Origin of the sequence: Mannheimia massilioguelmaensis, from assembly GCF_000940515.1 — a bacterium.
Taxonomy (GTDB): Bacteria; Pseudomonadota; Gammaproteobacteria; order Enterobacterales; family Pasteurellaceae; genus Basfia; species Basfia bettyae.
In genome coordinates, this window is sequence record NZ_CDQL01000007.1 from 1 (window position 1) to 115,343 (window position 115,343).

The 115,343-nt window shown below is 35.6% G+C and carries 110 protein-coding genes, 2 rRNA genes and 1 pseudogene (1 of these 113 running past the window's edge); 78 read left to right on the forward strand and 35 right to left on the reverse strand.

Annotated features, from left to right (window positions below; translation table 11 throughout):
• Positions 1-140 precede the first annotated feature (140 nt).
• From BN1226_RS06610 to BN1226_RS06620, 3 genes are all read left to right on the forward strand, one after another.
• A 23S ribosomal RNA gene (locus tag BN1226_RS06610) occupies positions 141-3,040 on the forward strand.
• Positions 3,041-3,158: 118 nt separating this feature from the next.
• A 5S ribosomal RNA gene (rrf, locus tag BN1226_RS06615) occupies positions 3,159-3,274 on the forward strand.
• A gap of 454 nt (positions 3,275-3,728) precedes the next feature.
• Positions 3,729-5,576: an ATP-binding protein gene (locus tag BN1226_RS06620; protein WP_044470524.1), complete on the forward strand. Its 1,848-nt coding sequence runs from the start codon at positions 3,729-3,731 to the stop codon at positions 5,574-5,576.
• A gap of 40 nt (positions 5,577-5,616) precedes the next feature.
• Here the strand turns inward: BN1226_RS06620 and suhB are convergent, their stop codons facing one another.
• Positions 5,617-6,423, reverse strand: coding sequence for an inositol-1-monophosphatase (suhB, locus tag BN1226_RS06625; RefSeq protein WP_044470525.1), 807 nt, complete (start codon positions 6,421-6,423; stop codon positions 5,617-5,619).
• 185 nt (positions 6,424-6,608) lie between these two features.
• On the opposite strand from suhB, the gene trmJ reads away from it, so the two are divergent.
• From trmJ to iscX, 9 genes are all read left to right on the forward strand, one after another.
• A complete protein-coding gene (gene trmJ, locus BN1226_RS06630) occupies positions 6,609-7,352 on the forward strand; it encodes a tRNA (cytosine(32)/uridine(32)-2'-O)-methyltransferase TrmJ (protein ID WP_044470526.1) in 744 nt (247 codons plus the stop codon).
• A 63-nt stretch (positions 7,353-7,415) separates the two neighbouring features.
• Entirely contained in the window at positions 7,416-7,877 is a 462-nt protein-coding gene (gene iscR / locus BN1226_RS06635; RefSeq protein ID WP_005761550.1) for a Fe-S cluster assembly transcriptional regulator IscR, read from the forward strand.
• A gap of 51 nt (positions 7,878-7,928) precedes the next feature.
• Positions 7,929-9,143, forward strand: coding sequence for an IscS subfamily cysteine desulfurase (locus tag BN1226_RS06640; protein WP_044470527.1), 1,215 nt, complete (start codon positions 7,929-7,931; stop codon positions 9,141-9,143).
• A 27-nt stretch (positions 9,144-9,170) separates the two neighbouring features.
• A complete protein-coding gene (iscU, locus tag BN1226_RS06645) occupies positions 9,171-9,554 on the forward strand; it encodes a Fe-S cluster assembly scaffold IscU (protein ID WP_005761421.1) in 384 nt (127 codons plus the stop codon).
• Positions 9,555-9,673: 119 nt separating this feature from the next.
• Complete coding sequence (iscA, locus tag BN1226_RS06650; protein WP_420835356.1) at positions 9,674-9,985, forward strand: iron-sulfur cluster assembly protein IscA; 312 nt, start codon at positions 9,674-9,676, stop codon at positions 9,983-9,985.
• Between the two features lie 19 nt (positions 9,986-10,004).
• The gene (gene hscB, locus BN1226_RS06655) at positions 10,005-10,526 is read left to right on the forward strand and encodes a Fe-S protein assembly co-chaperone HscB (RefSeq protein WP_044470529.1); all 522 of its coding nucleotides are present in this window, start codon (positions 10,005-10,007) and stop codon (positions 10,524-10,526) included.
• 39 nt (positions 10,527-10,565) lie between these two features.
• Positions 10,566-12,416: a Fe-S protein assembly chaperone HscA gene (hscA, locus tag BN1226_RS06660; protein ID WP_044470530.1), complete on the forward strand. Its 1,851-nt coding sequence runs from the start codon at positions 10,566-10,568 to the stop codon at positions 12,414-12,416.
• Positions 12,417-12,440: 24 nt separating this feature from the next.
• Positions 12,441-12,782, forward strand: coding sequence for an ISC system 2Fe-2S type ferredoxin (fdx, locus tag BN1226_RS06665; protein WP_005761546.1), 342 nt, complete (start codon positions 12,441-12,443; stop codon positions 12,780-12,782).
• 1 nt (position 12,783) lies between these two features.
• Positions 12,784-12,978 (forward strand): Fe-S cluster assembly protein IscX, encoded by a 195-nt coding sequence (gene iscX, locus BN1226_RS06670; protein ID WP_044470531.1) that lies wholly within the window; start codon positions 12,784-12,786, stop codon positions 12,976-12,978.
• Between the two features lie 66 nt (positions 12,979-13,044).
• On the opposite strand, the gene manA is transcribed toward iscX, so the two are convergent.
• From manA to BN1226_RS06730, 12 genes are all read right to left on the reverse strand, one after another.
• Positions 13,045-14,250: a mannose-6-phosphate isomerase, class I gene (gene manA, locus BN1226_RS06675; protein WP_044470532.1), complete on the reverse strand. Its 1,206-nt coding sequence runs from the start codon at positions 14,248-14,250 to the stop codon at positions 13,045-13,047.
• Positions 14,250-14,732: a DUF986 family protein gene (locus tag BN1226_RS06680; protein WP_044470533.1), complete on the reverse strand. Its 483-nt coding sequence runs from the start codon at positions 14,730-14,732 to the stop codon at positions 14,250-14,252. The genes manA and BN1226_RS06680 overlap by 1 nt, the downstream gene beginning before the upstream one ends.
• Before the next feature lie 68 nt (positions 14,733-14,800).
• Positions 14,801-15,637, reverse strand: coding sequence for a PTS mannose transporter subunit IID (locus tag BN1226_RS06685; RefSeq protein WP_044470534.1), 837 nt, complete (start codon positions 15,635-15,637; stop codon positions 14,801-14,803).
• A 15-nt stretch (positions 15,638-15,652) separates the two neighbouring features.
• Positions 15,653-16,453: a PTS mannose/fructose/sorbose transporter subunit IIC gene (locus tag BN1226_RS06690; protein ID WP_044470535.1), complete on the reverse strand. Its 801-nt coding sequence runs from the start codon at positions 16,451-16,453 to the stop codon at positions 15,653-15,655.
• Between the two features lie 10 nt (positions 16,454-16,463).
• Complete coding sequence (gene manX / locus BN1226_RS06695) at positions 16,464-17,441, reverse strand: PTS mannose transporter subunit IIAB (RefSeq protein WP_044470536.1); 978 nt, start codon at positions 17,439-17,441, stop codon at positions 16,464-16,466.
• A gap of 255 nt (positions 17,442-17,696) precedes the next feature.
• On the reverse strand, positions 17,697-19,007 hold the full coding sequence (locus BN1226_RS06700; protein ID WP_044470537.1) for a nucleobase:cation symporter-2 family protein: 1,311 nt from the start codon (positions 19,005-19,007) through the stop codon (positions 17,697-17,699).
• Between the two features lie 123 nt (positions 19,008-19,130).
• Positions 19,131-20,540: a basic amino acid/polyamine antiporter gene (locus BN1226_RS06705; protein ID WP_044470538.1), complete on the reverse strand. Its 1,410-nt coding sequence runs from the start codon at positions 20,538-20,540 to the stop codon at positions 19,131-19,133.
• Between the two features lie 143 nt (positions 20,541-20,683).
• Entirely contained in the window at positions 20,684-21,580 is an 897-nt protein-coding gene (locus BN1226_RS06710) for a homocysteine S-methyltransferase family protein (protein ID WP_044470539.1), read from the reverse strand.
• Between the two features lie 110 nt (positions 21,581-21,690).
• Positions 21,691-22,782, reverse strand: a complete 1,092-nt coding sequence (ychF, locus tag BN1226_RS06715; protein WP_044470540.1) for a redox-regulated ATPase YchF — start codon at positions 22,780-22,782, stop codon at positions 21,691-21,693.
• Positions 22,783-22,875: 93 nt separating this feature from the next.
• Positions 22,876-23,460 (reverse strand): aminoacyl-tRNA hydrolase, encoded by a 585-nt coding sequence (pth, locus tag BN1226_RS06720; RefSeq protein WP_044470541.1) that lies wholly within the window; start codon positions 23,458-23,460, stop codon positions 22,876-22,878.
• Positions 23,461-23,513: 53 nt separating this feature from the next.
• Positions 23,514-25,127 (reverse strand): phosphoethanolamine transferase, encoded by a 1,614-nt coding sequence (locus tag BN1226_RS06725; RefSeq protein WP_044470542.1) that lies wholly within the window; start codon positions 25,125-25,127, stop codon positions 23,514-23,516.
• A gap of 20 nt (positions 25,128-25,147) precedes the next feature.
• The gene (locus tag BN1226_RS06730) at positions 25,148-25,564 is read right to left on the reverse strand and encodes an EamA family transporter (RefSeq protein ID WP_044470543.1); all 417 of its coding nucleotides are present in this window, start codon (positions 25,562-25,564) and stop codon (positions 25,148-25,150) included.
• A 92-nt stretch (positions 25,565-25,656) separates the two neighbouring features.
• Between BN1226_RS06730 and BN1226_RS06735 the strand changes: the two genes are divergently transcribed.
• Genes BN1226_RS06735 through xseA form a run of 3 tightly spaced genes read left to right on the forward strand, consistent with a single transcriptional unit; the run spans position 25,657 to position 28,542 of the window.
• Entirely contained in the window at positions 25,657-26,001 is a 345-nt protein-coding gene (locus tag BN1226_RS06735) for an RnfH family protein (protein ID WP_044470544.1), read from the forward strand.
• A 1-nt stretch (position 26,002) separates the two neighbouring features.
• Positions 26,003-27,202, forward strand: coding sequence for a ribosomal protein uL16 3-hydroxylase (locus tag BN1226_RS06740; protein WP_044470545.1), 1,200 nt, complete (start codon positions 26,003-26,005; stop codon positions 27,200-27,202).
• Positions 27,203-27,216: 14 nt separating this feature from the next.
• Positions 27,217-28,542 (forward strand): exodeoxyribonuclease VII large subunit, encoded by a 1,326-nt coding sequence (xseA, locus tag BN1226_RS06745; RefSeq protein WP_044470546.1) that lies wholly within the window; start codon positions 27,217-27,219, stop codon positions 28,540-28,542.
• 46 nt (positions 28,543-28,588) lie between these two features.
• On the opposite strand, the gene rapZ is transcribed toward xseA, so the two are convergent.
• The 5 genes from rapZ to lptC are packed head-to-tail and all read right to left on the reverse strand — an operon-like array spanning position 28,589 to position 31,844.
• Positions 28,589-29,464 (reverse strand): RNase adapter RapZ, encoded by an 876-nt coding sequence (rapZ, locus tag BN1226_RS06750; RefSeq protein ID WP_044470547.1) that lies wholly within the window; start codon positions 29,462-29,464, stop codon positions 28,589-28,591.
• A 24-nt stretch (positions 29,465-29,488) separates the two neighbouring features.
• Positions 29,489-30,028, reverse strand: coding sequence for a PTS IIA-like nitrogen regulatory protein PtsN (gene ptsN, locus BN1226_RS06755; protein ID WP_044470548.1), 540 nt, complete (start codon positions 30,026-30,028; stop codon positions 29,489-29,491).
• A gap of 4 nt (positions 30,029-30,032) precedes the next feature.
• Positions 30,033-30,758 carry an LPS export ABC transporter ATP-binding protein gene (lptB, locus tag BN1226_RS06760; protein ID WP_044470549.1) on the reverse strand — a complete coding sequence of 242 codons (726 nt, stop codon included), beginning with the start codon at positions 30,756-30,758 and terminating at the stop codon, positions 30,033-30,035.
• Positions 30,759-30,775: 17 nt separating this feature from the next.
• Entirely contained in the window at positions 30,776-31,288 is a 513-nt protein-coding gene (lptA, locus tag BN1226_RS06765; protein ID WP_044470550.1) for a lipopolysaccharide transport periplasmic protein LptA, read from the reverse strand.
• A complete protein-coding gene (gene lptC, locus BN1226_RS06770) occupies positions 31,269-31,844 on the reverse strand; it encodes an LPS export ABC transporter periplasmic protein LptC (protein WP_044470551.1) in 576 nt (191 codons plus the stop codon). The genes lptA and lptC overlap by 20 nt, the downstream gene beginning before the upstream one ends.
• A gap of 230 nt (positions 31,845-32,074) precedes the next feature.
• On the opposite strand from lptC, the gene mlaF reads away from it, so the two are divergent.
• From mlaF to murA, 7 genes are read left to right on the forward strand one after another with little or no spacing between them, the layout of a single operon-like run.
• On the forward strand, positions 32,075-32,887 hold the full coding sequence (gene mlaF, locus BN1226_RS06775) for a phospholipid ABC transporter ATP-binding protein MlaF (protein WP_044470552.1): 813 nt from the start codon (positions 32,075-32,077) through the stop codon (positions 32,885-32,887).
• Positions 32,884-33,666, forward strand: a complete 783-nt coding sequence (gene mlaE / locus BN1226_RS06780; protein WP_044470553.1) for a lipid asymmetry maintenance ABC transporter permease subunit MlaE — start codon at positions 32,884-32,886, stop codon at positions 33,664-33,666. The genes mlaF and mlaE overlap by 4 nt, the downstream gene beginning before the upstream one ends.
• A 35-nt stretch (positions 33,667-33,701) precedes the next feature.
• Positions 33,702-34,208, forward strand: a complete 507-nt coding sequence (gene mlaD / locus BN1226_RS06785; RefSeq protein WP_044470554.1) for an outer membrane lipid asymmetry maintenance protein MlaD — start codon at positions 33,702-33,704, stop codon at positions 34,206-34,208.
• A gap of 47 nt (positions 34,209-34,255) precedes the next feature.
• Positions 34,256-34,900 carry a phospholipid-binding protein MlaC gene (gene mlaC, locus BN1226_RS06790; protein ID WP_040596539.1) on the forward strand — a complete coding sequence of 215 codons (645 nt, stop codon included), beginning with the start codon at positions 34,256-34,258 and terminating at the stop codon, positions 34,898-34,900.
• A gap of 10 nt (positions 34,901-34,910) precedes the next feature.
• Positions 34,911-35,273 (forward strand): STAS domain-containing protein, encoded by a 363-nt coding sequence (locus BN1226_RS06795; protein WP_044470555.1) that lies wholly within the window; start codon positions 34,911-34,913, stop codon positions 35,271-35,273.
• Positions 35,274-35,322: 49 nt separating this feature from the next.
• Positions 35,323-35,580 (forward strand): BolA family protein, encoded by a 258-nt coding sequence (locus BN1226_RS06800; RefSeq protein ID WP_005761539.1) that lies wholly within the window; start codon positions 35,323-35,325, stop codon positions 35,578-35,580.
• A 21-nt stretch (positions 35,581-35,601) separates the two neighbouring features.
• Positions 35,602-36,873 (forward strand): UDP-N-acetylglucosamine 1-carboxyvinyltransferase, encoded by a 1,272-nt coding sequence (gene murA / locus BN1226_RS06805; RefSeq protein ID WP_044470556.1) that lies wholly within the window; start codon positions 35,602-35,604, stop codon positions 36,871-36,873.
• A gap of 87 nt (positions 36,874-36,960) precedes the next feature.
• Here the strand turns inward: murA and BN1226_RS06810 are convergent, their stop codons facing one another.
• Positions 36,961-37,659: a YggS family pyridoxal phosphate-dependent enzyme gene (locus tag BN1226_RS06810; protein ID WP_044470557.1), complete on the reverse strand. Its 699-nt coding sequence runs from the start codon at positions 37,657-37,659 to the stop codon at positions 36,961-36,963.
• Positions 37,660-37,852: 193 nt separating this feature from the next.
• Between BN1226_RS06810 and sodC the strand changes: the two genes are divergently transcribed.
• The 4 genes from sodC (at position 37,853) to thrC (ending at position 43,445) form a co-directional block, all read left to right on the forward strand.
• On the forward strand, positions 37,853-38,413 hold the full coding sequence (gene sodC / locus BN1226_RS06815) for a superoxide dismutase family protein (RefSeq protein ID WP_044470558.1): 561 nt from the start codon (positions 37,853-37,855) through the stop codon (positions 38,411-38,413).
• A 291-nt stretch (positions 38,414-38,704) separates the two neighbouring features.
• The gene (gene thrA / locus BN1226_RS06820) at positions 38,705-41,155 is read left to right on the forward strand and encodes a bifunctional aspartate kinase/homoserine dehydrogenase I (protein ID WP_044470559.1); all 2,451 of its coding nucleotides are present in this window, start codon (positions 38,705-38,707) and stop codon (positions 41,153-41,155) included.
• Positions 41,156-41,166: 11 nt separating this feature from the next.
• The gene (gene thrB / locus BN1226_RS06825) at positions 41,167-42,114 is read left to right on the forward strand and encodes a homoserine kinase (protein ID WP_044470560.1); all 948 of its coding nucleotides are present in this window, start codon (positions 41,167-41,169) and stop codon (positions 42,112-42,114) included.
• A 56-nt stretch (positions 42,115-42,170) separates the two neighbouring features.
• On the forward strand, positions 42,171-43,445 hold the full coding sequence (gene thrC, locus BN1226_RS06830) for a threonine synthase (protein ID WP_044470561.1): 1,275 nt from the start codon (positions 42,171-42,173) through the stop codon (positions 43,443-43,445).
• 65 nt (positions 43,446-43,510) lie between these two features.
• On the opposite strand, the gene BN1226_RS06835 is transcribed toward thrC, so the two are convergent.
• Both BN1226_RS06835 and cysS read right to left on the reverse strand, forming a co-directional pair.
• Complete coding sequence (locus tag BN1226_RS06835) at positions 43,511-44,341, reverse strand: class II glutamine amidotransferase (RefSeq protein ID WP_005761431.1); 831 nt, start codon at positions 44,339-44,341, stop codon at positions 43,511-43,513.
• 187 nt (positions 44,342-44,528) lie between these two features.
• Positions 44,529-45,908 carry a cysteine--tRNA ligase gene (cysS, locus tag BN1226_RS06840; protein ID WP_044470562.1) on the reverse strand — a complete coding sequence of 460 codons (1,380 nt, stop codon included), beginning with the start codon at positions 45,906-45,908 and terminating at the stop codon, positions 44,529-44,531.
• A 152-nt stretch (positions 45,909-46,060) separates the two neighbouring features.
• Between cysS and BN1226_RS06845 the strand changes: the two genes are divergently transcribed.
• The 9 genes from BN1226_RS06845 (at position 46,061) to apaH (ending at position 53,430) form a co-directional block, all read left to right on the forward strand.
• Positions 46,061-46,570, forward strand: a complete 510-nt coding sequence (locus tag BN1226_RS06845; RefSeq protein WP_005761447.1) for a peptidylprolyl isomerase — start codon at positions 46,061-46,063, stop codon at positions 46,568-46,570.
• Between the two features lie 62 nt (positions 46,571-46,632).
• Complete coding sequence (locus BN1226_RS06850; RefSeq protein WP_420835357.1) at positions 46,633-47,193, forward strand: peptidylprolyl isomerase; 561 nt, start codon at positions 46,633-46,635, stop codon at positions 47,191-47,193.
• Between the two features lie 46 nt (positions 47,194-47,239).
• Positions 47,240-48,028 carry a TatD family hydrolase gene (locus BN1226_RS06855; protein ID WP_044470563.1) on the forward strand — a complete coding sequence of 263 codons (789 nt, stop codon included), beginning with the start codon at positions 47,240-47,242 and terminating at the stop codon, positions 48,026-48,028.
• Positions 48,029-48,141: 113 nt separating this feature from the next.
• Positions 48,142-49,179 carry a phosphoribosylformylglycinamidine cyclo-ligase gene (purM, locus tag BN1226_RS06860; RefSeq protein WP_044470564.1) on the forward strand — a complete coding sequence of 346 codons (1,038 nt, stop codon included), beginning with the start codon at positions 48,142-48,144 and terminating at the stop codon, positions 49,177-49,179.
• A gap of 76 nt (positions 49,180-49,255) precedes the next feature.
• The gene (purN, locus tag BN1226_RS06865) at positions 49,256-49,894 is read left to right on the forward strand and encodes a phosphoribosylglycinamide formyltransferase (protein WP_044470565.1); all 639 of its coding nucleotides are present in this window, start codon (positions 49,256-49,258) and stop codon (positions 49,892-49,894) included.
• Positions 49,895-49,984: 90 nt separating this feature from the next.
• Positions 49,985-50,524, forward strand: a complete 540-nt coding sequence (gene pyrR, locus BN1226_RS06870) for a bifunctional pyr operon transcriptional regulator/uracil phosphoribosyltransferase PyrR (RefSeq protein WP_005761559.1) — start codon at positions 49,985-49,987, stop codon at positions 50,522-50,524.
• A 76-nt stretch (positions 50,525-50,600) separates the two neighbouring features.
• Complete coding sequence (locus tag BN1226_RS06875; protein WP_044470566.1) at positions 50,601-51,545, forward strand: peptidylprolyl isomerase; 945 nt, start codon at positions 50,601-50,603, stop codon at positions 51,543-51,545.
• Between the two features lie 143 nt (positions 51,546-51,688).
• Positions 51,689-52,555, forward strand: coding sequence for a 16S rRNA (adenine(1518)-N(6)/adenine(1519)-N(6))-dimethyltransferase RsmA (gene rsmA, locus BN1226_RS06880; RefSeq protein ID WP_044470567.1), 867 nt, complete (start codon positions 51,689-51,691; stop codon positions 52,553-52,555).
• Positions 52,556-52,599: 44 nt separating this feature from the next.
• On the forward strand, positions 52,600-53,430 hold the full coding sequence (gene apaH / locus BN1226_RS06885) for a bis(5'-nucleosyl)-tetraphosphatase (symmetrical) ApaH (RefSeq protein WP_044470568.1): 831 nt from the start codon (positions 52,600-52,602) through the stop codon (positions 53,428-53,430).
• A 59-nt stretch (positions 53,431-53,489) separates the two neighbouring features.
• Here the strand turns inward: apaH and nrdG are convergent, their stop codons facing one another.
• The 7 genes from nrdG to mglB form a co-directional block, all read right to left on the reverse strand.
• A complete protein-coding gene (nrdG, locus tag BN1226_RS06890) occupies positions 53,490-53,966 on the reverse strand; it encodes an anaerobic ribonucleoside-triphosphate reductase-activating protein (RefSeq protein WP_044470569.1) in 477 nt (158 codons plus the stop codon).
• A gap of 144 nt (positions 53,967-54,110) precedes the next feature.
• Positions 54,111-56,240 (reverse strand): anaerobic ribonucleoside-triphosphate reductase, encoded by a 2,130-nt coding sequence (nrdD, locus tag BN1226_RS06895; protein WP_044470570.1) that lies wholly within the window; start codon positions 56,238-56,240, stop codon positions 54,111-54,113.
• Positions 56,241-56,508: 268 nt separating this feature from the next.
• Positions 56,509-57,234, reverse strand: coding sequence for a TerC family protein (locus BN1226_RS06900; RefSeq protein ID WP_044470571.1), 726 nt, complete (start codon positions 57,232-57,234; stop codon positions 56,509-56,511).
• 75 nt (positions 57,235-57,309) lie between these two features.
• Entirely contained in the window at positions 57,310-57,981 is a 672-nt protein-coding gene (gene mutH / locus BN1226_RS06905) for a DNA mismatch repair endonuclease MutH (RefSeq protein WP_044470572.1), read from the reverse strand.
• Positions 57,982-58,007: 26 nt separating this feature from the next.
• Entirely contained in the window at positions 58,008-58,547 is a 540-nt protein-coding gene (locus BN1226_RS06910) for a methylated-DNA--[protein]-cysteine S-methyltransferase (protein ID WP_044470573.1), read from the reverse strand.
• 63 nt (positions 58,548-58,610) lie between these two features.
• On the reverse strand, positions 58,611-59,984 hold the full coding sequence (locus BN1226_RS06915; RefSeq protein WP_420835358.1) for a porin: 1,374 nt from the start codon (positions 59,982-59,984) through the stop codon (positions 58,611-58,613).
• A gap of 486 nt (positions 59,985-60,470) precedes the next feature.
• Positions 60,471-61,463 (reverse strand): galactose/glucose ABC transporter substrate-binding protein MglB, encoded by a 993-nt coding sequence (gene mglB / locus BN1226_RS06920; protein ID WP_044470575.1) that lies wholly within the window; start codon positions 61,461-61,463, stop codon positions 60,471-60,473.
• Between the two features lie 229 nt (positions 61,464-61,692).
• Between mglB and corC the strand changes: the two genes are divergently transcribed.
• Positions 61,693-62,598, forward strand: a complete 906-nt coding sequence (corC, locus tag BN1226_RS06925) for a CNNM family magnesium/cobalt transport protein CorC (RefSeq protein WP_044470576.1) — start codon at positions 61,693-61,695, stop codon at positions 62,596-62,598.
• Positions 62,599-62,700: 102 nt separating this feature from the next.
• Positions 62,701-64,239 (forward strand): apolipoprotein N-acyltransferase, encoded by a 1,539-nt coding sequence (gene lnt / locus BN1226_RS06930; protein WP_044470577.1) that lies wholly within the window; start codon positions 62,701-62,703, stop codon positions 64,237-64,239.
• A gap of 77 nt (positions 64,240-64,316) precedes the next feature.
• On the opposite strand, the gene infA is transcribed toward lnt, so the two are convergent.
• Positions 64,317-64,535, reverse strand: a complete 219-nt coding sequence (infA, locus tag BN1226_RS06935; RefSeq protein WP_005717339.1) for a translation initiation factor IF-1 — start codon at positions 64,533-64,535, stop codon at positions 64,317-64,319.
• A 483-nt stretch (positions 64,536-65,018) separates the two neighbouring features.
• Between infA and BN1226_RS06940 the strand changes: the two genes are divergently transcribed.
• From BN1226_RS06940 to cpdA, 18 genes are all read left to right on the forward strand, one after another.
• The gene (locus BN1226_RS06940; RefSeq protein ID WP_044470578.1) at positions 65,019-65,834 is read left to right on the forward strand and encodes a DUF4422 domain-containing protein; all 816 of its coding nucleotides are present in this window, start codon (positions 65,019-65,021) and stop codon (positions 65,832-65,834) included.
• An 11-nt stretch (positions 65,835-65,845) separates the two neighbouring features.
• On the forward strand, positions 65,846-66,913 hold the full coding sequence (locus BN1226_RS06945) for a glycosyltransferase (protein ID WP_044470579.1): 1,068 nt from the start codon (positions 65,846-65,848) through the stop codon (positions 66,911-66,913).
• An 8-nt stretch (positions 66,914-66,921) separates the two neighbouring features.
• Positions 66,922-67,974 carry a glycosyltransferase gene (locus tag BN1226_RS06950; RefSeq protein ID WP_044470580.1) on the forward strand — a complete coding sequence of 351 codons (1,053 nt, stop codon included), beginning with the start codon at positions 66,922-66,924 and terminating at the stop codon, positions 67,972-67,974.
• A 20-nt stretch (positions 67,975-67,994) separates the two neighbouring features.
• Positions 67,995-69,044, forward strand: coding sequence for a sugar transferase (locus BN1226_RS06955; RefSeq protein WP_044470581.1), 1,050 nt, complete (start codon positions 67,995-67,997; stop codon positions 69,042-69,044).
• Between the two features lie 8 nt (positions 69,045-69,052).
• Positions 69,053-70,372, forward strand: coding sequence for an O-antigen polymerase (locus BN1226_RS06960; RefSeq protein WP_044470582.1), 1,320 nt, complete (start codon positions 69,053-69,055; stop codon positions 70,370-70,372).
• A complete protein-coding gene (locus BN1226_RS06965; protein WP_044470583.1) occupies positions 70,362-71,828 on the forward strand; it encodes a flippase in 1,467 nt (488 codons plus the stop codon). The genes BN1226_RS06960 and BN1226_RS06965 overlap by 11 nt, the downstream gene beginning before the upstream one ends.
• Positions 71,829-71,857: 29 nt before the next feature.
• On the forward strand, positions 71,858-72,958 hold the full coding sequence (gene glf, locus BN1226_RS06970; RefSeq protein WP_044470584.1) for a UDP-galactopyranose mutase: 1,101 nt from the start codon (positions 71,858-71,860) through the stop codon (positions 72,956-72,958).
• 19 nt (positions 72,959-72,977) lie between these two features.
• Entirely contained in the window at positions 72,978-74,393 is a 1,416-nt protein-coding gene (gene wbaP / locus BN1226_RS06975; protein WP_044470585.1) for an undecaprenyl-phosphate galactose phosphotransferase WbaP, read from the forward strand.
• 9 nt (positions 74,394-74,402) lie between these two features.
• Positions 74,403-75,425, forward strand: coding sequence for a dTDP-glucose 4,6-dehydratase (rfbB, locus tag BN1226_RS06980; protein ID WP_044470586.1), 1,023 nt, complete (start codon positions 74,403-74,405; stop codon positions 75,423-75,425).
• Positions 75,426-75,466: 41 nt separating this feature from the next.
• Complete coding sequence (pepB, locus tag BN1226_RS06985; protein ID WP_044470802.1) at positions 75,467-76,771, forward strand: aminopeptidase PepB; 1,305 nt, start codon at positions 75,467-75,469, stop codon at positions 76,769-76,771.
• A 9-nt stretch (positions 76,772-76,780) separates the two neighbouring features.
• Entirely contained in the window at positions 76,781-77,206 is a 426-nt protein-coding gene (ndk, locus tag BN1226_RS06990; RefSeq protein WP_044470587.1) for a nucleoside-diphosphate kinase, read from the forward strand.
• Between the two features lie 148 nt (positions 77,207-77,354).
• The gene (metK, locus tag BN1226_RS06995) at positions 77,355-78,506 is read left to right on the forward strand and encodes a methionine adenosyltransferase (RefSeq protein ID WP_044470588.1); all 1,152 of its coding nucleotides are present in this window, start codon (positions 77,355-77,357) and stop codon (positions 78,504-78,506) included.
• 137 nt (positions 78,507-78,643) lie between these two features.
• Positions 78,644-79,141, forward strand: a complete 498-nt coding sequence (locus BN1226_RS07000; RefSeq protein WP_044470589.1) for a SprT family zinc-dependent metalloprotease — start codon at positions 78,644-78,646, stop codon at positions 79,139-79,141.
• Between the two features lie 133 nt (positions 79,142-79,274).
• On the forward strand, positions 79,275-79,808 hold the full coding sequence (locus tag BN1226_RS07005; protein ID WP_005761562.1) for an opacity family porin: 534 nt from the start codon (positions 79,275-79,277) through the stop codon (positions 79,806-79,808).
• Positions 79,809-79,970: 162 nt separating this feature from the next.
• Positions 79,971-81,851, forward strand: coding sequence for a molecular chaperone HtpG (gene htpG / locus BN1226_RS07010; protein ID WP_082041915.1), 1,881 nt, complete (start codon positions 79,971-79,973; stop codon positions 81,849-81,851).
• A 153-nt stretch (positions 81,852-82,004) separates the two neighbouring features.
• Positions 82,005-82,715, forward strand: a complete 711-nt coding sequence (locus BN1226_RS07015; RefSeq protein WP_052506688.1) for a 4'-phosphopantetheinyl transferase family protein — start codon at positions 82,005-82,007, stop codon at positions 82,713-82,715.
• A gap of 120 nt (positions 82,716-82,835) precedes the next feature.
• On the forward strand, positions 82,836-83,459 hold the full coding sequence (nudF, locus tag BN1226_RS07020) for an ADP-ribose diphosphatase (RefSeq protein WP_044470592.1): 624 nt from the start codon (positions 82,836-82,838) through the stop codon (positions 83,457-83,459).
• A gap of 146 nt (positions 83,460-83,605) precedes the next feature.
• Positions 83,606-84,436: a 3',5'-cyclic-AMP phosphodiesterase gene (cpdA, locus tag BN1226_RS07025; RefSeq protein WP_044470593.1), complete on the forward strand. Its 831-nt coding sequence runs from the start codon at positions 83,606-83,608 to the stop codon at positions 84,434-84,436.
• A 31-nt stretch (positions 84,437-84,467) separates the two neighbouring features.
• Here cpdA and phoR read toward each other — a convergent pair whose 3' ends face one another.
• The 6 genes from phoR to pstS all read right to left on the reverse strand — a co-directional run bounded on the left by phoR (position 84,468) and on the right by pstS (position 90,168).
• The gene (gene phoR, locus BN1226_RS07030) at positions 84,468-85,742 is read right to left on the reverse strand and encodes a phosphate regulon sensor histidine kinase PhoR (RefSeq protein ID WP_044470594.1); all 1,275 of its coding nucleotides are present in this window, start codon (positions 85,740-85,742) and stop codon (positions 84,468-84,470) included.
• Between the two features lie 3 nt (positions 85,743-85,745).
• Positions 85,746-86,435 (reverse strand): phosphate regulon transcriptional regulator PhoB, encoded by a 690-nt coding sequence (gene phoB / locus BN1226_RS07035; protein WP_044470595.1) that lies wholly within the window; start codon positions 86,433-86,435, stop codon positions 85,746-85,748.
• 41 nt (positions 86,436-86,476) lie between these two features.
• Positions 86,477-87,244, reverse strand: coding sequence for a phosphate ABC transporter ATP-binding protein PstB (gene pstB, locus BN1226_RS07040; protein ID WP_044470596.1), 768 nt, complete (start codon positions 87,242-87,244; stop codon positions 86,477-86,479).
• A 6-nt stretch (positions 87,245-87,250) separates the two neighbouring features.
• Positions 87,251-88,102, reverse strand: a complete 852-nt coding sequence (gene pstA / locus BN1226_RS07045) for a phosphate ABC transporter permease PstA (protein WP_044470597.1) — start codon at positions 88,100-88,102, stop codon at positions 87,251-87,253.
• 2 nt (positions 88,103-88,104) lie between these two features.
• Positions 88,105-89,055: a phosphate ABC transporter permease subunit PstC gene (gene pstC, locus BN1226_RS07050; protein ID WP_044470598.1), complete on the reverse strand. Its 951-nt coding sequence runs from the start codon at positions 89,053-89,055 to the stop codon at positions 88,105-88,107.
• 72 nt (positions 89,056-89,127) lie between these two features.
• Positions 89,128-90,168: a phosphate ABC transporter substrate-binding protein PstS gene (gene pstS, locus BN1226_RS07055; RefSeq protein WP_044470599.1), complete on the reverse strand. Its 1,041-nt coding sequence runs from the start codon at positions 90,166-90,168 to the stop codon at positions 89,128-89,130.
• 200 nt (positions 90,169-90,368) lie between these two features.
• Here pstS and BN1226_RS07060 point away from each other — a divergent pair, with 200 nt between their 5' ends.
• The 23 genes and pseudogenes from BN1226_RS07060 to murC form a co-directional block, all read left to right on the forward strand.
• Positions 90,369-90,662, forward strand: a complete 294-nt coding sequence (locus BN1226_RS07060; RefSeq protein ID WP_044470600.1) for a DUF3861 domain-containing protein — start codon at positions 90,369-90,371, stop codon at positions 90,660-90,662.
• Between the two features lie 168 nt (positions 90,663-90,830).
• The gene (gene miaB, locus BN1226_RS07065; RefSeq protein WP_005761534.1) at positions 90,831-92,255 is read left to right on the forward strand and encodes a tRNA (N6-isopentenyl adenosine(37)-C2)-methylthiotransferase MiaB; all 1,425 of its coding nucleotides are present in this window, start codon (positions 90,831-90,833) and stop codon (positions 92,253-92,255) included.
• A gap of 191 nt (positions 92,256-92,446) precedes the next feature.
• Positions 92,447-93,106 carry an amino acid ABC transporter permease gene (locus tag BN1226_RS07070; protein WP_044470601.1) on the forward strand — a complete coding sequence of 220 codons (660 nt, stop codon included), beginning with the start codon at positions 92,447-92,449 and terminating at the stop codon, positions 93,104-93,106.
• Positions 93,107-93,109: 3 nt separating this feature from the next.
• Positions 93,110-93,775 carry an amino acid ABC transporter permease gene (locus tag BN1226_RS07075; protein ID WP_044470602.1) on the forward strand — a complete coding sequence of 222 codons (666 nt, stop codon included), beginning with the start codon at positions 93,110-93,112 and terminating at the stop codon, positions 93,773-93,775.
• Between the two features lie 62 nt (positions 93,776-93,837).
• On the forward strand, positions 93,838-94,575 hold the full coding sequence (locus BN1226_RS07080) for an amino acid ABC transporter ATP-binding protein (protein ID WP_044470603.1): 738 nt from the start codon (positions 93,838-93,840) through the stop codon (positions 94,573-94,575).
• A 20-nt stretch (positions 94,576-94,595) separates the two neighbouring features.
• A complete protein-coding gene (locus tag BN1226_RS07085) occupies positions 94,596-95,456 on the forward strand; it encodes a cysteine ABC transporter substrate-binding protein (RefSeq protein WP_044470604.1) in 861 nt (286 codons plus the stop codon).
• 137 nt (positions 95,457-95,593) lie between these two features.
• The gene (gshAB, locus tag BN1226_RS07090; protein WP_044470605.1) at positions 95,594-97,873 is read left to right on the forward strand and encodes a bifunctional glutamate--cysteine ligase GshA/glutathione synthetase GshB; all 2,280 of its coding nucleotides are present in this window, start codon (positions 95,594-95,596) and stop codon (positions 97,871-97,873) included.
• Positions 97,874-98,033: 160 nt separating this feature from the next.
• A complete protein-coding gene (locus tag BN1226_RS07095; protein WP_044470606.1) occupies positions 98,034-99,164 on the forward strand; it encodes a PhoH family protein in 1,131 nt (376 codons plus the stop codon).
• A 238-nt stretch (positions 99,165-99,402) separates the two neighbouring features.
• Positions 99,403-99,870: an rRNA maturation RNase YbeY gene (gene ybeY, locus BN1226_RS07100; RefSeq protein ID WP_044470607.1), complete on the forward strand. Its 468-nt coding sequence runs from the start codon at positions 99,403-99,405 to the stop codon at positions 99,868-99,870.
• A 6-nt stretch (positions 99,871-99,876) separates the two neighbouring features.
• Positions 99,877-101,799 carry a tRNA(Met) cytidine acetyltransferase TmcA gene (locus BN1226_RS07105; RefSeq protein ID WP_052506689.1) on the forward strand — a complete coding sequence of 641 codons (1,923 nt, stop codon included), beginning with the start codon at positions 99,877-99,879 and terminating at the stop codon, positions 101,797-101,799.
• Positions 101,800-101,921: 122 nt separating this feature from the next.
• Positions 101,922-101,993: pseudogene (locus BN1226_RS10980) on the forward strand (DUF5363 domain-containing protein); the annotation flags it as partial.
• A 123-nt stretch (positions 101,994-102,116) separates the two neighbouring features.
• Complete coding sequence (locus BN1226_RS07110) at positions 102,117-103,616, forward strand: carbon starvation CstA family protein (protein ID WP_044470608.1); 1,500 nt, start codon at positions 102,117-102,119, stop codon at positions 103,614-103,616.
• 225 nt (positions 103,617-103,841) lie between these two features.
• Positions 103,842-104,300, forward strand: coding sequence for a division/cell wall cluster transcriptional repressor MraZ (gene mraZ, locus BN1226_RS07115; protein WP_044470609.1), 459 nt, complete (start codon positions 103,842-103,844; stop codon positions 104,298-104,300).
• A 122-nt stretch (positions 104,301-104,422) separates the two neighbouring features.
• The gene (gene rsmH, locus BN1226_RS07120; protein ID WP_044470610.1) at positions 104,423-105,391 is read left to right on the forward strand and encodes a 16S rRNA (cytosine(1402)-N(4))-methyltransferase RsmH; all 969 of its coding nucleotides are present in this window, start codon (positions 104,423-104,425) and stop codon (positions 105,389-105,391) included.
• Positions 105,388-105,708 (forward strand): cell division protein FtsL, encoded by a 321-nt coding sequence (gene ftsL / locus BN1226_RS07125; protein WP_005761488.1) that lies wholly within the window; start codon positions 105,388-105,390, stop codon positions 105,706-105,708. The genes rsmH and ftsL overlap by 4 nt, the downstream gene beginning before the upstream one ends.
• Positions 105,709-105,723: 15 nt before the next feature.
• Positions 105,724-107,571 carry a peptidoglycan glycosyltransferase FtsI gene (ftsI, locus tag BN1226_RS07130; protein ID WP_044470611.1) on the forward strand — a complete coding sequence of 616 codons (1,848 nt, stop codon included), beginning with the start codon at positions 105,724-105,726 and terminating at the stop codon, positions 107,569-107,571.
• Positions 107,572-107,588: 17 nt separating this feature from the next.
• Positions 107,589-109,055 carry a UDP-N-acetylmuramoyl-L-alanyl-D-glutamate--2,6-diaminopimelate ligase gene (murE, locus tag BN1226_RS07135; protein WP_044470612.1) on the forward strand — a complete coding sequence of 489 codons (1,467 nt, stop codon included), beginning with the start codon at positions 107,589-107,591 and terminating at the stop codon, positions 109,053-109,055.
• 58 nt (positions 109,056-109,113) lie between these two features.
• The gene (murF, locus tag BN1226_RS07140; RefSeq protein ID WP_044470613.1) at positions 109,114-110,496 is read left to right on the forward strand and encodes a UDP-N-acetylmuramoyl-tripeptide--D-alanyl-D-alanine ligase; all 1,383 of its coding nucleotides are present in this window, start codon (positions 109,114-109,116) and stop codon (positions 110,494-110,496) included.
• The gene (gene mraY / locus BN1226_RS07145; RefSeq protein WP_005761540.1) at positions 110,490-111,572 is read left to right on the forward strand and encodes a phospho-N-acetylmuramoyl-pentapeptide-transferase; all 1,083 of its coding nucleotides are present in this window, start codon (positions 110,490-110,492) and stop codon (positions 111,570-111,572) included. Before murF ends, mraY begins: the two co-directional genes overlap by 7 nt.
• 32 nt (positions 111,573-111,604) lie before the next feature.
• Complete coding sequence (murD, locus tag BN1226_RS07150; RefSeq protein WP_044470804.1) at positions 111,605-112,921, forward strand: UDP-N-acetylmuramoyl-L-alanine--D-glutamate ligase; 1,317 nt, start codon at positions 111,605-111,607, stop codon at positions 112,919-112,921.
• A 28-nt stretch (positions 112,922-112,949) separates the two neighbouring features.
• On the forward strand, positions 112,950-114,140 hold the full coding sequence (gene ftsW / locus BN1226_RS07155) for a putative lipid II flippase FtsW (RefSeq protein WP_044470614.1): 1,191 nt from the start codon (positions 112,950-112,952) through the stop codon (positions 114,138-114,140).
• Between the two features lie 9 nt (positions 114,141-114,149).
• Positions 114,150-115,211 (forward strand): undecaprenyldiphospho-muramoylpentapeptide beta-N-acetylglucosaminyltransferase, encoded by a 1,062-nt coding sequence (murG, locus tag BN1226_RS07160; RefSeq protein WP_077065001.1) that lies wholly within the window; start codon positions 114,150-114,152, stop codon positions 115,209-115,211.
• A 65-nt stretch (positions 115,212-115,276) separates the two neighbouring features.
• Positions 115,277-115,343 carry the beginning of a UDP-N-acetylmuramate--L-alanine ligase gene (murC, locus tag BN1226_RS07165; RefSeq protein ID WP_044470615.1) on the forward strand. The gene runs 1,370 nt beyond the window's last position, so 67 of the gene's 1,437 nt are visible here — the first part of the coding sequence; its start codon is at positions 115,277-115,279; its stop codon lies off the right edge, out of view.

The following is a 115,343-nucleotide window of genomic DNA, read 5'->3' on the forward strand; positions in this document are numbered from 1 at the left end:
CAAATCGAAAGAGCGTACTACTATGAAAAAGTCTGAGTAAAAAAACGCGATTAACTGAGAAAAGGCAGTTAATTGTTGAGTTGTTTAACGAAGCGTACAACAAAAGGAAAGCTTTGCAAAAAGAATACTTGAGGTTGTATGGTTAAGTGACGAAGCGCACAAGGTGGATGCCTTGGCAATCAGAGGCGAAGAAGGACGTGCAAATCTGCGAAAAGCTTGGATGAGTTGATAAGAAGCGAATAATCCAAGATATCCGAATGGGGAAACCCAGTAGATGAAGAATCTACTATTTATTACTGAATCCATAGGTAATAAAGGCAAACCGGGAGAACTGAAACATCTAAGTACCCCGAGGAAAAGAAATCAACCGAGATTCTGTGAGTAGCGGCGAGCGAAAGCGGAGGAGCCAGTTAGTAATAGTTATTATGTTAGGAGAATGTGCTGGGAAGCAGAATCGTAGAGGGTGATAATCCCGTATCCGAAGGCAGAATAATGGTACTAAGCTAACGAGAAGTAGGGCGGGACACGAGAAATCCTGTTTGAAGAAGGGGGGACCATCCTCCAAGGCTAAATACTCCTGATTGACCGATAGTGAACCAGTACTGTGAAGGAAAGGCGAAAAGAACCCCGGTGAGGGGAGTGAAATAGAACCTGAAACCTTGTGCGTACAAGCAGTGGGAGCGGAATAATTCTGTGACTGCGTACCTTTTGTATAATGGGTCAGCGACTTATATTATGTAGCGAGGTTAACTGAATAAGGGAGCCGAAGGGAAACCGAGTCTTAACTGGGCGAAGAGTTGCATGATATAGACCCGAAACCCGGTGATCTAGCCATGGGCAGGTTGAAGGTTGGGTAACACTAACTGGAGGACCGAACCGACTAATGTTGAAAAATTAGCGGATGACCTGTGGCTGGGGGTGAAAGGCCAATCAAACCGGGAGATAGCTGGTTCTCCCCGAAATCTATTTAGGTAGAGCCTTGAGCGGACACCTTCGGGGGTAGAGCACTGTTTCGGCTAGGGGTCCATCCCGGATTACCAACCCGATGCAAACTACGAATACCGAAGAGTGATACTCAGGAGACACACGGCGGGTGCTAACGTTCGTCGTGGAGAGGGAAACAACCCAGACCGCCAGCTAAGGTCCCAAAGTTTATGTTAAGTGGGAAACGAAGTGGGAAGGCTTAGACAGCTAGGATGTTGGCTTAGAAGCAGCCATCATTTAAAGAAAGCGTAATAGCTCACTAGTCGAGTCGGCCTGCGCGGAAGATGTAACGGGGCTCAAACATAGCACCGAAGCTGCGGCATCAGTCGTAAGACTGTTGGGTAGGGGAGCGTTGTGTAAGCGGAAGAAGGTGAGTTGAGAGGCTTGCTGGACGTATCACAAGTGCGAATGCTGACATAAGTAACGATAAAACGAGTGAAAAACTCGTTCGCCGGAAGACCAAGGGTTCCTGTCCAACGTTAATCGGGGCAGGGTGAGTCGGCCCCTAAGGCGAGGCTGAAGAGCGTAGTCGATGGGAAACGGGTTAATATTCCCGTACTTGGTGTAATTGCGATGTGGGGACGGAGAAGGTTAGGTTATCAGGGTGTTGGAAATCCCTGTTTAAGTTAGTAGGTGGGTGAATTAGGCAAATCCGGTTCACTATAAACACTGAGAGATGATGACGAGGCACCACGGTGCTGAAGTAACTGATACCACGCTTCCAGGAAAAGCCACTAAGCTGTAGGTTACACTAAACCGTACTATAAACCGACACAGGTGGTCAGGTAGAGAATACTCAGGCGCTTGAGAGAACTCGGGTGAAGGAACTAGGCAAAATAGCACCGTAACTTCGGGAGAAGGTGCGCCGGCGTAGATTGTAATCCCTCGCGGATGAAGGTTGAACCGGTCGAAGATACCAGCTGGCTGCAACTGTTTATTAAAAACACAGCACTCTGCAAACACGAAAGTGGACGTATAGGGTGTGATGCCTGCCCGGTGCTGGAAGGTTAATTGATGGAGTTATCGCAAGAGAAGCTCCTGATCGAAGCCCCAGTAAACGGCGGCCGTAACTATAACGGTCCTAAGGTAGCGAAATTCCTTGTCGGGTAAGTTCCGACCTGCACGAATGGCATAATGATGGCCAGGCTGTCTCCACCCGAGACTCAGTGAAATTGAAATCGCCGTGAAGATGCGGTGTACCCGCGGCTAGACGGAAAGACCCCGTGAACCTTTACTATAGCTTGACACTGAACATTGAATTTTGATGTGTAGGATAGGTGGGAGACTTAGAAGCGGTCACGCCAGTGATTGTGGAGTCGACCTTGAAATACCACCCTTTAACGTTTGATGTTCTAACGAAGTATTCGGAACGAGTACTCGGACAGTGTCTGGTGGGTAGTTTGACTGGGGCGGTCTCCTCCCAAAGAGTAACGGAGGAGCACGAAGGTTTGCTAATCACGGTCGGACATCGTGAGGTTAGTGCAATGGTATAAGCAAGCTTAACTGCGAGACAGACAAGTCGAGCAGGTGCGAAAGCAGGTCATAGTGATCCGGTGGTTCTGAATGGAAGGGCCATCGCTCAACGGATAAAAGGTACTCCGGGGATAACAGGCTGATACCGCCCAAGAGTTCATATCGACGGCGGTGTTTGGCACCTCGATGTCGGCTCATCACATCCTGGGGCTGAAGTAGGTCCCAAGGGTATGGCTGTTCGCCATTTAAAGTGGTACGCGAGCTGGGTTTAAAACGTCGTGAGACAGTTTGGTCCCTATCTGCCGTGGGCGTTGGAGAATTGAAAGGGGCTGCTCCTAGTACGAGAGGACCGGAGTGGACGCATCACTGGTGTTCCAGTTGTCTCGCCAGAGGCATTGCTGGGTAGCTAAATGCGGGAGAGATAAGTGCTGAAAGCATCTAAGCACGAAACTTGCCTTAAGATGAGTTCTCCCTAGTATAAACTAGTAAGGGTTGTTGAAGACGACGACGTAGATAGGTCTGATGTGTAAGTGGTGTGAGCCATTGAGCTAACAGATACTAATTGCCCGAGAGGCTTAGCCATACAACGCTCAAGTGTTTTTTTTATGAAGTGGAAGGCTTGTTTTTTATTTAGATGAAGGATGATTAGTGTAGACGAAGTGTAGACTAATAAGGAATAGAGATAAGAATAGAAGGATAATCTTGGCGGCGAAAGTGCGGTGGTCCCACCTGACCCCATGCCGAACTCAGAAGTGAAACGCCGAAACGCCGATGGTAGTGTGGGGGATCCCCATGTGAGAGTAGGTCACCGCCAGGTCATAATTAGGCAAATAGCCGAAGGAAACCGTTAATCGAGGGATTAACGGTTTTTTTGTTTTTTGGGCTGGTGAGCACAAATCAAGGTTGAAGCGAAAAGTAAGGAAAGAACAGTAAAACCAAGAAAAGTAAGAAAGCAAAAAAGAAAGTAAGTAACCATAAAACCAAGTGAGTAAAAAAGAAAATAAGAAATAAAAAAATAGTAAAATTAAGAGAATAAAAGCAATAAAAATAAGGAAGTAAAATAACAACTAAAAAATAAAAGCCATAACTCCAAAATAAAAAAGAAGATAAAAAGAGAGCCAAGCTAGCGCAACAAAGTTGCAAGATGATAGAGGCTTATAAAATAGGTAAAGTGCGGTATATTTTATGAATTTTTATATTAATTTATTTAGTAAAGCAAACAACACTAGAATTTACTGATACAATAAGTAAAAATTCAGGGAGATATATTTATGAAAAATATGAAATTTTTTGCCCAGCAGTATGTGGATTGGGTTATAAAATTAGGTCGTTTGAAGTTTTCATTACTTGGGTTTATTCTGATCGCTAGCCTTGCATTGTGCACACATATTCTTCTAAGCCTTATTTTTACAGGGAAAATTCATTGGGAGAGTTTACTTTACTCCGTAGTATTTGGGGTTATCTCAGCTCCTTTCGTTATTTATTTCTTTGCATTATTAGTTGAACGTTTAGAATTATCTCGTCAAAATTTAACTAATCTGGTTGCTGAATTACAGCAAGAAATCAAGGTTCGGATTAGAGCTGAGCGTCGATTAGAACAAGCTAGCCGAGATAAAACGACTTTGATGGCAACGATTAGTCATGAATTAAGAACGCCTTTGAATGGTATTGTTGGACTAAGTCGAATTCTTTTAGATACTCATCTTAATGATGAGCAACGTAATTATTTAAAGACAATTAATATAAGTGCGGTTTCTTTAGGGCATATTTTTAATGATATTATTGATCTTCAAAAAATAGATGGAAGCAAGATTGAATTATATAAAAGAGAAACGGATTTTCCTGCTTTAATAACAGATATTTATAACTTAGGTAAGCTAATGGCTGAACAGAAGAATCTTTGTTTTGACATTCAGGTTGATGAAAACTTGCCTCATTGGATTATGCTGGATTATACTCGTTTAAGCCAAGTTTTATGGAATTTAATGAGCAATGCAGTCAAATTTACAGAAAAAGGGGCAATTAGTTTACAAATAAAGCGACTTTCTTATGATAAATATTCTTTTGCAGTTAAAGATACAGGTCAAGGTATTCCTCAATCAGAATTAGCAAAAATTTTCGCAATGTATTATCAAGTTGGAAGTAAAACTAATAAGCATAAGGCAGCAGGCAGTGGTATTGGCTTAGCTATTTCCAAAAATATTGCTAGGTTGATGGGCGGAGATTTAACTGTTGAAAGTGAAGAAGGCAAGGGCTCAACTTTTACTCTTATTATTAAAGCTGATGAAGTCAATCAGCCACTTAATAATGAAGTTGAAGAGCTTGGTCTTAATTTACATATTTTGTTAGTTGAAGATATCGAATTAAATATTATTGTTGCAAAATCTGTATTAGAGAAATTAGGTCACTATGTCGATATTGCGATGACAGGGCAAGAAGCATTAGAGAAATTCGAAAAGGGAAATTATGATCTTGTATTCTTGGACATTCAATTGCCTGATATGACTGGTTTTGATATTGCGAAAGTATTGAGAAATAAATATGAAGATGGTGTCTATGATTATCTTCCTCCGTTGATCGCCTTAACTGCGAATGTTATGCAAAGTAAAGTAGATTATCAAAAACAAGGTATGGATGATGTATTACGTAAACCTTTGTCTCTAGAATCTTTGAATAAATGTTTAATCGAATATTTTGGCGATGAGATTGGTGTATCTATGAAATCTCTCAATAATGCTGAAATTGAATCATCTTTAGATATTGAAGAATTTGATTATGCTATGCTAAAAGATCTGATTGATATGCTTGGTGTTGAATTCGTGCAAAAAAACCTTGAACTATTTAAGCAGACCATGCCTTCGTACATGGTAGACTTACATAATTCATATCAAAAATATTTAGTAGATTCAGCATATCAGAAAGAGGTTGCTTCTAATTCTCATAAAATTAAAGGGGCTGCGTCTTCTATTGGTTTAAAACATATCCAACAAGTTGCTGAAAAAGGGCAACATGATGATAATACGGAATGGGAAAGTAATATTAAATTTTGGATTAATGAAATAGAAGAAACTTGGTTATCTGATGTTGAAAAATTAACTGAATGGTTAGCTAATCAATAAATAAAAGGATGCAATAATGCATCCTCTTATTCAAAAAAATTTAGTTGTTTTGGAATTCTTTTGGTAAGTGCGGTTGGATTTTATTAAGAATATCTTTTAATACTCTTGTCGGTGCAGCGACAATGTGGCCTGAAGTCAAGTAATTATGACCACCAGTAAAATCACTAATTAAACCACCAGCTTCTCGAACAACTAGATCGCCAGCTGCACAATCCCAAGGTTTTAAACCAATTTCAAAGAATCCATCAATACGTCCAGAGGCTACATAGCACAAATCTAATGCAGCTGATCCTGTACGACGGAAATCAGCACAAGTTTCAATTAAATCAGACATAATATTCATCTGAACTGGCATATGACGAACTTGTTTAAATGGAAAACCAGTTGCTAATATAGCGCCTTTTAATTCACGCTTTGCATCTACTCTTAGGCGAATATCGTTTAATTTCGCACCTTCACCGCGGACGGCAGTGAATAATTCATTACGAATAGGATCATAAACTACACCAACTTCAGTGCGACCTTTAACACGAATAGCAATAGAAACAGAAAAATGAGGAAAACCTTTTACAAAGTTTGTTGTGCCATCTAGCGGATCAATTATCCATTGTATATCTGTATTTTTACCTTCTAAAGCACCACTTTCTTCTGTGATAATGGTGTGGTCTGGGTAAGAGTTTCTAATTACCTCAATGATTGCTTGTTCAGAAGCTTTATCAATATTAGTAACATAATCATTCGTACTTTTTAATGATGCTTGAATATCATCATGGCGTTCGTAACTTTTAGCAATTAAATTGCCGGCTTTTCGTGCTGCACGAATAGCAATATTTAACATTGGATTCATAATTATTTCCACTAGATTTTAAAGAACAGAATACTCATTCATTAAGATAATGAGCTTTTTCGCTGTGCATTATAGGGTAATTTACAGAAATTAGCTAGTAATAAAAAATATTTATAAATAGTCCGACTAAATAACCTGGTTATTATGTTATAATAACCACAATTTTTAGTTTATATGTAAATTATATGTTAAATAATATTCGAATTGTTTTAGTTGAAACTTCTCATAGTGGAAATATTGGTTCAGCTGCTCGAGCAATGAAAACTATGGGGTTACAACACTTATATCTAGTTTCACCTAAGCAATCTATTGATGAACAAGCGATAGCTTTATCTGCTGGTGCAGAGGATGTAGTGCAAAATGCGGTTGTTGTTAATAATTTTGAAGAGGCTATTGCCGATTGTTCTTTAGTTATTGGTACTAGTGCAAGATTACGACATTTACAAAATACTTTAGTTGAGCCAAGACAATGTGCTGATATTGCTATACGAGAGGCTCTTTCTGGACAAGTAGCAATTGTGTTTGGACGTGAGAAATTTGGTCTAACCAATGATGAATTATTGAAATGTCGCTATCATTTAACAATTCCTGCTAACCCAGAATATTCATCTCTGAATTTAGCCATGGCTGTGCAGCTAGTCAGTTATGAATTAAGAATGGCATATTTAAATCATCAAAAGTTACCTGTTTCTACAATAGAAAATCTCAATCAAACAGTTAGTGAAAAAGTCACAGCAAAAGAATTAGAATATTTCTATGACCATACTCAGCGAGTTTATAAATCGTTAGGCTTCATTCAGAATCAAGGCATAATGCAGAAGTTGCGTCATTTATATAATCGAGTTGATATCGAAAGAAATGAATTAAATATTTTACGTGGGATGTTGAGTGCGGTAGAAAAACAACTTAATTGTTATCAAGATAAATAGTTGACTAATTTAGTTGGTTATGTAAACATTCACCATAATTTTATTATTTGAAAGGAAAGGAATATGAAATTAACTTCAAAAGGTCGTTATGCCGTTACTGCAATTTTGGATATTGCTTTAAACGCTAATTCTGGTCCTGTAACTTTATCTGATATTTCGGAACGTCAAAATATTTCACTTTCTTATTTAGAGCAACTATTTGCAAAATTACGTCGTTATGGATTGGTAAAAAGCGTGCGAGGGCCTGGTGGTGGCTATAAATTAGGTCGCCCCACAGATAAGATTTCTATTGGCATGATTATCGCCGCAGTCAATGAGAATATTTCAGTGACTAAATGTTTAGGACAAGGAAATTGTAAAGATGGGCAAGTATGTTTAACCCATCACCTTTGGGAAGAATTAAGTAATCGTATTGAAGATTTCTTGAATGAGATTACGTTAGAAGAATTAGTCAGTAAACAAACCCCAAGAATGCTTTCAGAATCTCATACTGATTTTGAAAATTTATTGGTTGTTAATAATTAAAAATTTTATGAAATCATCCTTTTGATGATTATTACATAAACGGAGTGAATAATGAAATTACCAATTTATTTGGATTATGCAGCAACTTGTCCCATTGATGAACGTGTTGCTGAAAAAATGATGCAATATTTAACAAAAGATGGCATTTTTGGTAATCCTGCTTCTCGTTCCCATAAATTTGGATGGCAAGCAGAGGAAGCTGTTGATGTAGCACGTAACCATATTGCTGATTTAATTGGTGCGGATAGCCGTGAAATTGTCTTTACTTCTGGCGCAACAGAGTCGGATAACTTAGCCATTAAAGGTGCTGCTCATTTTTATCAAACGAAAGGTAAGCATATTATCACCTGTAAAACAGAGCATAAAGCGGTATTAGATACTTGTCGTCAATTAGAGCGTGAGGGTTTTGAGGTGACTTATTTAGCGCCTCAAACTGATGGTTTAGTAAATTTAGACGAATTAAAAGCTGCCATGCGTGATGATACTATTTTAGTTTCGATTATGCATGTTAATAATGAAATAGGTGTCATTCAAGATATTAAAGCAATTGGCGAACTTTGTCGTGAACGTAAAATTATTTTCCATGTAGATGCAACACAAAGTGTTGGTAAATTACCTATTAATTTATCAGAATTGAATGTAGATTTACTTTCAATGTCAGGTCATAAACTGTATGGACCTAAAGGTATTGGTGCATTATATGTTCGCCGCAAACCGCGTGTTCGCCTTGAAGCAATTATTCATGGCGGTGGTCATGAACGTGGCATGCGTTCAGGCACATTACCTGTTCACCAAATTGTTGGTATGGGGGAAGCTTATCGCATCTGTAAAGAAGAAATGGCAGAGGAAATGGCGCGTTTAACTAAGTTACGTGATCGTTTATATAATGGCTTAAAAGATATTGATGAGACTTACGTCAATGGTTCAATGGAGCATCGTGTAGGTTCAAATTTAAATATTAGTTTTAATTTTGTTGAAGGTGAGTCATTAATGATGGCTTTACGTGATATTGCAGTCTCATCAGGTTCAGCTTGTACTTCTGCAAGTTTAGAGCCGTCTTATGTATTACGTGCGTTAGGTTTAAATGATGAATTAGCACATAGTTCGATTCGTTTCACCATGGGACGTTATACTACAGAAGAAGAAATTGATTATACGATTGAGTTAGTGAAAAAAGCAGTGACTAAATTACGTGATTTATCACCTCTGTGGGATATGCATAAAGAAGGCATTGATATGTCTAAAATTGAATGGTCTGCACATTAATTAAACGTTTAAAAAAGGAAAGCTAAAATGGCATATAGTGAAAAAGTTATTGATCATTATGAAAACCCTCGTAATGTTGGTTCATTTGATAAAAAGTCTACAGATATTGGTACTGGAATGGTGGGGGCTCCTGCTTGTGGTGATGTGATGCAACTTCAAATTAAAGTAAATGATGAAGGTATTATTGAAGATGCTAAATTCAAAACTTATGGTTGTGGCTCAGCCATTGCTTCAAGTTCATTAATTACTGAATGGGTAAAAGGTAAATCTTTAGAGGAAGCGGGTGCAATTAAAAATAGTCAAATTGCTGAAGAATTAGAATTACCTCCAGTAAAAGTTCACTGCTCAATTTTAGCTGAAGATGCCATTAAAGCGGCAATTGCTGATTATAAAGCAAAGAAAGGTCAATAATTAAAGGAAGACATAGGCATTACTTGAGTTTATAATTTATTAGCTTGGAGGCTGATAATATGACAGCAGAACAATTTAATGTAGAAGAAAATCATTTTTCCTCATCAACTTCAGTTAGTATGACCGAAAATGCAGCTAAACATGTGAAAAAATGTTTAGAGAGTCGTGGTAAAGGTATTGGTTTACGCTTAGGTATCAAAACATCAGGCTGTTCTGGCTTAGTTTATGTACTTGAATTTGTTGATGAATTAAATGCTGATGATAATGTATTTGAGCAATATGGCGTAAAAGTGATCATTGATACCAAAAGCCTTGTTTATTTGAATGGCACACAGTTGGATTTTGTTAAAGAAGGTTTAAATGAAGGTTTTAAATTTTCAAATCCAAATGTGAAAGACCAATGCGGTTGTGGTGAAAGCTTCAACGTATAATAATTAATTCGGATATATTATGCTAAATCCATTTGAGCTTTTTGATTTGCCTATCGACTTTAATGTGGATCAAACAGTGTTATCAACTCGCTATTTAGCGTTGCAAAAAACATTACATCCAGATAATTTTGCTCATGCAAGTGCACAAGAACAGCGTATTGCTATGCAAAAGTCAGCAGAAGTGAATGATGCGTTACAGATTTTGAAAGATCCTATTGCTCGGGCAGATAGTATTATTGCTTTAAATATAGGCGAACAACAAAATTTAGAAGAAAACAGTACTCATGATGTGGCATTTTTAATGCAACAATTAGAATGGCGTGAACAGCTTGAATCTATTGAAAATGCTCAAGATCTCGATGGATTAATGGTATTTTCAACTCAAATTGAAAGTGAGCATAAAAATAAAATTTATGAATTATCTACCGCACTTTCAAATAAAGATTGGGAACATGCTCAAATCTTAAATGATCGTTTGCGTTTTATTAAAAAGCTAATGGTCGACATTGAGCATATTGAAGAAAAACTAACTGAGTTTTAATTAGACATATTATAATAATTTACTTTCTAGAGAATAAGCATGGCATTACTTCAAATTGCTGAACCTGGCTTAATGGCTGCTCCCCATCAACATAAATTAGCCCTTGGAATCGACTTGGGGACAACTAATTCTTTAGTGGCGGCAGTTCGGAGTGGGCATAATGATATTTTGTTAGATGAACAAAATCGTCCACTTGTCCCATCAATTGTTCATTTTGGTGAAAATAATCAAGTTACTGTGGGATATGAGGCTGCAAAGTTAGCTAGTATTGATCCACAAAATACAGTTATTTCCGTAAAACGTTTAATTGGTCGTAGTTTGGCTGATGTGCAAAATCGTTATCCAAATTTACCTTATCAATTTGCTCAAACCGAAAATGGATTGCCTCTGATAACTACTCGTCAAGGCGCATTTACTCCTATTGAAGTTTCTAGTGAAATTTTGAAAAAACTTACCGCATTTGCTGAACAACGATTAGGTGGGCAGTTAAATGGTGCGGTAATTACCGTTCCAGCTTATTTTGATGATGCTCAGCGTCAAAGCACCAAAGATGCGGCTAAATTAGCAGGATTAAATGTTTTACGTTTACTTAATGAACCTACTGCCGCTGCCATTGCTTATGGTTTGGATAGTGGTCAGGAAGGTATTATTGCAGTTTACGATCTTGGTGGTGGTACTTTTGATATTTCAATTTTACGTTTATCAAAAGGTGTATTTGAAGTTTTAGCAACAGGCGGTGATACAGCATTAGGTGGTGATGATTTTGACCATTTATTAGCAGAATGGATTGTTGAACAATCTTCAATTTCTCCACAAGATGATAAACAAAAACGTTTACTCATTGAATTGGCTACCTCTATTAAAATAGCATTAACTGACAATGAATCAGTGAAGATTGAATACCAAGATTGGAGAGGAATAATTACTCGTGAGCAATTTAATGGTTTAATTAGTCCACTAGTGAAACGTTCCATTATGGCTTGTCGTCGAGCCTTGAAAGATTCTCATGTATCAGTAGATGAAGTGAGAGAAGTGGTTATGGTCGGTGGTTCAACACGAGTACCCTTTATTCGTGAACAAGTTGGAGAATTCTTCAAACGCCAGCCATTAACTTCTATTGATCCTGACAAAGTTGTAGCCTTAGGTGCAGCTATCCAGGCTGATATTTTAGTGGGTAATAAACCTGATTCTGACATGTTATTACTTGATGTTATTCCATTGTCTCTAGGCATTGAAATTATGGGGGGAATGGTAGAAAAAATTATTCCTCGTAATACAACCATCCCTGTAGCTAGAGCACAGGAATTTACGACTTTTAAAGATGGACAAACAGCGATGTCTGTTCATGTTGTGCAAGGTGAACGTGAAATGGTGGCGGATTGCCGTTCATTAGCTCGTTTTACTTTGCGTGGTATTCCTGCGATGGCGGCGGGAGCTGCTCAAGTAAGAGTGACCTATCAAGTGGATGCAGATGGTTTATTGAACGTAACTGCCATGGAAAAATCAACGGGAGTTCAATCCTCTATTCAAGTTAAGCCATCTTATGGATTAACTGACGATGAAATTACTCAAATGCTCAAGGCCTCTATGGAAAATGCTAAGCAAGATATTGATATCCGTTTATTAGCCGAGCAGCGAGTTGAAGCTCAACGTGTTATTGAATCCGTGCTTTCAGCGTTATCTCATGATCAAGAGCTATTGAATGATGAAGAGCTCACTAAAATTAAGCAAGCGTTAATGGATCTTGATAATTTACAACAACAAAATGATACTCTAGCGATTAAACAGGGGATTAAAGCACTTGATATCGCAACTCAAGAATTTGCTGCCCGTCGAATGGATAAATCTATTCGTTCTGCGCTTACGGGTCATTCTGTTGAAGATCTTTAATTGGAAAGTAGTAGGATATTATAAATGCCAAAAGTAATTTTTCTTCCACATGAAACGATTTGTCCAGAGGGTATGGTCGTTGATGCTGCAGCTGGGGATAACTTATTAGAAGTTGCTTTAGAGGCGGGTATTGAAATTGAACATGCTTGTGATGGTTCCTGTGCTTGTACTACATGTCACTGTATTATTCGTGAAGGTGGAGACAGCTTGAATGAAAGCACAGATCAAGAAGATGATATGTTGGATAAAGCTTGGGGATTAGAAGTAGATAGTCGCTTAAGTTGTCAATGTAAAATTGGTAATGAAGATTTAGTTGTAGAAATTCCTAAATATAGTCTAAATCATGCAAGAGAAGAGAATCATTAAAATGAAATGGGGAGATGCACAACAAATTGCTGAGAATCTGTATGATCTTTATCCTGATATAGATCCCCAAACTGTACGTTTTACAGATTTACATCAATGGATTTGTCAGCTTGATGATTTTGATGATAATCCAGAAGCTTCAAATGAAAAAATCCTTGAAAATATTTTATTGAAATGGATTGATGAATATGAATAAAAAATCCGCTGATAATCAATATCGGCGGATTTTTTATTAAGTGCGGTTTGTTTTTTAATATTTTTATTATGGTAATTTAGCTAATACACAATAACCTGTTTTTATCCCTTTAATCTTGTATTCTGTATCTGCACAAATAAATGCTGATTCACCTTGATTAAGTAAAAGTGCGGTTTGTTTTTCTGAAATTTCTAGAGAGCCTTGCATAACCAATAAAATCATCGCATTTTCTGCTTTACTTTCTACCGTAGTATTGACTTCATAACGTACATTTTCTAATGCAAAGTCTTTTGCTGCTGTTTTATAAGTGAATGAACCATTTTGTTGGGGAGCAACTGATATAATCTTAGGTTCTATCTCACCACAATCAATGACCTCTAATAATGCGGGAATATCGACATGTTTTGGGGTTAATCCACCACGAATAACGTTATCAGAACAAGCCATTAATTCAATATTTTGACCACGTAAATAAGCATGTGGAATACCCGCATCTTGATAAATACCTTCTCCTGTTTTCAGGTGGACAATATTAAATAAATAGAAACAAATTAGGCCAGGATCAAGTTTATCTTCAGAAATTTCCATCGCTTCCATGGTATATAGTAACCAATAATCGGGATTTTCTAATGTTAATTGATGGTTTTGATAAGCCTGTTTATTTGCTGTTATTATTGGCAATAACCATGTGGCTAATTGTGATTGAGTAGCTTGCATGATGTCCGCATAAAAATGATGCAGATCTTGATGTTCTAATTTAGCTAAAAGTGCGGTTAAACTTGGACGATTTCTTAGCGTTTCAGCTATTTGGGCTTTCTGTTTAAAACCATGTAATAACCAGAAGTCAGATAAAGCAATCATCATTTCAGGTTTATGATTATTGTCTTTATAAGTCCGTTTAGGATCTTTTAACTCAACCCCTTTTTCATTCTCAGCTATAAAACCTTGTTCGGCTTGTTTTTTGGTTGGATGTAATTGAATTGAAAGTGGTTTATTAACATCTAAAATTTTGAGTAAATAGGCGAGTTCGTCGCCAAAAATAGCACGGCTTTGCTTGCCTAAAACTTCGGGATATTGCTTAATAAAATCAATTAGCGATTGTTGCTTTCCTTTAACATCAATTTGTGATGGTGAAGAACTATGTGCACCTAACCACCATTCAGCATAATATTGATTTGGGACCTTAGAGATGTTTAATAGGTTAGGAATGTAATCTTTCCCGCCCCAAACGTAATTTTGTAAGCTACCAGTAAGTTTATAAATGCCTGTCATTAGTTTGTTTCCTTTATACTTTCTTTATAGCCACCAAAAAATGTAACTAATTTTTCTGTATCTTGTGGATTTGCTAGTGTGATTAATAATCGCTTAGTATTGGTTAAATCAATCACAAAAATATTGCCTTCAGCTAAATTAACTTGAGCGATTTTATCATATTCAATAAACATATTACTGTAGAAAAAGCCTTTTTCTTTTAGTATAAGCATAGGAAAACGAATGAATGCAGTATATATGGCTAAAACAATCGCCGTTGTTAATAGGAAAATAGTAAATGGATCAATATTAATCACATTGTTAGATTGATATCCAAATAAACAACCAATGAGTACAATAAATATGATTGCATCAGCTTTGGCTTGTTTTTTGAGTGCTAATTTAAGTTTAGTTTTCCCTTTACGTTTATCAAGTCCAAATTGTTCATAAAAGGAATAAGCAAAGAAGAGTAGGACACAAATTAAAAGAATAGCATTTGTCATAAGATTACAAGTCTAGATAATTAAAAGGCACGCCCTTTAATGGACGTGCCTATTATAACAGCTTTAAATTAAGCTAAAATACCTGTCCAAGCACCAAAAATACCGATGACGAAGAAGCCAATGATAATCCAAAGTGCATTAACTCGGTTACGTAATAACCACATACAAGTGAAGGTAAGTAATAACGCTAATAAACCAGGCATGAGGCTATCTAAAATATTTTGGATTGTAGTGATTTCCGTTGTACCATCTTGTTTCTGAATAGTTGAAACCACTAATGGAACATTAATGCTTGTCCATTTTTGCACTAATGCACCCATAATGAAAAGCCCAAGAATAGATGCACCTTCAGTTAATTTTTGAAGTAAGCCACCACTCATATCTTTAACAACATCTAGGCCCTTTTTATAACCATAAGTTACACCATAATAACGAGTTGCTAGACGCACGAAGTTAAATAATATAAAGAATAACAATGGACCTAAAATACTACCACTTAATGCTAAACCAGCCCCTAATGCTGCAAACACAGGACGGGCTGTTCCCCAATAAATTGGGTCACCCACACCAGCTAGAGGCCCCATTAGACCCACTTTTATACCATTAATTGCGGCATCATCAATAGGTTTACCATTTGCACGTTCTTCTTCCATGGCAATAGTTACACCTAACACAGGAGCAGCAACAAAAGGTTGTGTATTAAAGAATTCAAGATGGCGTTTAATTGCATCTTTACGTTCTTGTGAATTTGGATCTGGGTATAAGCGTTTGATTACTGGAGAAATTGAATACATAAATCCTAATGCTTGCATTCGCTCAAAGTTCCATGAACCTTGGAAAAGGTTAGAACGAAGAACAACAGAATTTAAATCGCTTTTAGTTACTTTTCTGATTTCAGTTGTCATTTTCTTTTCCCCATTTTAATCTAATCTGTTATCAAGGTGATTATTTGCCGTTGCAGCAACGACAACTTGTTGGCTTTTATTATATTTAGGATGAATTTGGATATAAAGAATTGCCATAATGGTACCAAGAACACCTAATGCAACTAAATTGAAATTAGTAAATGCTGCAATTACGAAGCCCGCATAGAAGAAAGGCATTAAGTGTCCAGCACGCATCATATTAATAACCATGGCATAACCGACTACAGCAATGAAACCACCTGCAATTTTTAAACCTGTTGTCACCACTTCAGGAATTGAATTCAACATAGTTTGAACCACATCTGTTCCTGCTGTTAGTGCAACAATAAGTGCTGGAATAGCGATACGCATAGCTTGTAGCATTAATGCACCAAAGTGTACCCAGTCTAAACGAGCGAGATTGCCATCTTGTACGGATTTATCTGCAGCATGTTGGAAACCAACAGTAATAGCACGAACAACATAAGTTAGTACTTGTCCTGCGGCAGCTAATGGAATTGCCACAGCAATACCTGTAGTAATATCTTGTTTACCAACGATAACAAGAATAGTTGAGATAACAGAGGCTAATGCTGCATCTGGTGCAAGTGCGGCACCAATGTTCATCCAACCTAAAGCTAATAATTCTAGTGAGCCGCCTACAATAATCCCCGTTTTCATATCACCAAGGACTAAACCAATTAAGGTACAAGCAATTAAAGGGCGGTGAGTTTGGAACTCATCAAGAATTGAACCCGCACCACACATGCAGGAGACTAGAAATACAAGAATGACTTGCAATGTTGAAATTTCCATTTTAGTTTCCTCAGATTAAGTTATTTTTCTTTAATAAATCCATCATATATTGGCGTGTATCATTCGATACTTTACGCACATCAAGTTCAATATTTTGTGCATTAAGTTTCTTGAATGCTTCAATATCTACATCATTGACGGCTATGGCACTGGTAATCATTTTTTTACCTTCTTTATATGACATGCCACCAATATTCACTGATTTGAATGGAACACCAGCTTCCATGAGTGTGACTACATCGGTTGGATTAGTAAACAATAACATCATGCGCTCATCAGCATATTCAGGGTTGTTATAAACACGAATCATTTTTTCAACATTGACAACATGTGCAGTTACCCCTGGAGGTGCAACACTTTTTAGCATTGCTGAACGAACTGTATCTTTAGCCACATCATCGTTAACCACTACAATACGGCTAACTTTGCTTTCTTTTGTCCAAACGGTAGCGACTTGACCATGAATTAAACGGTCGTCAATACGAGCTAGAGCAATATTTAATCGTCTTCCATCATCAACAATTTGTTGGGTTGGTGTTGATGTCGTTTGCTGTGCTTGAGTAACAGGAACTGATTCTTCTTTTATTGGTTGATGATTTAATGAACGAATACCAGTTAATCCCGCTTCTAATGCCACTTCAACTAATTCTTGCAGTGAATTTACATCATCTCTAGCCATACAGGTATTCACTAGCATTGGAATATTTACGCCTGTGACTACATCTATATTGGATTTGCCTTCTTGGAAACGATTTGCAGCATTAAATGGGCTACCACCCCACATGTCGACGAGGAATAATACTTGGTCGCAATGTGAAAGTTGCCCCTCTAGCAATGCCTGATATTTTGCCATAATAGTTTCAGCATTTTCTCCAGGAACAAAATCAATATAAGCGATATCTTCCTGTTCTCCAATGAGCATTTCTGTAGTTTTTAGCAACTGCTCAGCAGCCACACCATGCGTTGCTATGATAATAGCAATAGTCATTTTGACTCCTTAATGTTTGTGCCAATTAATGTCAATTCTCTATTTTATCTTAAATATTTTAGCTGAAAACGTTTCAGCTGATAATTTTTCTCATTTCTTGAATTAGATCACATTTTTTACTTTAGTAATCAAAATAATTAAAGAAATTGTATAAAAAATAACGTAAATATATATAGAAAAAGCGAGAAGATTTTTTCTCGCTTAATGATATTTGTCGAATTTACTATTTTTTTGATTAGAAAGATAATTCTTATTTTATTCAGAGGCTGTCGCTTTTTTATCTTCTGGTAAAATTAAATTTAAGATTAAGGCTAATAATGAACCTACTGTAATTCCTGAGCCTAAAATTTCTTTTACAAATTCAGGTAATTGAGCTAACAATTCAGGGCGAGTAGTCACTGCTAAGCCACAACCAATAGAAATAGCGATGATTAATCCATTACGACGGCTACGTTCAATATTATCTAGCATTTGAATACCAGCAGAAATAATCATAGCAAACATCATTAAACCCGCGCCTCCTAATACTGGTAATGGAATGGATACAATTAATGCACCAAATATAGGGAAGAGACCTGCTAATACCAATAATCCACCGGTTAGAGCGACGACATGACGGCTTGCTACACCAGTTAAAGAAATTACACCGATATTTTGTGAAAATGATGAAAAAGGTGTGGTAGACATAATCGCTGCGAGTGCAGAACCTAAGCCATCGCATAAGACGCCACTACGTAAATGCTGACCTGTAATTTCTGTTTTAGTGGCATTACCTAATGCCAGAAAATTACCACTGGATTCTACAATAGTAACCAAATAAGCAATAGACATTCCAATAATTCCAGCGATAGGGAAAGATAAACCAAAATGTAACGGCTGAGGTAGAGCGAATGTTTGAGCCTGGTGCAAACTGTCAAAATTTACCCAACCTAAGCAAAGCGCAACCACATAGCCAGCCATCATTCCTATTACAATTGCTGCCTCAGAGAAAATCCCTTTTCCCCATTGTACTAATGCAACGACTAACACTAAAACAAATGTTGCCATCAGTAGGTTTTCGGGCTTCGCATAATTTACATCACCTCGCTGCCCGCCTGCAAACCAGTCCACTGCTACAGGAATAAGGCTCAAACCAATCATCATGACAACGGTGCCAGTAACAACAGGTGGAAATAATTTACGTATATAAGGCATAAAAAAACTACCGATGATCATGACTAATGAGCCAATCAGCGAGGCCCCCATAATGCCAGATACACCATGTTCACCAAATCCTATCGCGAGTGCCGCAGCGACAAAGGTAAAACTTGTTCCCATGACGCTTGGTAAACGAATTCCTATTGGACCAATTCCCCGACATTGGATAATGGTTACCACTCCCGAAATTAATAGTGCAGAGTTGACTAAAGTAACAGTATCTTCAGTTGGTAGTTTTAATACACCACCAATTACTAAAGGCACCGCAATAATACCGCCTAAAGCCGCTAATAAGTGCTGAGCCGCTAGTAATAAACTTAAACCAAATGGAGGATTATCTTCAACTGAGTAAAGGAGATTGTTATGCATAAAAATATCTCATAAATAAAAATTAGGCGAATTATACAAGAATCTCATATTTAAGCAAACGTTTGCGTCTCAAATAAAGAAAAAGTGCGGTAGAAATTTCGGAAATTTAGACCGCACTTTGAGTTAAGCTGCGAGTAATTCAGGTAAACGATAAATGGCATAGCAGAAGATGACGAGAATGACTGTCAGAATCACTTTCTCGAAGCCTGCTAATTTGAATTTGCCATGAAACTTACGATTTGAATAAAGGAATAACAAAATACCAGGCACATACAACACCACTGAAAGCAATAAATATTGCAAACCTGCGGCATAAACAATCCATAAACCATAAATTGAAGCCATAATGCCTGTCAGTTTGATAAACCAATGTGCCTGCTTTTGGAACGCAAGTTTGGTCAAATAGGCACCGATTAAGAAATAAGGAATCAAAATCATTGAGGTGGAAATCAGCAACAAGGTGTTATAACTTTGCTCGAACACAAACACCAGCACCAAGCAAAATTGCACGATAAAGCCTGTGAACCACAAGGAATTAATTGGCGTACCATTTTCATTGAGTTTGTCCAAAATTTTCGGGAATGCGCCATTTTTCGCACCACGATACGGAATTTCCGAAGAATACATGGTCCAGCTGATATAAGAAGCAAGCACGGAAACAATCAAGCACGCGGTGATGATCACTTTACCTGTTGGTCCCATCATCGCATCAAGCAATGGTCCCATAGAGGGATTAGCAAGATTTGCAATGGTTTCACGAGGCAAAATACCTAGAGAAAGAATGGTGATTGCTACATATAACGCCAAGGCGATAAGAATCCCAAGTACCGTTGCCAAACCTACGTCTGTGCGTTTTTTGGCGTGTGCGGACAAAACGGAGGCACCTTCCACACCGGTAAACACCCAAAGCGTGATAAGCATGGTGCTTTCCACCTGTTCTCCCACTCTGTTATTTAACGCCACACCTTTCACATCAGAATTGAAAATATCCGCATCAAAATACCAGAAGCCCAACAAAATAAATAATACCAGAGGGGCGACTTTCACAAAGGTTGCCACTAAATTTACCGATGCAGCTTCTTTCATGCCACCTGCAATTAATGCGTGAACCAACCAAACGATAATAGATGCGCCAATAAAGGAAGCAATGGTATTTCCTTGCCCGAAAATGACTGCACTTTCGCTGTCAGTAAACACCCCTAAGCCTTCAAATGCTACCGTGAGATAACCCACGATACCGATGGTAGCACACAACCAATAACCCCAAGCGGACATAAAGCCCATGAGTTCGCCAAAGCCTTCTCGTGCATAGGTATAAATACCGCCGTCCAATTCAGGGCGAAGGCGCGAAATAAAAAAGAACGAGAGACCAAGGAAAATAATTCCAATCCCTGTTATCAACCAGCCGATAGAAATAGCTTCCGCCCCTGCCACTGCAGCCATATTTTGTGGAAGACTAAAAATTCCTGAGCCAATCATTGAACTTAGCACCAATGCAGTAAGCGAAAGCAATCCAATTTTTTTGTTAGACATGATGGTTCCCTAATGATAAACACGCTTCTCCTTTCTCAAAAAAGGAGAGGAAAATTTTACAAAATAATTTTATGCATACGAAAATTCTAGATTTCCTATCAAATCTCCTGCGCTCCTCTTTTCTAAAAGGGGGGAAAATTAGGTTATTTCAGATTTTCGCTAAGAACTTTGATAAACTCTCGCCCAATTCCACAGCAACCTCCAACAATGCTTGCACCTTGTGCTGCCCATTTTTGCGCCCAAGCAAGATAGGCTTCTGGCGTGAGATCTTTGCGCACTTCGTCTAAACCATCATTTGCCGTAGCATCTTCAGGTTGCGGTTCAAAGGCATTGGCGTAAGCCCCTGTTTGAATATGGGTGGCGTTTAAGGTGCGCAGGGTATCGCGTGTGACGATTAACGCTTGTTCAATCACTTCAGGTTGGCAACAGTTGAAAAGAATCGCAGAAACGCCAATTTCAACCATTTTTTCCACCGCACTTTTTACGGATTCGCCCGAACGAAGTTGCGGTTCTGGCGTAGGGTGTTCATCGGTTAGCGTGAAAGAAACCCATAAAGGACGCTCATCTTTCGGTAGTAATTTTTGTACAGAAACTGGCTCGATAATTGCACTTTGCGTTTCGCATAGCCATAAATCCACATAAGGGGAAAGCCCGTCAATAATTGGCTGGGCGATTTCTGCGAAACGATCTTTTTCGATTAAATCCGCACGGTAAGAGCCAAACATCGGCGGTAAAGACCCCGCCACCTTTGTGCTTAAAATACCTGAATTTTTGACCGCACTTTTCGCCAAACGTCCTGCAAGCTCTGCGAGTATTTTGCCGTCGGCATGAAAACGCTGTTCGCCAATATGAAAAGGCACCACAGCATAGCTGTTGGTGGTAATCACTTGTGCACCAGCGTTGATAAACTCCTCATGCACTTGTTGCACCGCAGAAGGTTTTTCATATAAAGACAACGCCGACCATTCAGGTTGTTTGAAAGGGGCATTGATACGCATAAGTTCACGGCTCATACCGCCGTCGAGAATTGTGATTGACATAACTTATCCTGTTAAAGATTTATTGTGATATAAAAATACCGCACTTTTGCTAAAGTGCGGTAAGTTTTTTCAGAAATTTTTAGATCAAAAATTTATAACTTAGAACTGGCTTAAACATTAAAGCGGAAGTGCATAACATCGCCATCTTGTACGATGTAATCTTTGCCTTCTAAACGCCATTTGCCTGCGTCTTTCGCACCTTGTTCGCCTTTAAATTGAATGAAATCTTCATAGGCAATTACTTCAGCACGAATAAAGCCCTTTTCAAAGTCAGTGTGGATCACAGCTGCGGCTTTTGGCGCAGTTGCCCCAACAGAAACTGTCCACGCACGCACTTCTTTCACACCTGCCGTGAAGTAAGTTTGAAGATTGAGTAGCGCATAACCTGCACGAATTACACGGTTTAAACCAGGTTCTTCAATACCTAAATCTTGTAAAAATTCAATTTTTTCTTCATCATCTAATTCTGCAATTTCTGCTTCAATCGCCGCACATACAGGCACGACCACCGCCCCTTCTTTTTCTGCAATTTCACGCACGCGATCTAAATAGGGGTTGTTTTCAAAACCATCTTCATTCACATTGGCAATGTACATAGTTGGTTTTAAGGTCAAAAAGTTATAGCTTTTAATCGCTTGCAACTCATCTTTATCCAAATCCACAGAACGAATCATTCCCGCATTTTCAAGCACTGGAAGGATTTTCTCCATAACAGAAAGCTCAAATTTTGCTTCTTTGTCGCCACCTTTAGCACGTTTTTGTAAACGTTGAATCGCACGTTCGCAACTATCTAAATCAGCAAGAGCTAATTCTGTATTGATGATTTCAATATCATCTGCTGGGTCAATTTTACCAGCCACGTGCACGATGTCATCATTTTCAAAACAACGCACCACATGACCAATTGCATCGGTTTCACGAATGTTGGCTAAAAACTTGTTGCCCAAACCTTCGCCTTTACTTGCACCTGCCACTAAACCTGCTATATCTACAAATTCCATGGTAGTTGGTAACACACGCTCAGGTTTCACGATTTCAGCTAACGCGTCTAAACGAGGATCTGGCATTGGCACCACACCTGTGTTTGGCTCAATTGTACAGAACGGATAGTTCGCTGCTTCAATACCTGCTTTGGTTAATGCGTTAAAAAGAGTTGATTTACCTACATTCGGCAAACCTACAATACCACATTTAAATCCCATGATTTGTTTCCCTATATTGATGGAAGGCGCAGTATTTATTCTCTACACCAAATTGAATATTAGATATGCTATTTGCATACCATAAAAATATTATTAAGCTTTAAACCCATTTAAACGATTGGTTGCTTTGGTAATGCCATCTTTTAATAAGATCTCAACACAAGTTGTTGCTTCATCAAGCACTTTATCAATAAGCGTCCAATCAGTAGGAGAGGGCTTTCCTAATACATAAGCTGCCACGAGGTTTTTATCACCTGGATGACCAATCCCTATACGCAGGCGGTAAAAGTTTTTATTATTGGCTAATTGTGCGATGGTATCTTTCAAACCATTATGACCGCCATGCCCACCACCTTGTTTAATTTTTGCAATACCTGGTGGTAAGTCTAACTCATCATGAATGACTAGAATTTGTTCAGGTTTTATGCGGTAAAAGGTAGATAATGCACTAATTGCTTTACCACTTAAATTCATAAATGTCGTTGGAATAAGAAAACGAACTTCTTCGCCAGCAATAATCGTTCGAGCTGTTTTCCCAAAAAATTTTGCCTCATCTTTTAAAGTAAAATTAAAACGCTGAGCCAGCCTATTAATCAGCCACTCTCCAGCATTGTGGCGAGTATCTAAGTACTTATCGCCAGGGTTTCCTAATCCAACAATTAACTTTATTTCCGTCATACTGATCCCTATTAATGGAAGCGGGTAAGTATACCCTAATTATCTATAAGTTGCTACTTAGCCGCTGGTGGAGTTGCGGGTATGTATTCTAATTGTTCTGCTGGTTGGGAAATTTTATAATAGCCTAAATCACCAGATAAGACATCACCATTAATATAGCTGGTTTGACAATCCGCAATAGGCATATGATAGCCGAATAAATTAATCATGCTAGTTGATAATTGATGATGGCTTGCTTTAGGACAGCTATCAAATATATTTTTTAATTTAGCTGCCAATTTGTTATTAGGTGTATATATGACTAATGGAACAAGATAATTATCTGGTAAATAATTGCCCTGGTTAACTTGTTCATTATTTACCAATTGTCCATGATCTGAGGTATAAATTAATAGCCAGTCATCTCTATTAGTTGCTTTTAAATGGTCAAAAACTGATTTGATAAATAAATCAGTTTGATAAATAGTATTATCATATCTATCTAATAATGTTTGATCACCAAAGTAATTTTCGTCTTTTGTGAGTAATTCTCCATAAGGCAAATGTGAAGCTCGTTGATGCAAGATAATAAAATGATAGTCATCTGTTAGATTGATATCATAAAAAGATGGCAGTAAATTTTTATCTGGCATATTGTCTTTATTTTGATATCCCCAATAAGTTGGAAAACGTACATCATCAATCCATCTTGCGCCTAATAAACTCACCATCCCCATTTGATTTTCTGCTTGAGAAGAATAAAAATAGGTTTTGAAATTTTGTTGTTTGGCTAATTTAAATAAATTCGTATTGCCACTTTGGATTTGGCGTTCACCATTTGGGTATGGTATTGCATTAAATAATGACGGCAATGACAGAATTGTCAGCGTACCCCCTGAAAATGCTTGTTTAATGATGCTATTAGGATCATTAGCAAGGGAATCCATAAATGGTGTAGTTTTTCGATGATAACCAAACAGGCTGGTATGTTTTGATGTTTCACTTTCGCCCACGATAAAAATAATATTACGTATATCAGGTTGGTGGCTTTTTTCTGGCTCATCATGATGATAATAAGCAATATTGTGTAAATTAAATAATTCGCTAGGTAATATACGAGTAACAAACTGCCCAATTACCAAATAATTTTCTTTAATCCGATTATATTCTAATTTAGGTGAAATAATTCCCTCTTGATCTGTTTTTATCCCTTTTATTAATGTCAGTAAGAGTAAGATAATGAGTCCAATATCAGCATATTGACTTCGACGTTGATTAAACATTAAGAGAGAACCAAAGAATAGACATTCCATGATTCCCCAAAAAATTTGTGGAAACATTTTCGGAATTAATGAGCCACCAGCCGCCGTCGCTTCATGAAATTCTGTGATAGATAAATAATAATGAATTCCTGTTAGCCAACTTTTATAAACTTCATAGTGGATATTATTGCCAATGATGCTTATTGTAAAAAATAGGAATACAAATATACGGCTAATCGTTAATTTTGCGTAAAAGAATATAACGACAAATATAAAAATAAATAGAAAACTTTCTGGGAGTTTTCTAACTGGAATATTCGGGATATCAAAGTAATGTCTGTAGAGTAATTCACTGATAAGTAGTAGAAAGGTGTAAATAAAAATAATAAGTAAATTTTTTAAATTTAGTTTTCTAAGAAGATTCATTTCATATCCATTGAGTATTTTTAAAGTGATAATACCAGTACTCCTAATAAGATAAAGGAGGAACCAATTGCTAATTGTAGACTAATAGGTTCTTTTAATACAACTACGCCCAATACAATTGCTATCACAACACTTAGTTTATCAATAGGCGCAACCCAAGAGGCTGGAGCGAGTTGCAATGCTCGATAATAACATAGCCAAGATAAGCCTGTTGCAATGCCAGATAAAATAAGAAAAGTGAGTGGCTTTGCTGCAATATGTTGTGGTAATTGCCATTCATTGCGCATAGAAATAATGCCAGCGGAAACGAATAATACAACAATTGTGCGAATAAATGTAGCAAGATTACTGCTCATTCCTTCTACACCGAGTTTGCCAAAAATTGCTGTTAAGCCTGCAAAAAATGCAGAACCAAATGCGAGTAAAAGCCAATTCATATTCTTTCCTTATTTTGACCGCAGTTTTCCGTTATAATAACACAAATTTTTGCCACAAGAAGTTGTACAACTAATAAACAATGAGGTTTTCAATGGCACAGATTAAAGTTGAAATCGCTTACGCATTTCCAGATCATTATTATTTAAAGCAATTTACTCTAGATGAAGGGACTTCCGTACAAACTGCGATTCTGCAATCAGGAATTTTACAACAATATACGGATATTGATTTGCGTGAAAATAAAATAGGCATATTTGGACGTCCTGTAAAATTAACGGATCTCTTATCAGATGGAGATCGTATTGAAATTTATCGTCCGTTATTAGCCGATCCTAAAGAAATTCGTCGTAAACGTGCAGCACAGCAAGCGAAAGAGTTAGAAGAAAAGAAAAAAGCTGGAAAGTTAGCAGCAAAACAATCAGAAAGGGAAGATTAATATGAGTCAAAAATTCTGTTTACCTGAACCTATTACAGCTGAAATTTTTTTACGAGATTACTGGCAAAAGAAACCATTAATTATCCGTAATGGGTTACCTGAAATTATTGGAATGTTTGAGCCTGAGGATATTCTTGAGTTAGCTCAAGGCGAAGATGTTACAGCACGTTTACTTAAACAATATTCAGAAGATAAATGGACGTTTACACCAAGCCCTTTAACGGAATCTGATTTTAATGAGTTACCTGAAAAGTGGTCTGTACTTGTACAAAATATGGAACAATGGTCAACAGAATTAGGTGAAATGTGGTCTCGCTTTGGTTTCATTCCTCAATGGCAACGAGATGATATTATGGTGTCCTATGCTCCTGCGGGTGGTTCCGTAGGTAAACATTATGACGAATATGATGTTTTCCTTGTACAAGGTTATGGGCATCGTCGTTGGCAATTAGGTAAATGGTGTGATCCTAGTACAGAATTTAAACCTGATCAGCCTATCCGTATTTTTGATGATATGGGAGAATTAGTTATTGATGAAGTAATGAACCCAGGGGATATTCTCTACATTCCTGCTCGTATGGCTCATTATGGTATTGCAGAAGATGATTGTTTAACCTTTTCTTTTGGCTTACGTTATCCAAATTTAGCTGAATTGATGAACCATATTAATCAAGGTTTCTGCCATCACAATCCTGATATTGATCTGAATGAATTCAATATTCCACTACGCTTAAATCAAACAGAACAACATACGGGTAAATTAGCTGAATCTGAAATCCAAGCTATGAAGCAGGCATTACTTGAAAAATTGGCTAATTCAGAGCAATTTGATCGTTTATTTAAACAATCCGTGGCAACAGCGGTAAGTTCTCGTCGTTATGAGATGCTAGTTAGTGATGAAATATCTGATCCTGAGCAAATCTTATCTGAACTGGAAGATGGAGCTGTGCTTACACAGGATAATAACTGTAAGTTAGTTTACCTTGAAAATCCGTTACAAATCTTTGCTAATGGTGAGTGGTTAGATGAACTAAATCCAGTAGAGGCTGAAGTATTAAGACGTTTAGCTGATGGTGAAGAGGTCTCTTTAGTTGAGTTAAAACAATTAATTGTTGGTGTGGAAGAACAAACATCTGCAATGGAAATTTTGTTAGATTCAGTTTGTAACTGGGTTGATGATGGATGGGTTTTATTAGGATAATTAATACAGACTTTATGCATAACGATAATATTTATTCAGTGAGTCAATTAAATAACTCTGTTCGTCAGATGCTAGAAGGACAGCTGGGATTAGTTTGGTTGACTGGGGAGATTTCTAATTTTACTCAACCTGTTTCTGGACATTGGTATTTAACCTTAAAAGATGAAAATGCTCAGGTACGTTGTGCAATGTTCCGTATGAAAAATATGCGTGTCACTTTCCGACCACAAAATGGTATGCAAGTGTTAGTGCGTGCAAGTGTAAGCTTATATGAACCCCGAGGAGACTATCAGCTTATTATAGAATCTATGCATCCTGCAGGCGAAGGATTGTTACAGCAGCAATTCGAAGCTTTAAAAATGAAATTGGCGGCAGAAGGATTATTCGCTCAAAATTTAAAAAAATCCTTACCTGATTTTAGTAAAACAATTGGCGTGGTGACTTCAAAAACTGGTGCTGCATTACAGGATATTTTGCATATATTGCAACGACGAGACCCCAGTTTAAAAGTGGTGATTTATCCAACTGCGGTGCAAGGTAAAGAGGCTACAACTGAAATTGTACAAATGATTGAATTAGCCAATAAGCGTAATGAAGTGGATGTGCTAATTATTGGGCGTGGAGGTGGTTCTCTTGAAGATCTTTGGTGTTTTAACGAAGAGTTAGTTGCGAGAGCTATTTTTAATTCGGTCATTCCAGTAATCAGTGCTGTAGGTCATGAAACAGATGTAACTATTGCCGATTTTGTGGCTGATGTGCGAGCACCAACCCCATCAGCTGCTGCGGAATTAGTGAGTCGTAATCAAGATGAATTATTACAACAAATCGCTTATAAACATCAACGTTTAGAAATAGCATTAGATCGCTTATTTAATGATAAATATCAGTTATTACAACATTTATCATTACGTTTGCAAAATCAACATCCACAAGTGCAATTGCGTATTCAAAAACAACAGACGGCACAATTAGAACAGCGTTTACATTCCTCAATACAACGTTTAATGGATAAAAATCGCTACAAAATGACCGCACTTATGCAACGTTTAGATAATAATCCGTTACCTTATCGTGTACAGAAACAGTCTCAATATGTTACTCAACTTCAGATTCGATTAAATTTTTTCTTAAAACAAAATTTAGCTAATCGTCAACATCATCTAACCCATTTGTGTGGTAAGTTAGATGGGTTAAGTCCTTTAAAAGTATTAGCTCGTGGCTATTCTATCGCAGAGAATGCCCAAGGAAATGCGATTACTCAGATAGAGCAAGTAAAACTAGGTGATACCATAAAAACAAGAGTACTGAATGGAACAATTATTAGTCAGGTTATTGAATAGAAAAGTGCGGTAATTTTTGTGGAAATTTTACCGCACTTTTAACAAATTAGGGATTTGCAGGAGGAGACTTTTTATAGCGTTCTAAAGATTTATGTTGGATTTTGACATTTTTTCCTTTAGCGAGGAAATATTCTCCTAATTGCTGTGCAATATAAACAGAACGGTGTTTCCCTCCAGTACAACCTATTGCGATGGTTAAATAGCTACGATTATTTTTTTCTAATTCAGGCAGCCAAATTTCAATATAATTACGTGTTAAATAGATAAAATTATGCACTTCTTTATAGCGATTGAGAAAGTCAATAACTGGGCTATCCAATCCCGTCATTGGGCGTAAATTAGGATCCCAATGTGGATTAGGTAGAAAGCGAACATCAAACACATAATCAGCATCTAATGGCAGCCCATATTTGAAACCAAAGGATTCAATAATGATTTTTAGTTCTTTATTACTATTGCCTTGAAGAAATTTTCTAATTTGTTCCGCTAATTCATGAGTTGAAATTTCACTGGTATTAATAATTAAATCAGCATGTTGAAATAGTGGCTCTAGCAAGTCTTTTTCTGTATCAATGGCAGCTTCTAAAGACATATTTTGCATAGAAAGAGGGTGTAATCGGCGTGAATCGCTATAACGGCGGATTAAAGTACTTCGGTCTGCATCTAAGAAAATTGTTTTAACTTGATGGTTAGCCTTTTGCATCTGAGTGAATAGTTGATCTAGTGTGTCAGGTGAATTGGGTAAATTACGAATATCAAGGCTAATGGCCGCAGATTTTTCAGAATGAGAAAGAATATCTGCGAGTTGGGGCAATAAATTGATAGGTAGATTATCTACACAATAATAGCCAATATCTTCTAGTGCTCGTAAGGCTACAGATTTCCCCGCACCAGATCGCCCACTTATAATGATAAGTTCCATAATGTCACCTAGTAATTTATATTGTTAAATATCTTTTTCTATTACTGTTTCAGTTCCTTCTGCTTGAGTATTTATATTACCGTCGATTCGATTAAAAATCTGCCAAATTTCATCCTTGTTTTGGGCTGTTCTTAACTGTTTACATAGGTTTTTATCTGATAGCTTTTCCGCTAATTCTGGTAATATAAGTGAATAATCAGCACACATATTCTCTGGAATAAGAATGGCTAGAATAAGATCAACTTCTCTTTTATCTGGCGCTTCATAATCAAGTGGTAAACCAAGCTGTAAAAACACAGCGATGGCATGATCACTATTAGGAATTTTTGCTCTTGGGATAGCCACACCATTTCCAAGACTTGTACAGCCAAGTTTTTCTCTTGCAAATAAATTTTCAAAACATTCAAATTCATTCAAATAAGGAACGTTATCCTCTGTATTGAGATTATTTTCAATTTGAGGCACAACGATATCAGAAATGATCTCGAATAAACGTTTTTTGCTTGAACAAATAATCCCCTGACGAATATTTTCAGGGGAGAGCAATTCAGTAAATTTAATCATGGGGTTACAGCTTGAATCCTTCACCTAAATAAACACGTTTAACATGTTCATCATTTAAAATTTCAGTTGGTGTACCTGTTGCAATCATTTTTCCTGCACTCACAATATAAGCGCGTTCACAAACATCTAATGTTTCTCTAACATTATGATCGGTTATCAGCACACCTAAACCGCGATCTCGTAGATCCATGATAATTTTCTTAATGTCAATGACTGAAATTGGATCAACACCAGCGAAGGGTTCGTCTAATAAAATAAATTTTGGATTAGCTGCAAGAGCTCGTGCAATTTCTACACGGCGACGTTCACCACCAGATAGTGATTGGCCTAAATTATCACGAATATGCCCAATATTAAATTCATCAATTAATTCTTCTGCACGTGCTTGGCGTTGTTCTTTTGTTAAGTCTTGACGAATTTCAAGAACCGCCATTAAGTTATCATATACACTTAAACGGCGGAAAATAGAGGCTTCTTGAGGAAGATAACCAATGCCTTTTTGTGCACGATTATGCATAGGTAATAAGCTAATATCTTCATTATCAATGCGAATTCTTCCTTGATCATGACGAACTAATCCCACAACCATATAAAAAGATGTAGTTTTACCCGCTCCATTTGGACCTAATAAGCCTACAATTTCATTTGATTTAACAGTAAAACCTACATCAGATACTACCTGACGTCCTTTATAGCTTTTTGCTAGATTTTCAGCATAAAGAATAGACATAAAAAAACGTATCCTAATTATTTTTTCTGATTAAGTTGCGATGGAATAAGTATAGTTTTTACACGGCTTTGTTGTGTGCTACTCGCTTTAAGTTGTTGTTTATTGACATCGTAAGTAATTATATTTCCATCAATTTGACTATCAAGTTGTTTTAGTTGAGCATTGCCTGTTAATGTTAAAAATTCTTTGCCTAAATCATAATGAACTTTGTTTGCTCGTCCATCAACAGGTTTACCATTATCCAGTATTTGATGAAAGGTTACTGGCGAACCAAAGGCTTCAACCGTCTCTTTTTTTCCTGAATCTTTAGGCGGGCGAGTAATAACTACTTTCTGAGCCTTAATAAGAATTGAACCTTGAGTGATAACAACATTATCGGTAAAGGTAACAACACTATTTTCCATATCTAAGGATTGGCTATCGGATACAATATTAATAGGTTGATTGGTATCATCTTTTAGGGCAAAAGCGGATAGTGATGAAAACATTAATATTGTAGTAATAAGAGTTTTATTGGTGGTTAATTTCATAATGCGTTTTTACCTGTTCTTGTAAGGTCGCGATTTGTTGTTTTAAGTTGCCAGTCATTTTCAAACCTGAACTGATAAAATTTAATCCCTGGATAGTCACTATTGTATCAGAGGTAATATCCTGTGTCTTTAAATTAACAATGGCTTGGTTAGTCTCAATTTTTTGTAATTGAGAAAGTTTATCAAGGCTTTCAGCGATTACATTTCCTGTAAGATATAAGAGATTATCTTTAGTCAATTTGGCGTTTTTAGCAGTAAGTTTCCAACTTTGTGTTTGTTTATTTTCACCTTCTATATCTAATACATATACCACAGGATTGACAAAGTCAGTATGCCCATCATTATTATAATGTTGGACTTTATCTGAATAAGCTAAATATTGTTTTTTACCAGTAGGTGAGAAAATCGTGGTTTCCATTTTTTCACCAATATATTCTGGGCTTTCAGGCGCTTTAATTAGCTCTGTCAAATCGGGCTTTTCTTGATTTAAGGTATAGAACCATGCCAACAGTACTAAAGCGATTGTAGCCAGAATAATATTCCAACGAATATTCATAAAATAATTTGATTTTGTGTTAATAAATAGATGAAATCATACCATAATTTTATAAAAATTATGCAACTGAAGTAAGATTTTTATTTATTTCGATGAACAAAACTGGTTATATCAGGTCAAATTGAAGGTCTAAAGTTATGTAAATTTATACGAATAACTTTGACATTGTGTAAAAATTCGTGGATTATCCCACTTTTATTTATGAAGAGAAAATATGAAGCAGAGGTTTTATGAGTGAGAATACACTAGTTGAAGTGAATCATCTCACTTTTAAGCGTGGTGATAGAACGATTTATGACAATCTCAACTTAAAGGTTCAACGAGGTAAAATTACTGCGATTATGGGCCCTTCTGGGATTGGTAAGACCACATTATTAAAATTAATTGGTGGGCAATTATACCCTGAACAGGGCGAAATCTTATTTGATGGACAAGACATTTGTAAAATGTCTAACTCAGAACTTTATAAGGTTCGCCAACGTATGGGAATGTTGTTCCAATCAGGCGCATTATTTACAGATATTTCAACGTTTGAAAATGTTGCATTTCCGATTAGAGAACATACTAATTTACCGCCATCATTAATTCGTCAAATTGTTTTAATGAAGCTAGAGGCTGTTGGTTTACGAGGCGCTGCACAATTAATGCCTTCTGAATTATCTGGAGGGATGGCAAGACGTGCTGCATTGGCTCGTACGATTGCATTAGATCCCGAACTGATTATGTATGATGAGCCTTTTACAGGGCAAGATCCAATTAGTATGGGCGTGATTATCAGCTTAATTAAGCGTTTAAATGAAGCTTTAAATTTAACTTCAATTGTGGTTTCACATGATGTTCATGAAGTCTTAAGTATTGCTGATTATGCTTATATTATTGCCGATAAACATGTAATTGCAGAGGGTACGGCAGAACAACTATTACGAAGTACTGATCCTCAAGTTATACAGTTCATTAATGGACAAGAAGATGGTCCAGTACGTTTTCATTACCCATCAGAAGATTATGCAGAAGAATTGTTTAACGGAGGTGTATTTAAATGATCGTTAATATAATTTCTGCATTTGGTGGTTATATAATGAATTCCATTAAGGCCTTGGGACGAGCAGGTTTTATGTTATTTGCGGCTTTAATTGGCAAACCTCAAATTAAAAAACATGTTCCATTATTGATCAAACAATTATATGTATTAGGGGTACAATCATTACTCATTATACTCTTATCCGGCTTTTTTATTGGGATGGTTTTAGGATTACAAGGATATGTCATCTTAGTTGATTTTGCAGCTGAAGCAAATGTAGGTCAATTGGTTGCTTTATCCTTATTACGAGAATTAGGTCCTGTAGTAACCGCACTTTTATTTGCAGGACGAGCAGGATCAGCATTGACCGCCGAAATTGGGTTAATGAAAGCTACAGAGCAGTTATCCAGTTTAGAAATGATGGCAGTGGATCCTCTACGTCGAGTGATTGCACCACGTTTTTGGGCTGGTGTGATTGCAATGCCGATTTTAGCGCTGTTATTCACCGCAGTCGGGATTATAGGTGGTCACTTAATTGGCGTAGAATGGAAAGGCATTGATGTCGGTAGTTTCTGGTCGGTTATGCAAAATGCAGTTCGCAATATGGATTTATGGAATGGCTTCATTAAAAGTGTCATTTTTGCATTTGCTGTGACTTGGGTCGCCTTATTTAATGGCTATGATTGTGTGCCTACATCAGAAGGTATTAGCCAAGCAACCACAAGAACAGTGGTTAATGCTTCTTTATTAGTACTAGGATTAGATTTTGTGTTAACTGCCATTATGTTTGGTGCAAGTTAAGCAATAACAGGATTACTGGAAATTTAGGAAAAACAATGAGACAAACAATTAAATATGAATTTGGGGTCGGCTTATTTTTATTATTAGGTATTGCTGCTTTAGTTTTTATGGGACTAAAAGTCGCTAATGTACAAGGCTTTAATGAAGCAAAATCTTATAATATTTATGCAACTTTTGATAATATCGGTGGACTAAAAGTACGATCTCCATTAAAAGTCGGCGGTGTGGTAATCGGGCGTGTGACTAATATTGCTTTAGATGAAAAAACTTATTTACCTAGAGTAACTATTGCAGTAAATGAAGAATATAATCAAATTCCAGAAAATAGTTCTTTATCTATTAAAACTTCAGGTTTATTGGGAGAACAATATATTGCCTTAAGTGTAGGATTTGATGATGGTGAGACTGCGATGTTGAAGAATGGAGATAAAATTGTTGATACAAAATCAGCAATGGTTTTAGAAGATCTGATCGGCCAATTTATTTATGGTGATAAAGATAAAAAAGGCGATACAGTAAAAGAAACAAAGGCTGCAGAATAAATTTTATAGAAAAGTTTTAACTTTTAGACATTGGAGAAATGAAGGTTATGTTGAAAGTCACATTTAAAACATGGTTAGCAAAAATTTTTGTATTAGCAACCGCACTTTTTGCGGTGCAAACTGCAATGGCTGATGATAGTCCTTATGGATTAACACAGCAAGCTGCCGATAAATTATTTAAAGATATCACAGCAAATCAAGCTCAAATTAAACAAGATCCTAATTATTTAAAAACACTTGTACGTCAAGATTTAATGCCTTATGTCCACGTTAACTATGCGGGTTCTTTGGTATTAGGACAATATTTTAAATCCACTACGCCAGAACAACGTGAAAAATTTTTCAGTGCTTTTGATCAATTTATTGTACAAGCTTATGCTCAAGCTTTAACCATGTATAATAATCAGGAAATCCAAGTTCAACCAGAACAAAATGCCACCGATAACCAATCAAGTGTGCGAGTAAAATTATTACAAAAAAATGGTCAAGCTCCATTAAACTTAAATTTCCAATGGCGTAAAAATAGTAAATCTGGTAAATGGCAGGTTTATGATATGACCGCAGAAGGCGTAAGTATGGTGGATACTAAAAAACAAGAATGGAGTGGTATCTTACGTAAAGATGGTATTGATGCGTTAACAGCTCAAGTGCAACGCGCGGCAGCTGTGCCTGTGACATTCAGTAAAAAATAAGAGAATAATTATGCAAGCTGAAAAACATTTAAAATGGGCAGCGGTGCAAAATGATGATAGAATAGCTTTCCAGTTAGCTGGGGAGCTATCTAGAGATACGTTGTTACCTCTTTGGAACGAATTCCAAAAAAGGCAACAACGTTCTTCTTTTTTGTCAGAAAAGCAAATCGTAGACCAAAATATTACTTGGGATTTAGCCCAAGTTTCTCGTATTGACTCAGCAGGGTTTGCGTTATTATGCGATTTGATTAATTATTGTCAAAAAACACAACAACCAGGTAAAACATTATACTTGGAAAATGTGCCTTCCCAGTTGCTTACTTTGGCTGAACTCGTAGGGTTAGCAGATTGGCTTAAACCTTATTTAAAATAATGAATTAGTCAATAATTCAATTTCAATTATTAACCTATCGGTAACAAAAATGGAAACCCAAGAAATCGAACGAATTCTTAAGCAATCATTAAATTTAGATGAAGTGTATGTGCAAGGTGAAAATGCACACTTCGGTGTGATTGTCGTTAGTGAAACACTTTCAAAACTGTCAAAATTAAAACAACAACAAACAATTTATGCACCATTAATGGAGCATTTTACTTCAGGTGAAATTCATGCGTTAACGATCAAAACCTTCAGTCCTGAAAAATGGAAATTAGAACGGATGTTAAACGTTGTAAGTTAATATTATTGATAGGAAGTTAAAATGGAAAAATTTCGTGTTTATGGGCAATCTCGTTTAAGTGGCTCCGTAGATATTTCGGGGGCAAAAAATGCAGCATTACCTATTCTTTTTGCAGCGATTTTAGCAGAAAAACCAGTGACATTAACAAATGTCCCTGTATTAAAAGATGTTGATACTACATTTAAGATTTTACGTACTTTAGGGGTTGTGGTAGAGCGTATTGAACATACTGATAAGGTTATGATTGATGCGAGTAAAATTAATAGTTATGTTGCGCCTTATGAGTTGGTCAAAACCATGCGTGCATCAATTTGGGCATTAGCACCATTGCTTGCACGTTTTCATGAAGGGCAAGTATCATTACCTGGTGGCTGTACTATCGGCGCTCGTCCAGTAGATATGCACATTTCAGGCTTAGAAAAAATGGGTGCAACTATTGAGCTTGACGAAGGTTATGTAAAAGCTACTGTAAATGGTCGTTTGCAAGGTGCAAGAATTTATATGGATAAGGTTAGTGTTGGTGCAACTTTATCCGTTATGATGGCAGCAACTTTGGCAGAGGGAACAACTTCAATTGAAAATGCAGCACGTGAACCAGAGGTTGTGGATACTGCTGATTTTTTAAATGCAATGGGTGCCAAAATTAGCGGGGCGGGTACAGATACCATCATTATTGAAGGTGTTGAACATTTAGGTGGCTGTGAACATCGTGTTGTACCTGATCGTATTGAAACTGGTACATTTCTAGTGGCAGCCGCCATATCTCGGGGGCGTATTACTTGCCGAGGTACTAAAGCGGATACATTAGATGCAGTGATTGAAAAATTACGTGAAGCAGGTATGCAAGTTGATGTGACTGAAGATGCTATTACTTTAGATTCTTTAGGTAAGCGTCCTAAGGCTGTTAATATTCGTACTATGCCACATCCAGGGTTCCCTACAGATATGCAAGCTCAGTTTACCTTACTTAATGTGGTTGCAGAGGGAACGAGTAAAATTACCGAAACTATTTTCGAAAACCGTTTTATGCATGTGCCAGAACTTATTCGTATGGGGGCTAAAGGTGAAATTGAAGGTAATACTGCCTTAATTCAAGGAGTAGAACATCTTTCTGGTGCACAAGTTATGGCAACAGACTTACGTGCCTCAATTAGTCTCGTGTTAGCAGGGTGTATTGCCACTGGTGAAACTATTGTTGATCGTATTTATCACATTGATCGTGGTTATGAGCGTATTGAAGAAAAATTACGTGGCTTAGGGGCTAATATTGAGCGTTTCTCAGAAAGCGACTAATTGATTTTAATATAAAAAAACACTTTTCGGAGTGTTTTTTTTATATTCGTGATGAAAAGTGCGGTCTGTTTTAGGAAAATTTATTGCTTAATCATAGTTACGATGCCCAAAGATTGCAGTGCCTATTCTTACCATAGTTGAGCCACATTTTATTGCACTAGCCATATCATCCGTCATTCCCATAGATAAAGTATCAATTTGTTGTTCAGGAAAGGCTTGTTTTAATTTTATCAATAATTGATTCATTGCTGTGAATGCTTGTTCTTGTTCTACAATATTATCTGTAGCCGCAGGGATAGCCATTAATCCACGTAAGCGTAAGTGCGGTAGGTTTTCAATAAATTTTGCCAGCATGATCATTTCCTCAGGTTGTATTCCTGATTTGCTGTTTTCATCACTAATGTTGATTTGAATAAGCACGTTTAAAGGTGCTTTATCTACAGGGCGTTGTTCATTAAGACGACTTGCAATTTTATTTCTATCAAGTGTTTGCATCCAGTCAAAATTTTCTGCGACTAAACGCGTTTTATTCGATTGTAATGGACCAATGAAATGCCATTCTATATCTGTGTGTTTGGTTTTAAAGTATTCAATTTTCTCAATACCTTCTTGTACATAATTTTCACCAAAAGCACGTTGACCCGCTTGATAAGCCGCCTCGATATCTTCTACTGGCTTGGTTTTTGATACGGCGAGTAATTTTACTGAATCTCTATCTCGATGATGATTTAAACAACTTAATTGAATGTTTTTATGAATATTTTGCAAGTTTTTAGCAATTTCCATTTTAGTCCCTATGTACTGCTTTGTGATTTCTCTCCCATAGAATAATATTTTACACACTTATCAAAAAACATCTATTAGTTATATTTTTGTGATGCGTATAACAAATAAATAACAATTACATTGTTTATCTTTAATAGAATGCTAATATCTTATTAGCATTTTGCTAATTTGAATATTTATACGGGAGTTTTATATGAAAAACACATTGGTTATTTCAGCATTGAGTTTATTGGTATTGAGTACAACAGTTGTGGCTCATGAAGTGAAAACAGAAACAATGGAAGTAAAATCCAAAGTTATCGAAATGAGTTTATTAGACCCAGAAAAGGGTGATAAAGCCATTGGTAAAGTGGTTGTGACTGAATCTCCATATGGATTAGTATTTACTCCTGAACTAACAGGTTTATCCGCTGGTTTACATGGTTTCCATATTCATCAAAATCCTAGTTGTGCTGCTGGTGAGAAAGATGGAAAGAAAGTGGCGGCATTAGGTGCTGGCGGGCATTGGGATCCTAAAGAAACTAAGCGTCATGGCTATCCTTGGGAAGATAATGCACATTTAGGCGATCTCCCAGCATTAGCGGTTAATCCTGATGGCACAGCAACCAATCCTGTTTTAGCTCCTCGAATTAAATCATTAGATGAAATTGCGAATAAAGCATTAATGATCCACGTTGGAGGTGATAACCATTCAGATCACCCAACTGCATTAGGTGGCGGTGGAGCAAGAATGGCTTGTGGTGTAATCAAATAATGAAATAAATTATTACTAAAAATAAAACCTGGAGATAATTTCTTCAGGTTTTTTTATTTTTTTATTGACAAGGTATAAAAACTTTTGTATTTGTAGTGTATTAATTTTGAACATAGATTATTTTATGAATAACTTCGCAATGACCATGACTACCATTATGATGACCATTACCATGTGTAACGGGGCGGGTTAGTGCGTACTAAATAAAAAAATACATTAAACCCGCATATTATGCGGGTTTTTTTATGCAGATTTTAAATATTCACAACATATTACTAATAGGAGCTATCCATGCGCGTACTTAAATTTGGCGGAACCTCACTTGCTAACCCAGAATGTTTTCTACAAGCGGCGCAGTTAATTGAACAGGCCCATTTGGAGGAACAAGCCGCAGCAGTATTATCGGCACCTGCAAAAATTACTAATCATTTGGTTGCACTCTCTGAAAAAGCGAGTCTTAACCAGCCCACTGATACCAATTTCAATGAAGCTCGTGAAATTTTTTATAAGATTATTAATGGGTTGTATGAGAAAAATAACAATTTTGCTTTAGCCGCAACAAAAGCGATCATTGATAATGAATTTGATGAAATTGCAACTTTATTAGAATCAATTCGCCAATTAGGCAAAATAGATGATGCAATAAAAGCAACCATTGATTGTAGAGGTGAAAAACTCTCGATTGCTATTATGAAAGCTTGGTTTGAAGCTTGTGGTTATCAAGTGACACAAATTAATCCAGTTGAAAAATTATTAGCCTATGGCAGTTATCTAGAATCCTCAGTTGATATTGAAGAATCGACAAAGCGTATTGCTACAGAAGAGATTCCACAAAAGAATATTGTATTGATGGCAGGCTTTACCGCAGGTAATCAAAATGGTGAATTAGTGTTGTTAGGACGTAATGGTTCTGATTATTCAGCTGCATGTTTAGCCGCTTGTCTTGGGGCAAGTGTATGTGAAATTTGGACTGATGTTGATGGGGTATTTACTTGTGATCCTCGTTTAGTGCCAGATGCTCGCTTGTTGCCGAATCTTTCATATCGTGAAGCAATGGAGTTATCTTATTTTGGTGCCAAGGTGATCCATCCTAGAACAATTGGTCCTTTAGTACAAACAAACATTCCATGCTTAATTAAGAATACGGCTAATCCAAATGCACCAGGTTCTATTATTGATAGTCGTCAACCCGAATTGGGAGAATTACAAGTCAAAGGGATTACAAATCTTGATAATGTAGTTATGTTTAATGTTTCCGGTCCAGGTATGCAAGGGATGGTTGGCATGGCTGCTCGAGTTTTCTCAACAATGTCAAATGCTGGCGTTTCAGTGATTTTAATTACACAATCTTCTTCTGAATATAGTATTAGCTTCTGCGTGCCTGCTAAGTTAATTGATAAAGCAGAATCAGCATTAAATGTGGAATTTGCTCAAGAGCTTGCAGATAAACTATTAGAACCTGTTGAAGTAATTCAAGACTTATCAATTATTTCTGTGGTCGGTGATGGTATGAAACAAGCAAAAGGGATTGCAGCCCGCTTTTTTACTGCATTATCCCAAGCTAATATTAGTATTGTTGCTATTGCTCAAGGTTCATCAGAACGCTCTATTTCTGCAGTAGTTGCACAAAATAAAGCGATAGAAGCAGTAAAAGCAACTCATCAAGCGCTTTTTAATAATAAAAAGAGTGTAGATATGTTTTTAGTCGGTGTCGGTGGTGTTGGAGGAGAACTTATTGAACAAATTAAACATCAAAAAGAGTATTTAGCAAAGAAGGATATTGAAATTCGAGTTTGTGCATTAGCAAACTCCAATAAAATGTTACTTAATAAAGATGGATTATGTTTAGATAATTGGAAGGAAGATCTTGCCAATGCGACTCAGCCATCTGATTTCGATGTATTACTTTCATTTATTAAATTACATCATGTAGTGAATCCTGTATTTGTTGATTGTACTACCGCTGAATCTGTTTCTGGCTTATATGCGCGAGCGTTAAGCGAAGGATTTCATGTGGTTACCCCGAATAAAAAAGCGAATACTCGCGAAATTGCCTACTATAATTTAGTCCGTGAAAATGCACGTAAAAACCAACGTAAATTTTTATATGATACCAATGTTGGTGCAGGATTACCTGTTATCGAAAACTTACAAAACTTGCTTGCCGCAGGTGATGAAGTCGAATATTTTTCAGGTATTTTATCGGGTTCATTATCTTTTATTTTCGGTAAGTTAGAAGAAGGATTGTCCCTATCGGAAGTAACCACTTTAGCACGTGAAAAAGGTTTTACAGAACCCGATCCACGTGATGATTTATCAGGTCAAGATGTTGCCCGAAAGTTATTAATTCTTGCTCGGGAAATAGGTCTAGAGCTTGAGCTTGAAGATGTGGAAGTAGAGAGTGTTTTACCTAAAGGTTTTTCAGAGGGAAAAAGTGCGGCTGAATTTATGGAAATTTTACCAACACTTGATGCTGAATTTAAAAAACGCGTAGATAAAGCACAATCTGAAGGTAAAGCCTTACGCTATGTAGGACAAATTAAAGAGGGAAAATGCAAGGTCTCTATTGTTGAAGTAGATTCAGACGACCCATTATATAAGGTCAAAAATGGAGAGAATGCATTAGCATTTTATACTCGTTATTATCAACCTATCCCTTTATTATTACGTGGCTATGGGGCAGGTAATGCAGTAACCGCAGCAGGTATTTTTGCTGATATTTTGAGAACATTGAAACAATAATGGAGGACTCAATGTTAAGAATTTATGCACCTGCTTCAAGTGCAAATATGAGTGTCGGATTTGATAGCTTGGGCGCTGCTGTGTCTCCAATAGATGGTTCATTATTAGGCGATGTAGTTCAAATTGAATCTATCTCAAGTGGTTTTGAATTAGAAAGTGCGGGTTATTTTGTCAGAAAATTACCTAAAGAGCCGCAAAAGAATATTGTTTATCAGGCTTATGTGTTGTTTAGCGAGCGTTTTAAATTGCGTGGTGGTCAAACTAAAGCTTTACGTTTGACTTTAGAAAAAAATATGCCAATTGGCTCTGGCCTTGGTTCTAGTGCTTGTTCCATTGTAGCAGCATTAGTCGCATTAAATAAATTTCATCATGAGCCGTTTTCAAAAATGGAACTATTAGAAATGATGGGAGAGCTTGAAGGACGTATTTCTGGCTCAATCCACTATGATAATGTTGCACCTTGTTATTTAGGCGGTGTACAACTCATGGTTCAATCTTTAGGTAATATTTGTCAGACATTACCATTTTTTAATGAATGGTATTGGATATTAGCTTATCCAGGTATTGAAGTTTCAACAGCAGAAGCTCGAGCAATTTTACCTAAAAGTTATACGCGTCAGGATGTGATTGCTCATGGTCGTCATTTAGCTAGCTTTGTTCATGCTTGTCATACTCATCAGGATGTTTTAGCGGCTCTTATGATGAAAGATGTGATTGCCGAGCCTTACCGAGAGTCATTATTACCAAATTTTGCTGAAGTAAAACAAGCAGCACGTGATTTAGGTGCGTTAGCAACAGGCATTTCAGGCTCTGGACCGACAATTTTTTCAATTGCAGCAGATTTATCCACAGCAATGAAATTATCTACCTATTTAGAAAATAGCTATTTACAAAATAACGAAGGTTTTGTACATATTTGCAAAGTAGATAATCAAGGTGCGAGAGAGCTCAATTACTAATAGAAATCAGTTATTGGGCGAAGATATTATTATCAACACAACATAGAAAAGTTAATATGAATTTATACAACATAAAACATCCAGAACAACAGGTGAATTTTGCCCAGGCTGTCCGTCAAGGGTTGGGCAAAGATCAGGGATTATTTTTTCCAGAGATTATTCCTCAATTAGATAATATTGAGGAATTATTAGATTTACCATTAGTTGAGCGTAGCCAGAAAGTATTAGCGGCAATAATTGGTGATGAGATTCCTACACAAACCTTAAATAATGGGATTAAAAATGCCTTTACCTTTCCTGCTCCACTTGTCAAAGTGATGAACAATATTTATGCATTAGAATTATTCCATGGTCCAACATTGGCATTTAAAGACTTTGGCGGTCGCTTTATGGCTCAAGCATTGGCGGCTGTACGAGGTAATGAAAAAATCACTATTCTAACCGCAACTTCAGGTGATACTGGTGCGGCAGTGGCTCATGCATTTTATGGCTTAGAAAATATTAATGTAGTGATCCTTTATCCAAAAGGTAAAATTAGTCCATTACAAGAAAAGTTATTCTGTACTTTAGGGGGGAATATTCGTACAGTGGCTATTCATGGGGACTTTGACGATTGCCAAGCTTTAGTTAAACAGGCTTTTGATGATGCACAATTACGTCAAGCTATTGGTTTAAATTCAGCGAATTCAATTAATATTAGCCGTTTGTTAGCACAAGTTTGTTATTATTTTGAAGCAATAGCGCAATTACCAAAAGAAAAACGTAATAACGTGGTTGTGTCGGTGCCAAGTGGTAACTTTGGTAACTTAACTGCGGGGCTAATTGCAAAAACTTTAGGTTTACCAATCAAACGTTTTATTGCATCAACGAATGCTAATGATACGGTTCCTCGTTATTTACAATCGGGAAAATGGGAACCTAATGCGACTGTGGCAACATTATCAAATGCAATGGATGTTAGCCGTCCTAATAATTGGCCTCGTGTAGAAGAGCTATTTAAACGCAATGGTTGGAAATTAACTAATTTAGGCGCTTGTGCCTTTAATGACGAGCAGACAGAAGCTGCATTAAAAGCACAATTCTCAGCGGGTTATGTTTGCGAACCTCATGGAGCAATTGCATATCAAGCATTGATGGAACAGCTTCAACCTGATGAAGTGGGAATCTTTTTATGTACTGCACATCCCGCAAAATTTAAAGAAAGTGTAGAACGAATTCTTAATATTAGATTACCATTGCCTACCACTTTAGATAAACATAATCAATTACCTTTGTTATCTGAGGAAATGGATGCAGACTTTATCAAATTGCGTACATATTTATTAAAATAAGCCTGAGTAAATCATAAAAAAGTGCGGTACAAATTTTTGAAATTTTGACCGCACTTTTTTAATTTCTACGCTGCTATTTTAGCAATGCCCAATGTTCCATCATCTACCGCAACTTTAGGTTTACCTACAATTTCACGGACTTTCATTCCATCTTTGAACATCACTAAACCACCATGTTCCATTTTTGTCCAAATTTCATTTTTAGTCAGAGGAAAGGTGGTGACAATGGTAACTTTATCAGTGTCCTTGACATAATTTCTGAAATCAATCACGTTATTATCATCGATACGTTCTGCTTTACCAAATGGTGCTTGGCGAGTAATGTAATGTAAATTGGTGGAACAATGTGCAATCATCCATTCTCCATTAGAAAGAAGAAAATTAAAGGTGCCATATGCAGATAATTCCATCGCTAATTCTTTAATAGCCGTAAAAATTTCTTGTTCTGTTGGTTTTTTGCAAAAGCGTTGTTTTAATTGGGCTGCCATGTAACAAAAAGCAACTTCAGAATCAGTATTTCCAATCGGAGAACAATAGCAGTTGGATAAATCAGGCAATTGATTGAGATTACCATTGTGAGCAAATACCCAGTTTTCTCCCCATATTTCACGAATAAAAGGATGGGTATTTTCAATGTTAACGACACCTTGAGTTGCTTTTCGAATGTGAGCAATCACATTTAATGATTTTATATGATATTGTTTCACACAATCTGCGATCGGAGAGATTGAACCAGGTTTATCATCACGAAATACACGTACCCCTTTCCCTTCAAAAAATGCAATGCCAAAACCATCTGAATGACAATCTGTCATTCCTGCTCGGCGTCGAAAGCCTTCAAAAGAGAATACAATATCTGTTGGTGTATTGCAGTTCATTGCTAACATTTGACACATGGAGTTGTTGCCTTACCACTAAATTTAAAAAAGCCTTAATAATAGTGCAGATTTAACACCATTAATTGAAACAATTCAACTAGTAAAGCAATATATTTTTAGACGAAAATGTTACATAAAAAAACCATAAAGCATTAAGTATAAAAAAGGGAATGCCAAAACATTCCCTTAATCGTCATTTATGGGGTTACTGTTTACGCCAAGTGGTACCGTTGGCCCCATCTTCTAACACGATACCCATTGCAGTTAATTCATTACGAGCAGCATCAGCTTGAGCCCAGTCTTTAGCTGCACGAGCTTCATTACGTTGTTTAATTAGCTGTTCAATTTTTGCCACTTCATCATCTGCAGTATCACCTTGTAAGAAGGATTCAGGATCTTGCTCTAGTAGACCTAAAACACCTGCTAATTGTTTTAAGCGTGAACTAAGACGATTCGCTTCATTAATATTTTCAGTTTTTAACTTATTGATTTCTCTAGCTAAATCAAATAATACGGCCAATGCACCTGGAGTGTTGAAGTCATCATCCATTGCTTCTTTAAAAGCTTCTACATATTGATCGCTTTCAGGCATCTTCACATTGAAATCACAACCACGTAATGCCGTGTATAAACGTTCCAAGGCTTTACGTGCCAGCCCAATATTTTCTTCGCTATAATCTAATAGGCTACGATATTGTGCGGTTAAGAAGAAGTAACGTACACTTTCACTGTCATATTTGGTTAAAATATCGCGAATAGTGAAGAAATTATTTAAGGATTTTGACATTTTCTCTTCATTAATGGTTAGCATGCCCGTATGCAACCAATAATTTACATATTCGCCATCATGAGCACAGCAAGATTGAGCAATTTCATTTTCGTGATGAGGAAACATTAAGTCTGAACCACCACCGTGAATATCAAAATGATTACCTAATTCTTTGCTATTCATTGCCGAACATTCAATATGCCAACCTGGACGTCCTTTGCCCCAAGGAGATTCCCAACTTGGTTCATTCGGCTTAGACATTTTCCAAAGAACAAAGTCCATTGGATTTTTCTTTACGGATTTGATTTCAACACGAGCACCTGCTTGTAATTGTTCAAGATTTTGACGAGAAAGACGACCATAGTTTTGGTAACTTTCTACATCAAACATGACATCACCATCAGCGGCAACATAAGCATGACCTCGTTTAATTAAGGCTTCAACCATAGCGATAATTTCAGGCATATGTTTGGTCGCACGAGGTTCGACATCAGGGCGCAAGATATTTAATGCATCAAAATCTTTATGCATTTCAGCAATCATCCGATCCACTAATTGATCACAGGTTTCATTATTTTCTAACGCACGTTTGATAATTTTGTCGTCAACATCGGTGATATTGCGGATAAAGCGAAGATTATAGCCAAGAAAACGTAAATAACGAGCAATAACATCAAAAGACACAAAAGTGCGTCCATGACCAAAATGGCATAGATCGTAAACGGTCACACCACAAACATACATACCCACTTGATTTGGGTTAATAGGTTTAAATTCTTCTTTTTCTCTAGTTAGGGTATTAAAGATTTTTAACATGTTAAATTCTCAATTAGGGCGAGTTTGTACTTCTCGACAAAGGACGAGAGCAACGAAATTCTTATAATTTATACCGCACTTTATAGCACTAAACAGCATTTTATGGAATAATGCGAGTCAAATTCCCATTCATTTTTTATAAGGAAAACATAATGGTTACATTACATACCAATTTTGGTGATATTAAAATTGCATTAAATCACGAAAAAGCACCAGAAACAGCAGCTAATTTTGAGGCATATTGCAAAGAAGGTTTCTATAATAACACAATTTTCCATCGTGTTATTGATGGATTTATGATTCAAGGTGGTGGCATGGAACCTGGTATGCGTGAAAAAAATACTAAAGCACCCATTAAAAATGAAGCGAATAATCGTTTAAGTAATAAACGAGGTACTATTGCTATGGCACGTACTTCCGATCCGCATTCAGCAACTGCGCAATTTTTTATTAATGTGGCGGATAACACATTCTTAGATTTCCGTGCAAAGGAAATGTTTGGTCGTGAAGTTGTACAAGAATGGGGTTACGCTGTATTTGGTGAAGTGGTTGAAGGCATGGATGTTGTGGATAAAATCAAAGGTGTCAAAACAGGTAATGCTGGTTTTCATCAAGATGTACCAAAAGAAGACGTAATTATTACCAGTGTAACTGTAGATTAATTAATTGGGTGGGCGTTTTTCGCCCACTCTTTATATGTTTTGATGAATAAAATATGATGAAAATTTCTCAAATTTGTACCGCACTTTTTGCTTCAGCAACATTGTTAATATCAGTAAATGTTGATGCTAAAGATGTGATCTTACATACTAATCAAGGCGATATTAAAATTAGCTTAGATGAAAAAAATGCACCGATTTCTGCGAAAAATTTTTTAGATTATGCCCAATCGGGTTTTTATGAAAATACTATTTTCCACCGTGTAATTGATGGATTTATGATTCAAGGTGGTGGTTTTTCAGTGGGTATCGCTCAAAAAGAAACGCAAGCGCCAATTAAAAATGAAGCCAATAATGGGCTGAAAAATTTACGTGGTACTATTGCTATGGCTCGTACTTCTAATCCTGATTCAGCAACTGCACAGTTTTTTATTAATTTAAATGATAATGACTTTTTAAATTTTACTGAGCAAACTCAACAAGGTTGGGGATATGCGGTATTCGGTAAAGTGATTGCCGGCATGGACGTAGTCGATAAAATTGCTAAAGTGAAAACCACTAGTGTAGGTATGTATCGTGATGTACCTGTAGAAAATGTGGTGATTAAATCCGTGTCGGTTGAATAAATAACAAGCGGTTTAGACCGCTTTTTTACTATATAGAACTAAATTTATGTCTTTTTTCGATACTCATACTCATCTTGATTATTTGCAACGAAGTACAGGGGAATCCGTATCCTCATTAGTGGCTAATGCTTTATTAGCTGATGTACAAAAAATTTTAATTGTGGCAGTGAAGCAAGATGATTTCGAAAATATTCTAAACATGACCGCACTTTTCCCTAGTCAACTGTATTGTGGGTTAGGGTTACATCCATTGTATATTCAAGACCATCAATTAACGCATTTAGATAATTTAGAAAACTATTTGCGTCAATCCTCAACAAATTTGACGGCGATTGCTGAAATAGGCTTGGAGTCTAGCATTCCTGAACTATTAACTGACGAATGCTGGAAAAAACAATGTGAGTATCTAGAAGCACAATTATTACTCGCTAAACAATATCAGTTGCCTGTTAATCTACATAGCCGTAAATCTCATGATCAATTATTTACTTTTGTAAAACGTTTACAATTACCTAAAGCAGGCGTATTGCATGGGTTTTCTGGGAGCTATGAGCAAGCTAAAAAATTTGTTGAATTAGGCTATAAAATTGGTGTAGGTGGTGTGATTACTTACCAACGAGCTAATAAAACACGTCAAGTTATCAGTAAATTGCCTTTAGAGGCTTTAGTGTTAGAAACAGATACTCCAGATATGCCCGTATTTGGTTTTCAAGGGCAAGTGAATCGCCCTGAACGAGTCGCTGAGACTTTTAAATCTCTCTGTGAATTAAGAGCAGAATCCCCTGAATTTATTCAAGATGTGATTTGGAAAAATAGTTGTAAGATGTTTGCTTAAGATAAATTAAGTAAATTCATTAATTCTTTTTAAACAACTGTCGCAAACGATTACGTAAGCATGATACAATAGTTCCTAATTTATTTCTGGCTATTAAATTATAGGAAAAAACCGTGAGTAAACAATCATTAAGTTATAAAGACGCTGGTGTTGATATTAATGCAGGTAATGCATTAGTTGATCGAATTAAACCTTTGGTTAAACGCACAACACGTCCAGAGGTTATTGGCGGATTAGGAGGATTTGGTGCATTATGTGCATTACCCACTAAATATAAAGAGCCAGTATTAGTTTCTGGCACTGATGGAGTAGGAACAAAATTACGTCTAGCCATTGATTTGAATAAACATGATACTATTGGTATTGATTTAGTTGCAATGTGTGTCAATGACTTAGTGGTGCAAGGCGCTGAACCTTTATTTTTCTTAGACTATTATGCAACAGCAAAATTAGATGTTGATGTTGCAGCTCAAGTTGTTTCTGGTATTGCGGAAGGTTGCGTACAATCTGGTTGTGCATTAATCGGTGGAGAAACGGCTGAAATGCCAGGTATGTATCATTTAGGTGATTATGACCTAGGTGGTTTCTGTGTGGGCGTTGTAGAGCGTTCAAAAATCATTGATGGTACTAAAGTGAAAGCGGGTGATGCATTAATTGCGTTAGGATCAAGCGGTCCTCACTCAAATGGTTATTCTTTAGTGCGTAAAGTGATTGAAGTGTCAGGTGTAAACCCAGCGACTGCGGAATTGGCTGGTCGTCCATTATCAGAACAAGTATTAGCTCCAACGAAAATCTATGTAAAATCAGTATTAAAACTGATTGAAAATGCTGATGTACATGCTATTGCTCATTTAACTGGTGGTGGCTTTTGGGAAAATATTCCACGTGTCTTACCTGATAATGTAAAAGTTGTTATTGATGAAAGTAGCTGGGAATGGCAACCAGTATTCAAATGGTTACAAGAACAAGGTAATATTACTCGCCATGAAATGTATCGTACCTTCAACTGTGGTGTAGGCATGGTGATTGCACTACCACAAGCAGATGTAGAAAAAGCCTTGGCCTTATTGCGTGCTTCGGGAGAACAAGCTTGGGTAATTGGTCAAGTTGAATGTTTACAAGCTGGTGAGCAGCAAGTAATCATTAGATAATTATATTTTATGATAAGCCTAATCAAGATGATTAGGCTTTTTTCATTTTATTTTTATTATTATTTAGGAATAATCTATGAAGAAAATTGTTGTCTTGATTTCAGGGCAAGGAATGAATTTACAAGCCATTATTGATGCTTGTTCTACGGGGAAGATTGATGCTCAAGTGGTAGCTGTGATTAGTAATAAATCAGATGCTTATGGTTTAGTTAGAGCTAAAAAAGTGAAAATTCCTACCGCAGTTTTTAGCCGTAAAAGCTTTCAAAGTAATTTGGAGATGGATAATGCCATCGCTGAATATATTGAGAATCTAGGCGCAGATCTGATAGTTTTGGCGGGCTATATGAAAATTTTAACCGCAGAATTCACCCAACGTTTTGCTGGTAAAATTTTAAACATTCATCCTTCTTTATTGCCTAAATATCCAGGCCTAAATACTTATCAACAAGCGTTGCAAGCTGGAGATAAAGAACACGGAACCACAGTACATTTTGTTACTGAAGAACTTGATGGTGGTGCGGTTATTTTACAAGCTAAAGTGCCGATTTTCCCTGGCGATCAGATTATGGATATTGAACAACGTGTTAAAATTCAAGAGCTACAAATTTATCCTTTAGTGGTGAAATGGTTTATTGATGGACGTTTACAATTTATTTCAGGAAGAGCCTATTTAGATCAACAGCTTTTACCTCTCACTGGCTATGCTTCAGAATAATGTATAAATTTTCGTAAAGTGCGGTGCTTTTTTCTAAAATTTTGTTATAGTAGCTCGACTCGATTGAATTAATTAGGAGATGACAGTTTTATGGAAAAAATCATTGTGGATGAAAGTCAGTTTATGCGAACTATTTCTCGTATTTCTCATGAAATTATTGAAAAACACCAAGATTTGAATAATCTGGTGATTATTGGTATCAAACGTCGTGGTGCGGAAATTGCAGAACTAATTAAGCGTAAAATTAATGAATTAACAGGGCAAGATTTACCTGCTATGGATTTAGATATTACATTTTATCGCGATGATTTAGAATATGTTGAAGCTGAAAGCCAATCTCCGATTTATAGTGGTGCATCGGATTATATTAATATTCAAAATAAAAATGTGATTCTTATTGATGATGTTTTATTTACTGGGCGAACCATTCGTGCCGCATTAGATGCCTTAGTGGATTTTGGTCGTGCAGCAAAAATTGAGCTGGTTATTTTTGTTGATCGAGGCCATCGAGAATTACCAATTCGTGCAGATTATGTAGGTAAAAATGTGCCAACAAGTCGAGCTGAAAAAGTGCAAGTTCGTACGATGAAATATGATAACTGCTATGAAGTGGCTTTATTGCCTAAATGATAATATTGTAAGGAACTTTTTATTAAAAGTTTTTTCTAATAAAAGGTATTTTTATTAATTTAGATAACGGAATAATATGAAAATAAGTAATTTAAAATCTCTCTTATTGGCAATGGTAGGTTTTTGGACTCTATCAACCGCTCAAGCGGTTGAGCAAGTTGTAGCGACAGTAGATGGTAATCCTATTCTTGCTAGTCAAGTAGAACGTGCATTAGGTAAACGTGCAAATACTGAAGCGAATCGTCAACAGGCTTTAGATGGCATTATTGATGATATGTTAGTGCAAAAAGCGATTAAAGAATCAGGTGTAAAAATTACACCAGCACAAGTAGAAAAAGTGATTGAAGGTATCGCAGCACAAAATAAAATTACTTATGGTCAGTTATTAGATGCTTTAGATTATCAAGGGATTGGTATTAGTAAATTCCGTAGTCAAATTGCCAATCAAATGTTAATGGCTGAAGTGCGTAATCGTTCTATCGGTAAAAATATTGATATAAGTCGTGAACAAGTGGAAGCTTTAAGTAAACAAATGCTTGAGCAAGCTAAAGCACAAGGGCAAACGGCTACGGTAACGGGTACACAATACCAAGTTCGCCATATTTTATTAAAATTAAATCCATTATTAAATGACGCACAAGCTAAAGCTAAATTAAATCAAATTCGTGCGGATATTTTATCTGGAAAAACAACATTTGCGGTGGCGGCAAAAGAGTATTCAAAAGATTATCTTTCAGGTGCTAATGGTGGTGATTTAGGCTATGCTTTCCCTGATGTATATGATCAAACATTTGCACAAATCATTAAATCAACTAAACAAGGGACAATTTCTGCTCCATTTAAAACTCAGTTCGGTTGGCATATTTTAGAAGTCACTGATAATCGCCAAGGCGATATGACGGAGGCTGCATATCGTCAACGAGCTTATCAATCTCTGGTTAAAGATCAATTAAAAGATGAAGAAAAAGATTGGGTGAAAGGATTGCGTAAAGGTGCAGATATTCGTTACATTGGAAAATAATTTAGAAATCCCAGTTTTGACTGGGATTTTTATTATATAATACCCATTGAATGAACTCGATGGGTATTTTTTTGAGAGATGAACAGATTAACCTATTTGCATTATTCGAATAGGCATTTTTATGGGTAATAATTTAATTAAATATGAATTCAAAAAAACATTTAGGCCATACTGCTCGCAAACGTTTTGGACAAAATTTCTTACATGATGACAATGTGATTCAAGGGATTGTGGCTGCAATTTATCCACAAGAAGGACAGTTTTTAGTGGAAATTGGTCCTGGTTTAGGGGCGTTAACAGAGCCTGTTGCTGAACAATCTGAGCGTTTAACAGTGATTGAGCTTGACCGTGATTTAGCCGAACGCTTACGTCATCACCCATTTTTACATCAAAAATTGAATGTGATTGAAACTGATGCGATGCAATTCGATTTTGGTCAATTATATGCAGATGAAAAGCTAGCCGAAAAAGGCCAAAAATTACGTGTATTTGGTAACCTACCTTATAACATTTCAACGCCATTAATTTTCCACTTGTTGAAATTTTACGATAAAATTCAAGATATGCATTTTATGCTACAAAAAGAAGTGGTAAAACGTTTATGTGCTGCACCGAATAGCAAGGCTTACGGTCGCTTAACCATTATGACTCAATATTTTTGCCAAGTCATGCCTGTGCTTGAAGTGCCTCCAACGGCATTTAAACCTGCACCGAAAGTGGATTCAGCTGTGGTTCGTTTAATTCCACATGCAACTTTACCGCACCCTGTAAAGGACTTATATTGGTTAAATCGTGTTACAAGCCAAGCATTTAATCAACGTCGTAAGACCTTGCGTAATGCTTTATCCCAATTATTTACAGCAGAGCAACTTACTGAATTAAATATTGCGTTAACAGCTCGTGCGGAAAATTTATCTATTGCTGATTATGCTCGGTTAGCGAACTGGTTAGCGGATAATCCACCCGCTGATGTGAGCCGTGATGATATCATCACAAGTCACGAAGATTAATGAAAATGGCGACGCAGTTCGCCATTATTTTTAAAGGATAGAAGATGGCAACTTACATTATTGGTGATTTACATGGCTGTTTTGATGAATTGCAGCTATTGTTAGAAAAAGTGAAGTTTAGCCCAGAAAAAGATAAATTATATCTTACGGGTGATTTAATTGCTCGTGGTGATAAATCCTTGGAATGTATGCGTTTTGTAAAGTCTTTAGGCAAGTCTGCACAAACGGTATTAGGTAATCATGATTTGCATTTATTATCTTGTGCTTATGGCATTAAGAAAGTCAAAATTCGTGATAATTTGACCGCACTTTTTGATGCACCAGACTTTGCCGAATTAATTGATTGGCTACGTCATCAACCGTTATTAGTACATAATGCTGAGCATAATTTTATTTTAGCCCATGCGGGTATTTCTCCTGATTGGGATCTTGATACAGCAATAAATTGTGCTAAAGCAGTAGAGAATGAATTGCAACATGGGGATTATCGTTATTTATTAACGAATATGTATGATAGCCAACCTGATCGTTGGTCAACAGATTTACGGGGCTTAGATTATTTACGTTATAGCATTAATGCTTTAACACGAATGCGTTTTTGTTATCCAGATCACCGTCTTGATTTTGATTGCAAATCTTCACTGAAAGAGGCACCAGCAGAATTATTGCCTTGGTTTGAATTAAATAATCCTTTATATCATCAAACTAATATTATTTTTGGGCATTGGGCAAGCCTTGTGGATGAAATCACGCCAACACATATTTATGCTTTAGATACAGGCTGTGCTTGGGGAAATCGCATGACCTTATTACGTTGGGAAGATCAGCAATATTTTACTCAATCCGCATTGAAGAATTATAGTTTTAAAGGCTAATGTGAAAAAGTGCGGTAGAAATTTTTAAAATTCACACCGCACTTTTCTTTTACCTATGATTAAAATTCATTTGCCTTGAATCGATGTACGATTTGATTTGATGAGCCACGCCATACTAAAGCAGGATCAGCAAGTTCTTGTATGAATTTACCATCAATTAATACATCAATATAAGGCAACATTTGCTGTTGATATTCATCTAATTCCTCTAATTTATAGCCAGTCCAACACCAAATATCTTTATCAGGACATTCTAGTTTGATACGTTTAACCAATGGCAGTAACCTTTCAATATTACGTGGATGAAGAGGATCACCGCCAGATAAGGTTAAGCCTTGGCGATTAATTCGGGTATCTTTGAGATCTTTTAAAATTTGCTCTTCCATGGCATCATCAAATAATACACCAGCACTAAATGACCAACTCTTTTGGTTATAACAACCTCGACAAGCATGAGTACAACCACTTACAAAAAGTGTACATCTGGTACCTTCGCCATTGACGATATCCACAGGGTAATATTGAAGGTAATTCATGTCATATCCTTAGTTTATTTGCTTATACAAAGTGCGATCATCTTCTAGAAAATTTTTATCGTGTAGTGATTTTCTTATAGAGAAAAACAGGGGCAACGCCCCTGAGTTTTTATTACCGTGTATGACTTTACTATGCGTGGTTTATTACATATGTTTAACGCGACGTTTTACTTCTTCTTGTTTACCCGCATTAAATGGTCGTGCATCTGGGCTACCTAAGTAACCACATACACGGCGAGTGACAGATACTTTTTCACTGTCATGATTACCACATTTCGGGCAAGTAAAGCCTTTGCTGGTACATTCAAATTCGCCAGTAAAACCACATTCGTAGCATTCATCAATCGGCGTGTTAGTACCATAATAAGGTACACGTTCATAAGCATAATCCCATACATCTTCTAAAGCCTTGAGATTATGTTGAATATTCGGATACTCTCCATAGCAAATAAAACCGCCACTGGCTAATGAAGGATAGGGTTGTTCAAAATCTAGTTTATCGTATGGATTTACTTTCTTCTCAACATCTAGGTGATAGCTATTTGTGTAGTAGCCTTTATCTGTTACGCCATCAATCACACCGAATTGTTTAGTATCTAAACGGCAGAAGCGGTCACATAGGTTTTCACTCGGTGTTGAATATAAACTGAATGCATAGCCAGTTTCTTTATACCATTCTTTAGTAGCATTGCTTAAATATTCAACGATTTGAATACCTTTTTTACGTAATTGCTCATCATCATAAATATGACCTTGGTTGTATAAGGCATTAATGGTTTCGTAAATACCGATATAACCTAATGAGATTGAGGCTCGACCATTTTTGAAAATTTGTGCGACATTATCATCGGCTTTCAAACGAACACCACAAGCCCCTTCCATATAGAGGATTGGTGCTACACGAGCTTTGGTATTTTCTAAACGAGCAATACGTGTCATTAGTGCCTTTTTGGCAATGGCTAAACGCTGGTCTAAAATTTCATAAAAACGCTGTTCATCACCATTGGCTTCAATAGCAATTCGTGGCAAGTTAATACTTACTACACCAAGATTGTTGCGACCATCATGAACTTCCTCACCTTGTCCATTTTGCCAACGACCCAAGAAACTCCGACATCCCATTGGTGCTTTAAATGAACCCGTCACTTTTACGACTTGTTCATAGCTCAAAATATCAGGGTACATACGTTTAGAAGCACATTCTAAGGCTAACTGCTTAATATCATAATTAGGATCGCCTTTAGCTTGGTTAATGCCTTTCTTAATCGTAAATACTAATTTAGGGAATACAGGAGTTTTGTGATTTTTACCTAAGCCTCGAATACGGTTTGCTAAAATTGAGCGTTGGATTAACTTAGCTTGCCAGCTGGTTCCTAAGCCAAATCCTAGGGTGACAAAAGGTGTTTGTCCATTTGAGGTGTGTAAGGTATTAATTTCATATTCTAAAGATTGGAATGCATCAAAACATTCTTTTTCAATTAAGGCTTCGGCATAACCTTTAGCATCAGGAATTTGCCATTCTGCTGCATTTTTTAAATGTTTTTCGTAGCTTAAATTGACATAGGGAGAAAGCACTTCATCAATACGATTAATAGTTGTACCACCATAAATATGGCTAGCTACTTGAGCAATAATTTGTGCAGTTACCGCAGTTGCTGTACCAATAGACTTAGGTGGTTCAATTTCTGCATTACCCATTTTAAAACCATGAGTTAACATCCCTTTTAAATCAACAAGCATACAGTTAAACATTGGGAAGAATGGCGAATAGTCTAAATCATGGTAGTGAATTTCACCTTTTTCATGGGCTTCTACCACATCACGTGGGAGAATGTAACGTTTCGCATAGTGTTTTGCGACAATACCCGCCAATAAATCTCGTTGAGTCGGAATAATTTTCGCATCTTTATTCGCATTTTCATTGAGAATTTCTACATTGCTTTGCTCAATTAAGCCTTCAATATCTTTGGTTAATTGGCTACGTTTTTCACGAGATAAATCACGATCATGTCGATATTCAATATAAGCACGGGCAACTTGAGGATAATCACTTGCCATTAAATTATTTTCAACAATTTGTTGAATTCGACTAATATCAATTTCATTTTGATTAAATTGAAAAATATCATCAAACACTTTCTGACTGACTTTATGGCAGAATCTTTCATCATCAATATTAACTGCTTTGGCGGCTTTTTTGATAGCATTAATGATTCGTTGAATTTCAAAAGATGCACGTGACCCATCACGTTTAATGATGAAGAATGAAGCCATAATATGTTCCTTTTTATTGCTATATATTGTGTTTGATTAAAGTGAGTCACACTATATATAGAAAGTTATAGAATTTCAACTAGAGGTAATTTAACATATTAAGACTGGGCAGAGTTTAGTTATTGTTTTATTTAAAAAATTAGAAAATCAAGAGATTTAAAAAAAATATTTTTTAATAAATATTGTGATCTAAATCACAATATATAGTGATTCTTCTATTTCAAAAACACAAAAAGTGCGGTTTTTTTACCGCACTTTTTTAATCAGATTATTTTTTGGGAGTAAGGTGTTTTCGGGTTTTGAGGTTAATCATTTCAACAATGACAGAGAACGCCATTGCAAAATAAATGTAGCCTTTTGGAATATGAAAATCAAAGCTTTCAGCAATCAATGTGGTTCCAATCAGAATTAAGAAAGCGAGTGCTAAAATTTTTAAGGTTGGATTGGCATCAACAAAATCCCCAATAGGTCTTGCCGCTAACATCATCACACCAACTGCAATGATAATGGCAATAATCATAACTTCTACGTGACTTGCCATGCCCACCGCTGTGATAACAGAATCTAGAGAGAAAACAATATCAAGTAAAGCAATCATGATTAATGTGGTGAGAAAATTGGCATTTTTTCCCTGAGAGCTATCTTCAGACTCTTCTTCGGGATGCATAGTACCATGAATTTCATGAGTACTTTTCGCCACCAAAAAGAGTCCTCCTAGAAGAAGAATAAGATCTCGTCCTGAAATTTCTTGATTAAATAAAGTAAATAATGGCTGGGTTAAACGCATCACCCATGCTAAAGAAAGCAACAATAAGATGCGTGTAACCATAGCTAACGCTAAACCTAGAATACGCCCTGATTGTCGTTGAGATTCAGGCAAGCGACCAACTAAGATACTGATAAAAATAATATTATCAATGCCAAGCACAATTTCGAGTGCTGCTAGGGTAAATAATGCGATCCAAGCTTCAGGATCGACTAACCATTCAAACATAAACGCCCTTATTAAATTGAGTAGAGTAGAAATGACAGCGAATCATAGCACTTGTAGTAATAAATAAAAGTGAAATTATCGATTTTGTAAGAAATTTTGTAAAATTGTGGCAGTAAATTCTTTACGTAAATAAAACCCCAGTGGCAGTGTATCGATCACTTCTCCCTGTGGGCCGATTCCTTTGGTTTTGGCACGACTATTTGCTCCTTTAGGGCGTAACTGTAATACTTTGCCAATTTTAGCGGTAATCAGATGAACTTTACCTAGCACAATATAGTCCATTAGCTCTTCCCAGTCTTGCTGTAATTGAGCTTCTTGCTCGGCATTGGGTTGCCAAAGAATTGGCGAACCGATCAGACGAGAGGCTAGCGGAATGTTTCGTTCGCCTTGAATTGGGATCCAAAGAACTTGAGATAATTTATAACGTAGATGAGAATTTTGCCAATTTACACCCGCAGTTTGAATCAGTGGTGCAAGGCTTACGAAAGTGGTTTCTAAGGGATAGCCCTGTGAATTAATTGGAATTGTTTTTAGCTCAATTCCTAAATGAGCAAAATCTTGTTCAGGTTTACTGCCTGCTTTTGCTCCGAGAGCAGTTTCAATTAACTGACCAACCCAGCCTTTATCTCTTTTTAAATCGGGGGGAACAATGATGTTGAGTTCTTCTGCAAGTTCACCAAAACTAAGCCCAGCAATAGTACGAGCTCTGTGGAGTAATTGTTGTTTTGATTGAGGTGATGTGATCATAAAGTGCGGTCTATTTTAGAAAAATTTTAATCATAATATTTTTTGAGTAATTTAGGTTTAACATATTCTACACCTTTATCCACATACTCAATTTGTTCTAACTTTAGTAAAAAGCGTTTAGCTGGTAATCCGCCACCAAAGCCCGTTAGTTGGTTATTTTTACCTAAAATGCGATGGCAAGGAATAATAATACTAATCGGATTACTTCCAACCGCACCACCGACTGCACGTACCGCTTTGGGATGATTAATTAATTGAGCCAATTCGCCATAGGTTGAGGTTTTACCATAGCAAATTTGACGCAATGCTGCCCAAATACTTTGTTGGAATGCTGTTCCTTGAGGATTAAGTGGAATCCCATCAAAGTTTTCTTTTTTCCCATCGAAGTAACGATTAAGTGCCTTTTTTACTTGATGGAATAAAGGCAATTGATCATTTAGAAGCCATTTAGAATTAGGTGTGTTTTGCTCCGCTTCAAAATCTAAATTAGTCAGCTGATCATCTTGAGCGATCATCAATAAATTGCCGATAGGAGATGAATAATAGCTATAAAAAATTTCTGACATACACAAGCCTCATAAAAAAAGCGTATCCAAGGATACGCTTTATTATCAATGATTTTTAATCAATTAGAAACTGTAGTTTATATTTAAACCGTAAAGATTTGCACGTGCTTTAGAGTGGTAATCTGCTTTTACATTTAATAAACCAGCAATAGTTTGTTCTTCAGTAAAGTTCAAACGTTTACCACGTAAGTGTGCAAAGCCTAAATCAACAGCAAGATTTGGTGTGAATTTATAAGTTGCACCAACGCTATACCAAGTACGGTTTGTATCAGGAATAGAAGCACTCGCATGTTTTCTGGTAGCCGCAGCTTCATCATAAGCAATACCTGCACGCAGAGTTAATTGATCATTAACATCATAGGTTGCACCTAAAGCAATACGAGAGTTGTTACGATAGTTTTCATCTTTATGGAATGCTAATTGGCCATCGGTATAAGTGGCATGTAAGTTTTTAAAGCGTTTCCATTCAGTATATTTATAGCTATAGTGTACAGCAAATTTATCAGTCAGCTGATGAAAACCAGAGAATTCCCAGTAAGCAGGTAATTTTAATACTAATCCACCTTCAGCCACATAAGGTCCAATGCCTGTTGCTGTTTGTTTATAACTCAGTGCATTACGATCTTTAAAATCAATATCAATTTTGGCATGGTAAGCTAAACCAAAACGATTTCGTTCATTGATTTCATACATTAAACCTGCATTCCAACCAAATGCCCATGCTGCTTTATCTTGTAAATGGGTTAATACAGTTGTTTTTTCTGTTGAATTGCTTAATGCCGCTAAAGCTGCTGCGCGTTGAGGATTTGCTCCTAATGCAGCTCTCACCGCAGGGCTTTGCATTGCATTACTTAATGCTGTGTCAATAATTCCTGCACGACGTTCTACTTCTGCTGAAGCATAGACAGCATTAATCCCAAGACCAGCACTAAAGCCTTCTGTAATACGGTAAGAACCACTTAAATTAAGATTAAGTGCAGTTAAATCTGTGGTTCCGCCAAATACGCCAGCATTATAATCATCGGCATATTCACTTTTTAAGCCAAAGTTTACGTTCATACCACCACCCACAGCAAATTTATCGTTAAGAGGTGCTACGAAATACATATTAGGAACAGATGATCCAGGCACTACGCTTTCTTTGTTAGCTGATTCTTTAGCTAAAGTCGCCCCCGCTAATTTTGCAGTAACAGGACCTTCCATACGTACTCTTGAATGTACATAAACGCTACCAGCTGAGAATTGCATCGTTTTAAATTTGCTCATAAGTGCTGGGTTAGTTGCGACAACTGCTGCATTATCTGCAATAGCAGCTTCACCCGAATAAGCACGACCTAACCCAGATGTTGAAAGTTCAGCTAGCTGGAATGCTGCTGCTGAAGCTTGATTTGATGCAAATAAAATACACACTGATAATAGTGTTTTTTTCATTGTGATTTTCATGGTTCCCCTTTCCAACGAGTTTAATATATTTATCGGATACGATAAAAAACTCGGCAAGTTTAAAAGAATGTAGCATATATGTGCAAATTTATTTATGGTTTTGTTTCACTGTTCAGACCAGTGATTTTAAAAGGATTTTTAACAAATTGCGGTTTTCAAGTGACAATATCTCATGGAATAATTTTGTGATAAGTATGTTTTTATAGCAGTAGAATATGCGATTAAAACACCACATATATAATAAGAAAAAGGGTATATAGATGATGAGTATCTAGTGAATGAAATAGCTTGATAGCAGCTAAAGTGCGGTGCTTTTTGAGAAAATTTATTTTTATATGCGCGACCTAGCAGAAAGTCATTTATTAGAAAAAATTTTTTTAATTGAACTGCTAATCAGAAGCAATCAATTTAACTCAACTCAATAAAATTTTTATAAATCCCACCGCACTTGTTGTAAATAGGTGAATTAGCCTCTTTCATTTATTTTAAGAATTTATCAATATTATCTTGATCAATAGCAATATCTGGCGTTCTGATACTATTATTTTCTAATGCCCAGTCGGCATTTTTATTCATAGGTTTGCCCAGAGCGAGATCATGGGCGAGTTTAACTAAAACTCGACTTTGTGTAACTCCATCATTGAGTACCGTACCTGTAATATCGCCAGATTTAACAAATCGCAATGCACGAGGAAGTGCATCTACACTAAAAATGGGTAATTTTTTGTGATGTTCTTGTAGCGAAGCTAATGCACCAATTGCCATGGCGTCATTATTACTAATGATGACTTCAATATTATTGCCTTGGGTGTCATTTAACCATAAATCCATACGATCTTTTGCCATATCACTATTCCACATCGCTGTATCACTAAATACAGGTTGTGTTTTAAGCCCTAAATTATGTAATTCTTCAATGACATATTGGCTACGAGTGATAGCGGCGGTACTTTCAGGTTCTCCTTTTAACAGGGCATATTGAATTTTACCATCTTTATTTAAGTCTAGTTCGGGATATTTATTCCAATGTTTGGCGATGAGATGTGCTTGTTCTATGGCCGAACTTTTAGCCGATGAACCGATATAATAAGCTTTATCGTAGCTACTTAAAATTTTTTCACCAGGATCTTTATTAAAGAAGATAATCGGTACTTGCTGTTGTTTGGCTTTTTCGATAAGTGTGGTTGCGGCAGCTGTATGAACTAAATTGACAGCAAGAACTTTCACTTTCTTGGCTAAAAGAATATCAATTTGATTATTTTGAACGGCTTGTGAATTTTGTGAATCATTCATTAAAAATTTAACATCTTTTAATGCTGAAGCTTGATTACTGATTTCATCCTTCATCAAGTTCATAAAGGTATCATCATATTGATAAATCGTTACGCCGACTAAAGATTCCGCTTTTACGATACTAATACTAGAACCCATTAAAACTGAAATTGCTAAGGTATTTAATACTAATTTTTTCATAACAAAGTCCTCTATGTTAAAACACTTAAATCATAAGGCCTGTATTGATATTAGCACCAAATTGTTTAAAAAGTAGCAGTTGTTAAAAATATTGTTAATTATGTGATCTAGCTCATACATTTATACTAATTATTTAACATCTTAATTAAATATAATTTTCAGCTAGCTATATAAATCAAATTGTGATAATTTTTGCATTGTCAATCCGACGGCAACCGATTTACTTTTTATGAACGACGAACACTCGAATAATTCCACTCAAGATACTATTCAAAAGAAAAGTTTTTTCCAATCCTTATTTGGACGTTTTTTCCAAGGCGAACTCAAAAATCGTGATGAACTTGTAGAAGTCATCCGTGATTCAGAACAAAATGAATTGATCGATCAAGATACCCGCGAGATGATTGAAGGCGTAATGGAAATCGCCGAATTGCGTGTGCGTGATATTATGATTCCTCGTTCACAAATCGTCTTTATCCAAATGGAACAAGATCTAGAAAGTTGTTTAGATACGATTATTAGTTCAGCACATTCCCGTTTTCCTGTGGTTGGTGATGAGCGAGATAATGTTGAAGGGATTTTGCATGCAAAAGATTTATTGACATTTTTGCGAGCGAATACCGAACAATTTGAATTAGAAAAATTATTACGCCCTGTGGTTATTGTGCCTGAAAGTAAACGTGTGGATCGAATGCTAAAAGAATTCCGTTCAGAACGTTTTCATATGGCGATTGTCGTGGATGAATTTGGTGCAATATCTGGATTAGTTACTATTGAAGATATTTTAGAACAAATCGTGGGCGACATTGAAGATGAGTTTGATGAAGAAGATGTTGTGGATATTCGTCAACTTTCTCGCCACACCTATGCGGTACGAGCACTTACGGATATTGGCGATTTTAATGAACAATTTAATACTCACTTTGAAGATGCAGAAGTTGATACCATTGGTGGTGTAATTATGCAAGCTTTTGGTTATTTACCCAAACGTGGTGATGAAATTACATTAGAAAATATTCACTTTAAAGTCACATCAGCGGACAGTCGTCGTATTATTCAATTACGAGTTACGCTTACCGATGAACACTTGGCAGAAATTGAAAAGATAGAATCTGAACACTCTGAACAAGAATAATCCCGAAAGGCTGTTTTAAAACAGCTTTTTTTATTTCTATTTATAGAATCTCTCTAGTACTGTGATAAAATCGGCACTTCGTTAAATAATATAAATGTGCTTATGAATAAATATCTTACCTATTTAATTGCCATTATTAGCGGTGCCTTAGGCGTACTCGCTTTTTCTCCTTTTGACTTATGGTATTTAGCTTATATTTCAGTTCTTGGTTTACTTTTCATTGCAAAAAATTCTGAAAAAAAGACCGCACTTTTAGCTACATTGTTATGGGGACTGAGTTTTTTTAGCTTAGGCATAAGTTGGCTACATGTCAGTATTCACCAATTTGGTGGTTCACCATTATGGTTGAGCTATATTTTAGTGGTGTTATTGGCAGCCTATTTATCATGCTATCCATTATTATTCACTTATATTATTCAACGTTTTAAAGTCACCAGTGTGGTAATATTTCCAGTGATTTGGACATTTACTGAATTTCTCCGTGGCTGGTTATTTACTGGATTTCCTTGGTTGCAATTTGGTTATACGCAAATTGATAGCCCTTTCTCAGGATTAGCACCATTGTTTGGGGTTGAAGGTCTAACTTTCTTTGTTATGTGGGCAAGTGCGGTCATTTTTAGTGGAATTTCTGCTTTATTAAAAACACCACGGAAATTGCCAATTGCTTTGTCAAATTTAGCAATGTTAGCCATTGTTGGCGGACTGAGCGCCTATTCTTCACAAAAATCTTTTGTGACAGAAGTCCCAGAAAAAGCCTTAAAAATTAGCCTAGCACAGGGTAATATTGAACAAAATTTAAAATGGGATCCGCAATATCTTTATGCAACCTTAGATATTTATCAGAAATTAATTAATGAGCATTTAGGAACTACAGATTTAATTATTTTGCCAGAATCCGCATTACCTGCGTTAGAAAATCAATTACAACCGTTTTATAAAGCATTACAGTTAGCAGCCCAACAGAAAAGTACTGAAGTTTTTATTGGTTCGGTATATCAAGATGAAATCCAAGGTAAATTATTAAATTCAATTGTATCGGTAGGTAATATTGAGCAACCTTATTCATCAGATAATATGATGCGTTATGCTAAACATCATTTGGTGCCTTTCGGTGAATATGTCCCTTTGGAAAGCTTATTACGTCCACTAGGTTCTGTATTTAATTTACCCATGTCAGCTTTTCAAAATGGTGATGAAATACAACAGCCTTTATTAGCAAAAGGAAGAAGTTTCGCACCAGCGATTTGTTATGAAATTATTTTTGGTAGTCAGTTACAAAAAAATATCCATACTAATACCGATTTTTTATTAACAGTTTCTAATGATGCTTGGTTTGGCGATAGTATTGGCCCTTGGCAACATTTACAAATGGCAAGAATGAGAGCCTTAGAATTAGGCAAACCTCTAGTAAGAGCAACCAATACGGGAATTACTGCATTTATTGATGCAAAAGGAAAAATTATTTCTCAAGCACCGCAGTTTAAAGAAACCGTATTAACTACTAAAATTGCCCCCACAAAAGGCAAAACACCTTATGCGGCTTTAGGCAATAAGCCACTTTATTTATTAGCATTAATTTTTACCGTATTAAGAATTTTAGCCGCCTTGATTAAACGTAGAGTGATGAAAACTGCGGTATAAAAAAGCAAAATTTTAGATTAAGAAAAACGCCCTAAGCATGACTTAGGGCGTTTTCTTTGAAAATCAGTTTGAATCCATTAACGACTACGGAAAATGATACGACCTTTATTTAAATCATAAGGAGTCATTTCAATTGTCACTTTATCACCCGTTAAAATACGGATGTAGTTTTTACGCATCTTACCTGAAATATGAGCCGTCACCACGTGACCATTTTCTAATTCCACACGAAACATAGTATTTGGTAAGGTTTCTAAAATTGTACCTTGCATCTCAATGCAATCTTCTTTAGCCATTGTGTCCTCTAAAATAATGATATTTTCAACCGCACTTTTGCGGAATACACTCGAATGGTGCGGATTATAGCGGTTTTTAGGAAGTTGGGAAAGTTTTTATTGATTTGATTTATTAGTCAACTATACAATAAGCTATAAAACTATCTACCTAATATCTATGCTACTCTTTAAATTAAGGTTATTTTATGACTAATTCTTTTCTACGTACTCATCACAATTATAGCCAATCATTAAAGTTACATAAGCAAGATATTATTACGATGTAATTTAATTTTGGGGCCATTCAAGGGATTAATATTTCGCTAGTAAAATAGTTTTCAATAAGATCAGGCATCATTATCTTTTATTATGGCAGAAAGTTGAGAATGCAATATTTGCATCCTTATGACACAGTATTATTTAAAAACACATAAATAATAAGAAGGCATACTGTTATAATGAATTGTTTTAATAAAATTTTATTAAAAGAAATAATTAGTAATTATGGAAAATCAATATCCAAAAAATATTAAAATTATTATTGCAACGCATAAACCTTATTTTATGCCTGTGGATCCGATATATTTACCATTACATGTTGGTAAACAAGGTAAGCAAAGTATTGGTTATCAAGGTGATGATACGGGTGATAATATTTCAAACAAAAACCCAAATTTTTGCGAACTCACAGGGCTTTATTGGGCGTGGAAAAATTTGCCAAATGATTATTTAGGACTGATTCATTATCGTCGATTCTTTACACTAAAGAATCGGTCAGAAAGAAAAAGTCATTTATTAGAAAGCTTATACTTAACCGGTCAAGAAGCGAGTCAATTATTAAGTCAATATGATGTTATTGTGCCAAGTAAGCGTAATTATTATATTGAAACACTTTACTCACATTATGCTAATACGCTACACGCTGAACATTTGGATGTTACACGCGAAATTATTGCTGAAAAGTGCGGTGAATATTTATCAAATTTTGATACCGTAATGAAACAGCGTGGCGGATATATGTTTAATATGTTCATTATGTCGAAAGAATTAGTGAATGATTATTGCAGTTGGTTATTCCCCATTTTATTTGAGTTGGAAAAACGCATTCCTGCAGAACAATATTCTGTATTCCACGCTCGTTTTTATGGTCGAGTAAGTGAATTATTGTTTAATGTATGGTTAAAACAATATTCTCAAAATAACGCATTAAAAGTGAAAGCAATTCCTTTTGTTTATGGCGAGAAAATTAATTGGTTGAAGAAAGGAACCGCATTTTTAATGGCGAAGTTTTTTGGTAAAAAATACGAGAAGAGTTTTTAATAGAGACAATCATGAAACGTGTACTTGTATATGGAATGACAGATAACTTGGGAGGGATGGAAGCTTATATTCATAATCTCTATCAATACCTTGATAAAACTCAAATTCAATTTGATTTTGTTTGTGATTTTTCTCAAATGACGTTGAGTAGTTTTTACTTAGAAAATGGTTGTAGAATTCATTTTATTCCACCCAAAAGTCAAGGGTTATTAAAAAGCTTATGGGCAATGTGGAAAGTAATAAAACAAAATAACTATGATGTAGTTTATTTTAATATTATGAATTCGGGTTATTCACTTAATATGCTTCCAGCATTTTTACTTAAAAGAAAAGTTATTGCCCATTCACATAGTGCAGATACAGATAAAAAGCAATTACATTACATATTAAGATGGCTACTTAATTTTGTTACTGATGTTAAACTCGCTTGTTCTAAAGAAGCAGGCGTATTTATGTTTGGTGAGAAGAAGCTATTCACGGTCATAAATAATGGGATTAATTTAGAACAATATCGTTATTCTGAAGAAAAATATCATGCTATTCGCCATAAATTGAATTGGGGGGATAAAAAAGTGATTTTATATGTTGCTAGAATGAATCATCAGAAAAATCCTTTTTTTGCTTTAGATATCATGAAAGTACTAAAACATTCACTTCCTAATGTTATCCTGGCTTATGTTGGGAGTGGTGAGTTAAAAGATGAGATCCAACAATATATTTCAGATAATGCATTAACAAATGTATCTTTATTAGGATTACGACATGATATTAATGAGCTAATGATTGCAGCAGATTTATTAATTTTACCTTCTCTATTTGAAGGCTTACCTATCGTTGCTGTTGAAGCTCAAGCTGCTGGATTGCCTGCTTTTCTCTCCGAAACTATTTCTAAAGAAGTGAAGTTAGTAAACTCAATTCAATTTTTGCCAATTTCTAATAGTGCTGATTGGATAAAAGAGATTGAAAGAAAATTCGGCAAGTTCGGTGATAAGCGTATTAGTGATATACCAGCTTTAGTAAATGCGGGCTATGACATTAAAATAGTGGCAAAAAGTATTCAACAGATTTTAATAGGTTAAAAATAATAATGAAAAATACAAAATTTAGCCTGATTTTTGCTTGTTATAATGTCGACCAATATTTAGATAAGTTGTTTGATTTATTAGCTACACAACCTTATCAAAATATTGAACTTATTTTTGTTGAAGATTGTTCAACTGATGGAACAAAAGAAAAATTACAAAGATTTAATGATCCTCGAATGAAGTTGCTTTGTAATGAAAATAATATAGGTGCGGCCGAAAGCCGTAATGAAGGAATTAAAATTGCCACAGGTGAATACATTGGTTTTCCTGATCCAGATGATTTGTTTGATAGCACCTTATTGATCAAAGTTAATCATGTAATTGAACAATATCATCCTGATATTATTAGTGTTGGAATGCAAGAGAGGTATGAAATTAATGGTGATGTAAGTTATGTGAAAAATATTTTAAGTCAGTATACAGGTCTGATTAATCATGATTTTACAGACATACTTGTTGATTTAGAACAATCTTTTCTATTTGGATATACAAATAATAAGTTCTATCATACGGAACTTATTAAAAAATATGGTATTTTTAATGAGCACCAAGCATTAAAAGAAGATTTTGAGTTTAATATTAAAGCTTTTAAAAAAATATCTAATTTTTATATATTGAATGAGCCACTTTATTTTTATATGAAACGTAATAATGGTAGTCTAACGTCTAAATTTGTTGTTGATTACTTTCCTATTCATATGCAAACCCTGGATTCATTTAAATCATTAATTGAGAAGAAAGGATATATAAATCAGAATGTCAATCGTTTGCTAGTTAATCGTTTTATTCGGTATTGTTTATCTGCAATAGAGCGAAACAGTTCCAATCAAGCTAATATGACACTTCTAGAACAAAAAATGTGGATTAAAAATTATATTTTTGAGTTGCCACAATACAATAATTATCTTTCTCTCTCTAATTTAATTAGCCCTAAACAAAAGCTTTTTTATTTTTTATTAAAAAATAAAATGAGTTTTCTTTTAGTTTTAGTGGCTAATTTTGTTAAGTTAGTGAAAAAGATGTTTCCTATTTTATTTGTTAAATTAAAAAATTAATTAAGCTCTTAGGTTTATTAATGAAGAAATTCCAAATAGTTGAATTAAGTACGGAACATAACCATGCTGGTAGTAAGGCTGTACAAGATATTTATAACATTGCTTTGTCTTTAGGTTATAAAGCAAATTTCATTAGAACTGCAACTGTGGCGAATTCGTTACGAGGTAAAATTCAACGACAAATTCGTTTCTTTATTGATTGGTTAAATGTGTATTTTTGCATTGAAGCCAATTCGATAGTGTTTATTCAGAATCCATATCATCATAAACAATTAATTCGTAATTGGGTGCTCAATCGGTTGAAAAATAAGAAGCATGTAAAGTTTATTTCGTTAGTACATGATGTTGAAGAGTTAAGAAAAAGCTTATATAACAATTATTATAAAAGAGAATTTGAAACAATGTTATCACTGGCGGATGGAATTATTGTACATAATAAAAAGATGAAAAAATTTTTTGTAGAAAAAGGCTATCCTGAGGTAAAACTGGTTAGTTTAGATATTTTTGATTACTTACAACAAAGAGATGCAACTAAGCAGATGACTTTTGAACGTTCGATTTCAATTGCAGGTAATTTAGATATCAAAAAATCTGCTTATATTGCAAAATTAGGCTCATTGTCTACCATTAACGTACATTTATATGGACCTAATTTTTCATGTTCATTAGAGAAATTTTCAAATATTCAATATCATGGTTCATTTCCCTCAATGGAAATTCCACGACAATTAACTTGCGGTTTTGGTTTGGTTTGGGATGGGCAAAGCATAGAAACTTGCAGTGGTGAGTTTGGTGAATATTTAAAATATAATAACCCACATAAATTATCATTATATTTATCTTCAGGAATGCCTGTTATCATTTGGAGTGAAGCGGCGGAGTCAGATTTTATTAAAAAGAATAATTTAGGTATTTGTGTATCGTCGTTAGCTGAATTACCAGAAAAATTAGCTTTAATAACTTATGATGATTATTTGAAAATGATAGAAAATGTAGAAAAACAGGCTCTTTTTTTAGTGAATGGAACATATACTAAAACAGCAATAAAGTTTGCTGAAACAATTATTTAGGTATTTTAATGTTTTTATATTTATTGTCAGCTATCTTATTATTACTACTAATATTTAATTTAGTAATCGTTAAGTTTGACTATATGCATCCATCTGTGTTGTTTATTTTTTCCTTCTTTGTTTCTAGTGCTATTTGTGTATTAGGTGCGTCAGAATATGAGATTGTTTTTCATCAAGTGACAGTTTTGGTTGTAGTGAGTTCTTGTTTAATCTTTACTTTGATCACTTTATGTTCTCGAATTTATGATAAATCTATTCTATGTCCTTATGATATTAAGGAAATTAAAATAAATAAATTTATTACATTAGGCTTTATTTTTTTATTTATTATTACTCAATTCTCCTTTATTGAATATCTTCAGTCTATTTCTCTCGCATATTTAGGGCGTGTAGGTAGTTTAGCTGAGATGATTTCTTTATATGATGTAATGACTAAGTTTTGGACTGATATATTTAGAGATTTAAATATTTCAGTTCCTTTATTGTATCGTATTGGTAATCCTATTACTCAGGGTTTTGGATACCTAGTCGTATATATTTGCATTCATAATTATATTGCCACTAAAAAAATAGATTTTTTACATCTTATCATTATCTTATTGCTTTGTATTAATATTGTATTCAATGGAAGTCGTAGTCCTATATTTAGGGTTATTACGATGATGTTAGTCACATTTTATCTGTTATATAATAGGAAATATGCATTAAATCGAGGAAGTATCTTATTATTAGTCAAGATTTTAATTATATTACTTTTCTCTGGTATATCTTTTATATTTTTACTTCATTTAATGGGAAGAGAGAATAATTTAACATTATTTCATTATCTATTTATTTATCTCGGTGCGCCATTAGTTAATTTTGATAATTATCTTGCTTCTAGACCATCTGAATCGCTTTCTTTGATTTTTGGTGAACAAACATTTAGGGTTCTATATGCTTATATTGGTAAAATAACAAGTAATCCAGATCTAATATTTCCCACAATAGATGTTTTTACATTTAGTAATAATGGCTTTGAAATAGGTAATGTTTATACGACATTTTATGCTTTTATTTATGATTTCGCATACAAAGGATTTATGCCATTAATATTACTTATAGGACTTTATTATATTTTTACCTACGAAAAAATAAAAAAAGTAAAATTAGATAAAGTGAGTTTTATGCTATTTGTTTATGCTTACCTATTTAATGATATCTTAATGCTATCTTTTTCAAATAGATTTTATTCGACAATATTCGATGCAAGCTTTATTAAAATTATAGTTTTTGCATATTTCTTCTCGTATTTTTTTGTAAGGAGAAAATCAGCAAATGAAATTTGATGTAAAAAGTATAAGATTTAATTTTTTTATGAATTTTATTCTAACGGTATCTAATTTTGTATTTCCATTGATAACTTTTCCTTATGTGTCAAGGGTATTATTGCCAGAGGGAACAGGAAAAGTGGCTTTTGCACTTTCAGTCGTTAGTTATTTTTCTATTTTTGCATCTTTCGGAGTAGCTACCTATGGTGTGAGAGCTATTGCTAGGATTAGGGATAATAAAGAACTATTATCTAAAACAGCTCATGAGCTGTTATTCATAAATTTTATCTCTTTTCTTATTGTTTATATCGTATTTACTCTTTCTATTTATTTTATTCCTAAATTTAATAATGAAAAAAATCTTTTCTTTTTAAGTTCAGTTTTTATTTTGTTTACTGTTATAGGAGTTGAATGGTTATATAAAGGATTAGAAAGGTATCAATATATTACAGTAAGAACTATTTTATTTAAACTTATTGCGTTAGTTTTAGTCTTTATCTTTATTAAAAATAAAGATGATTATATCTATTTTGCCTTTATCTCAATTTTAGCAATGGTGGGCTCTGGGCTTCTAAATATATTTAATGCTAGGCAGATTATTTATTTTAAAATTTATACTGATTATGAAATTAAAAAACATTTGAAACCTATGTTTTTTCTTTTTATGACTTCATTATCTATTGCCATTTATACAAGTGTTGATGAAGCTATATTAGGTTTATTAAGTATCCCTTCTAATGTTGGTTACTATAATGCTGCTGTAAGAATAAAAGGTATTTTGTTTACTTTTATTACTTCCTTGGGTGTCGTTTTACTACCTAGATTATCCTATTATGTTGAAAATAAGATGGATAATAAATTTCATGAAACACTGCAGAAATCTATGAATTTCATTATTGTAATAACGCTTCCTTTAATTGCATTTTTTATTTTATTTGCTAAAGAGACTATTTTAATTCTTGCTGGAAACAATTATTTAGAGTCAGTGTTACCATTACAAATTATTGTTGTTACATTGATTTTTAGTGGAATCACTAATATTCTTGGTATTCAAATTTTATTGCCATTAAAAAAGGATAAGGAATTATTACTATCAGTATTTATTGCCGCTTTAGTTGATATTATTGGCAATCTGATTTTAGTACCCAAACTAGCAGCTATAGGTACAGCAATTTCTGTTTTTCTAGCCGAATTGAGTGTGTTTATTGTGCAAATGATAATATTAAAAAAATATATTCCTATTCTATTTAAGAGCATATCTTATGGAAAAATAATATTATCTCTATCATTATCGTTGTATATAAGCTATTTAGCATTTTTGTTAGAGTTATCATCATATAGATTAGTCAATTTTACTATCATTGGTATAGTATTCCTTTTATTTTATTTTTTATTATTAGTTATATTAAAAGAAAACTTTGTTATTAATATTTTTCACATCATTAGTAATAAGTTTATGCAGAAAAACAGATAAGATCTTTAAAGATATTAAGGGGGTATTGCATGAAATATGATTATTTAATTGTTGGAGCAGGATTATTTGGCTCTATTTTTGCTCACGAAGCTACAAAACGTGGTAAAAAATGTTTAGTCATTGAAAAACGTGATCACATTGGCGGTAACTGTTACACTCAACGTGTAGAAGGGATCAATGTACATAAATATGGTGCGCATATTTTCCATACTAGTAATAAAGTGGTCTGGGACTATATTCAACAATTTGCTGAATTTAATCGGTTTACGAATTCTCCTGTGGCTCGTTATAAAGATGAACTTTACAGTTTGCCATTTAATATGTTCACATTTAATAAAATGTGGGATGTTATTACACCTCAGGAAGCTGAGGAAAAAATTAAAGAGCAAATTGCTAAAGAAAATATTTCTGAACCACAGAACTTAGAAGAACAAGCTATTTCTTTAGTCGGTCGTGATATTTATGAAAAATTGATCAAAGGCTACACAGAAAAACAATGGGGACGTAAGTGTACAGAGCTTCCAGCTTTTATTATTAAACGCTTACCAGTGCGTTACAGTTATGACAATAATTATTTCTACGATACTTATCAAGGAATCCCTATTGGTGGGTATACTGGCATTTTTGAAAAAATGTTAAATGGTATTGAAGTTAAACTAAATGTCGATTTTTTTGCACAAAGAGAGCATTATGAATCACTGGCAGAGAATATAGTATTCACAGGTATGATTGATGAATATTTTGGATATAAGTTTGGGAAATTAGAATATCGTAGTTTGAAATTTGAAAATGAATTGTTAGATATAGGCAATTATCAGGGGAATGCCGTGGTCAATTATACGGAAAGTGCGGTTCCTTTTACACGAATTATTGAACATAAACATTTTGAATTTGGTACACAAGAAAAAACTTATATTACTCGTGAATATTCTAAAGAATATCAAGCTGGTGATGAGCCTTATTATCCAATTAATGATCAACGAAATAACGAAATGTATGCGAAATATAAACAGCTAGCTGAACAAAAATCAAATGTTATTTTTGGTGGAAGATTGGCACAATATAAATATTTTGATATGCATAATATTATTGCAGAAGCTTTAGATTGTGTGTTAAAAGAATTAGATTAATGTAAACGGTTAAATCATTATGAATAAAGTAACCTTGAGTAAGATTTTACTAGTATGTACAGATTTTATTTCTTTTTTCTTTTCCTTATTTATTGCTTTATTTTGGTTATCTTATTTTAATAATAGCCATATTTATTTCCCAGTCGATCAAGTTAATAATTATATTATTATCCACCTTGTGACTTCATTTATGTGCGTTATGTGGTTTGGTACTAGATTACGTCATTATACTTATAGAAAACCATTTTGGTTTGAATTAAAAGAAATTATTCGAACATTATTGATATTTTTTGTTATTGAATTATCTATTATTGCCTTATCAAAAGTCTATTTATCTAGAACATTATGGGGACTAACATGGGGGATGTTATTTATTCTTGTTCCCCTGCTTCGAGTCTATGTTAAAAAAGGGTTGATTGTATTAGGGTGGTATAAGAAAAATACAGTAATTATTGGTACCGGAAAGAATGCAAAAGAAGTGTATAATGCCTTAAATAGTGAGTCTTATTTAGGGTTTGATATTCGTTATTTTGTTGTTTCAGATTCTATTCAAAAAGATAATATTGATGGTGTAACTATTATTTCTGCAACTGAATTAGATCTTTTTTCGTTTCTTGATATTAATAATTTAGATACACAATTTATTTTAGCATTAGATGATGAACATGCGTTAGATTTTTGGCTTCGCTATTTAGCAACACACAAATGTCGTTCTGTTTCAGTTATTCCTAATATGAGGGGAATTCCTTTATATGGTACGGATATGTCATTTCTTTTTAGTCATGAATTATTGTTATTACGTATAGATAATAATTTAGCTAAGCCTTCATCTCGTATTTTAAAGCGAATGATGGATATTTTAGGTGCTCTAGGAATTATTATTGTTTTATTTCCATTATTTGTTCTTTTGTATTTTATGATTAAGAGCGATGGTGGTGATGCAATTTATAGTCATCCTCGAGTTGGTCGTAATGGAAAAGAATTTAAATGCTTAAAATTCAGATCTATGGTAGTTAATTCAAAAGAAGTTTTAGAACAGTTATTGGCTACAGATTCGGAGGCTAAAGCAGAATGGGATAAAGATTTTAAATTAAAGAATGATCCTCGTATTACAAGAGTTGGTCGGTTTATTCGTAGAACAAGTATTGATGAATTACCTCAGCTTTTTAATGTATTAAAAGGAGAAATGAGCCTAGTGGGGCCTCGACCAATTATTAGTGATGAGCTTGAGCGTTATAAAGAAAATGTAGATTATTATCTTATGGTGAAACCTGGTATGACTGGATTATGGCAAGTCAGTGGGCGAAATGATGTTGATTATGATACTCGGGTTTATTTTGATGCTTGGTATGTTAAAAATTGGTCAGTTTGGAATGATATTGCGATATTGTTTAAAACCATCAAAGCCGTTTGTCATCGTAGTGGTGCTTATTAATTAAATTATATGAAAAATATTCTTATCACAGGTGGAGCGGGCTTTATCGGTTCCGCTATGATTCGTTACTTAATTAATCATACGTCACATAGTGTAATCAATGTGGATAAGCTTACTTATGCAGGCAATTTGCAGTCATTGTCGGGTATTGTGGAAAGTGAACGTTATCATTTTCTACAACTAGATATTTGTGATGGTGGAAAGATGACAGACGTCTTTTATCAATATCGGCCTGATGCGGTTATTCATTTTGCCGCAGAAAGTCATGTGGATCGTTCAATTAATGGTGCTGCGGATTTTATCCAAACCAATATTGTCGGCACTTATACCTTGCTTGAAGTTGCTCGAGAGTATTGGCAAAATCTTCCTGAAGCTAGAAAATCAACTTTTCGATTTCATCATATTTCGACAGATGAAGTGTATGGCGATTTGGCTGCAACCTCTGGCTTATCTACAGAAAATTCCCCTTATGCACCGAGTAGCCCTTATTCTGCTTCAAAAGCTTCTGCGGATCATCTTGTGCGAGCATGGCATCGTACTTATGGTTTGCCTAGTCTGATTACTAATTGTTCGAATAATTTTGGTCCTTATCAATATCCTGAAAAATTAATTCCATTGATGATCTCAAATGCATTACAAGGAAAATCTTTGCCTATTTATGGTTCTGGATTGCAAATTCGAGATTGGATTTTTGTTGAGGATCATGTTAGAGCCTTGTATCAGGTGCTGACTGAATGCCAGCCAGGGGAAACCTATAATATTAGTGCTCATCAGGAAAAAACAAATATTGAGGTTGTTCAATTACTTTGTGCATTGCTGGAAGAGATTGCACCAATAAAACCGAAAAATGTAAAAAATTATGCCGACTTAATCACTTATGTCGAAGATCGTCCTGGTCATGATTTTCGTTATGGGCTTGATACGACTAAAATTAACCATATATTAACTTGGAAACCATTAGAAACTTTTGAATCTGCTATGCGTAAGACGGTAGAATGGTATATTTCCGCTTTTCAGAAAGCGAATCATTGATAGCATCAAAATATTTAGGAACATAGGAATAAAAAATGATCATGAAAATAAATTTATCAACAGAACAAGCTTCTGAGATATGGGGCAAAAATGCCTTAATTTCATTTGCTAATGAACAGGCAACAATTCATCTCAAAAATAATGAAAAATCTGACCGCACTTTGGTTCAAACCGCCGCTCGTAAATTGCGTACACAAGGTATTAATGATGTTGAATTAGTCGGCTATGATTGGAATTTAGAATATTGTTGGGCTTTTTATCAAGGATTTTATACTGCGAAACAGGATTGGGCAGTTGAGTTTCCAGAATTAGGCGAAGATCATGAAGAATTGCTCGCACGTATTAATGCGGGAGATTTTGTTCGAGAAATTGTTAACTTACCTGCTGATGTGATAACGCCAGTGGTATTAGCAAATCGAGCCGCGCAATTTATTTCTGATTTAGCTGAGCAATATGCTGATAAAAGTGCGGTGAGTTTTCGTATAATTTCAGGTAAAGAGTTAAGAGAACAAAATTATTTAGGGCTTTGGAATGTTGGCAAAGGCTCAGTTAATCCTCCTGCAATGTTACAGTTAGATTATAATCCAACGGGCAATCCTGATGCTCCAGTTTTAGCTTGTTTGGTGGGTAAGGGGATTACTTTCGATAGTGGTGGTTATAGCATTAAACCAAGTAATTTTATGGATAGTATGCGTAGTGATATGGGCGGAGCCGCTTTAGTCACAGGTGGATTAGGGCTGGCTATTGCTCGAGGATTAAACCAACGAGTGAAATTATATTTGTGTTGCGCTGAAAATTTAGTTAGTAGCACAGCATTTAAACTAGGTGATATTATTGAATATCGTAATGGTGTTACTGTCGAGATATTAAATACCGATGCGGAAGGGCGATTAGTATTAGCTGACGGATTAATTGATGCATCAGAGCAACAAGCTCAATTTATTTTAGATGCGGCAACGTTAACTGGGGCTGCAAAAGTTGCAGTAGGTAACGACTATCATTCTGTATTATCAATGGATGACCATTTAGTCAATGAATTATTGGATTCAGCTAAAGAAGAGTTTGAACCTTTCTGGCGTTTACCTTTTGAAGAATTCCATCGTTCACAAGTCAGTTCTTCATTTGCGGATATTTCGAATACTGCTTCAGTTGCTGTGGCAGCGGGTGCAAGTACAGCAACGGCATTTTTATCAAAATTTGTAAAAAGTTATGATAAAAACTGGTTACATTTAGATTGCTCTGCAACTTTTCGTAAAACGCCAAGCGAGCTATGGGCAACGGGTGCAACGGGATTAGGCGTACAAACTATTGCCAATTTATTAGTTACAAAAGCAACACAAATTTAAGGATATACTATGGCACGAGAAAGAACATTTTCAATTATTAAGCCTGATGCGGTTGAACGTCATCTAATTGGTAAAATTTTAGCTCGTTTTGAAGAAAATGGATTTACTATTTTAGCGACAAAAATGGTTCATTTAACAAAAGAACAAGCAGAAGGTTTTTATGCTGAACATCAAGGTAAACCTTTTTTTGATGGATTAGTAGAATACATGATTTCCGCACCTGTTGTTGTTTCTGTATTGGAAAAAGAAAATGCCGTTAAAGATTACCGCACTTTAATCGGAGCAACAAATCCAGAAGAAGCTGAAGTCGGAACGATTCGTCGTGATTTTGCTGAATCCCAACGACGTAATTCGGTTCATGGTTCAGATAGTCTAGAAAGTGCAAAACGTGAAATTGCTTATTTTTTTGTAGGAAGTGAAATTTTTCCATATTAATAGTGCCTATATAATAGGAAACCGAGGCATTTGCTTCGGTTTTTTGTTAATGGTTTGTGGAAATAGTCGATAATTACATTGCAATTTTATTTAAAAAGCGTATTATAGCCATCCATACGTCTAAATGTATTTTCGTTAAGGAAAGATAATGTCAACTTATTTATTTACTTCTGAGTCTGTTTCAGAAGGTCATCCAGATAAAATCGCCGATCAAATTTCAGATGCAGTATTAGATGAAATTTTAAAACAAGATCCTAAAGCTCGTGTTGCTTGTGAAACCTATGTTAAAACAGGTATGGCACTCGTTGGTGGGGAAATCACGACTTCAGCTTGGGTGGATATTGAAAATTTAACTCGTCAGGTCATTTGTGAAATTGGCTATGAGCATTCAGATATGGGGTTTGATGGGCATTCCTGTGCAGTTCTTAATGCGATTGGTAAACAATCAGCTGATATTAATCAAGGGGTTGACCGTGAAGATCCTTTAGCACAAGGTGCAGGCGATCAAGGTATCATGTTTGGTTATGCCACCAATGAAACAGATGTGTTGATGCCAGCTGCCATTACTTATGCACATCGCTTAATGGAAAAACAAGCGGAAGTTCGTAAAAGTGGTAAGTTAGCTTGGTTACGTCCAGATGCGAAGAGTCAAGTGACCTTAAAATATGAAAATAACCAAATTGTAGGGGTAGATGCAGTTGTGCTTTCTACCCAACATGCAGATACAGTGACTCAAAAAGAAGTTTATGAAGGTGTGATGGAAGAAATTATTAAACCTATTCTTCCTTCAAAATGGCTTTCAAAAGATACCAAATATTTTATTAACCCGACAGGCCGTTTTGTTATTGGTGGACCGATGGGCGACTGTGGTTTAACGGGACGTAAAATTATTGTTGACACATACGGTGGTGCGGCTCGCCATGGTGGTGGTGCCTTTTCAGGAAAAGACCCCTCAAAAGTAGACCGTTCAGCGGCTTATGCAGCACGTTATGTCGCAAAAAATATTGTTGCAGCAGGCCTTGCAGATCGTTGCGAAATTCAACTTTCTTATGCCATTGGTGTAGCAGAACCTACTTCTATTATGGTGGAAACTTTTGGAACAGGTAAAGTGGCGAATGAATTATTGGTGAATCTCGTTCGTGAATTTTTTGATTTACGCCCTTACGGGTTAATTAATATGTTGAATTTAATTCAGCCTATTTATCGCCAAACAGCAGCTTATGGACATTTTGGTCGAGAGCAATTCCCTTGGGAAAAAATTGATCGTGCGGAAGAATTACGTTTAGCCGCAGGAATGTAAAATTATTATCTATTCCCTCTTTTTCCATTAAAAGAGGGTTTTTAATTTCTGAATATAGGCTAGCTATTTATCAATGAAGTAATATTATCTTTCAGTCGTGTTTATTGTCAGTATCAAGTGAGGATTAGGAAGATTGCATGGAACAACCTAATTTTCGTCATTTAAAAATGCAGGTTCAACGCAGGCTTGTTGAATGTTTAAGTCTTGCTAATGAGTATTTTAAACAAGAGTTTTCTATGCCAGATATCAGTTATGATGTGCGAGGAATGAAAGCTGGAGTTGCCTGTTTAGAAAAAAATCACATCAAATTAAACCGCACTTTGTTGCTTGAAAATCCCCATGCCTTTATTGCTCAAGTGGTTCCCCATGAATTAGCTCATTTAATTGTTTATTTACAGTTCGGACGAGTGAAACCTCATGGTAAGGAATGGCAAATGGTTATGCAGGAATTATTTAATCTACCTGCTGACACTTGCCATCAATTTGATGTGAAATCTGTTCAAGGTCAAACTTTTGCGTATTCCTGTCGTTGCCAAACCCATCAGCTTTCAATAAGACGTCACCATAACATTCAGCAAAAGAGTGTAGTCTATTTTTGTAAAAAATGTAAGACTAAATTACAATTTAGTGGATAACATTGTGGATAAGTTGATGACAACTTGTGAGCAATTATTTAAATTAAGCATAATTTATGGGTGATCTTTGAAAATAGCTATGTTATATTTGCAAGGGTTCTATATTTTGTCAGTTGAAATAAAGGAATTTATTATGAAAAAGACACTACTAGCAATTATCAGCGCACTTGCCATTGTATCTACTGCTCAAGCTAATATTTATGTTGAGGGTAATGCAGGAATGTCAAAAATTAAATCTGGTGACGTGAGCAAAAGCCGTTTCACTCCAAGTGTAGCAGTGGGTTATGACACAGGGGATTTCCGTTATGCAATAGATTATACGCATTATGGTAAATCAAATGCTGGTGATTCTCATGTAAAAACACAAGGGATTGGGGCTTCTGCAATTTATGATATTGAAGTAGGTTCACCTGTTAAACCTTATGTGGGCGTTCGTGTATCAGCGAATAATATTGATGCCAAAGAAGAGAAATCTTCACATAACTTGCATACCATTCGACAAACTGATTCTTATAAATTAGGTTATGGTGCGATGGCTGGTGTTCAATATAAAGTAGCTAAAGATGTTTCTTTAAACGGTGGTATTGAATATAATCGTTTAGGCAGAGCGAATGAACATAATATCAACCAATACGGCGCAAAAGCGGGTATTCGTTACGATTTCTAATTTAACTTAGAAGCAAATCTTAAAAGTGCGGTAAAATTTTTCAAAAATTTATCGCACTTTTTCTTTCTATTCCATTCCATCATTTTTGCTATTCAATGCTTGAAATTTAAAAAATCATTCTTATATCTGACTCGTTAAGTTATTTTAATTAAAGGATAGATTATGACGAATAAACAAACTAATGGATTTCAAACTGAAGTAAAACAACTTCTCCAATTAATGATTCATTCTCTTTATTCAAACAAAGAGATCTTTTTACGTGAATTAATTTCAAATGCTTCTGATGCAGCAGATAAACTGCGTTTTAAAGCCCTTTCTGCACCTGAATTGTATGAGGGAGATGGCGATTTAAAAGTACGTATCAGTGTTGATGAAAATAAAGGTACATTAACGATTGCTGATAATGGTATCGGTATGAGCCGTGAGCAGGCGGTGGAACATTTAGGTACTATTGCTAAATCAGGCACCAAAGAGTTTTTAAATGCATTAGGCAGTGATCAAGTCAAAGATAGCCAATTAATTGGTCAATTTGGTGTGGGATTCTATTCTGCATTTATTGTTGCGGATAAAGTCGAAGTACGTAGTCGTGCTGCGGGTGATGCCATTGATAAAGGTGTTCTTTGGGTATCCGCTGGTGAGGGCGAGTATTCTGTAGAAGATATTGAGAAAAAATCTCGTGGTACTGAAATTACTTTATTCTTACGTGAAGATGAAAAGGAATTTCTGAATGAGTGGCGTTTACGTGAGATCATCAGCAAATATTCTGATCATATTGGTTTGCCTGTAGAGATTTTGTCAAAAGAATATGACGAAGAAGGTAAAGAAACTGGCGTTAAATGGGAAAAAATCAATAAAGCACAAGCTTTATGGACGAGAGCAAAATCTGAAATTTCAGATGAAGAATATAAAGAATTTTATACTCATATTAGCCATGATTTCTCAGAACCACTTACTTGGATGCATAATAAAGTAGAAGGAAATCAAGAATATACCAGTTTATTATATATTCCATCTAAAGCGCCCTGGGATTTATTCCATAGAGAACAAAAACATGGTTTAAAACTTTATGTCCAACGTGTGTTTATTATGGATGATGCAGAAGTCTTTATGCCAAACTATTTACGCTTTATGCGAGGTTTATTAGACAGTAATGATTTACCACTCAATGTATCACGTGAATTATTGCAAGATAATAAAACTACAGCGGCTTTACGTAAGGCGCTAACCAAACGTTCATTACAAATGCTTGATAAATTAGCGAAAGATGAGCCTGAAAAATATACACAATTTTGGAAAGAATTTGGCTTAGTGTTAAAAGAAGGGGTAGGAGAGGACTTTGCCAATAAAGATGAAATTGCAAAATTATATCGTTTTGCTTCAACTCGAACCGATAGCAGTGAACAAACCGTTTCTCTAGAAGATTACATTGCTCGTATGAAAGAGGGACAAAAAGCGATTTATTATATAACTGCAGATAGTTATGTGGCAGCGAAAAATAGTCCGCATTTGGAAATGTTCAATAAGAAAGATATTGAGGTATTATTACTTTCCGATCGCATTGATGAATGGATGTTGAGCTATTTAACTGAATTTGATGGTAAGACTCTTCAAGCCATTACCAAAGCAGATCTTGACTTAGGTGATTTAGCGGATAAAGAACCAGAAGCTCAAAAAGAACAAGATAAAGCCTTTGATAGTTTTATTGAACGTGTGAAAACCTTATTAGGTGAACGAGTTAAGAATGTACGTATTACTCACCGTTTAACAGATACACCTGCTGTTGTTTCTACTGATAATGATCAGATGACAACACAAATGGCAAAATTATTTGCGATGAGTGGTCAGCCTGTACCAGAGGTGAAATATACATTTGAGCTAAATCCAGAGCATGAATTAGTGAAAAAAGTCGCGGATACTGTTGATGAAGCTGTCTTTGCGGATTGGATTGAATTGTTATTCAATCAAGCAATATTGGCAGAAAGAGGAACATTAGAAAATCCAACTTCATTTATTAAACTTGTTAATCATTTATTAGTGAAATAAACTTATTTAATCAAGAATTAAAGAGTAGTTATGAAAAAACTACTCTTTTTTTTTATTTCTTATAAAATGATAAGGTTTTTTGTTTTAGAGATCAGCGTTAATAAATAACAATAAATATTGTATTAAGGGAGGAGGCAAACGGTGTCCGTTTTTATGGCATGGGGAAGTGTGGAGAACAACTATCCTTTTGAACAACTTCCTGAGGCAATATTAACTGATGAATTACGTTGCAATCCTGTGAGCAATAATATTCAAGTGATAACTCGCCATCGGAGTCGTTGGATCGCCCATTTCTTATTATGGAAATTATTTGAAAAAGCTCAATTAGATAGCGCACTTTTAGGCAAAATATATCGTGGTGTTAATGGACGTCCTGAATTACCAGTTGAAGATATTGATTTTAATATTTCTCATTCAGGCAATTTTGTTGCCGTGATTGTTAATGTCAAAAAGAAACAAAATTGCGTAGGAATTGATATTGAATTGCCTAATAAAAAAAGAAATTTTGAGGGGTTATTACGTCATTTTGGATCGGAAGAAGAATGGACGTGGTGTCATACTCAAGAAAAAATGAAATTTGAAACCGCATTTTATAATTGTTGGTGCTTGCGAGAGGCTGTCCTTAAGGCTGTTGGACATGGCATTTTAAAACTTAGCCACGTTGAGCATTATCCTAACACCTTTGTGATTCGTAGTGATTATTGTCCTAAAGGGCAATTAATCTTTAATGATAGCCTTGGTTTTTATTTAGCCATTTTTATTCAAGACAAAGATCTTAATGATATTCAATATTTTCAATGGAATGATACAAATTTAGAGGCTTTCCATTTGAACAACAGTCGATGCTATCAAGTTAATCCTTGATAAAAAATAGTCATTTAAACTTAATTTCTGTGAGCTAGTTCAAAATTTTCATAAAAAGATGAGTTTTCATCTATTTTTCTATGTACCCTAAGCGATTACTTTTAGCAGAGGAGCTAAAAAATGTCAGATATTCAAAAATTTACGCAACAAGATATTGAAATTGTCAAAGAAGAATCTCTTTACGAAGGCTTTTTTAGATTACAGCGTATTCAATTTCGCCATAAATTATTTGCGGGTGGAATGAGCAATATTGTGACTCGTGAGCTTTTATATAAAGGTGCTGCCTCTGCTGTAATTGCTTATGATGCTGAACGAGACAGCGTGGTATTAGTAGAGCAAGTACGAATTGGTGCTTATCAGCCAGGCTTATCAAGTTCACCTTGGTTATTAGAATTAATTGCAGGCATGATTGAACCTGGTGAATCTCCAGAGCAAGTTGCTTTGCGTGAAAGTGAAGAGGAAGCAGGCATAAAGATTAGTCATTTGGAGCATGTATTAAGTGTTTGGGATAGCCCTGGTAGCACTGTGGAACGATTGCATTTGTTTGTTGGAAAAGTGAATAGTCGTACAGCAACAGGATTACATGGTTTAGCGAATGAACATGAAGATATTAAAGTACATGTTGTTGAGCGTGAAACCGCTTATCAATGGATTAATGAAGGAAAAATTGATAATAGTATTGCACTTATGGGAATTCAATGGTTACAACTGAATTATCAAAAATTACAAGAAAAATGGTGTTAGAAAATTGTGAAATAATGTGATCTTAATATCATTTTTTAAAAAAAAGAATTTAAAAATATGATCTTGTTAACAATTTTCTATTTTGTATAGTGAAAAGTTTAAATAAATGGATAAAGTAATTACAGTTTAATAATTAGAGGTTCACTGTGATAAATACACATATTTATGATACAGATGCCGATGTCGTTCGTTTGGTTCAGGTGACCGATCCACATTTATTTAAAGATGAAAAGGGTGAATTACTCGGTATAAATACTCAAGCAAGCTTTGCGCAAGTATTGCATGAGATTAAAGCCAGTTCCTATGAGTATGAATTAGTGCTTGCCACTGGAGATATTGTACAGGATAGTAGTGAAGAAGCTTATTTGCGTTTCTGTCAGTCAATTCAACAATTAGATAAAATGGTTTTTTGGTTGCCAGGAAATCATGATTTCCAACCTAAAATGTTTTCTATTCTGAATCAAGAGAATGGCAATATTAGTCCTAAGAAACATATTTTAGTGGGTAAAAAATGGCAAATTGTCATGCTTGATAGCCAAGTGTTTGGTGTTCCACATGGCGAACTTACGCCTTATCAATTAGATTGGTTAGATACGAAGCTGAAAGAATATCCAGATCGTTATGCATTAATTGTGTTACATCATCATATTTTGCCTACCCATTCAGCTTGGCTAGATCAGCATAATTTGCGTAATGCTCATGAATTATTAAATATTCTTTCTCATTATGATTATGTAAAAGGTATTGTTTATGGGCATATCCACCAAGCTGTAAATGGATTATGGCATGGTTATAAAGTGATGGCGACACCTTCTACTTGTATTCAATTTAAACCAGATAGTAATGTATTTAGCTTAGACCTTCTCCAACCTGGTTGGCGTGAAATCGAGTTACATACAGATGGAACGATTCACACGCAAGTGCGTCGTATAAAGCAAGCCACTTTCTTACCTAATATGCATGAAGAAGGGTATTGAGTACAAAGTGCGGTAGTTTTTTTAGAAATTTTTATTTGACTACATCACGCATTTTTATAATAAATGAGAATGTGCTGCCTTTTCCTTCTTCACTGTGAATTTCCAAATTAGAATTATGTTGTTCTAAAGCGTGTTTGACAATGGCTAATCCTAAACCACTTCCCCCTGTTTGATTATTGCGAGAGGAATCAACACGATAGAATCGTTCTGTTAAATGGGGAATATGTTCGGCAGGAATACCAATACCATCATCAATAACGGAGAATTTAGCACCTTCAGGACAACGTTCCCAGCGAATTTGAATATGTGCATTTTCTCCCGAATGTCGAATAGCGTTGTAAATTAGGTTTGAAGTGGCACTTTGTAATTGTCCTTCATCACCTAAGACTTTTAAATCAGGTTCAATAGTAAAAGTGAGCTGTTGTGAGGCATCTCGTAATATTTGTGAATGATTTTGCAAGGAAATCAGCATTTGGGACACATCAACAGGATAATGTTCATTACTTGAATGCTCAATTTTGGCTAATAAACTTAATTGATTAAGTAAATGAGACATTCTATGGCTTTGTGCTAACATGGCTTGAATAGCCTTATGATGTAATTTATTGTCCTTGACCTCTTCTTCTAACAATTCTAAATAGCCTTGTAATACGGTGAGTGGTGTTCTTAATTCATGATTCATATTGGCTAAAAAAGTTTGCCGGCTATGTAATAAACGAATCAGTTGTGTAACATCTCGCATAATCACTAAATATTTAGAAATATCATAAATATTTACATTCATTTCAATATAACGTTGATCATTTGTGAATAAAATCAGTGGACGTTGACGAACAGATTGATTGAAATAGGTTTTAAATTCTGGGTAAAAAATAATATTAAAAATATTTTTTTGTGTTTTTTTATGCCAATAGAAAGAAAAAAGCTCCTGAGCAGCGTTATTACACCAGGATATCTCACCATCAGGTTGACAAATAATCACTCCGTCAGGTAGGTACTGAATATTTTTATTTAATTTAGATAATAATCTAAGAGTGCGTATTTTTTCTGTCCGATTTTTTCGTTCCCAATATGCTTGGCTGGGTGAGAGATATTCTAGAATGCTTTTACGATGTTTAGATTCCACTTGTGGATAAAGAATGTGCAATAATTTAAATTCATTTTGATGATGCCAAATTAGCGTTAAAATTAAACAAATAACTAACCAAAAATAAAAATCTTTAGCAAATAAACTGAAAATAAATGAAACACTTAGTACTAAAATGGTTTCAAGTAAAATGTGTTTATAGGAAAGTCTTATTTTCATTATTTATTCCTCAAAGTGACTTGAGAAGCGATAACCACTTCCTCGAACAGTTTGTAGATAACTATCAAATTGATAAGGGGCTAAGCTTTTACGCAGACGGCGAATATAGACATCAACAGTACGATCTTCTAAATAAATATTATTCCCCCAAATGAAATCGAGTAGTTGGTCTCGGCTATATACTTTTTCGGGGTGGAGCATGAAGAAATGTAACAGTTTATATTCAGTAGAACTAAGAGAAATATGATGTTGTTGATAAGAGACTCGCTTGGCATCCTGATCGAGTTGCAAACCATCAATATTGATTATATTGGAATGTTGCTCATAGGTTCTGCGTAGCAAGGCATCTATTCGAGCTAATAACACCTTCGGTGAGAATGGTTTACTGATATAATCATCAGCCCCTGTATTTAAGCTAGTAATACAATCTTCTTCAGTACTGCGAGCTGTTAGCATAATAATGGGAATATTTTCAAAAGAAGCGGTTTTTTTTAGATATTGAATAAAATGTATACCAGAACGGCCTGGCAGCATCCAATCCAGTAAAATTAATTTAGGTTTTTTTTCTAATTGTTTTACCGCACTTTGATAATCCAGTGCTTCAATGACATCATATTGATGCTGTTGAAGAAATAGCACAATCATTTCACGGATAGCTTGTTCGTCTTCAACCACTAAAATTTTTTCAGCCATAGCATTTCCTATTTTAAAGTGCGGTTTAATTTATCAAAATTTTATCCCATTCTACCACGAATATAGTCTTCTGTTCTTTTGTCTGTGGGATGTGCAAAAAGTTTCTGAGTATCGCCAAACTCAACTAACTCACCCAAATACATGTAAGCAGTGTAGTCGGAACAGCGAGCAGCTTGTTGCATATTATGTGTCACGATGGCAAGAGTATAATCTTGTTTTAATTCGAAAATAAGTTCTTCAATTTTCATTGTTGAAATCGGGTCGAGAGCAGAACAGGGTTCATCTAATAGTAATACTTGAGGTTTTATAGCAATGCCTCGAGCAATACATAAACGTTGTTGTTGACCACCTGATAAGCTATCACCGCTATGATGTAATTTATCTTTTACTTCATTCCATAATGCGGCTTTAGTTAATGCCCATTCTACACGATCATGTAGATCAGATTTATTAATTTTCTCAAATAATTTTATTCCAAAGGCAATATTGTCATAAATAGACATGGGAAAAGGTGTCGGTTTTTGGAAAACCATTCCTACCTTTGCACGAATAACAGAAACATCCGCTTTAGAGGTCAGTAGGTTATCTCCATCAAGTTTAATTTCACCAGTGGCTTTTTGTGTTGGATAAAGCTCAAACATACGATTAAAAGTGCGTAATAAAGTAGATTTACCACAACCTGATGGACCAATAAAAGCGGTTACTTTATTACGTGCAATACGTAAATTAATATTTTTTAACGCATGAAAATCATCATAATAGAAATTAAGATTTCTCACTTCAATTTTGGTGTCATTGATATTGATCATAAGTGTTTATTTCCCTTTCTTATTAAAATAAAATCGAGTAAAAATATTTAAGCTCAGGACAAAGAGCGTAATTAAAGTTGCTCCGGCCCAAGCCAATGCGTTCCAATCATTAAACGGACTGGCGGCATATTGGTAAATCACTACGGGTAAGTTTGCTAATGGTTCATTCATATTGAATGAAGTGAATTGATTTGATAAAGCTGTGAAAAGTAATGGCGCCGTTTCCCCAGCAATACGAGCAATAGCTAGTAATACTCCTGTGAGAATACCTGATTTTACGGCTTTATAGCAGATGAGTGTAATGACTTTCCAGCGTGGGCAACCAAGTGCAATTGCCGCCTCTCGTAACTGATTAGGAATGAGTAACAACATATTTTCAGTGGTTCTGACTACAATGGGAATCACAATGATAGCTAAAGCAAGTGCACCCGCCCAACCAGAGAAATGATTTACCTGAGATACATAAATGGCATAAATAAATAAGCCGATTACAATCGAAGGTGCCGAGAGTAAAATATCATTTAAAAAGCGAGTGATAGAAGCTAATTTGCTGAATTTGCCATATTCTGCTAAATAAGTTCCCGCTAAGATTCCTGTTGGTGCGCCAATCAAAATCGCGACTATTAATATTTCTATTGAACCTAGAATTGCATTCATTAACCCTCCCTGTTCCCCTGGTCCTGGTGTTTTTTCCATAAAAAGTGCTAAGGAAAGGTTAGGAATTCCTTTTATCATTAAAGTTGCAATAATCCAGCATAACCAAAATAATCCAAATAAAACTGCAAATATAGCAATGCTCATCATTAATTTATTCATGCATTTACGTTGTTTAAAACGAGTCGTCATATAATTTTGCATAACTAATGTTTCCCTTCATGGATTGTGATACGGGCGATTAATAAACGAGAAGCAATGAGAACCACTGTCGTAATTAAGAAGAGGAATAAACCTAATTCCATTAAAGCTGATTTTTGTAATCCAGCGGCTTCGTTAAATTGATTAGCAATAGCTGAAGTAATTGATGTCGTTGGTGAGAAAATTGAATTGGGTAAATTGAATGCATTACCAATCACAAAGGTAATTGCCATGGTTTCTCCAAGTGCTCGTCCAATACCTAACATAACGCCACCAATAACCGCTGTTTTGGTATAAGGTAGGATGATATTCCATATAACTTCCCAGGTAGTAGCGCCAAGCCCATAAGCTGATTCTTTTAGCATATGAGGAACGACTGTAAATACCTCTCGCATAATGGATGCAATAAATGGAATAATCATAATGGCAAGCACTAATCCCGCACTAAATAAACCGATTCCAAAAGGGGCATCCATAAACAGGAAGCCTATGCCAGGTATGTTTCCTAAGCTATGAATTAAATGTGGTTGAATGTGTTCTTGGAAATATGGGACGAACACAAATAATCCCCACATTCCATAAATAATAGAGGGAATGGCGGCTAACATTTCGATAGCTAAACCAATAGTTTTTTTTGCCCATTCTGGTGCCAATTCAGTAAGAAAAGTGGCAATGCCTAAGGAAATAGGTACGGCAATAATGAGGGCAAAACATGTAGAAATTAGGGTTCCAACAATAGGAACAAAAGCACCATAACTATTTTGAGATGGATTCCAGTCGGTAGTCCATAAAAAACTCAATCCAAAAGTTTGAATTGATTCCCAACTGGCATACACTAAGGAGATTAAGATAGAAATCAAAATGAGAAATACAATACAAGCAAAGCTTTTAGTAACATAATGAAAAGTCCATTCTAAAATTTTATGAGTATTGTATTGATTTTTAATCTTTTTCATAAGCTAACTCTTTTATTAGGCTTAATGTAATTACCATTAAGCCTATAAAATTTTTATAAAATAGACCGCAGTTTAACGAACGGCTTTCCCATTGACGTCTTTAATTTCAGATTGCCATTTAGCTTTAATTTGTGATACCACTTCATCTGGTAATGGCACATAATCTAATTCGCTTGCAAAGTTTTTTCCTTTACTAAATGCCCAATCAAAGAAATCTAACACTCCTTTGGTGGCTGCTGGTTTTTCGGTTTTTTTAGGTACTAAGATGAAACTTGCAGCGGTAATCGGCCATGAATTCTCACCTGCTTCATCAGTTAAAATGACCCCCATTCCTTCTACCTCATTCCATTTTGCATTCGTGGCTGCGGAAGCAAAACTTTGTTTTGAAGGCTGTACAAATTTATTTGCACGATTTTTTAATGATACCCAAGTGAGATTATTTTGTTTTGCATAGGCATATTCGACATAACTAATCGCATATTTAATTTTGGCAACGTAAGCTGCAATACCTTCATTTCCTTTTCCGCCTTGACCTGTTGGCCATTTGACTGACTTACCTGTCCCTACTTTTTCTTTCCATTCTGGAGACACCTTAGATAGATAATTGGTCCAACCAAAAGTGGTTCCTGAACCATCTGAACGGTAGATAACAATAATGTCTTGATTAGGAAGATTGAAATTAGGATTGAGTTGGGTAATGGCAGGATCATTCCATTTTTTTATTTTCCCAAGGAAAATATCGGCTAACACTGTGCCTGAAAGTTTTAATTGACCCGCAGCAACATTAGGAATATTCACTACAGGCACTGTACCGCCTATGATTGCCGGGAATTGAAAAAGCTGATGCTCATGAAGACTTTGTGCATTCATCGGATCATCTGAGGCACCGAAGTCAATGGTTTTAGCAATGATTTGCTGTTGTCCACCTCCTGAACCAATAGATTGGTAATTCACTTGATTACCCGTTTCTTTTTCATATTGAGATGCCCATTTAGCATAAATTGGATAAGGGAATGAGGCACCAGCACCAGTGATAGTTTGTGCCTGAGCTGTGACTAATAGGCCTAATGAAACGCCTAATATGGTGACAGTTTTTAAGATAGTTTTTTTCATTTTATCTCTCCATTATTCATGATGTCAGTGATTTGACAGAAGAGAGTGTAATAAAACAATATTACAGTTTGATGACAGTCCATATTGATTTATAAAAGTGCGGTAATATTTTTAGGAAAATTTAACCCATTTCAGAGTCTGACATAATTTGCACTAAGGTGTATAATAAACGCAAACCACAAAGCATAAGGAAGGATTTTATGAAAGCACATCAATACCGTATTACCCTTGAACATTTAGAAGATCAGCAAGGCAATTTGATGAATCAGAAAATACAATTTATTGCGGATAATCATGATGATATTTTTAAGATTATTGAAATTTCTAAGCAACGTGATGGTTTTACATCGGAAATGGCGGAACAATTTACCCTGGGATTAAAATTAATGAGTGAAGTGATGATGATTCATCGAGATCACCCATTATTTCGTGAAATTAGACCGCACTTTGTTGAAATAATGAAACTTGTGAAAGGAAAAGCAAAACAAGAATAACCAGCTAGTAATCAGTAGCTTTATGAGACAAAATGAAAAAAATGTGTTTTTAGCTGGTCATAATTGCTACGAATCGGTAAAATAGCCAACCGATTTTTTACTTGTGAAATCTGGGGTAAATGATTTCATTGTATTATTGATTATCTAACAGCATATATATAAGACAAGATGACACAAAAATTACATATTAAAACTTGGGGCTGCCAAATGAATGAGTACGACTCATCTAAAATGGCAGATCTATTAGAAAGCACTCATGGTTTAGAATTAACAGAAATTCCAGAAGAAGCTGATGTTCTGTTATTAAATACCTGTTCAATTCGTGAAAAAGCACAAGAAAAAGTATTCCATCAATTAGGTCGTTGGAAAGAGCTGAAAAAGAAAAATCCTAATTTATTGATTGGTGTCGGTGGTTGTGTCGCTTCACAAGAAGGAGAACATATTCGCCAGCGAGCCCCATTTGTGGATATTATTTTTGGACCACAAACTTTACACCGTTTACCTGCCATGATCAACCAAATTCGTGGTGGTCAAAGTTCTGTAGTGGACGTCAGTTTCCCTGAAATTGAAAAATTTGATTGCTTACCTGAACCTAAAGCAGAAGGTCCAACCGCTTTCGTATCAATTATGGAAGGTTGTAACAAATATTGCACCTATTGTGTCGTGCCTTATACTCGTGGAGAGGAAGTAAGCCGTCCATTAGATGATGTATTATTTGAAATTGCACAACTCGCTGCACAAGGGGTTCGTGAAGTGAATTTATTAGGTCAAAATGTAAATGCCTATCGTGGTCCAACATTTGATGGTGGAATTTGCTCATTTGCAGAATTATTACGTTTAGTCGCTGCCATTGATGGGATTGACCGTTTACGTTTTACTACGAGTAATCCACTGGAATTTACAGATGATATTATTGATGTGTATCGTGATACGCCTGAATTAGTCAGTTTCTTACACTTGCCAGTGCAAGCAGGTTCCGACCGTATTCTTACCATGATGAAACGTGGTCATACCGCGATTGAATATAAATCGATTATTCGTAAGTTGCGAGCCGTTCGCCCAAATATTCAAATTAGTTCAGACTTTATTGTTGGTTTCCCAGGTGAAACTAATGAAGAATTTGAACAAACCATGAATCTTATTCAACAAGTGAACTTTGACATGAGTTATAGCTTTGTCTATTCAGCTCGTCCAGGCACACCTGCGGCAGATATGCCAGATGATGTGACTGAAGAAGAAAAGAAACAGCGTTTATACTTACTTCAACAACGTATTAATAATCAAGCATTGCAATTCAGTCGTGCAATGTTAGGTACTGAACAGCGTGTATTAGTTGAAGGGCCATCGAAAAAAGATATTATGGAATTAACAGGTCGTACAGAAAATAATCGTATTGTGAATTTCGTAGGTACGCCAGATATGATTGGTAAATTCGTAGATATTAAAATTACTGACGTATTTACTAATTCATTACGTGGCGAAGTGGTTCGTACAGAAGAACAAATGGGATTACGCGTCGTGCAATCTCCAGAAGCGGTGATGAATCGTACTCGTAAAGAAGATGAATTAGGCGTAGGTCGTTTCGTCGCTTAATTTAATCTCCCTCAAACTTAAAAGTGCGGTAGGATTTGAAAAATTTTTCAAAATTCTACCGCACTTTTTTATTTCTATTCATATCATATATTTCTAATTGCTATAACAAATAATTTTTTATTCTTTATTTTATTATCTAACTCATGCTTATAATTTTCTCATTCCGTAAAGATTAAAAAATAGAGAAGATTATGAATTGGCAATATATTTGGAGTGTTCTGCCAAGATTTATTGATGCCACAATTATCACCCTTGAGTTATCATTTTTTGCGATTATTTTATCTATTCTCGTCGGTGTGATTTGTGCAGTAATTATGAGTTATAAAATTCGTGGTTTAGTCACTCTTACAAAATGCTATATCGAACTTTCACGTAACACCCCTTTATTGATTCAAGTATTTTTTCTGTATTTTGGGTTATCCAAAATCGGAATTAAGTTAGATGGTTTTACTTGTGCAGTGATCGGCTTAACCTTTTTAGGCGGTAGCTATATGGCAGAAGCCTTTCGAGCAGGAATTGAATCTGTCTACAAAGGGCAAATTGAGTCAGCTTTAAGTTTAGGATTAAGCCAAAAACAAACATTCCGTTATGTAGTCTTTCCACAAGCTTTTGCTGTAGCCACTCCAGCTATTGGGGCAAACTGCTTATTTTTAATGAAAGAAACTTCTGTCGTAAGTGCAATAGCGATTGCTGAACTCATGTTTATGACAAAGGAAATTATCGGGATGGACTATAAAACTAATGAAGCCTTATTTTTATTAGTAATGTTCTATTTAGTTATTTTATTGCCAGTATCTATTTATATTAGTTACTTAGAACGTCGTTTACGTCGTGCAAAATATGGAGCGTAAAAGATGGGATTAACGATTTTATTTGAAGGTAATAACTTACAACGTTTACTAAGTGGCTTATGGATCACAGCAGAGATTGCTTTTGTCTCCGTATTATTTGCTTGTATTCTTGGTGTATTGCTAGGTGTGGTGATGACCAGTACAAATAAATTAGTACGAGCGTTATGCCGTTTATACTTAGAGGTCGTTCGGATTATTCCTTTATTAGCAATGTTATTTATTGTCTATTTCGGTGTGGCAAAATGGTTTAATACGCACTTAGATGGCATCACGGTTTGTATTTTAGTGTTTATCTTCTGGGGCGTGGCAGAAATGGGAGACTTAGTACGAGGCGCATTAACTTCTATTGAAAAACATCAAACCGAAGCCGCTTATGCCTTAGGGTTAACCAAAGTTCAAACGTTTATTTATATCTTGCTTCCACAAAGTTTAAAACGTGTTACACCAGGAGCGATTAATCTATTTACTCGTATGATCAAAACCAGTTCACTGGCAATGTTAATTGGTGTATTGGAGGTTATTAAAGTGGGACAACAAATTATTGAGACTTCCTTATTTAGAGATCCAACATCAGCATTGTGGATTTATGGTGTTATTTTTGCATTATATTTTGCAATTTGTTATCCACTTTCCTTATTCTCAAAATATCTAGAAAAACATTGGGAATAACGAGAGCAATCGCATAAAAGTGCGGTGGAAAAAGAAAAAATTTTAAATGAGATAAGAATCAAATGGCATTACTTGAAATTAAAGATTTAGTAAAAAATTACGCAGAGATAACCGCCCTTAAAGGCATGAATTTATCTGTTGAAAAAGGTGAAGTGGTGGTGATTTTAGGGCCATCTGGTTGTGGTAAAAGCACTTTTTTACGCTGTATTAATGGATTAGAAGAAATTCAACGTGGCAGCATTAAACTTTCAGCTGTAGGCGAATTAGGTAAAGATATTGCTTGGGTAAAAGCTCGTCAGCATATTGGTATGGTATTTCAAAGTTACGAATTATTTTCCCATATGACGGTGATTGAAAATATCTTACTTGGCCCTTTAAAAGTACAAAAACGTTCTCGTGCTGAAGTGGAAGAGCAAGCAGATAGATTATTAAAACGTGTAGGTTTATATGAACGTAAGAATGCTTATCCACGAGAATTATCTGGTGGGCAAAAACAACGTATTGCGATTGTTCGCTCACTTTGTATGAATCCAGAAATTATGCTGTTTGATGAAGTCACAGCAGCGCTTGATCCAGAAATGGTTCGAGAAGTATTAGAAGTGATATTAAGCCTAGCCAAAGAGGGGATGACAATGTTGATCGTGACCCATGAAATGGCATTTGCTCGTCAAGTCGCCGATCGCATTGTATTTATGGATAAAGGTGAAATTATTGAACAGGCATCGCCAGAACAATTTTTCACAAGTCCTCATACGGACCGTGCAAAGGCTTTCTTAAACATTCTTGATTATTATATTTAACACAACATAGAGGAATTATTATGAAATTTTTCAAAAAAACGACCGCACTTTTAGCCACTGCATTATTAGCAACGACCTTAACTGCTTGTGATAATAAAAATGCAGGTGCTTCAGCATCCACAGATAAAACCACTTCAGCTATTGAACGTATCAAAAAAGCAGATAAAGTGCGTATTGGAGTATTTAGTGATAAGCCACCTTTTGGTTACGTAGATAAAGAGGGTAAAGTACAAGGTTTTGATGTAGAAATTGCTAAAGCGGTGACTAAAGATCTTTTAGGCGATGAAAACAAAGTGGAATTTGTGTTAGTGGAAGCTGCAAATCGTGCAGAATACTTATTATCAAATAAAGTCGATATTACGATGGCTAACTTCACTGTTACCCCAGAACGTAAAGAGGTGGTGAATTTTGCAAAACCTTACATGAAAGTGGCATTAGGCGTGGTTTCTAAAGCAGATTCACCTATTACCGATGTAGCACAGTTAGCAGATAAAACCTTATTATTAAATAAAGGGACTACTGCGGATACTTACTTCACAAAAAACTTTCCAAAGAATAAATCATTAAAATTTGAACAAAACACGGAAACATTCCAATCTTTGCTTGATGGTCGAGGAGAGGCATTAGCACATGACAATACTTTATTGTTTGCATGGGCAAAAGAAAATCCTGGCTATGTGGTGGCTATCAAAAATTTAGGCGATTTAGATTATATTGCTCCCGCAGTGAAAAAAGAAGATACGGATTTGCTTGAGTGGTTAGATACAGAAATTGAAAAATTAGCAAAAGATGGCACCTTAAATAAAGCTTACCAAAAAACATTACAACCTATTTATGGTGATAGCATTAATGAAGCCGATGTTATCGTAGAATATAAATAAGGCTGATAGTTAATTTCAAAAAGTGCGGTCTATTTAACCGCACTTTTTCTATGTGGTATATTTATTAAATTATGGTATGGTACTTAAGTTTAGCAGAATTTAGATTTTTCTGTTGTTATCTCATTTAAGGAATTGCAATGAATATTCAACAAATTATTAGAGAAAACCAACTCGGTTTATTATTCCAACAATGTACTGTGGGTATTGAAAAAGAAAGCCAACGTGTGCATGCCGATGGTTCAGTGGTGACGACAGCTCATCCAAAGACTTTCGGAAGCCGTTCTTTTCATCCTTATATTCAAACGGATTTTGCAGAAAGTCAGTTGGAATTAATTACTCCTCCAAATAAAAAGATCGAAGATACATTGCGTTGGCTATCCGCCATTCATGAGGTGGTGCTACGCACTTTACCTGAAGATGAATACATATTCCCCATGAGTATGCCAGCAGGATTACCTCCTGCAGATAAAATCAAAGTTGCACAATTAGAAAATCCAGCAGATGTGGCTTATCGTGAACATCTAGTGAATTCCTATGGGAAGGCTAAACAAATGGTAAGTGGCATTCACTACAACTTCCAACTGGATCCTAAATTAGTTGAAACCCTATTTAAAAATCAAAACACTTATAAAAGTGCGGTAGAATTTCAGAATAATTTATATTTGAAAATGGCGAGGAATTTTCTTCGTTATCAATGGATTTTAGTCTATTTATTATCAGCCACGCCTACTGTAGATGCAGATTATTTCCGTGATGGTTCGCCATTGAAAGCAGGACAATATGTACGTAGTTTGCGTTCAAGCCAATATGGTTATGTGAATGCCCCTGATATTATTGTTTCCTATGATAGTATCGAAAAATATGTAGAAACCCTTGAATATTGGGTGAATAGTGGACGTTTAATTGCTGAAAAAGAATTTTATTCAAATGTTCGTTTACGTGGTGCACAGAAAGCTCGTGATTTATTAAAAAATGGTATTCAATATCTCGAATTTAGATTATTCGATCTTAATCCATTTGCACCTTATGGTATGACACTCGAGGATGCAAAATTTATCCATAATTTCATTTTGTTCACTATTTGGTTAGAAGATGATCTTAATGAGCCAAATGTTGTGGAATTAGGTCGTTCAAGATTAGCGGAAGTCGCATTTGAAAATCCACTTTCAGAAACTAAATATCGCAATGAAGGGGAACAAATTGTTCAGCAATTAATCACTATGCTTGAAACTATTGGGGCTACAGTAGAGCAAATTGCTTATGCAAAAGGTAAATTAGCTCAGTTTGCACAGCCAAGTCAAACTCTTTGCGGTCGTTTAGTGGAAGCCATTGAAACCGCTGGCGGCTATCAACAATTTGGTGCGGAAATAGCACGTCGTAATAAAGCACAAGCCTTTGAACGTTTTTATGCCTTATCGGCCTTTGATAATATGGAACTTTCCACTCAAGCTTTAATGTTCGATGTGATTCAAAAAGGCATTCAAATGGAGATCTTAGATGAAAACGATCAGTTCTTGCGTTTGCAATTTGGCGATCATTTTGAATATGTAAAAAATGGCAATATGACCAGCCATGATAGCTATATTTCACCGCTCATTATGGAAAATAAAGTGGTGACAAAAAAGGTGTTGGCAAAAGCAGGTTTTAATGTGCCACAAAGTTTGGAATTTACTTCACTAGAACAAGCGGTGGCAAGTTATCCATTATTTGAAGGAAAAGCGGTGGTGATTAAACCAAAATCCACGAACTTCGGTTTGGGCATCAGCATTTTCCAACAAGGCGTGCATGACCGCGCAGATTTCGCTAAAGCCATTGAAATTGCCTTCCGTGAAGACAAAGAAGTGATGGTGGAAGATTATCTCTCAGGAACGGAATATCGCTTCTTTGTATTAGGTGATAAAACACTTGCTGTGTTGTTACGTGTGCCTGCAAATGTGATTGGTGACGGCAAATCAACGGTAAAACAATTAGTCGAAGCGAAAAATCGTCATCCATTACGTGGTGATGGTAGTCGTACGCCATTGAAAAAAATCGCCCTCGGTGATATTGAACAGCTACAACTCAAAGAGCAGGGTTTAACCGTTGATTCTATACCCGCTAAAGATCAACTGGTGCAACTACGTGCCAATTCAAATATCAGCACAGGTGGCGATAGCATTGATATGACTGATCAAATGCACGATAGCTATAAACAGCTCGCTGTAGGTATTACTAAAGCCATGGGGGCTGCGGTTTGTGGTGTAGATTTAATTATCCCAGATTTGAAAAAGCCCGCAGAAAATAACCTGCAATCTTGGGGGGTAATTGAAGCAAATTTCAATCCAATGATGATGATGCACATTTTCCCGTACAGTGGCAAATCACGCAGATTGACGCAAAATGTGTTGAAAATGTTGTTTCCTGAATTATCAATTTAGGGTTGTTATTTTTGCTTCGTTAATGCAAAGCAATCTCCAACGGTGTATAAATGATGTGATAGAAATTAAATTGATAAAATTTCTATCGCACTTTTTGTGTTAAAAGAGGCTATAATGACAATCATTAAAAGCAGATTTGATTATCAATTAGGATTTTATTTTGACAGAGTTAGATAAATATAAACAAGAATTCACCCTCAGTCCGCAAGATAACTATCGTTTGCAATCTCTTTGTGGTGCATTTGATGACAATCTTAAATTGATTGAAAGCGAATTTAATCTTGAGATTGCTCGTCGAAACTTTACTTTTACTATTCAATCGAAAGATAAACAGCAAAAATCATATCACGAGAAACTTATTCAAAGTGCGGTGAAATTAATCCAAAATTTATATGTAGAAACAGCACCAATAAAAGGCAAGATCAAAGAAATTGATCTGGAAAATGTTCATATGGCAATTCAAGAAAGTCGAATGTTAACGCAAGCTGTAGAGATAGATAATCTGTCAGATGTTTCTGAAGAGAGTAAAGTTTATACCACAACCATCAAAACCAAACGTGGGTTAATTAAACCGCGAGGTAAAAATCAAATTGAATATTTACATAATATTTTAACGCATGATATTAGCTTTGGTATTGGTCCTGCGGGAACGGGAAAAACCTTTCTTGCGGTAGCTGCTGCGGTAGAGGCTCTTGAACGCCAAGAAGTGCGTCGTATTTTATTAACTCGTCCTGCCGTTGAAGCTGGGGAAAAGCTCGGTTTCTTGCCTGGAGATCTTGGTTCTAAAATTGAACCTTATTTACGTCCATTATACGATGCCCTTTATGAAATGCTCGGTTTTGAACGAGTAGAGAAATTGATGGAACGCAATGTCATTGAAATTGCGCCATTGGCTTATATGCGAGGTCGCACGCTGAATGACAGTTTCATTATTCTTGATGAAAGCCAAAATACCACAGTAGAACAAATGAAAATGTTCCTAACCCGTATTGGTTTTAATTCCAAAGCGGTGATCACAGGCGACGTCACTCAAGTGGATTTATCACGTAGTCAAAAATCAGGCTTAAAACATGCTATAGAAGTATTATCTGAGGTGGATGATTTAAGTTTTAACTATTTTGATAGTAAAGATATTGTCCGTCATCCTGTCGTAGCAAAAGTGGTGCAAGCCTATGAAAAATGGGAAGCAGAAGACGAAGTCCGTAAGCAAAAACTTTCTGAACAACGTAGACAAGAAAGGGAAGAACAATTTAACATTTCCTCAGAATCTAATACAACAAAGCCGTATTAAGTGATACAAAATCAGCTGACTTAGATTCTAATGTCAATAACCTTTACCTTGCTGAAATGTCAGAGTAATTTAATATGTTAGGAAAGCTTGTATTGTTTAAACCTAGCAAGTTGGCAAGCTTTCTGTAAAGAAAATTTAATAAAAAAGAAGAATTCATTAACGTCAGGGTGATCTTTTGCCTTGCATAAAAAAGTCGATCGGCATAGAGAAAATCTGAGATAAATGAGAGAAGAAAAATATGAACAACGTCATTATCGATCTCCAAATCGCTAGCGAAAACCAAGATAATTTGCCAACCTTAGAACAATTTACTCAATGGTCAACTGCAGCTGTGCGTGCGGAAAACCTTGAGCCTGAAATCACAATTCGTATTGTAGATGAAGCAGAAAGTCACGATTTAAACCTAACATATCGTGGCAAAGATCGACCAACTAATGTGCTATCTTTCCCTTTTGAGTGTCCTGAAGAAGTGGAATTGCCATTGCTTGGTGATTTGGTGATTTGTCGCCAAGTGGTGGAGCGAGAAGCGAGTGAACAAGGCAAACCTTTGATCGCCCATTGGGCTCATATGGTGGTGCATGGCAGTTTGCATTTGTTAGGTTATGATCATATTGAAGATGATGAAGCGGAAGAAATGGAAAGCCTCGAAACTGAAATTATGACCCGTTTAGGCTTTGAAGATCCTTATTCTTACGATGAAATTTAATCGCCTATGCTTGCAAAACGTCAGATAAAACAGTTTAAAGGAGATAAATGTGATTTATCTTCCTTTGGTTTTTCTGCTGGTATTTGGCTCGCACTCAATTTTGATGAATCAGATTTGCTTACTGATTCAACCCAGCTACAAAGAATCCTTTTCTCAAAGAGCAAAAATCTATTAGGGCAAGAGTTCGATTTTATTCTGTATGATGCACGACAAGCTTTAAATCTTGATGCTTTAGCTATCGCAGTTGGTTGTTTAAAAGCTGGTGGTGTCTTATTACTTTGGTTGCCTCAATCACTTAATCAACGCATTGATCAAGATTCAATACGTTGGTCTGGCGATGAGAATGGAATAATTACCGCGGATTTTAATCAGCATTTTCAATCGCTTATACAAAATTTACCAGCGTTTCAAGCTTGCCCAAATGCATATCAGAAATTATCAGTAAATCATTTACAAGCCACCTCAGAACAACAAATTCTTCTTCAACAAATTCTTGCACAAAAAGCAGATTTGTTTGTGCTAACGGCTAAACGAGGAAGGGGAAAATCTGCTTTAGCGGGCTTACTCATTCAATCTTTACATCAACAGAATACAGCTCAACGTATTTTAGTTACTGCCCCGAATAAAAGTGCGGTAGAAAATTTAAAAATTTTCGCACAAGAAAAGATTGAATTTATTGCCCCAGACGAACTTTATCAGCAAGTTAAAGATAACCCTATACAATTTGCTGGAGACTGGTTAGTGGTGGACGAAGCTGCAATGATTCCATTGGATTTATTATTCCAATTTACCACAACTTTTAAGCATATCTTATTTAGCACGACCATTCATAGTTATGAAGGCACTGGGCGAGGCTTTTTGCTAAAATTTTTACCAAAATTAAACCGCACTTTTCAGCATGTTGAGTTATTTAAGCCTTTGCGTTGGCGGGAAGATGACCCATTAGAAGCCTTTATTGAGCAACTTTTATTATTAGATGCGGAAGCACATTTAATTTCACCTAAGTTAGCTCTGAAAAGTGCGGTAGAAATTCAGAAAATTTCTCAAACTGACTTAATTAAGCAAAAAGAAGCTTTTTATGGGCTATTAATGCTTGCTCATTATCGCACTTCCCCCTTAGATTTACGTCGTTTATTAGATGCTCCTCAGCAACAATTTTGGATTGCTAGTCAGCAACAACAACTTTTAGCTGGGGTGTGGGCAGTAGAAGAGGGTGGATTAACTGATGATGAACTTATTCACAAAATTTGCCTTGGTGAACGACGTCCTAAAGGTAATTTAGTTGCACAAAACTTAGCTTTTAATGGGAATTTACCTCAAGCTTGTAAATTGACCTCTTTGCGGATTTCAAGAATTGCAGTGCATCCAAATTGCCAGCATCAAGGTATTGGACAAACACTGGTAAATCATATTCTAAAGTCAATCAATGTAGATTTTGTTTCAGTAAGTTTTGGTTATACCAAAGAATTGATGAGATTTTGGAAAAAATTGGGATTTGAGCTCGTTCATATTAGTGATAAGAAAGAAGCAAGCAGTGGTTGTTACTCAGCAATTGCTATTCATGCATTAAGTTGCCAAGGTAAATATTTGTTAGAACAAGCATTAAATCATTTTCAACGAAATTTTCCTTTTACCGCTCATCCATTGATTGATCAGATTTCTATCAATATTGATAACCAATTGACTCACGAAGATCTCGCTATTTTACGAAATTTTGCTTTTTCTCACCGCACTTTATTTAATAGTAGTGGTGCAATACAACGTTTACTTGCTCAAGATAAACAGAAAAAATGTGCCTATTTATGGGAATATTTTGCTGGAAATAATAGTTCATCATCAATAGAGTGTAGTTCAAAAAAGGGACTAAAAAAATGTCGTGCAGAAGTTTCAACTTTGTTGCAAAATTATTTTGAAAAGTCGATTCACTAAAAATATTGGAGGTGTTTTTATGCAGCAATGTTCCGAGAAAATGAGTTGGTTTAAAAAAATGTTAAAAAAAATACACATATTTTTGTAAAGAATTCGGTTATGACAATACCGTCTGCAGAGGATGTGGAATCCCTGAAATTAAGGTGGATGCGAAAGGCGAGCTGATCAAAAATGAAGCACCAGATGAGAAATAATGTGATATCTATCACGATTTACAGATTTGGCTATCCTAATTTTTAATTTCTAATTTACTAACCACACATCGCCCCATACAATAAATTTGATTTTGTATAATTGATGATTAATGAGGCAATTTTATGTTGTGGTTTTTATTTTGTATTGCACTTTTATTACTAGGGTATTTTGTCTATGGTAAGTTCGTAGAGAAAGTTTTTGTTATTAATCCTAAACGTGAAACACCTGCTTATACTATGAAGGATGGTGTTGATTACGTTCCGATGAGTAAGAAAAAAATCTGGCTCATTCAATTATTGAATATTGCAGGAACTGGTCCTATTTTTGGTCCTATTTTAGGGGCTATGTATGGACCAGTTGCTATGTTATGGATCGTATTTGGTTGTGTTTTTGCGGGTGCTGTACATGATTATTTTTGTGGCATGTTAAGTATTCGTAATGGTGGGGCTAATATTCCTTTCTTAGCAGGCAAATATTTAGCTAAGCCTGCTAAACATGTGATGAATTTGATTGCTATCTTATTATTACTTTTAGTTGGGGTCGTATTTGTTGCGAGTCCAGCCTCATTATTAACTAATATTACTAGTGATTTAATGAATTCTGGTTCTGTTGGTGCTGCCGCAGTGAATGATGAATCGGGTGCTTCTAAAGGAACTTTATTAACCATTTGGACAACCATTATCTTTGTTTACTATATCATTGCAACATTGGTACCAATTGATAAAATTATTGGACGCATTTATCCATTCTTTGGTGCCTTATTAATGTTCATGACTTGTGGCATGTTATTCGGCTTATTCTTTGAAGGGATTCCATTCTTTAGAACCGTTGGCACAGATATTAGTTTTGCCGATTTCTTTACTAATATGCATCCAAAAGATATGCCAATATTCCCAATTTTATTTATTACCATTGCTTGTGGTGCTATTTCAGGTTTCCATGCAACACAATCTCCTCTAATGGCTCGTTGTACAGAGAATGAAGCCGAAGGTCGTTTTATTTTCTATGGAGCGATGATTGGTGAAGGCGTGATTGCCTTAATTTGGTGTATGGTTGGGTTAAGTTTTTATCAAGATCAAGGTGCTTTAGCTGAGGCGATTGCTGCGGGGACACCATCTAAAGTCGTTTATGATTCAGCCATTGGTATGTTAGGCATATTTGGCGGTATCTTAGCTGTATTAGGGGTTGTTGTATTACCTATTACATCTGGTGACACTGCGTTTCGTGCCGCACGTTTATTAATTGCAGATTTCTTTAAATATGATCAACGCAAAATTGCGAAACGTTTAACCATTGCTATTCCATTATTTGCGATTGGTTTCTTTGTTTCAACAATAGATTTCTCAATTTTATGGCGTTATTTTGGTTGGGCTAACCAAACAACTGCGATGTTTATGTTATGGACTGCATCAGCATACTTATTCCGTCATGGTAAATTCCATTGGGTAACGACCATTCCTGCAATTTTTATGACTATGGTTTGTTCAACATTCTTAGCTAATGCGAAGATTGGTTTTGGTTTAGAGTATGATATTTCTTTATGGGTTGGTGCTGTTATTACAGCTGTGGCAACTATCGCTTTCTTTGTTTTATTGAAGCCACTTCCTTCTGAAGAAGATTAATTAATTCACTTCTAAAAACCGCATTTTTTGTTTAACGCAGAAAGTGCGGTTTTTTTATGTTTAAATTTACCAATTCTTTACGTTTAATTGCTTGCAACTTAACCTAACACATATTAAACTTGTGAAGAAAGTGGTGAAAAGTGGAGTTTTGTGGTAAAAACTGGATTAAACGCCCCAAAATTTGCTTTTACGAGGATAATAGTGAATTAATTTAAAAGGAAACTTATGTTTCGTGGTGCGCAAGCGGTAAATCTTGATGCTAAGGGTAGAATTGCTATCCCTACCCGCTATCGCCCTGAGCTTCTTCAAGATAATCAAGGACAAATGGTTTGTACCGTAGATATTCGTCAACCTTGTTTATTGCTTTATCCTTTAAAAGAATGGGAAATTGTAGAACAAAAACTTTTAAATTTATCTAATTTTGATCCTAAACAACGTAGTTTACAACGTGTCATGCTTGGTTATGCAACAGAATGTGAACTTGATAATTCAGGCCGTATTTTATTAAGTCAACCTTTACGTCAACATGCAAAATTAGAAAAAAATATTATGTTAGTTGGTCAACTTAATAAATTTGAAATTTGGTCTGAAGCTGAGTGGCATGCTCAAATAGAACAAGATATGTCGTTAGGTTCTACTATGGAATTTGCAACGTCAGAAGAATTAAAAATGCTGTCATTATAATAAAGAAAGAATAATCTTTCTAAAAGAACAGCAGCACTAGCAAGGTCAGCGGTGTACTTAAGTACACCGCAATATCTCTTATCTAAATGTTATAATTTTATAATTTGTAATTAGGCACATTTATGAACGAACATCATACTTTTTCTTCTCCTGAACATATGACGGTTTTATTGCATGAAGCCGTTAACGGATTAGCATTGAAAGATAAAGGAATTTATATTGATGGTACGTTTGGTCGTGGTGGACATTCTCGCCTAATTCTTTCTCAACTGAGTGAAAATGGTCGTTTAATTGCCATTGATCGTGATCCTAGTGCGATTGTTGTAGCACAACAAATTGCGGACCCTCGTTTTCATATTGAACATCATAGCTTTTCTGCTATTTCTGAAATTTGTGAAAAATTAAATTTAGTCGGTAAGATTGATGGTATTTTGCTTGATCTTGGTGTGTCATCTCCACAGTTAGATGATGCGGAAAGAGGTTTTAGTTTTATGAAAGATGGGCCATTAGATATGCGTATGGATACATCTAAAGGATTATCTGCAGCACAATGGCTACAGCAAGTGTCAGAATCTGATTTAGCTTGGGTATTAAAAACCTTTGGTGAAGAACGCTTTGCTAAACGTATTGCACATTCTATAGTGACTTATAATAAAAATGCTCAACAAAATGCGACTAAACCATTAACTCGCACACTAGAATTGGCAGAATTAATTGCTCAATCCGTACCTTTTAAAGATAAACATAAACACCCAGCAACTCGTAGTTTTCAAGCAATTCGTATTTATATTAATGCTGAATTAGATGAATTAGAAAGTGTTCTTAAATCGGCTTTAACCGTACTTGCTCCACAAGGCCGTTTATCTATTATTAGTTTTCACTCTTTGGAAGATAGAATGGTAAAACATTTTATGCGTAAGCAAAGTAAGGGTGAGGATGTGCCTAAAGGATTACCTTTAAGAGAAGATCAAATTAATCGCCATCAAACTTTAAAAGTGATTGGTAAATCTATTCAACCTAGTGATGAAGAAATTAAACTAAATCCTCGTGCTAGAAGTGCGGTATTACGTGTGGCGGAGAGAATATTATGATTTCAAATAGTGAAAGATATCCGCTACAAAATATTATTATTGATGACCTTTTTTCATCAAATAAAGTTGTACTATGTTTGCTTATGGCTATTGTGGTAACTGCTGTAAGTACCATATGGATAACTCATCAAACTCGAGCATTAGTATCGGAAAAAGGAGAACTTGTATTTGAAAAACAAGCATTAGAAAATGAGTATTTGAATTTAAAGTTAGAAGAAACCACACAAAGTGATAATACTCGTATTGAGGCTATTGCTACAGTGAAATTAGGAATGAAGCACGTTGATAGTGAACAAGAAGTTATCATTTTAGAATAATAGATATGATCAATCATGGTTAAATTTAATCAAGTAAACAAACCTTTACCTAAATCGAATAAAGTTGTGAAAAAACAACCTGCGATTGCAGTAAAACCGAATAAACCTAAAATCATTTATGAAACGAGTTTTTTAAAAGGTCGTTATCGTTGGATATTAGGTTTAGTTTGTCTTGGTTTATTCGCATTAATTTCTCGAGCGGCATACGTGCAAATTGTCAATGTTGATGCATTAACTGATGAAGCAGATAAACGTTCATTACGTACTCAGGAAATTCAATCTGTTCGTGGTTCTATTTTAGATCGTAATGGACAGTTATTATCAGTTAGTGTGCCAATGCATTCTGTGGTTGCAGATCCTAAATTTGTTATTGATGAAAATTCCTTAGAAGATAAAGAGCGTTGGAAAGCATTAGCGGATACTATTGGTCTTTCTTATAAAGAGCTGGTTAATCGCATTGAGAAAAATCCTCGTTCTCGCTTTGAATATTTAGCACGCCAAGTTACTCCAAGTGCGGCTGAATATGTTAAAAAATTAAAAATTACTGGTGTGGTATTAAAGAGTGATTCTCGACGTTTTTATCCTCGTGCTGAAGAAACTGCCCACTTGTTAGGTTTTACAGATATAGATAATAATGGTATTGAAGGTATTGAAAAAAGTTTTAATTCATTATTAGTGGGTAAATCAGGTTCTCGGACTTATCGTAAAGATAAATACGGTAATATTGTAGAAGATATTTCTGATGTAAAAAAATATGATGCTCATGATGTTGTATTAAGTATTGATGAAAAACTTCAATCGATGGTTTATCGTGAAATCAAAAAAGCGGTAGCTGAAAATAAAGCTGAATCAGGTACCGCAGTCTTAGTTGATGTTCGAACTGGTGAAGTACTGGCAATGGTTAATGCACCTTCTTATAATCCTAATAAACGTAATGGCGTTGCTGAAGATTTAATGCGGAACCGTGCTGTCACGGATACATTTGAGCCTGGTTCAACAATCAAACCTTTTGTTGTTTTAACCGCTCTTCAACGTGGTGCAGTACGCCGCAATGAAGTCATTAATACGGGGCCATTAATCTTAAATGGTCATGAAATCAAGGATGTTGCGCCTCGAGATCAACAAACTTTGGATCAAATTCTAGAAAATTCATCTAACCGAGGTGTAAGTCGCTTGGCATTGCGCATGCCGCCTTCTGCCTTGATGGAAACTTACCAAAATGCAGGATTAGGTAAATCTACAGATTTAGGTTTAGGGGGAGAACAAGCAGGCTTTTTAAATGCGAACCGTAAACGTTGGTCTGATATTGAACGAGCGAATGTTGCTTATGGTTATGGTATCAATGCAACACCATTACAAATTGCTCGTGCTTATGTTACATTAGGCAGCTTTGGCATTTATCGCCCACTTTCCATTACTAAAGTTGATCCTCCTGTTATTGGTAATCGTGTTTTTTCTGAAAAAATTACACGTGATGTTGTAAATATGATGGAAAAAGTAGCGATTAAGAATAAACGTGCATTAGTTGATGGCTATCGCGTCGCGATTAAAACAGGTACAGCAAAAAAACTAGAGAAAGGCCGTTATGTGGATAAATACATGGCTTATACTGCGGGCATTGCTCCTGTTACAGATCCTCGTTTTGCATTAGTTATTCTGATTAATGATCCAAAGGCTGGACAATATTATGGTGGTGCGGTTTCTGCCCCTGTATTTTCAAATATTATGGGTTACGCATTGAGAGCAAGTAATGTTACACCCGATGGTACGCCTACCACAGAGAAGGGAACGGCTAGAATGATTCGTTTAAATGAGAATAAATTGAGCCAACAGTTAACTGATAAGGCAGAAAAAACTAATTAATTATAAGAGATAAAATTATGCGAAAACTGACCGCACTTTTCAATTTGGGGAGTCAATTCGAAGATATTGAATTGAATGAGATGACATTAGACAGCCGTGCAGTGAAGTGTGGCTGTCTTTTCGTTGCAATCAAAGGTCATGCGGTGGATGGTCGCCAATTTATTTCTCAAGCGATTAATGCAGGGGCAAGTGCGGTTTTGATGGAATGTGATAATATCAATGAGCATTTAACCGTTTCAATGCAACAAAATGCCCCTGTTATCGCCTATTATGAATTATCTAAACATTTATCTCAGATTGCAGATGTCTTTTATCAACAGCCATCACAACACTTAGCCTTAGTGGGCGTGACTGGCACAAATGGCAAAACCACTATCGCCCAATTATTGGCGCAATGGACTCAATTATTAGGTCATACCACTGCGGTTATGGGCACTATTGGCAATGGATTATTTGGACATGTTAAACCTGCAACAAATACCACGGGTTCTGCCATTGAAATTCAATCTTCCTTAGCCAATTTTGTTAAGCAAGGTGCGGATTTTGCTGCTATTGAAGTATCTTCACATGGATTGGTTCAACATCGAGTTGAGGCATTGCATTTTGCGGCTGGTATTTTTACTAATCTTAGCCGTGATCATCTTGATTATCATCATACTATGGAAAATTATGCATTAGCCAAAAAACGCTTATTTAGCGAATTGGTGTGTAAAAAACAAATTATTAATGTGGATGATAAAGTCGGTGCTAATTGGTTAATTGATTTACCAGATGCTGTAGCAGTCAGTTGTCATCCTAATTATCAACCAAATGTAAAAAATTGGCTAAAAGCGACCGCAGTTTCATTTAATAATCAAGGCGCAACCATTGAATTTGATTCAAGTTGGGGTAATGGAAAAATTGAAAGCCATCTTATTGGTGCATTTAATGTTAGTAATCTATTGCTCGTATTAGCTACATTGTTAGCCCTTGATTATCCATTAACTGGTTTATTAAAAACCGTTTCTCAATTAACAGGGGTTTGTGGACGCATGGAAATGATTCATGCTCCACATAAACCAACGGTAATTGTAGATTATGCACATACGCCGGATGCGCTTGAAAAAGCATTACAAGCCGCACGTGTTCATTGTCATGGTAAATTATGGTGTATTTTTGGCTGTGGGGGCGATCGTGATACGGGTAAACGTCCAATTATGGCACAAATTGCCGAACAGTTTGCTGATGTCGTCATTGCAACCGATGATAATCCTCGGACAGAAGATCATCATAAAATTATGCAAGATATTATTGTTGGCTTTAAACAGCCTGAGCAGATTAAAGTAATTCATGACCGTGAGCAAGCGATTAAGACTGCAGTGCAAAGTGCGGTAGAAAATGATGTTATTTTGATTGCTGGTAAAGGTCATGAAGATTATCAAATTATTGGTACGACAAAGCATCATTTTTCAGATCAAGAAATAGCAAAACGGTATCTAAATTAAATTTTTCTAAAAGTGTACCGCACTTTTAAACATTCTTTTGCAAAATAAGAAGCACATAATGATTAAATTAAATGTAAAAAAAATTGCTGATATTTTGAAAGCAAAATTAATTGGTGATGAAACGATAGAGGTAGAAAATGTGAGTACAGATACTCGTCAATCTACCATAAATGGACTTTTCTTTGCCTTAAAAGGTGAAAAGTTTGATGCACATAGTTATCTAGATAAAGCCGTTGAGCAAGGTTGTGTTGCAGTAGTTGTGGATCATAAATGTCAGATTAATGTCCCACAAATTATTGTTCAAGATACTCGTTTAGCTTTAGGTCAATTAGCAGCTTGGCTGAAAGCTGAAATTGCTCCAAAGACTGTGGCGATGACAGGCTCATCAGGTAAAACAACCGTTAAAGAAATGACAGCATCAATTTTACAACAAGTTGATGGAAATTCTGATTCTGTACTTTTTACTAATGGCAATTTTAATAATGATATTGGTGTGCCGTTAACACTATTACGCTTAACTGAACAGCATAAGTTTGCAGTTATTGAGTTAGGTGCAAATCATCAAGGTGAAATTGCTTACACCACGAGTTTAGTCCGCCCAAATGTCGCATTAATTAATAATGTCGCCTCTGCACATTTAGAGGGTTTTGGTAGTATTGAGGGTGTTGCCAAAGCAAAAGGTGAAATTTATCGAGGGCTAATGGCTGATGGTATTGCCATCATCAATTTGAATTGTCATTATTTACCGTTGTGGGGAAAGGAGATTAATGGTTCGGAAGTTCAATCCTTTTCTTCTGATAATATGGAAGCGGATTTCTACGCTGAAAATACACGAATTACCTCGACTGGTTCTACTTTTATTTTACATACTCCAAAAGGTGAAATTAATATTAACTTGCCTTATCTTGGCGAACATAATGTTAGTAATGCTTTAGCTGCAACAGCCTTGGCAATGAATGTTGGTGCCAGTTTAGAACAGGTTAAAAAAGGCCTTGAACAACAATCTCAAGTAAAAGGTCGGTTATACCCAATTCAAGTATCTGAAAACTTATTATTATTAGATGATACTTATAATGCTAATGTGGGTTCTTTGAAGTCAGCAATTAATGTACTAGAAAAATATCAAGCATATCGCATTTTAGTTGTTGGAGATATGGCTGAGTTAGGAGAAAATACACGCCGTTGTCACCGTGAAGTTGCAGAGTTTGCACAAGCAGCTAATTTAGACTTTGTTACCTCTTATGGACATGAGAGTGCTGCTATTGCCGCAGCCTGCCATGGTGCACATTTTACCGACAAAACTGGATTATCAAATTATCTAAAAGAATTAATTAATGAAAAATTAAAAGATAATCAAAAAGTCGTGTTATTAGCTAAAGGATCACGTTCAATGAAAATGGAAGATGTGATCAATTCTTTAAAGGATAGTTTCAAATGTTAGTTTGGCTTGCTGAATATTTACAACAATATTTCTCTATTTTTAATGTAGTATCCTATTTGTCATTTCGTGCAGTATTAGCATTATTAACTGCGTTATTAATTTCATTATGGATTGGGCCTGAGGTCATTCGTCGTTTACAGCTTTTAAAGTTTGGACAAGAAGTGCGTAATGATGGTCCTGAAAGTCATTTTAGTAAGCGTGGTACTCCAACAATGGGAGGTATCATGATTTTGTTTGCGATTACCGCAAGTACCTTACTTTGGGGAAACTTAACCAATCCATATATTTGGATTAGTCTATTTGTTTTATTAGGCTATGGTGCAGTAGGTTTTGTTGATGATTATCGTAAAATTACTCGTAAAAATACAGATGGATTAATTCCTCGTTGGAAGTATTTTTGGTTATCTGCCGTTGCATTAATTGCTGTATTCATGATGTATGCAATGGGAAAAGATACCGATGCTACTCGCTTAGTCGTGCCTTTTTTCAAAGATATCATGCCACAATTAGGTGTGTTTTATATTATTTTTTCCTATTTTGTTATTGTGGGAACCAGTAATGCGGTAAATTTAACAGATGGTTTAGATGGCTTGGCTATTATGCCAACAGTCTTTGTTGCTGGTGCTTTCGGGATTATTGCATGGGCGACAGGTAATATTGAAATTTCAAAATATTTATATATTCCTTATATAAAACATACCTCCGAATTAGTCATCTTTTGTACTGCAATTGTCGGTGCAGGATTAGGTTTTTTATGGTTTAACACTTATCCTGCTCAACTATTTATGGGCGATGTTGGATCATTAGCATTAGGTGGTGCGTTAGGTGTGCTAGCAGTATTAGTTCGACAAGAATTTTTATTAGTGATTATGGGCGGTGTTTTTGTTATGGAAACCGTTTCGGTGATTTTACAAGTGGGATCTTATAAATTACGTAAAAAACGTATTTTTCGCATGGCACCAATTCATCATCATTATGAATTAAAAGGCTGGCCAGAACCTCGAGTAATCATTCGTTTTTGGATTATTTCATTAATTCTTGTATTACTTGGCTTAGTAACACTTAAATTACGTTAATAAAAAGAATAAATAAAGGCAGGCGCAACATGGTGGACTATCAAGGTAAAAAAATTACCGTTATTGGTTTAGGCAAAACAGGTTTATCTTGTATTAATTTTTTGAAAGCAAAACAAGCGAATGTACAGGTTATTGATACACGCCAATCTCCTGTAGGTGCAGAGCAACTAGATAAATCTATTCCTTTACATACGGGAAGTTTAAATCAACAATGGCTACTGAATAGTGACATTATCGTTATTAGCCCAGGACTTGCAGTAAAAACGCCTGAAATTCAGACCGCACTTGCTGCTGGTGTTGAAGTGATTGGTGATATTGAATTATTTTGCCGTGAAGCAGATAAACCGATTATTGGAATTACTGGCTCAAATGGAAAAAGCACTGTCACCACATTAGTGACTGAAATGGCGAAAGCCGCTGGAATCAATGTTGGTATGGGCGGTAATATTGGCATTCCTGCGTTATCTTTATTGAATCAAGGGCATGATCTTTATGTGCTTGAATTATCAAGTTTTCAATTAGAAACTACCTATAGTTTAAAAGCTATTGCTGCCACGGTATTAAATGTGACTGAAGATCATATGAATCGTTATATTGATTTAGAGGATTATCGTCAAGCTAAACTGAAAATCTATCAAAATTGCCAAACTGCGGTAGTTAATGCTGAGGATCCATTAACTAAAGAAGATGGAAAACAAAGTGCGATTTATCAAGTAAGCTTTGCTGAACATCATGCCGATTATTGGTTAAAAACTGAAAATACTAAAACTTATCTAATGGCACAAAATGAAGTTGTGATTAGCTGTGAACAAATGAAACTGACTGGTCGTCATAACTATATGAATGCTCTAGCCTCTATAGCATTGGCTCAAGCCGCTAACATTGAAATTTCTGGAATTCGTACCGCACTTCAAAACTTTACGGGCTTAGAACATCGTTTTCAATTAGCACATATGGCAAACGGTGTACGCTGGATTAATGATTCTAAAGCAACTAATGTAGGAAGCACTGTAGCAGCATTAACAGGATTACAGGTTGAAGGTAAATTGCACTTATTATTAGGTGGTGACGGCAAAGGTGCTGATTTTTCTGAATTAGAAAAACTGATAAACAAACCTGAAATCTATTGTTATTGTTTCGGTCAAGATGGTGCTAAGTTGGCAAAACTATCAGCTCAAAGCCAATTATTTGATACAATGGAACAAGCGATAGAATCGTTACGTCCAACTTTATCTTCAGGTGATATGGTATTGTTATCGCCCGCTTGTGCAAGTTTAGATCAGTTTGCTTCTTTTGAAAAACGAGGTGAAGAATTTACTCGTTTAGCTAAACTTTATGTTGCCAATTAATTATTTAAATAATTTAGTTAGGATTTGAATGGAAATTTTTAATAAAGTCAAAGATACTTATAAACGTTGGACGACTTTAACACCAACTAATGTACTCTATGATCGTTCTCTCGCATGGTTATTTATTGTATTGTTATTTGTTGGTTTTATTATGGTGACGTCAGCATCTATTCCTGTCGGCACTCGTTTATTTGATGATCCTTTCTATTTTGCTAAGCGTGATGCATTATATGTAATTCTCTCTATCGGGGTTTGCTATTATTTTGTTAAAGTGCCAATGGAAACTTGGGAATCATGGCACAAAAAACTCTTCATTATTGCGGTCATCTTATTAATCTTGGTATTAATTCCCGGAATTGGTAAATCAGTAAATGGTGCACGTCGTTGGATTCCGATGATCGTATTTAACTTCCAGCCCGCAGAATTTGCAAAACTTGCTTTGATTTGTTTCTTAGCTGGTTATTTCACTCGCCGTTATGATGAAGTGAGAAGTAAAAAATTGAGTGCTTTTAAGCCTTTATTAGTGATGGGCTTTTTAGGGGCATTACTCATTCTTCAACCTGACTTAGGTAGCACCGTAGTACTCTTTATTATTACCTTTGGCTTGCTATTTGTTGTAGGTGCTAATATTTACCAATTTTTATTTTTAATTGGGGTAGGCGCATTTCTTTTTGTGGTATTAGTGGTGTCATCGGCATATCGAATGAAACGTATTACTGGTTTCATGGACCCCTTTAAAGATCCCTATGGTACAGGCTTCCAATTATCCAATTCCTTAATGGCATTTGGTCGAGGTGAGTTTACTGGTGAGGGATTAGGTAATTCTATTCAAAAATTGGAGTACTTACCCGAAGCGCATACCGACTTCGTTATGGCCGTTGTTGGAGAGGAGTTTGGTTTCTTAGGTATCATGGTTATTATTGCTTTATTAGCCTTGTTAGTCTTTCGTGCAATTAAAATTGGACGAGAATCATTACAAATTGAACAACGTTTTAAAGGTTTCTTTGCTTTTGGAATTAGTTTTTGGATTTTTTTCCAAGGTTTTGTCAATCTTGGTATGGCGTTAGGGCTACTGCCGACAAAAGGATTAACTTTCCCTCTTGTGAGTTATGGTGGTTCAAGTTTAGTGATTATGTCTGTAAGTATTGCAATTTTATTACGTATTGATCATGAAAATCGCTTAATGCGTGGTGGTCATGCTCGCTTAAAAGATGATTAAGGATTTAATGTGGCAAAAAAATTATTAGTAATGGCAGGGGGAACTGGCGGACATGTATTTCCTGCAATCGCAGTGGCACAATATCTACAACAACAAGGTTGGGAGATTTGTTGGTTAGGTACAAAAGATAGGATGGAAGCACAACTTGTTCCTAAACATGGCATCCCTATTGAATTTATCCAAATTTCAGGCTTAAGAGGTAAAGGAATTAAGGCCTTATTAACCGCACCTTTTGCGATTTGTCGTGCTATAATGCAAGCACGTAAAATTATCCAAAAACAAAAGCCTGATGCTGTACTTGGGATGGGGGGATACGTCTCTGGTCCAGGTGGTATTGCCGCTAAACTTTGTGGTGTTCCTGTAATTTTACATGAGCAAAATGCCGTGGCAGGATTAACCAATGTTTGGTTATCTAAAATTGCCAAACGTGTATTACAAGCTTTTCCTACAGCATTTCCAAATGCAGAAGTTGTGGGGAATCCTGTTCGCCAAGATTTTTTCACTATTGCGAGTCCTGAGCAGCGTTTTGCGGGACGTTTTGGTAAATTACGTTTGCTTGTTGTCGGTGGTAGCCAGGGTGCGAGAGTATTAAATTTAACCTTACCTGAAGTTGTTGCCCGTTTAGGTGAAAAGCTGGAAGTTCATCATCAAGTGGGAGCCGGTTCTGTAGAAAATATTACGGCACTGTATCAGCAAAAAAATGCGTTAAGTGAAAACGTAAAAATTACAGAGTTTATTGACAATATAGCAGAAGCCTATGCTTGGGCTGATATTGTTATTTGTCGTTCTGGTGCATTGACCGTTTGTGAATTAGCCGCTGTAGGGACACCAGCAATTTTTGTACCATTTCAACATAAAGATCAACAACAATATTTGAATGCTAAATATTTAGCGGATGTTGGTGCGGCAAAAATTGTTCAGCAATCTGAATTAAATGCTGATGTAATTGTGGATCTAGTTAATGAATTAGATCGTGAGAAATTACTTTCAATGGCGATTAAATCAAAATCAATGTCAGCACCTTTAGCAGCACAACGTGTAGCCGAAGTGATTATTGAAAACGCAAATTAAAAATTATAAATAAGATGATGACAAATCATTTTGTCCATGAATAAGAAATGAAAGAGACCATAAGAATGAAAGATTTCCAAGAAACAGTTCGAAAAATTATTCCTGAAATGCGCCGAGTTAAACAAATTCATT

Excerpts from the sequence above, each read along its gene's own strand:
- corC (WP_044470576.1), top strand. The coding sequence starts at position 61,693 with ATGAACGACGAACACTCGAATAATTCCACTCAAGATACTATTCAAAAG.
- BN1226_RS07075 (WP_044470602.1), top strand. The coding sequence starts at position 93,110 with ATGGGATTAACGATTTTATTTGAAGGTAATAACTTACAACGTTTACTA.
- BN1226_RS06730 (WP_044470543.1), bottom strand. The coding sequence starts at position 25,564 with ATGAATTGGCTTTTACTCGCATTTGGTTCTGCATTTTTTGCAGGCTTA.
- nrdD (WP_044470570.1), bottom strand. The coding sequence starts at position 56,240 with ATGGCTTCATTCTTCATCATTAAACGTGATGGGTCACGTGCATCTTTT.
- BN1226_RS06955 (WP_044470581.1), top strand. The coding sequence starts at position 67,995 with ATGAAGAAATTCCAAATAGTTGAATTAAGTACGGAACATAACCATGCT.
- nudF (WP_044470592.1), top strand. The coding sequence starts at position 82,836 with ATGTCAGATATTCAAAAATTTACGCAACAAGATATTGAAATTGTCAAA.
- pepB (WP_044470802.1), top strand. The coding sequence starts at position 75,467 with ATGAAAATAAATTTATCAACAGAACAAGCTTCTGAGATATGGGGCAAA.
- rsmH (WP_044470610.1), top strand. The coding sequence starts at position 104,423 with ATGAACGAACATCATACTTTTTCTTCTCCTGAACATATGACGGTTTTA.
- BN1226_RS06620 (WP_044470524.1), top strand. The coding sequence starts at position 3,729 with ATGAAAAATATGAAATTTTTTGCCCAGCAGTATGTGGATTGGGTTATA.
- trmJ (WP_044470526.1), top strand. The coding sequence starts at position 6,609 with ATGTTAAATAATATTCGAATTGTTTTAGTTGAAACTTCTCATAGTGGA.
- ybeY (WP_044470607.1), top strand. The coding sequence starts at position 99,403 with ATGAACAACGTCATTATCGATCTCCAAATCGCTAGCGAAAACCAAGAT.
- rapZ (WP_044470547.1), bottom strand. The coding sequence starts at position 29,464 with ATGGAACTTATCATTATAAGTGGGCGATCTGGTGCGGGGAAATCTGTA.
- hscA (WP_044470530.1), top strand. The coding sequence starts at position 10,566 with ATGGCATTACTTCAAATTGCTGAACCTGGCTTAATGGCTGCTCCCCAT.
- BN1226_RS07015 (WP_052506688.1), top strand. The coding sequence starts at position 82,005 with ATGGCATGGGGAAGTGTGGAGAACAACTATCCTTTTGAACAACTTCCT.
- manX (WP_044470536.1), bottom strand. The coding sequence starts at position 17,441 with ATGACTATTGCTATTATCATAGCAACGCATGGTGTGGCTGCTGAGCAG.
- BN1226_RS06940 (WP_044470578.1), top strand. The coding sequence starts at position 65,019 with ATGGAAAATCAATATCCAAAAAATATTAAAATTATTATTGCAACGCAT.
- BN1226_RS07110 (WP_044470608.1), top strand. The coding sequence starts at position 102,117 with ATGTTGTGGTTTTTATTTTGTATTGCACTTTTATTACTAGGGTATTTT.
- ftsL (WP_005761488.1), top strand. The coding sequence starts at position 105,388 with ATGATTTCAAATAGTGAAAGATATCCGCTACAAAATATTATTATTGAT.
- BN1226_RS07070 (WP_044470601.1), top strand. The coding sequence starts at position 92,447 with ATGAATTGGCAATATATTTGGAGTGTTCTGCCAAGATTTATTGATGCC.
- iscX (WP_044470531.1), top strand. The coding sequence starts at position 12,784 with ATGAAATGGGGAGATGCACAACAAATTGCTGAGAATCTGTATGATCTT.
- BN1226_RS06710 (WP_044470539.1), bottom strand. The coding sequence starts at position 21,580 with ATGTCAATCACAATTCTCGACGGCGGTATGAGCCGTGAACTTATGCGT.
- ptsN (WP_044470548.1), bottom strand. The coding sequence starts at position 30,028 with ATGATTAAATTTACTGAATTGCTCTCCCCTGAAAATATTCGTCAGGGG.
- pstC (WP_044470598.1), bottom strand. The coding sequence starts at position 89,055 with ATGAAAAAGATTAAAAATCAATACAATACTCATAAAATTTTAGAATGG.
- BN1226_RS06810 (WP_044470557.1), bottom strand. The coding sequence starts at position 37,659 with ATGGAAATTGCTAAAAACTTGCAAAATATTCATAAAAACATTCAATTA.
- BN1226_RS06725 (WP_044470542.1), bottom strand. The coding sequence starts at position 25,127 with ATGAATCTTCTTAGAAAACTAAATTTAAAAAATTTACTTATTATTTTT.
- hscB (WP_044470529.1), top strand. The coding sequence starts at position 10,005 with ATGCTAAATCCATTTGAGCTTTTTGATTTGCCTATCGACTTTAATGTG.
- lnt (WP_044470577.1), top strand. The coding sequence starts at position 62,701 with ATGAATAAATATCTTACCTATTTAATTGCCATTATTAGCGGTGCCTTA.
- gshAB (WP_044470605.1), top strand. The coding sequence starts at position 95,594 with ATGAATATTCAACAAATTATTAGAGAAAACCAACTCGGTTTATTATTC.
- mlaF (WP_044470552.1), top strand. The coding sequence starts at position 32,075 with ATGAGTGAGAATACACTAGTTGAAGTGAATCATCTCACTTTTAAGCGT.
- mglB (WP_044470575.1), bottom strand. The coding sequence starts at position 61,463 with ATGAAAAAATTAGTATTAAATACCTTAGCAATTTCAGTTTTAATGGGT.
- ftsI (WP_044470611.1), top strand. The coding sequence starts at position 105,724 with ATGGTTAAATTTAATCAAGTAAACAAACCTTTACCTAAATCGAATAAA.
- purN (WP_044470565.1), top strand. The coding sequence starts at position 49,256 with ATGAAGAAAATTGTTGTCTTGATTTCAGGGCAAGGAATGAATTTACAA.
- BN1226_RS06965 (WP_044470583.1), top strand. The coding sequence starts at position 70,362 with ATGAAATTTGATGTAAAAAGTATAAGATTTAATTTTTTTATGAATTTT.
- pth (WP_044470541.1), bottom strand. The coding sequence starts at position 23,460 with ATGACGGAAATAAAGTTAATTGTTGGATTAGGAAACCCTGGCGATAAG.
- BN1226_RS06835 (WP_005761431.1), bottom strand. The coding sequence starts at position 44,341 with ATGTGTCAAATGTTAGCAATGAACTGCAATACACCAACAGATATTGTA.
- miaB (WP_005761534.1), top strand. The coding sequence starts at position 90,831 with ATGACACAAAAATTACATATTAAAACTTGGGGCTGCCAAATGAATGAG.
- mlaC (WP_040596539.1), top strand. The coding sequence starts at position 34,256 with ATGTTGAAAGTCACATTTAAAACATGGTTAGCAAAAATTTTTGTATTA.
- manA (WP_044470532.1), bottom strand. The coding sequence starts at position 14,250 with ATGACAGGCATTTATAAACTTACTGGTAGCTTACAAAATTACGTTTGG.
- murF (WP_044470613.1), top strand. The coding sequence starts at position 109,114 with ATGATTAAATTAAATGTAAAAAAAATTGCTGATATTTTGAAAGCAAAA.
- mraY (WP_005761540.1), top strand. The coding sequence starts at position 110,490 with ATGTTAGTTTGGCTTGCTGAATATTTACAACAATATTTCTCTATTTTT.
- thrB (WP_044470560.1), top strand. The coding sequence starts at position 41,167 with ATGTTAAGAATTTATGCACCTGCTTCAAGTGCAAATATGAGTGTCGGA.
- thrA (WP_044470559.1), top strand. The coding sequence starts at position 38,705 with ATGCGCGTACTTAAATTTGGCGGAACCTCACTTGCTAACCCAGAATGT.
- thrC (WP_044470561.1), top strand. The coding sequence starts at position 42,171 with ATGAATTTATACAACATAAAACATCCAGAACAACAGGTGAATTTTGCC.
- iscR (WP_005761550.1), top strand. The coding sequence starts at position 7,416 with ATGAAATTAACTTCAAAAGGTCGTTATGCCGTTACTGCAATTTTGGAT.
- BN1226_RS07000 (WP_044470589.1), top strand. The coding sequence starts at position 78,644 with ATGGAACAACCTAATTTTCGTCATTTAAAAATGCAGGTTCAACGCAGG.
- BN1226_RS06795 (WP_044470555.1), top strand. The coding sequence starts at position 34,911 with ATGCAAGCTGAAAAACATTTAAAATGGGCAGCGGTGCAAAATGATGAT.
- pstA (WP_044470597.1), bottom strand. The coding sequence starts at position 88,102 with ATGCAAAATTATATGACGACTCGTTTTAAACAACGTAAATGCATGAAT.
- pyrR (WP_005761559.1), top strand. The coding sequence starts at position 49,985 with ATGGAAAAAATCATTGTGGATGAAAGTCAGTTTATGCGAACTATTTCT.
- infA (WP_005717339.1), bottom strand. The coding sequence starts at position 64,535 with ATGGCTAAAGAAGATTGCATTGAGATGCAAGGTACAATTTTAGAAACC.
- BN1226_RS07085 (WP_044470604.1), top strand. The coding sequence starts at position 94,596 with ATGAAATTTTTCAAAAAAACGACCGCACTTTTAGCCACTGCATTATTA.
- pstB (WP_044470596.1), bottom strand. The coding sequence starts at position 87,244 with ATGATCAATATCAATGACACCAAAATTGAAGTGAGAAATCTTAATTTC.
- iscA (WP_420835356.1), top strand. The coding sequence starts at position 9,674 with ATGACCGAAAATGCAGCTAAACATGTGAAAAAATGTTTAGAGAGTCGT.
- glf (WP_044470584.1), top strand. The coding sequence starts at position 71,858 with ATGAAATATGATTATTTAATTGTTGGAGCAGGATTATTTGGCTCTATT.
- xseA (WP_044470546.1), top strand. The coding sequence starts at position 27,217 with ATGCATAACGATAATATTTATTCAGTGAGTCAATTAAATAACTCTGTT.
- murA (WP_044470556.1), top strand. The coding sequence starts at position 35,602 with ATGGAAAAATTTCGTGTTTATGGGCAATCTCGTTTAAGTGGCTCCGTA.
- rfbB (WP_044470586.1), top strand. The coding sequence starts at position 74,403 with ATGAAAAATATTCTTATCACAGGTGGAGCGGGCTTTATCGGTTCCGCT.
- BN1226_RS06705 (WP_044470538.1), bottom strand. The coding sequence starts at position 20,540 with ATGTCTAACAAAAAAATTGGATTGCTTTCGCTTACTGCATTGGTGCTA.
- BN1226_RS07060 (WP_044470600.1), top strand. The coding sequence starts at position 90,369 with ATGAAAGCACATCAATACCGTATTACCCTTGAACATTTAGAAGATCAG.
- pstS (WP_044470599.1), bottom strand. The coding sequence starts at position 90,168 with ATGAAAAAAACTATCTTAAAAACTGTCACCATATTAGGCGTTTCATTA.
- metK (WP_044470588.1), top strand. The coding sequence starts at position 77,355 with ATGTCAACTTATTTATTTACTTCTGAGTCTGTTTCAGAAGGTCATCCA.
- ftsW (WP_044470614.1), top strand. The coding sequence starts at position 112,950 with ATGGAAATTTTTAATAAAGTCAAAGATACTTATAAACGTTGGACGACT.
- phoR (WP_044470594.1), bottom strand. The coding sequence starts at position 85,742 with ATGAAAATAAGACTTTCCTATAAACACATTTTACTTGAAACCATTTTA.
- fdx (WP_005761546.1), top strand. The coding sequence starts at position 12,441 with ATGCCAAAAGTAATTTTTCTTCCACATGAAACGATTTGTCCAGAGGGT.
- BN1226_RS06910 (WP_044470573.1), bottom strand. The coding sequence starts at position 58,547 with ATGTCAGAAATTTTTTATAGCTATTATTCATCTCCTATCGGCAATTTA.
- apaH (WP_044470568.1), top strand. The coding sequence starts at position 52,600 with ATGGCAACTTACATTATTGGTGATTTACATGGCTGTTTTGATGAATTG.
- lptC (WP_044470551.1), bottom strand. The coding sequence starts at position 31,844 with ATGAATATTCGTTGGAATATTATTCTGGCTACAATCGCTTTAGTACTG.
- BN1226_RS06950 (WP_044470580.1), top strand. The coding sequence starts at position 66,922 with ATGAAAAATACAAAATTTAGCCTGATTTTTGCTTGTTATAATGTCGAC.
- BN1226_RS06855 (WP_044470563.1), top strand. The coding sequence starts at position 47,240 with ATGTCTTTTTTCGATACTCATACTCATCTTGATTATTTGCAACGAAGT.
- htpG (WP_082041915.1), top strand. The coding sequence starts at position 79,971 with ATGACGAATAAACAAACTAATGGATTTCAAACTGAAGTAAAACAACTT.
- ychF (WP_044470540.1), bottom strand. The coding sequence starts at position 22,782 with ATGGGATTTAAATGTGGTATTGTAGGTTTGCCGAATGTAGGTAAATCA.
- BN1226_RS06685 (WP_044470534.1), bottom strand. The coding sequence starts at position 15,637 with ATGACAACTGAAATCAGAAAAGTAACTAAAAGCGATTTAAATTCTGTT.
- lptB (WP_044470549.1), bottom strand. The coding sequence starts at position 30,758 with ATGTCTATTCTTTATGCTGAAAATCTAGCAAAAAGCTATAAAGGACGT.
- BN1226_RS06900 (WP_044470571.1), bottom strand. The coding sequence starts at position 57,234 with ATGTTTGAATGGTTAGTCGATCCTGAAGCTTGGATCGCATTATTTACC.
- BN1226_RS07105 (WP_052506689.1), top strand. The coding sequence starts at position 99,877 with ATGCTTGCAAAACGTCAGATAAAACAGTTTAAAGGAGATAAATGTGAT.
- BN1226_RS07080 (WP_044470603.1), top strand. The coding sequence starts at position 93,838 with ATGGCATTACTTGAAATTAAAGATTTAGTAAAAAATTACGCAGAGATA.
- BN1226_RS06740 (WP_044470545.1), top strand. The coding sequence starts at position 26,003 with ATGAGTCAAAAATTCTGTTTACCTGAACCTATTACAGCTGAAATTTTT.
- BN1226_RS06700 (WP_044470537.1), bottom strand. The coding sequence starts at position 19,007 with ATGCATAACAATCTCCTTTACTCAGTTGAAGATAATCCTCCATTTGGT.
- wbaP (WP_044470585.1), top strand. The coding sequence starts at position 72,978 with ATGAATAAAGTAACCTTGAGTAAGATTTTACTAGTATGTACAGATTTT.
- ndk (WP_044470587.1), top strand. The coding sequence starts at position 76,781 with ATGGCACGAGAAAGAACATTTTCAATTATTAAGCCTGATGCGGTTGAA.
- BN1226_RS06680 (WP_044470533.1), bottom strand. The coding sequence starts at position 14,732 with ATGACAAATGCTATTCTTTTAATTTGTGTCCTACTCTTCTTTGCTTAT.
- phoB (WP_044470595.1), bottom strand. The coding sequence starts at position 86,435 with ATGGCTGAAAAAATTTTAGTGGTTGAAGACGAACAAGCTATCCGTGAA.
- BN1226_RS07005 (WP_005761562.1), top strand. The coding sequence starts at position 79,275 with ATGAAAAAGACACTACTAGCAATTATCAGCGCACTTGCCATTGTATCT.
- lptA (WP_044470550.1), bottom strand. The coding sequence starts at position 31,288 with ATGAAATTAACCACCAATAAAACTCTTATTACTACAATATTAATGTTT.
- BN1226_RS06960 (WP_044470582.1), top strand. The coding sequence starts at position 69,053 with ATGTTTTTATATTTATTGTCAGCTATCTTATTATTACTACTAATATTT.
- mutH (WP_044470572.1), bottom strand. The coding sequence starts at position 57,981 with ATGATCACATCACCTCAATCAAAACAACAATTACTCCACAGAGCTCGT.
- BN1226_RS06945 (WP_044470579.1), top strand. The coding sequence starts at position 65,846 with ATGAAACGTGTACTTGTATATGGAATGACAGATAACTTGGGAGGGATG.
- sodC (WP_044470558.1), top strand. The coding sequence starts at position 37,853 with ATGAAAAACACATTGGTTATTTCAGCATTGAGTTTATTGGTATTGAGT.
- nrdG (WP_044470569.1), bottom strand. The coding sequence starts at position 53,966 with ATGAATTACCTTCAATATTACCCTGTGGATATCGTCAATGGCGAAGGT.
- rsmA (WP_044470567.1), top strand. The coding sequence starts at position 51,689 with ATGAATTCAAAAAAACATTTAGGCCATACTGCTCGCAAACGTTTTGGA.
- BN1226_RS06735 (WP_044470544.1), top strand. The coding sequence starts at position 25,657 with ATGGCACAGATTAAAGTTGAAATCGCTTACGCATTTCCAGATCATTAT.
- suhB (WP_044470525.1), bottom strand. The coding sequence starts at position 6,423 with ATGAATCCAATGTTAAATATTGCTATTCGTGCAGCACGAAAAGCCGGC.
- murE (WP_044470612.1), top strand. The coding sequence starts at position 107,589 with ATGCGAAAACTGACCGCACTTTTCAATTTGGGGAGTCAATTCGAAGAT.
- BN1226_RS06690 (WP_044470535.1), bottom strand. The coding sequence starts at position 16,453 with ATGGAAATTTCAACATTGCAAGTCATTCTTGTATTTCTAGTCTCCTGC.
- BN1226_RS06800 (WP_005761539.1), top strand. The coding sequence starts at position 35,323 with ATGGAAACCCAAGAAATCGAACGAATTCTTAAGCAATCATTAAATTTA.
- mraZ (WP_044470609.1), top strand. The coding sequence starts at position 103,842 with ATGTTTCGTGGTGCGCAAGCGGTAAATCTTGATGCTAAGGGTAGAATT.
- BN1226_RS06875 (WP_044470566.1), top strand. The coding sequence starts at position 50,601 with ATGAAAATAAGTAATTTAAAATCTCTCTTATTGGCAATGGTAGGTTTT.
- iscU (WP_005761421.1), top strand. The coding sequence starts at position 9,171 with ATGGCATATAGTGAAAAAGTTATTGATCATTATGAAAACCCTCGTAAT.
- cysS (WP_044470562.1), bottom strand. The coding sequence starts at position 45,908 with ATGTTAAAAATCTTTAATACCCTAACTAGAGAAAAAGAAGAATTTAAA.
- mlaE (WP_044470553.1), top strand. The coding sequence starts at position 32,884 with ATGATCGTTAATATAATTTCTGCATTTGGTGGTTATATAATGAATTCC.
- mlaD (WP_044470554.1), top strand. The coding sequence starts at position 33,702 with ATGAGACAAACAATTAAATATGAATTTGGGGTCGGCTTATTTTTATTA.
- BN1226_RS06845 (WP_005761447.1), top strand. The coding sequence starts at position 46,061 with ATGGTTACATTACATACCAATTTTGGTGATATTAAAATTGCATTAAAT.
- BN1226_RS06640 (WP_044470527.1), top strand. The coding sequence starts at position 7,929 with ATGAAATTACCAATTTATTTGGATTATGCAGCAACTTGTCCCATTGAT.